The organism is Rossellomorea marisflavi (assembly GCF_022170785.1).
GTDB lineage: Bacteria > Bacillota > Bacilli > Bacillales > Bacillaceae_B > Rossellomorea > Rossellomorea marisflavi_B.
The window spans coordinates 2313355-2427515 of record NZ_CP081870.1 but is presented as its reverse complement, the minus strand read 5'-3'; the positions used below and the strand labels follow the sequence as shown (position 1 = coordinate 2427515).

The 114161-nt window shown below is 47.2% G+C and carries 117 protein-coding genes, 3 riboswitches and 3 other annotated features (2 of these 123 only partly in view); of the genes, 75 read left to right on the top strand and 42 right to left on the bottom strand.

Features of this window, described 5'->3' with window-relative positions:
- The 8 genes from K6T23_RS12675 to K6T23_RS12640 all read left to right on the top strand — a co-directional run.
- Positions 1–383: the 3' end of a patatin-like phospholipase family protein gene (locus tag K6T23_RS12675; protein WP_238281267.1), read on the top strand. It extends 466 nt beyond the left edge of the window; the window shows 383 of its 849 coding nt (coding positions 467–849); its start codon lies beyond the left edge, outside the window; its stop codon occupies positions 381–383.
- A gap of 339 nt (positions 384–722) precedes the next feature.
- Positions 723–1415 (top strand): hypothetical protein, encoded by a 693-nt coding sequence (locus K6T23_RS12670; RefSeq protein ID WP_238281265.1) that lies wholly within the window; start codon positions 723–725, stop codon positions 1413–1415.
- Between the two features lie 73 nt (positions 1416–1488).
- Positions 1489–1707 (top strand): hypothetical protein, encoded by a 219-nt coding sequence (locus K6T23_RS12665; protein WP_079516222.1) that lies wholly within the window; start codon positions 1489–1491, stop codon positions 1705–1707.
- 109 nt (positions 1708–1816) lie between these two features.
- Positions 1817–1960: riboswitch (FMN riboswitch) on the top strand.
- 123 nt (positions 1961–2083) lie between these two features.
- Positions 2084–3181 (top strand): bifunctional diaminohydroxyphosphoribosylaminopyrimidine deaminase/5-amino-6-(5-phosphoribosylamino)uracil reductase RibD, encoded by a 1098-nt coding sequence (gene ribD, locus K6T23_RS12660; RefSeq protein WP_238281263.1) that lies wholly within the window; start codon positions 2084–2086, stop codon positions 3179–3181.
- A 2-nt stretch (positions 3182–3183) separates the two neighbouring features.
- Positions 3184–3837: a riboflavin synthase gene (ribE, locus tag K6T23_RS12655; protein WP_238281262.1), complete on the top strand. Its 654-nt coding sequence runs from the start codon at positions 3184–3186 to the stop codon at positions 3835–3837.
- A gap of 16 nt (positions 3838–3853) precedes the next feature.
- Positions 3854–5047, top strand: coding sequence for a bifunctional 3,4-dihydroxy-2-butanone-4-phosphate synthase/GTP cyclohydrolase II (locus K6T23_RS12650; RefSeq protein WP_079516220.1), 1194 nt, complete (start codon positions 3854–3856; stop codon positions 5045–5047).
- Positions 5048–5070: 23 nt separating this feature from the next.
- Positions 5071–5544: a 6,7-dimethyl-8-ribityllumazine synthase gene (gene ribH, locus K6T23_RS12645; RefSeq protein ID WP_053426849.1), complete on the top strand. Its 474-nt coding sequence runs from the start codon at positions 5071–5073 to the stop codon at positions 5542–5544.
- Between the two features lie 103 nt (positions 5545–5647).
- The gene (locus K6T23_RS12640; RefSeq protein ID WP_056536047.1) at positions 5648–6937 is read left to right on the top strand and encodes an NCS2 family permease; all 1290 of its coding nucleotides are present in this window, start codon (positions 5648–5650) and stop codon (positions 6935–6937) included.
- 60 nt (positions 6938–6997) lie between these two features.
- Here K6T23_RS12640 and K6T23_RS12635 read toward each other — a convergent pair whose 3' ends face one another.
- Positions 6998–7294 (bottom strand): hypothetical protein, encoded by a 297-nt coding sequence (locus tag K6T23_RS12635; RefSeq protein ID WP_053426851.1) that lies wholly within the window; start codon positions 7292–7294, stop codon positions 6998–7000.
- A 111-nt stretch (positions 7295–7405) separates the two neighbouring features.
- Between K6T23_RS12635 and dapF the strand changes: the two genes are divergently transcribed.
- Positions 7406–8395 (top strand): diaminopimelate epimerase, encoded by a 990-nt coding sequence (gene dapF / locus K6T23_RS12630; protein WP_238281260.1) that lies wholly within the window; start codon positions 7406–7408, stop codon positions 8393–8395.
- A gap of 54 nt (positions 8396–8449) precedes the next feature.
- Here dapF and ligD read toward each other — a convergent pair whose 3' ends face one another.
- A complete protein-coding gene (gene ligD, locus K6T23_RS12625; protein ID WP_238281258.1) occupies positions 8450–10276 on the bottom strand; it encodes a DNA ligase D in 1827 nt (608 codons plus the stop codon).
- A 149-nt stretch (positions 10277–10425) separates the two neighbouring features.
- Here ligD and ku point away from each other — a divergent pair, with 149 nt between their 5' ends.
- From ku to trpA, 12 genes are all read left to right on the top strand, one after another.
- A complete protein-coding gene (gene ku, locus K6T23_RS12620; protein WP_238281256.1) occupies positions 10426–11253 on the top strand; it encodes a non-homologous end joining protein Ku in 828 nt (275 codons plus the stop codon).
- A gap of 14 nt (positions 11254–11267) precedes the next feature.
- Positions 11268–11945 carry a phosphatase PAP2 family protein gene (locus K6T23_RS12615; RefSeq protein WP_238281254.1) on the top strand — a complete coding sequence of 226 codons (678 nt, stop codon included), beginning with the start codon at positions 11268–11270 and terminating at the stop codon, positions 11943–11945.
- A 212-nt stretch (positions 11946–12157) separates the two neighbouring features.
- Complete coding sequence (locus K6T23_RS12610; RefSeq protein ID WP_238281252.1) at positions 12158–12430, top strand: YhdT family protein; 273 nt, start codon at positions 12158–12160, stop codon at positions 12428–12430.
- A complete protein-coding gene (gene panF, locus K6T23_RS12605; RefSeq protein WP_056536058.1) occupies positions 12423–13862 on the top strand; it encodes a sodium/pantothenate symporter in 1440 nt (479 codons plus the stop codon). Before K6T23_RS12610 ends, panF begins: the two co-directional genes overlap by 8 nt.
- A gap of 39 nt (positions 13863–13901) precedes the next feature.
- Positions 13902–15422, top strand: a complete 1521-nt coding sequence (locus K6T23_RS12600) for an FAD-dependent oxidoreductase (RefSeq protein ID WP_238281250.1) — start codon at positions 13902–13904, stop codon at positions 15420–15422.
- Between the two features lie 78 nt (positions 15423–15500).
- Positions 15501–15748, top strand: a binding site (T-box leader).
- Positions 15749–15800: 52 nt separating this feature from the next.
- Positions 15801–16045 (top strand) — a binding site (T-box leader).
- A gap of 12 nt (positions 16046–16057) precedes the next feature.
- Positions 16058–17461, top strand: a complete 1404-nt coding sequence (gene trpE / locus K6T23_RS12595) for an anthranilate synthase component I (protein ID WP_420493509.1) — start codon at positions 16058–16060, stop codon at positions 17459–17461.
- Positions 17458–18069, top strand: a complete 612-nt coding sequence (locus K6T23_RS12590) for an anthranilate synthase component II (RefSeq protein WP_238281248.1) — start codon at positions 17458–17460, stop codon at positions 18067–18069. The genes trpE and K6T23_RS12590 overlap by 4 nt, the downstream gene beginning before the upstream one ends.
- Positions 18041–19072, top strand: coding sequence for an anthranilate phosphoribosyltransferase (trpD, locus tag K6T23_RS12585; RefSeq protein WP_238281246.1), 1032 nt, complete (start codon positions 18041–18043; stop codon positions 19070–19072). Before K6T23_RS12590 ends, trpD begins: the two co-directional genes overlap by 29 nt.
- Positions 19069–19848: an indole-3-glycerol phosphate synthase TrpC gene (trpC, locus tag K6T23_RS12580; protein WP_056536065.1), complete on the top strand. Its 780-nt coding sequence runs from the start codon at positions 19069–19071 to the stop codon at positions 19846–19848. Before trpD ends, trpC begins: the two co-directional genes overlap by 4 nt.
- Entirely contained in the window at positions 19845–20465 is a 621-nt protein-coding gene (locus K6T23_RS12575) for a phosphoribosylanthranilate isomerase (protein WP_238281244.1), read from the top strand. Before trpC ends, K6T23_RS12575 begins: the two co-directional genes overlap by 4 nt.
- Complete coding sequence (gene trpB / locus K6T23_RS12570; protein WP_238281243.1) at positions 20462–21661, top strand: tryptophan synthase subunit beta; 1200 nt, start codon at positions 20462–20464, stop codon at positions 21659–21661. Before K6T23_RS12575 ends, trpB begins: the two co-directional genes overlap by 4 nt.
- Positions 21654–22439, top strand: coding sequence for a tryptophan synthase subunit alpha (trpA, locus tag K6T23_RS12565; protein WP_238281241.1), 786 nt, complete (start codon positions 21654–21656; stop codon positions 22437–22439). Before trpB ends, trpA begins: the two co-directional genes overlap by 8 nt.
- A 138-nt stretch (positions 22440–22577) precedes the next feature.
- Here the strand turns inward: trpA and K6T23_RS12560 are convergent, their stop codons facing one another.
- The gene (locus tag K6T23_RS12560; RefSeq protein ID WP_238281239.1) at positions 22578–23177 is read right to left on the bottom strand and encodes an SAM-dependent methyltransferase; all 600 of its coding nucleotides are present in this window, start codon (positions 23175–23177) and stop codon (positions 22578–22580) included.
- Positions 23178–23269: 92 nt separating this feature from the next.
- Positions 23270–23534, top strand: a binding site (T-box leader).
- 57 nt (positions 23535–23591) lie between these two features.
- On the opposite strand from K6T23_RS12560, the gene metG reads away from it, so the two are divergent.
- On the top strand, positions 23592–25226 hold the full coding sequence (gene metG, locus K6T23_RS12555; RefSeq protein WP_238281237.1) for a methionine--tRNA ligase: 1635 nt from the start codon (positions 23592–23594) through the stop codon (positions 25224–25226).
- Positions 25223–25714, top strand: a complete 492-nt coding sequence (locus tag K6T23_RS12550) for a metallophosphoesterase family protein (protein WP_238281235.1) — start codon at positions 25223–25225, stop codon at positions 25712–25714. The genes metG and K6T23_RS12550 overlap by 4 nt, the downstream gene beginning before the upstream one ends.
- Before the next feature lie 39 nt (positions 25715–25753).
- Here the strand turns inward: K6T23_RS12550 and K6T23_RS12545 are convergent, their stop codons facing one another.
- A complete protein-coding gene (locus tag K6T23_RS12545) occupies positions 25754–26557 on the bottom strand; it encodes a GNAT family N-acetyltransferase (protein ID WP_238281233.1) in 804 nt (267 codons plus the stop codon).
- Between the two features lie 174 nt (positions 26558–26731).
- On the opposite strand from K6T23_RS12545, the gene K6T23_RS12540 reads away from it, so the two are divergent.
- On the top strand, positions 26732–27094 hold the full coding sequence (locus K6T23_RS12540; RefSeq protein ID WP_079516212.1) for a VOC family protein: 363 nt from the start codon (positions 26732–26734) through the stop codon (positions 27092–27094).
- Between the two features lie 125 nt (positions 27095–27219).
- On the opposite strand, the gene K6T23_RS12535 is transcribed toward K6T23_RS12540, so the two are convergent.
- A complete protein-coding gene (locus tag K6T23_RS12535; protein WP_056536090.1) occupies positions 27220–28284 on the bottom strand; it encodes a DUF3900 domain-containing protein in 1065 nt (354 codons plus the stop codon).
- A 111-nt stretch (positions 28285–28395) separates the two neighbouring features.
- Positions 28396–29010 carry a PH domain-containing protein gene (locus K6T23_RS12530; protein WP_079516210.1) on the bottom strand — a complete coding sequence of 205 codons (615 nt, stop codon included), beginning with the start codon at positions 29008–29010 and terminating at the stop codon, positions 28396–28398.
- 140 nt (positions 29011–29150) lie between these two features.
- On the opposite strand from K6T23_RS12530, the gene K6T23_RS12525 reads away from it, so the two are divergent.
- Entirely contained in the window at positions 29151–29777 is a 627-nt protein-coding gene (locus K6T23_RS12525; RefSeq protein ID WP_238281231.1) for an NUDIX hydrolase, read from the top strand.
- 371 nt (positions 29778–30148) lie between these two features.
- Here the strand turns inward: K6T23_RS12525 and K6T23_RS12520 are convergent, their stop codons facing one another.
- Positions 30149–30406, bottom strand: a complete 258-nt coding sequence (locus K6T23_RS12520; RefSeq protein ID WP_079516208.1) for an excalibur calcium-binding domain-containing protein — start codon at positions 30404–30406, stop codon at positions 30149–30151.
- Between the two features lie 175 nt (positions 30407–30581).
- Between K6T23_RS12520 and K6T23_RS12515 the strand changes: the two genes are divergently transcribed.
- Positions 30582–31025 (top strand): hypothetical protein, encoded by a 444-nt coding sequence (locus K6T23_RS12515; protein WP_056536099.1) that lies wholly within the window; start codon positions 30582–30584, stop codon positions 31023–31025.
- Between the two features lie 318 nt (positions 31026–31343).
- Here the strand turns inward: K6T23_RS12515 and K6T23_RS12510 are convergent, their stop codons facing one another.
- Positions 31344–31943 carry a hypothetical protein gene (locus K6T23_RS12510; protein ID WP_238281229.1) on the bottom strand — a complete coding sequence of 200 codons (600 nt, stop codon included), beginning with the start codon at positions 31941–31943 and terminating at the stop codon, positions 31344–31346.
- Between the two features lie 239 nt (positions 31944–32182).
- Between K6T23_RS12510 and cspD the strand changes: the two genes are divergently transcribed.
- From cspD to K6T23_RS22390, 3 genes are all read left to right on the top strand, one after another.
- The gene (gene cspD, locus K6T23_RS12505; protein WP_056536105.1) at positions 32183–32380 is read left to right on the top strand and encodes a cold-shock protein CspD; all 198 of its coding nucleotides are present in this window, start codon (positions 32183–32185) and stop codon (positions 32378–32380) included.
- A 145-nt stretch (positions 32381–32525) separates the two neighbouring features.
- Positions 32526–34031 carry an MDR family MFS transporter gene (locus K6T23_RS12500; RefSeq protein ID WP_273546578.1) on the top strand — a complete coding sequence of 502 codons (1506 nt, stop codon included), beginning with the start codon at positions 32526–32528 and terminating at the stop codon, positions 34029–34031.
- Positions 34032–34158: 127 nt separating this feature from the next.
- Positions 34159–35316 carry a GNAT family N-acetyltransferase gene (locus K6T23_RS22390; protein ID WP_420493470.1) on the top strand — a complete coding sequence of 386 codons (1158 nt, stop codon included), beginning with the start codon at positions 34159–34161 and terminating at the stop codon, positions 35314–35316.
- Positions 35317–35352: 36 nt separating this feature from the next.
- Here the strand turns inward: K6T23_RS22390 and K6T23_RS12485 are convergent, their stop codons facing one another.
- A complete protein-coding gene (locus K6T23_RS12485; protein WP_048014414.1) occupies positions 35353–36444 on the bottom strand; it encodes an AI-2E family transporter in 1092 nt (363 codons plus the stop codon).
- 187 nt (positions 36445–36631) lie between these two features.
- On the opposite strand from K6T23_RS12485, the gene K6T23_RS12480 reads away from it, so the two are divergent.
- Genes K6T23_RS12480 through K6T23_RS12470 form a run of 3 tightly spaced genes read left to right on the top strand, consistent with a single transcriptional unit; the run spans position 36632 to position 40288 of the window.
- Positions 36632–38098, top strand: coding sequence for a spore germination protein (locus tag K6T23_RS12480; RefSeq protein ID WP_238281228.1), 1467 nt, complete (start codon positions 36632–36634; stop codon positions 38096–38098).
- Positions 38085–39188 carry a GerAB/ArcD/ProY family transporter gene (locus K6T23_RS12475; RefSeq protein WP_238281226.1) on the top strand — a complete coding sequence of 368 codons (1104 nt, stop codon included), beginning with the start codon at positions 38085–38087 and terminating at the stop codon, positions 39186–39188. The genes K6T23_RS12480 and K6T23_RS12475 overlap by 14 nt, the downstream gene beginning before the upstream one ends.
- A complete protein-coding gene (locus K6T23_RS12470; protein ID WP_048012866.1) occupies positions 39185–40288 on the top strand; it encodes a Ger(x)C family spore germination protein in 1104 nt (367 codons plus the stop codon). The genes K6T23_RS12475 and K6T23_RS12470 overlap by 4 nt, the downstream gene beginning before the upstream one ends.
- A gap of 124 nt (positions 40289–40412) precedes the next feature.
- On the opposite strand, the gene K6T23_RS12465 is transcribed toward K6T23_RS12470, so the two are convergent.
- The 3 genes from K6T23_RS12465 to K6T23_RS12455 are packed head-to-tail and all read right to left on the bottom strand — an operon-like array spanning position 40413 to position 41674.
- Complete coding sequence (locus K6T23_RS12465) at positions 40413–40727, bottom strand: DMT family transporter (RefSeq protein WP_048012865.1); 315 nt, start codon at positions 40725–40727, stop codon at positions 40413–40415.
- Positions 40727–41071 (bottom strand): DMT family transporter, encoded by a 345-nt coding sequence (locus tag K6T23_RS12460; protein WP_048012864.1) that lies wholly within the window; start codon positions 41069–41071, stop codon positions 40727–40729. The genes K6T23_RS12465 and K6T23_RS12460 overlap by 1 nt, the downstream gene beginning before the upstream one ends.
- 6 nt (positions 41072–41077) lie before the next feature.
- On the bottom strand, positions 41078–41674 hold the full coding sequence (locus K6T23_RS12455) for a TetR/AcrR family transcriptional regulator (RefSeq protein ID WP_048012863.1): 597 nt from the start codon (positions 41672–41674) through the stop codon (positions 41078–41080).
- Between the two features lie 142 nt (positions 41675–41816).
- Here K6T23_RS12455 and K6T23_RS12450 point away from each other — a divergent pair, with 142 nt between their 5' ends.
- A complete protein-coding gene (locus K6T23_RS12450; RefSeq protein ID WP_048012862.1) occupies positions 41817–42137 on the top strand; it encodes a hypothetical protein in 321 nt (106 codons plus the stop codon).
- Between the two features lie 51 nt (positions 42138–42188).
- Entirely contained in the window at positions 42189–42662 is a 474-nt protein-coding gene (locus K6T23_RS12445) for an NUDIX hydrolase (protein ID WP_238281224.1), read from the top strand.
- 28 nt (positions 42663–42690) lie between these two features.
- Here the strand turns inward: K6T23_RS12445 and K6T23_RS12440 are convergent, their stop codons facing one another.
- Together K6T23_RS12440 and K6T23_RS12435 are read right to left on the bottom strand one after the other, a co-directional pair.
- Complete coding sequence (locus K6T23_RS12440) at positions 42691–42882, bottom strand: hypothetical protein (protein ID WP_048012860.1); 192 nt, start codon at positions 42880–42882, stop codon at positions 42691–42693.
- Between the two features lie 327 nt (positions 42883–43209).
- Positions 43210–43407: a hypothetical protein gene (locus K6T23_RS12435; protein ID WP_048012859.1), complete on the bottom strand. Its 198-nt coding sequence runs from the start codon at positions 43405–43407 to the stop codon at positions 43210–43212.
- Positions 43408–43524: 117 nt separating this feature from the next.
- Between K6T23_RS12435 and K6T23_RS12430 the strand changes: the two genes are divergently transcribed.
- Positions 43525–44100, top strand: a complete 576-nt coding sequence (locus K6T23_RS12430; protein WP_238281223.1) for a histidine phosphatase family protein — start codon at positions 43525–43527, stop codon at positions 44098–44100.
- Positions 44101–44123: 23 nt separating this feature from the next.
- Complete coding sequence (locus tag K6T23_RS12425) at positions 44124–44513, top strand: thiol-disulfide oxidoreductase DCC family protein (RefSeq protein WP_337946908.1); 390 nt, start codon at positions 44124–44126, stop codon at positions 44511–44513.
- Positions 44514–44620: 107 nt separating this feature from the next.
- Here the strand turns inward: K6T23_RS12425 and K6T23_RS12420 are convergent, their stop codons facing one another.
- From K6T23_RS12420 to K6T23_RS12410, 3 genes are all read right to left on the bottom strand, one after another.
- The gene (locus K6T23_RS12420; RefSeq protein WP_238281219.1) at positions 44621–45013 is read right to left on the bottom strand and encodes a secondary thiamine-phosphate synthase enzyme YjbQ; all 393 of its coding nucleotides are present in this window, start codon (positions 45011–45013) and stop codon (positions 44621–44623) included.
- Positions 44985–45770, bottom strand: a complete 786-nt coding sequence (locus K6T23_RS12415; RefSeq protein ID WP_238284426.1) for a 5-oxoprolinase subunit PxpA — start codon at positions 45768–45770, stop codon at positions 44985–44987. The genes K6T23_RS12420 and K6T23_RS12415 overlap by 29 nt, the downstream gene beginning before the upstream one ends.
- Before the next feature lie 227 nt (positions 45771–45997).
- The gene (locus K6T23_RS12410; RefSeq protein ID WP_238281217.1) at positions 45998–46186 is read right to left on the bottom strand and encodes a hypothetical protein; all 189 of its coding nucleotides are present in this window, start codon (positions 46184–46186) and stop codon (positions 45998–46000) included.
- A gap of 212 nt (positions 46187–46398) precedes the next feature.
- On the opposite strand from K6T23_RS12410, the gene K6T23_RS22200 reads away from it, so the two are divergent.
- Genes K6T23_RS22200 through K6T23_RS12400 form a run of 3 tightly spaced genes read left to right on the top strand, consistent with a single transcriptional unit; the run spans position 46399 to position 48638 of the window.
- Positions 46399–46524 carry a hypothetical protein gene (locus K6T23_RS22200; protein WP_258523402.1) on the top strand — a complete coding sequence of 42 codons (126 nt, stop codon included), beginning with the start codon at positions 46399–46401 and terminating at the stop codon, positions 46522–46524.
- Positions 46525–46554: 30 nt separating this feature from the next.
- The gene (locus tag K6T23_RS12405) at positions 46555–47235 is read left to right on the top strand and encodes a response regulator transcription factor (RefSeq protein ID WP_053426895.1); all 681 of its coding nucleotides are present in this window, start codon (positions 46555–46557) and stop codon (positions 47233–47235) included.
- Positions 47232–48638: a HAMP domain-containing sensor histidine kinase gene (locus K6T23_RS12400; RefSeq protein ID WP_048012852.1), complete on the top strand. Its 1407-nt coding sequence runs from the start codon at positions 47232–47234 to the stop codon at positions 48636–48638. Before K6T23_RS12405 ends, K6T23_RS12400 begins: the two co-directional genes overlap by 4 nt.
- An 11-nt stretch (positions 48639–48649) precedes the next feature.
- On the opposite strand, the gene K6T23_RS12395 is transcribed toward K6T23_RS12400, so the two are convergent.
- The gene (locus tag K6T23_RS12395) at positions 48650–49096 is read right to left on the bottom strand and encodes an Hsp20/alpha crystallin family protein (RefSeq protein WP_238281215.1); all 447 of its coding nucleotides are present in this window, start codon (positions 49094–49096) and stop codon (positions 48650–48652) included.
- Between the two features lie 509 nt (positions 49097–49605).
- On the opposite strand from K6T23_RS12395, the gene K6T23_RS12390 reads away from it, so the two are divergent.
- Both K6T23_RS12390 and odhB read left to right on the top strand, forming a co-directional pair.
- On the top strand, positions 49606–52455 hold the full coding sequence (locus K6T23_RS12390) for a 2-oxoglutarate dehydrogenase E1 component (protein ID WP_238281212.1): 2850 nt from the start codon (positions 49606–49608) through the stop codon (positions 52453–52455).
- Between the two features lie 19 nt (positions 52456–52474).
- Positions 52475–53713, top strand: a complete 1239-nt coding sequence (odhB, locus tag K6T23_RS12385; RefSeq protein WP_056536153.1) for a 2-oxoglutarate dehydrogenase complex dihydrolipoyllysine-residue succinyltransferase — start codon at positions 52475–52477, stop codon at positions 53711–53713.
- A gap of 294 nt (positions 53714–54007) precedes the next feature.
- Here odhB and sda read toward each other — a convergent pair whose 3' ends face one another.
- Entirely contained in the window at positions 54008–54142 is a 135-nt protein-coding gene (gene sda / locus K6T23_RS12380) for a sporulation histidine kinase inhibitor Sda (RefSeq protein WP_048003790.1), read from the bottom strand.
- A gap of 302 nt (positions 54143–54444) precedes the next feature.
- On the opposite strand from sda, the gene K6T23_RS12375 reads away from it, so the two are divergent.
- The 7 genes from K6T23_RS12375 (at position 54445) to K6T23_RS12345 (ending at position 61377) form a co-directional block, all read left to right on the top strand.
- Positions 54445–56097 carry an AMP-binding protein gene (locus tag K6T23_RS12375; protein WP_238281210.1) on the top strand — a complete coding sequence of 551 codons (1653 nt, stop codon included), beginning with the start codon at positions 54445–54447 and terminating at the stop codon, positions 56095–56097.
- A gap of 116 nt (positions 56098–56213) precedes the next feature.
- Entirely contained in the window at positions 56214–57104 is an 891-nt protein-coding gene (locus K6T23_RS12370; RefSeq protein ID WP_238281208.1) for a gamma-glutamylcyclotransferase family protein, read from the top strand.
- Between the two features lie 15 nt (positions 57105–57119).
- Positions 57120–57281: a hypothetical protein gene (locus K6T23_RS12365; RefSeq protein ID WP_238281206.1), complete on the top strand. Its 162-nt coding sequence runs from the start codon at positions 57120–57122 to the stop codon at positions 57279–57281.
- 60 nt (positions 57282–57341) lie between these two features.
- Positions 57342–57545, top strand: coding sequence for a DUF6501 family protein (locus K6T23_RS12360; protein WP_048014422.1), 204 nt, complete (start codon positions 57342–57344; stop codon positions 57543–57545).
- Positions 57546–57607: 62 nt separating this feature from the next.
- Positions 57608–58501 (top strand): GNAT family N-acetyltransferase, encoded by an 894-nt coding sequence (locus tag K6T23_RS12355; RefSeq protein ID WP_238281205.1) that lies wholly within the window; start codon positions 57608–57610, stop codon positions 58499–58501.
- A 64-nt stretch (positions 58502–58565) separates the two neighbouring features.
- On the top strand, positions 58566–59453 hold the full coding sequence (locus K6T23_RS12350; RefSeq protein WP_048014424.1) for an ATP-binding protein: 888 nt from the start codon (positions 58566–58568) through the stop codon (positions 59451–59453).
- A 10-nt stretch (positions 59454–59463) separates the two neighbouring features.
- Positions 59464–61377, top strand: a complete 1914-nt coding sequence (locus tag K6T23_RS12345) for a vWA domain-containing protein (protein ID WP_238281204.1) — start codon at positions 59464–59466, stop codon at positions 61375–61377.
- Between the two features lie 111 nt (positions 61378–61488).
- On the opposite strand, the gene K6T23_RS12340 is transcribed toward K6T23_RS12345, so the two are convergent.
- Together K6T23_RS12340 and K6T23_RS12335 are read right to left on the bottom strand one after the other, a co-directional pair.
- On the bottom strand, positions 61489–62622 hold the full coding sequence (locus K6T23_RS12340; RefSeq protein WP_048014426.1) for a toxic anion resistance protein: 1134 nt from the start codon (positions 62620–62622) through the stop codon (positions 61489–61491).
- A gap of 21 nt (positions 62623–62643) precedes the next feature.
- Complete coding sequence (locus tag K6T23_RS12335; RefSeq protein ID WP_238281203.1) at positions 62644–63273, bottom strand: 5-bromo-4-chloroindolyl phosphate hydrolysis family protein; 630 nt, start codon at positions 63271–63273, stop codon at positions 62644–62646.
- A 250-nt stretch (positions 63274–63523) separates the two neighbouring features.
- Here K6T23_RS12335 and K6T23_RS12330 point away from each other — a divergent pair, with 250 nt between their 5' ends.
- Positions 63524–64705 carry a D-alanyl-D-alanine carboxypeptidase family protein gene (locus tag K6T23_RS12330; RefSeq protein WP_148984337.1) on the top strand — a complete coding sequence of 394 codons (1182 nt, stop codon included), beginning with the start codon at positions 63524–63526 and terminating at the stop codon, positions 64703–64705.
- Positions 64706–64995: 290 nt separating this feature from the next.
- On the opposite strand, the gene yidC is transcribed toward K6T23_RS12330, so the two are convergent.
- The 3 genes from yidC to K6T23_RS12315 form a co-directional block, all read right to left on the bottom strand.
- Positions 64996–65766 (bottom strand): membrane protein insertase YidC, encoded by a 771-nt coding sequence (gene yidC / locus K6T23_RS12325; RefSeq protein WP_079516186.1) that lies wholly within the window; start codon positions 65764–65766, stop codon positions 64996–64998.
- Positions 65767–65796: 30 nt separating this feature from the next.
- A complete protein-coding gene (locus tag K6T23_RS12320; protein ID WP_148984335.1) occupies positions 65797–66081 on the bottom strand; it encodes a hypothetical protein in 285 nt (94 codons plus the stop codon).
- Positions 66082–66234: 153 nt separating this feature from the next.
- On the bottom strand, positions 66235–66687 hold the full coding sequence (locus tag K6T23_RS12315) for a cupredoxin domain-containing protein (RefSeq protein WP_238281202.1): 453 nt from the start codon (positions 66685–66687) through the stop codon (positions 66235–66237).
- A 136-nt stretch (positions 66688–66823) separates the two neighbouring features.
- Here K6T23_RS12315 and K6T23_RS12310 point away from each other — a divergent pair, with 136 nt between their 5' ends.
- Complete coding sequence (locus K6T23_RS12310; RefSeq protein WP_187442961.1) at positions 66824–67177, top strand: DUF1033 family protein; 354 nt, start codon at positions 66824–66826, stop codon at positions 67175–67177.
- Positions 67178–67199: 22 nt separating this feature from the next.
- Here the strand turns inward: K6T23_RS12310 and K6T23_RS12305 are convergent, their stop codons facing one another.
- The 3 genes from K6T23_RS12305 to K6T23_RS12295 are packed head-to-tail and all read right to left on the bottom strand — an operon-like array spanning position 67200 to position 70947.
- Positions 67200–68333 (bottom strand): Ger(x)C family spore germination protein, encoded by a 1134-nt coding sequence (locus K6T23_RS12305; RefSeq protein ID WP_056536181.1) that lies wholly within the window; start codon positions 68331–68333, stop codon positions 67200–67202.
- Entirely contained in the window at positions 68330–69439 is a 1110-nt protein-coding gene (locus K6T23_RS12300) for a GerAB/ArcD/ProY family transporter (RefSeq protein ID WP_238281201.1), read from the bottom strand. Before K6T23_RS12300 ends, K6T23_RS12305 begins: the two co-directional genes overlap by 4 nt.
- A 35-nt stretch (positions 69440–69474) precedes the next feature.
- A complete protein-coding gene (locus tag K6T23_RS12295; protein ID WP_238281200.1) occupies positions 69475–70947 on the bottom strand; it encodes a spore germination protein in 1473 nt (490 codons plus the stop codon).
- 291 nt (positions 70948–71238) lie between these two features.
- Here K6T23_RS12295 and K6T23_RS12290 point away from each other — a divergent pair, with 291 nt between their 5' ends.
- The 3 genes from K6T23_RS12290 to recQ all read left to right on the top strand — a co-directional run bounded on the left by K6T23_RS12290 (position 71239) and on the right by recQ (position 73912).
- Positions 71239–71454 (top strand): cold-inducible protein YdjO-related protein, encoded by a 216-nt coding sequence (locus tag K6T23_RS12290; RefSeq protein ID WP_048003775.1) that lies wholly within the window; start codon positions 71239–71241, stop codon positions 71452–71454.
- Positions 71455–71565: 111 nt separating this feature from the next.
- A complete protein-coding gene (locus tag K6T23_RS22195) occupies positions 71566–71694 on the top strand; it encodes a hypothetical protein (protein WP_273546577.1) in 129 nt (42 codons plus the stop codon).
- Between the two features lie 124 nt (positions 71695–71818).
- A complete protein-coding gene (gene recQ / locus K6T23_RS12285) occupies positions 71819–73912 on the top strand; it encodes a DNA helicase RecQ (protein ID WP_238281199.1) in 2094 nt (697 codons plus the stop codon).
- Between the two features lie 49 nt (positions 73913–73961).
- Here the strand turns inward: recQ and K6T23_RS12280 are convergent, their stop codons facing one another.
- Entirely contained in the window at positions 73962–75563 is a 1602-nt protein-coding gene (locus tag K6T23_RS12280) for an ABC-F family ATP-binding cassette domain-containing protein (protein ID WP_238281198.1), read from the bottom strand.
- Between the two features lie 215 nt (positions 75564–75778).
- On the opposite strand from K6T23_RS12280, the gene K6T23_RS12275 reads away from it, so the two are divergent.
- Together K6T23_RS12275 and K6T23_RS12270 are read left to right on the top strand one after the other, a co-directional pair.
- Entirely contained in the window at positions 75779–76198 is a 420-nt protein-coding gene (locus K6T23_RS12275; protein ID WP_079516178.1) for a DUF4395 domain-containing protein, read from the top strand.
- Positions 76199–76302: 104 nt separating this feature from the next.
- Positions 76303–76815 (top strand): YhcN/YlaJ family sporulation lipoprotein, encoded by a 513-nt coding sequence (locus K6T23_RS12270; protein WP_048003772.1) that lies wholly within the window; start codon positions 76303–76305, stop codon positions 76813–76815.
- Between the two features lie 41 nt (positions 76816–76856).
- Here K6T23_RS12270 and K6T23_RS12265 read toward each other — a convergent pair whose 3' ends face one another.
- A complete protein-coding gene (locus K6T23_RS12265; RefSeq protein ID WP_238281197.1) occupies positions 76857–78149 on the bottom strand; it encodes an NCS2 family permease in 1293 nt (430 codons plus the stop codon).
- Between the two features lie 76 nt (positions 78150–78225).
- Positions 78226–78326, bottom strand: a riboswitch (purine riboswitch).
- A gap of 192 nt (positions 78327–78518) precedes the next feature.
- Between K6T23_RS12265 and K6T23_RS12260 the strand changes: the two genes are divergently transcribed.
- Together K6T23_RS12260 and K6T23_RS12255 are read left to right on the top strand one after the other, a co-directional pair.
- Positions 78519–79379, top strand: a complete 861-nt coding sequence (locus K6T23_RS12260; RefSeq protein WP_238281196.1) for a CvfB family protein — start codon at positions 78519–78521, stop codon at positions 79377–79379.
- A 120-nt stretch (positions 79380–79499) separates the two neighbouring features.
- Complete coding sequence (locus tag K6T23_RS12255) at positions 79500–80582, top strand: C45 family autoproteolytic acyltransferase/hydrolase (protein ID WP_238281195.1); 1083 nt, start codon at positions 79500–79502, stop codon at positions 80580–80582.
- A 7-nt stretch (positions 80583–80589) separates the two neighbouring features.
- On the opposite strand, the gene K6T23_RS12250 is transcribed toward K6T23_RS12255, so the two are convergent.
- Together K6T23_RS12250 and K6T23_RS12245 are read right to left on the bottom strand one after the other, a co-directional pair.
- On the bottom strand, positions 80590–81084 hold the full coding sequence (locus K6T23_RS12250) for a glycosyl-4,4'-diaponeurosporenoate acyltransferase CrtO family protein (protein WP_238281194.1): 495 nt from the start codon (positions 81082–81084) through the stop codon (positions 80590–80592).
- A gap of 14 nt (positions 81085–81098) precedes the next feature.
- A complete protein-coding gene (locus K6T23_RS12245; RefSeq protein ID WP_238281193.1) occupies positions 81099–82196 on the bottom strand; it encodes a glycosyltransferase family 2 protein in 1098 nt (365 codons plus the stop codon).
- 136 nt (positions 82197–82332) lie between these two features.
- Between K6T23_RS12245 and K6T23_RS12240 the strand changes: the two genes are divergently transcribed.
- Entirely contained in the window at positions 82333–83838 is a 1506-nt protein-coding gene (locus K6T23_RS12240; RefSeq protein WP_238281192.1) for a phytoene desaturase family protein, read from the top strand.
- Between the two features lie 44 nt (positions 83839–83882).
- Here the strand turns inward: K6T23_RS12240 and msrA are convergent, their stop codons facing one another.
- A complete protein-coding gene (gene msrA, locus K6T23_RS12235; RefSeq protein WP_148984325.1) occupies positions 83883–84413 on the bottom strand; it encodes a peptide-methionine (S)-S-oxide reductase MsrA in 531 nt (176 codons plus the stop codon).
- A 28-nt stretch (positions 84414–84441) separates the two neighbouring features.
- Entirely contained in the window at positions 84442–84996 is a 555-nt protein-coding gene (locus K6T23_RS12230; RefSeq protein WP_238281191.1) for a PadR family transcriptional regulator, read from the bottom strand.
- A 167-nt stretch (positions 84997–85163) separates the two neighbouring features.
- Positions 85164–85345, top strand: a riboswitch (cobalamin riboswitch).
- 105 nt (positions 85346–85450) lie between these two features.
- On the opposite strand from K6T23_RS12230, the gene K6T23_RS12225 reads away from it, so the two are divergent.
- The 11 genes from K6T23_RS12225 to K6T23_RS12175 all read left to right on the top strand — a co-directional run bounded on the left by K6T23_RS12225 (position 85451) and on the right by K6T23_RS12175 (position 98190).
- Entirely contained in the window at positions 85451–86401 is a 951-nt protein-coding gene (locus K6T23_RS12225; RefSeq protein WP_238281190.1) for an ABC transporter substrate-binding protein, read from the top strand.
- Complete coding sequence (locus K6T23_RS12220; RefSeq protein WP_238281189.1) at positions 86364–87422, top strand: FecCD family ABC transporter permease; 1059 nt, start codon at positions 86364–86366, stop codon at positions 87420–87422. Before K6T23_RS12225 ends, K6T23_RS12220 begins: the two co-directional genes overlap by 38 nt.
- Positions 87419–88891, top strand: a complete 1473-nt coding sequence (locus K6T23_RS12215; protein ID WP_238281188.1) for an adenosylcobinamide amidohydrolase — start codon at positions 87419–87421, stop codon at positions 88889–88891. Before K6T23_RS12220 ends, K6T23_RS12215 begins: the two co-directional genes overlap by 4 nt.
- Positions 88892–88938: 47 nt before the next feature.
- Positions 88939–89376 (top strand): hypothetical protein, encoded by a 438-nt coding sequence (locus K6T23_RS12210; protein ID WP_238281187.1) that lies wholly within the window; start codon positions 88939–88941, stop codon positions 89374–89376.
- Positions 89377–89649: 273 nt separating this feature from the next.
- Positions 89650–90603: an LCP family protein gene (locus K6T23_RS12205; protein ID WP_056536224.1), complete on the top strand. Its 954-nt coding sequence runs from the start codon at positions 89650–89652 to the stop codon at positions 90601–90603.
- Between the two features lie 168 nt (positions 90604–90771).
- The gene (locus K6T23_RS12200) at positions 90772–91878 is read left to right on the top strand and encodes an endospore germination permease (protein WP_238281186.1); all 1107 of its coding nucleotides are present in this window, start codon (positions 90772–90774) and stop codon (positions 91876–91878) included.
- Positions 91875–93311, top strand: a complete 1437-nt coding sequence (locus K6T23_RS12195; protein WP_238281185.1) for a spore germination protein — start codon at positions 91875–91877, stop codon at positions 93309–93311. Before K6T23_RS12200 ends, K6T23_RS12195 begins: the two co-directional genes overlap by 4 nt.
- Entirely contained in the window at positions 93308–94459 is a 1152-nt protein-coding gene (locus K6T23_RS12190) for a Ger(x)C family spore germination protein (protein ID WP_238281183.1), read from the top strand. Before K6T23_RS12195 ends, K6T23_RS12190 begins: the two co-directional genes overlap by 4 nt.
- 455 nt (positions 94460–94914) lie before the next feature.
- The gene (gene proC / locus K6T23_RS12185) at positions 94915–95718 is read left to right on the top strand and encodes a pyrroline-5-carboxylate reductase (protein ID WP_392397349.1); all 804 of its coding nucleotides are present in this window, start codon (positions 94915–94917) and stop codon (positions 95716–95718) included.
- 25 nt (positions 95719–95743) lie between these two features.
- Positions 95744–96853, top strand: a complete 1110-nt coding sequence (gene proB / locus K6T23_RS12180; RefSeq protein WP_053426936.1) for a glutamate 5-kinase — start codon at positions 95744–95746, stop codon at positions 96851–96853.
- Between the two features lie 74 nt (positions 96854–96927).
- A complete protein-coding gene (locus K6T23_RS12175; protein ID WP_238281182.1) occupies positions 96928–98190 on the top strand; it encodes a glutamate-5-semialdehyde dehydrogenase in 1263 nt (420 codons plus the stop codon).
- Between the two features lie 58 nt (positions 98191–98248).
- On the opposite strand, the gene K6T23_RS12170 is transcribed toward K6T23_RS12175, so the two are convergent.
- The 3 genes from K6T23_RS12170 to K6T23_RS12160 all read right to left on the bottom strand — a co-directional run bounded on the left by K6T23_RS12170 (position 98249) and on the right by K6T23_RS12160 (position 101153).
- Complete coding sequence (locus K6T23_RS12170; RefSeq protein ID WP_238281181.1) at positions 98249–98800, bottom strand: D-glycero-alpha-D-manno-heptose-1,7-bisphosphate 7-phosphatase; 552 nt, start codon at positions 98798–98800, stop codon at positions 98249–98251.
- A 202-nt stretch (positions 98801–99002) separates the two neighbouring features.
- Positions 99003–100199, bottom strand: coding sequence for a class I SAM-dependent rRNA methyltransferase (locus K6T23_RS12165; protein WP_238281180.1), 1197 nt, complete (start codon positions 100197–100199; stop codon positions 99003–99005).
- 117 nt (positions 100200–100316) lie between these two features.
- Complete coding sequence (locus K6T23_RS12160) at positions 100317–101153, bottom strand: alpha/beta hydrolase (protein WP_238281179.1); 837 nt, start codon at positions 101151–101153, stop codon at positions 100317–100319.
- 218 nt (positions 101154–101371) lie between these two features.
- On the opposite strand from K6T23_RS12160, the gene K6T23_RS12155 reads away from it, so the two are divergent.
- Positions 101372–102052, top strand: coding sequence for a DUF5694 domain-containing protein (locus K6T23_RS12155; protein WP_238281178.1), 681 nt, complete (start codon positions 101372–101374; stop codon positions 102050–102052).
- 333 nt (positions 102053–102385) lie between these two features.
- Here the strand turns inward: K6T23_RS12155 and K6T23_RS12150 are convergent, their stop codons facing one another.
- Positions 102386–103621 carry an aminopeptidase gene (locus K6T23_RS12150; protein WP_056536255.1) on the bottom strand — a complete coding sequence of 412 codons (1236 nt, stop codon included), beginning with the start codon at positions 103619–103621 and terminating at the stop codon, positions 102386–102388.
- A 237-nt stretch (positions 103622–103858) separates the two neighbouring features.
- Positions 103859–105115, bottom strand: coding sequence for a helix-turn-helix transcriptional regulator (locus K6T23_RS12145; protein ID WP_079516163.1), 1257 nt, complete (start codon positions 105113–105115; stop codon positions 103859–103861).
- Between the two features lie 253 nt (positions 105116–105368).
- Between K6T23_RS12145 and K6T23_RS12140 the strand changes: the two genes are divergently transcribed.
- Positions 105369–106610 (top strand): M24 family metallopeptidase, encoded by a 1242-nt coding sequence (locus tag K6T23_RS12140; protein WP_148984310.1) that lies wholly within the window; start codon positions 105369–105371, stop codon positions 106608–106610.
- Between the two features lie 147 nt (positions 106611–106757).
- Positions 106758–107687, top strand: coding sequence for a DUF1002 domain-containing protein (locus tag K6T23_RS12135; RefSeq protein ID WP_079516161.1), 930 nt, complete (start codon positions 106758–106760; stop codon positions 107685–107687).
- 1568 nt (positions 107688–109255) lie between these two features.
- Here K6T23_RS12135 and K6T23_RS12130 read toward each other — a convergent pair.
- From K6T23_RS12130 to K6T23_RS12120, 3 genes are all read right to left on the bottom strand, one after another.
- The gene (locus tag K6T23_RS12130; RefSeq protein WP_056536267.1) at positions 109256–110659 is read right to left on the bottom strand and encodes a sensor histidine kinase; all 1404 of its coding nucleotides are present in this window, start codon (positions 110657–110659) and stop codon (positions 109256–109258) included.
- Complete coding sequence (locus K6T23_RS12125) at positions 110656–111342, bottom strand: response regulator transcription factor (protein WP_238281177.1); 687 nt, start codon at positions 111340–111342, stop codon at positions 110656–110658. Before K6T23_RS12125 ends, K6T23_RS12130 begins: the two co-directional genes overlap by 4 nt.
- 118 nt (positions 111343–111460) lie before the next feature.
- Positions 111461–111718 carry a hypothetical protein gene (locus K6T23_RS12120; protein WP_056536270.1) on the bottom strand — a complete coding sequence of 86 codons (258 nt, stop codon included), beginning with the start codon at positions 111716–111718 and terminating at the stop codon, positions 111461–111463.
- Positions 111719–111850: 132 nt separating this feature from the next.
- Here K6T23_RS12120 and K6T23_RS12115 point away from each other — a divergent pair, with 132 nt between their 5' ends.
- Both K6T23_RS12115 and K6T23_RS12110 read left to right on the top strand, forming a co-directional pair.
- Entirely contained in the window at positions 111851–112720 is an 870-nt protein-coding gene (locus K6T23_RS12115) for an NAD(P)-dependent oxidoreductase (RefSeq protein ID WP_238281176.1), read from the top strand.
- 63 nt (positions 112721–112783) lie between these two features.
- Positions 112784–113308 (top strand): type 1 glutamine amidotransferase domain-containing protein, encoded by a 525-nt coding sequence (locus tag K6T23_RS12110; RefSeq protein WP_238281175.1) that lies wholly within the window; start codon positions 112784–112786, stop codon positions 113306–113308.
- A gap of 20 nt (positions 113309–113328) precedes the next feature.
- On the opposite strand, the gene K6T23_RS12105 is transcribed toward K6T23_RS12110, so the two are convergent.
- Entirely contained in the window at positions 113329–113622 is a 294-nt protein-coding gene (locus K6T23_RS12105; protein WP_235563547.1) for a phage holin family protein, read from the bottom strand.
- 174 nt (positions 113623–113796) lie between these two features.
- Between K6T23_RS12105 and K6T23_RS12100 the strand changes: the two genes are divergently transcribed.
- Positions 113797–114161 carry the 5' portion of a peptidylprolyl isomerase gene (locus tag K6T23_RS12100; RefSeq protein WP_048003744.1) on the top strand. The gene runs 73 nt beyond the window's last position, so 365 of the gene's 438 nt are visible here — the first part of the coding sequence; it begins with the start codon at positions 113797–113799; its stop codon lies beyond the right edge, outside the window.

Below are 114161 nucleotides of genomic sequence, written 5' to 3'. Positions count from 1 at the left end.
GTCACGAACTACTTGATGGCGGCATCAGCGATCCAGTGCCTTTCCAACAGGCGGAAAGGGATGGATATAAGAAGAATGTGGTGATTTTGACGAGGAACCGAGGATATATGAAAAAGCCGTCACGGTTCTCCTATTTCGTGAAGCGGAAATATCCGCAGTATCCCAATTTGTACAATGCGCTGAAAAACCGGTATCTCCATTACAACCAAACGATTGCTGAACTCGAGGAAAAAGAGCGTAGGGGGGAAGTCATCATCATCCAGCCCCAAGAACCCCTCCAAGTAAGCAGGATTGAGAAAAACCCTGCTAAACTGGATGCTCTTTACCAACAGGGGTATCGAGACGCAGAATCACAGCTGAACCGGATCTTATCATGGACATAAGAAGCTTATTCATAGGAAATCCGAATTCATTTGCCTAAATGCAATTGAGTTCGGTTTTTTTTGTTAAATGGCCATTTAAATCCAACTGCTTCTAGCGGTTCTGGAGTGCAATGAAGATTCCAGCGGGAAGAGTAGCGGATGTGAGACTCCTAAGGCTTACGTGCTAAAAGGGGAAAGTGAAGTCCTGAAAGGAACATCGTGAGTGGCAATAAGAACCTATACGGATTTTGTTCGTCCTCAAATGCTCCCTTTTTGTTTTGTCCCAAGTTCTTTCCTGTTCTGTATATGAGGGATGGTTCATAGCATAGTAGAGATTCCTGCTTGAAAGGACGGGCTTAAATGAATCTCTATCAAATCTACAAGAACGAGCAGTATACCCTCCTTTTCAGGGGAACGATGTACTTCCTTGTGGGTGTCGGTATGCTCCTCGTCATACATGACCTTTTCTATTTTCCCCTTTTGATTTTCATACCGGCCTGTTCCAATCTGTATCTTTCGCTCAGTATGAACAGGGAGCTTAGGAAAGCGTACCGGATCTGGTTCCGCGAGCTGCCGGTATCAAGCAGCACCCTGATCGGAGTATCAACGAAGGAAGGGTATTTTTATGTGAAAACCAACGGGTGGGTGAAGTATGCCGTTCACCGGCAGCAGCCGCTCAGCTCAAGAAAAGAATATACCTTTTTCAGGGAGAATAAAGATCCCATTTCTATTCTAAAGGGGAAGCGGGTCCTGAACATGGATCACCCCGTTGAAAAACGGTTCATTTTAAAATATGCCAGCCGGACCGCCCTTGAGTGGAGGAGCCTCGAAAATGATAAAATCCTGATTTATAAGGGTGCCGAGAAGTGGATATTAAACTACAATGGCGTAAATATATTTGCCATCCAAAATGGGATTCTCCCGGGGCACCTCCATTCCATTTTCGATGCCCACCACACCTTGATTACGCTATTTGAATCCTACTCAGATGAATTGGACTGGTTATTTTCCTTTCTTTGGCATCTCGATCTGGAGTTTTATATTACTCCTTGAAAGGATCATATACTTGAAAAAGAACGTACGTTCGTATATAATCAGTTCATACTAGGTAGAATGGAGTGGGCTTATGGACTACTTGATGAGGAAGGCAATCGAAGAAGGGACACCATTGAAAATCATCTATATCGATCGTCAATCGCGGCTGAGCGAGAGGATCATAACCATTGAGGCCATAACCCCCACACATGTTCGTGCCTACTGTTATACAAAGCGGGCACTCAGGATGTTCAGTCGTGAGAATATCCTTTCGGCCGAGATGATCCGGGATAGGAAATATGGCGCATGAGTGGGACGGTACCTGTTTCTAGTTCGAATGATACTTTGCAGGATCGGCAAAAAACTCAAAGCTTGACAATCAATTTGGATTGAGGCGATAATCAGTACATAATCGAATAGGTTTCCTTCGGGGCAGGGTGGAATTCCCTACCGGCGGTGATGAGCGAATGCTCTCAGTCCGTGACCCGGCTAATGGTTATTAGACGGTGGATTTGGTGAAACTCCAAAGCCGACAGTGAAAGTCTGGATGGGAGAAGGAACGGCAAGTATGTATCTCTGATTTTTTAAACAATCAGGATAGATGCTTTATTTCGTCATGCCAAACTTCCCCCAAGACTTCGTTCTTGGGGTTTTTTTATGAATGAATCAGGAGGTGAAAGATCAAATTGGAACCTAATGAATACATGAAGCTTGCCCTTCAGTTGGCAAGGTCCGCTCAAGGCCAGACTTCACCAAACCCCGTCGTGGGAGCGGTGGTTGTCAAAGATGGCCGCATTGTTGGCACCGGAGCGCATCTCAAGGCGGGCGGCCCCCATGCAGAGGTCCATGCAATCAGGGAGGCGGGTGATAAAGCCGAAGGGGCAGATATTTACGTGACCCTGGAGCCTTGTTCCCATCACGGACGTACGCCTCCGTGTGCAAACCTGATCATCGAGAGCGGGATCAAGCGCGTCTTCATTGCTTGCAAGGATCCCAATCCCCTTGTAGGAGGGAAGGGAATCGAGCTGCTGAAGCAAGCGGGTATCGATGTCTTCCTCGGCATGGGAGAATCTGAAGCCCTTGAGCTCAATAAGCATTTTTTCCACTTCATCCGGACAGGCACACCCTATGTGACACTGAAGTCTGCCGTGACATTGGACGGCAGGACTGCTTCTTCGTCCGGAGACAGTAAATGGATCACAACAGAACAATCAAGACTGGACGTCCACTATGATCGTCACCGGCATGACGCGATATTAGTTGGAGTCAACACCATCATTCAAGATAATCCGCACCTGACCACCCGTTTGCCCCAAGGTGGAAAAAACCCCATTCGACTTATCGTGGATACGCACCTGCGTACCCCGATTCATTCCCATATCATTCAAGATCGTCAAAGCCCGACCATCCTCATCACAGGATGCGAGGTGCCTGAGTCCCGTAAACAGGCATACATTCAGGAGGGATGTGAAATACTCTCCCTATCAGGCCCAACCATTACCATGAAAGAACTTGTTGCTGAACTTGGTAAAAAATCGTTTGTATCGGTTTATGTAGAGGGTGGCAGCAGCATTCACGGAAGCTTCCTTCAGGAGGAAGCCTTCCAGGAGCTCATCCTTTATATGGCTCCGAAACTACTCGGAGGACGGGACTCGTTCCCAAGCTTCGGTGGAGAGGGCTTCCCATCCATAGCCGAAGGTCTCCCCGTGGAAATCAAAAGCGTTGAAACAATCGGTAAAGATATGAAGATTACCGTGGTACCCCAGGAAAGGAAGGAAGATTGAGCATGTTCACAGGAATCATTGAAGAAATAGGCAGTGTCAAAGGAGTCCGCTCATCCGCCTCTTCCATGGAGCTGAAGCTTGCTGCAGGAAAGGTCCTGCGTGATGTGGCAATCGGAGATAGTATATCGGTGAACGGAGTATGCCTGACGGTCACCACATTTTCAAAGGATGAGTTTACTGCAGATGTGATGCCGGAGACCTTCAAAGGGACGTCCCTCAGAAATCTTAAAACGGGAACAAAGGTCAATCTTGAGCGCGCCATGGCGGCAGGAGGCAGGTTCGACGGCCATTTCGTCAACGGACACGTGGACGCAGTGGGTACGATCAAAAGTCTCCAGGAATTGGAGAATGCACTCTACGTCACCATCAACATTCCTTCTGAACTTTCTGTGTTTTTTGTCCAGAAGGGATCAGTCGCCATCGACGGTACGTCTCTGACCGTATTCGGCATCACAGACGATTCCATCACGGTCTCGCTTATTCCGCAAACGAAGGAAGATACGGTCCTCGGATCCAAGAAGATCGGTGACGAGGTCAACATCGAATGTGACATGATGGCCAAGTATATTCACCGGTTCTTCACAAAGAAAACTGAAACAACAGCTAAGAAAAGCTTGAGCTATGACTTCCTATCGGATCATGGCTTCGCTGACTAACCAGGGAGGGAATAGGATGTTCAACACAATCGAAGAAGCCATCCGCGATCTCCGCGAAGGTAAACCCGTCATCGTCATCGATGATGAGAATCGGGAAAATGAAGGGGATTTCATCGCCCTTGCTGAAGGTGTCACGCCGGAGGTCATTAATTTCATGGCCAGGGAAGGGCGGGGGTTGATCTGCACGCCCGTAGATGAGGAGATTGCCGGTCGACTCCATTTGAATCAGATGACGTCAACCAATACAGATCACCACGGGACAGCGTTTACGATCAGCGTGGATCATGCTTCCGCCAAGACTGGGATCAGCGCATTCGAACGCGCCCACACCATCAAGGAATTAGTGAATCCTCTCTCGAAACCGGATGATTTTAAGCGCCCGGGGCATGTGTTCCCACTTGTATCAAAACCAGGTGGCGTGTTGAAGAGGGCGGGACATACGGAAGCAGCCGTCGATCTCGCCCGCTTGGCAGGCTCGACACCCGCAGGGGTGATCTGTGAAATCATGAACGAGGATGGCAGTATGGCAAGGGTTCCCGACCTGAAGATCCTGGCTGAAAAGTGGGGACTTTCCTTCATCACGATCGAAGAGCTCATCCGGTTCCGAAGGAAAGAGGACAAGCTGATCAATCGTGAGGTGGAAATCAATCTGCCGACTGATTTCGGTGATTTCAAGGCGATCGGGTATACAGAAGTCCTCACGGGTAAAGAGCATGTCGCCCTCATAAAAGGGGAATGGACCGAAGAAGAGGAAATCCTTGTCAGGGTTCACTCGGAATGCCTCACAGGAGATGTATTCGGGTCCAACCGCTGTGACTGTGGTCCCCAGCTGGCAACGGCACTGACCCAAATAGAACATGAAGGGAAAGGGATCCTGTTGTACATGAGACAGGAAGGACGCGGAATCGGACTGATCAATAAGCTGAAAGCCTATAAGCTGCAGGAAGAAGGCTATGACACCGTGGAAGCGAATCATAAGCTCGGCTTCGATGCCGATCTGAGGGAATATGGAATCGGTGCCCAGATCCTGAGGGATCTCGGGGTGAAGAAAATGAAATTGCTGACCAATAATCCCAGGAAAATCGCGGGGATCAAAGGCTATGGTCTCACCATTTCCGAGCGGGTTGCGATTCAGCTCCCCTTCAAGGAAGCGAATGAAAAATATCTAAAAACAAAACAAGCTAAGCTAGGGCACTTATTAAAATTCTAATCATACCAATGGAGGTAAACATCATGACAAAAACTTTTGAAGGAAATCTTGTAGGTACAGGCCTGAAAGTAGCCATCGTCGTTTCGCGTTTCAACGAATTCATCACATCCAAACTCCTGGGGGGTGCAGAGGATGCGCTCAAACGCCATGGTGTCGAAGAGGCGGACGTTTCAGTCACATGGGTGCCGGGAGCATTTGAAATTCCAATGATCGCAAAGAAACTTGCCCGTACAGGAAACTATGATGCCGTCATCACCCTTGGTACGGTTATCCGTGGTGCGACACCGCACTTCGAATATGTGAGCGGGGAAGTGGCGAAAGGCGTTGCAAATCTCGGGATGCAGGAGGAAATCCCTGTTATCTTCGGAGTATTGACAACCGATACGATCGAGCAGGCCATCGAGCGTGCTGGAACGAAAGCAGGGAATAAAGGCTGGGAAGCGGCTGTTTCAGCAATCGAAATGGCGAACCTGATCCGTTCCATCGAACAAGGATGACTATTGGCAAGGCACTCTTTATCTGCTAAAATTAAGTCTTGTGGCTCCCCGGAGTATTCCGGGTGACGCGGGTAGGGAGAGGGCAGTTTTATAGGAAGATTGTATGAAAGCATTTGAACATGTGTTTAAGTTTAAAGCGCATGGCACTTCGCTGAAACAGGAAATGCTTGCAGGGTCGGTTGGCTATTTCACCATCGTGTACATCATCGCCGTTAACGCCCTGATTCTTTCTGAAGCTGGTATACCATTTGAAGGAGCCGTATTGGCGACGATCCTGGCGTCATTCGTCGGTTGTCTCGTCATGGCGTTCTGGGCGAATGCTCCTATCCTTCTTGTACCAGGCATGGGAATCAATGCGATGTTTACGTTCACGCTTGTGAAATCCTCTGGCCTCAGCTGGCAGGAAGCACTCGGTGTGGTCCTGATATCAGGGATCCTTTTCATGGTCATTGCGTTTACGCGTCTTTCGGGCGTACTGTCGCGGGCCATACCCCAGGTGCTGAAAGAGGCCATTACGGTCGGCCTCGGAATGTTCCTTATGTTCATCGGCCTTGAAAAGGGCGGGATCATCCAGAGGGGTGAGAGCTCGATCATCACGATCGGGGACTTCAGTGATTGGAAGGTTATTGCAACCATCCTCACATTACTTCTCACGCTGTTCCTTTTCATCCGGAATGTGAAGGGTCAATTCCTTTGGAGCATCGCTTTCGGAACCATCCTTGGACTGGTGCTGGGAATAGAGCCGTCTACGGCATCCTCTACATTCCATTGGAGTGAGTATGGTGATGTCTTCGGACAGATTTCGTTCAAAGCGATCGTGGATATCCCGTTTTGGATTGCCGTGTTTTCCATGACGATGGTCCTCGTATTCGAGAATATTGGGCTTGTCAGCGGACATACGGCCATGATCGGGCAGGAGCATAAGTATCCTAGAGCGTTTCAGGCCAATGCATTCTCAGCGTTGACGTCCGGTATCTTCGGCACAAGCCCCACCGTTTCTACGGTGGAAAGCGCTGCTGCCATGACCGCCGGAGGGCGCACGGGGATGACCTCATTCACCACTGGCGTCCTGTTCCTTGCTTCGGTTTTGTTCATTCCTTACCTGAAGTGGATTCCCGATCATGCGATAGCGCCGATCCTCATCGTGATCGGAGGCGTGATGATCCAGAATATCCGACATATGGACCTGGGCGATCTGACGGAAGCCCTTCCTGCGATCTTCATCATCGTCATGATCCCATTCACCTACAGCATTGCTGACGGGATTGCATTCGGATTCGTTCTTTATCCGATCCTGAAGGTGGCAACGGGTAAGGCAAAGGAAGTGTCTTTGACGCTATATATCATTGCGGTATTGTTCCTCCTGAATTTCATCGTCCATGCAATTCATTAGGAAAAAACAAGCACGTGCGTCTATCGCACGTGCTTGTTTTTTTTTGAACAGGCTAACCAGTTACCAAACCGGTTTATACTCTCCAGGAGTCAGGAATCTTCTTTGAGGTTTGATATACCGTTTCAGCTCTACCATGAGGAGTCTTTGGAGGGATTTTGTCTGAACCTGGCCGGCGATATCGGCAGGGAAAGGGAAAACTCCGATGTCGTTGAACTTCACACGGTACCGGCCTTCATGGACCAGCTCTTTTTCTTGATTGAATACCTTTGCCAACACATGGACGTGCCTGGATTCGTTCCCATCAAGCGCCTCGTCCACTTTTTGCACCTGAAAGCGGAAGCTGTACTCCTCCTTCATGCCCATTCCTCCTATCAGATCGGCTTTTATCTATGATTGCACATCGGGCACGTTTATGGCAATCTAGTACTATTATGATTTTATGGATAGCACAACTGGAGGCGGAAAAGAGTGAAAATTGACGTAACGAAGTGCCATGGATCCGGAAATGATTTTCTATTGTTGGATGAAGTCGGAAAGGCTTACGATTTTACCGATGAGGATCGAAAGGCGTTGACCCTCACCCTCTGCAACCGGGAAACAGGCCCGGGAGCGGATGGGATCTTATTTGTCCTTGAAAGCGACAGATGTGATGCCATGATGAGAGTCTTCAATTCCGATGGATCTGAAGCATCGATGTGTGGCAATGGCCTGCGCTGTGTCGGACGTTATGTGTGTGAAAAGATCGGGAAGGACGACATCATGGTGGAAACGTTAAAAGCAGATCTCCACGTATCCAAAGAGGAAGACCTTTATGATGGGATCCCTACGTACAATGTCGAGATTTCCCCGGTCCTTTTTGATTTATCGTCCCTTCCGATGAATGGGCACGGGGAGAAGCTGATTGACGAGAAAGTGGAAGGTCTTCGGACTGAAAGAGCTTTTACTGCACTGGCCGTCCCAAACCCCCATTTGATTGCCGTGGTCGACCGGGATGTGCTCTCAGGAGATGAACAAAAGGACATATCGGAATATCTAAACGGATCGAATCCGATCTGCCCGGATGGAGTGAATGTGAGCTATGTGACCATCATGGATAAGGGGGCAATCTTTGTCAGAACCTATGAGCGGGGCGTTGGATTCACCAATGCATGCGGCACGGCGATGTCGGCTTCCACCCTCGTTACATGCCTTCTCGGATATAACGAGAAAGGAGTTGCGGTGGACGTTTATAATCCCGGTGGAAAAGTAAGGGTTGTCGTCAATGAACGCACCGATGGCTCGTATTTCATGGAGCTGATCGGAAATGCTACATTCATGTACGAAGCGACCATACAGTGGGATCCTGCGTTCCCGGATCGCTATGATTGGGAAGCGAAGAAGGAGCTTGATGAGCATGTTGCGTATCGTCAGTTGGAGGAGCATGCGGCGTCACTTGTGAAAGAAAAGTTTTTCCTGTAAACAGATAAAAGCCGGCATCCGTTCGAAACATGAGCGGCTGCCGGTTTTTTTGGATCATCCATTTGATTGTAAAAAAGTCATCACTTCTTTGAAAGGTTGTTGTTCCCCTGCCTTGTAGTAGTCGAAAAACGGACAGCCGATCTCCCTGAAGCGATTCACGACGGCTTCCATCGTGAAACGGGAAGGGTCAAGGTCAAGATCTACTTCCTCCCAAAGGAGCGGGGTTGAAACGAGACCTTCATTATTACCCCTGACCGAGTAGGGGGCTACAAGTGTCTTGCCTGGTCCATGTTGGACATAGTCGATATAAAGTCGTCCTTTTCGTTCTTTTTTCAATCGTTCCACCGTGAACTCTTCAGGGTGGGTTGAAACGAGGTAGCGGGCTATGAATTCGGTGAAGAGCCGGGTATCATCCCATGTATATCCCCTTGGGATGGGAATATGGAGCTGGAGCCCTTTATTCCCTGAAGTTTTGACGAAGCTCCGCAAGTGGAGGCGATCAAGAATATCTTTCAAGATCAGGGCAGCCTTGACGGCAAGGGGGAATGCCGAGCGATCAGGCGGGTCAAGATCGAAGGCGACTTCGAACACATCCTCCCTTCCCTGGAGCTGAAAGGGAACGTGGAGCTCGAGGGCCAGTTGATTACCAAGCCACATCAACGTATCAATCGTATGGCATAGAGTATAATCAATGGAATCCTCCCTGACCGTTTCCACAAAATCAGGGGCATGTTCTGGCGTGTTCTTTTGGTAAAAAGATTCCCCGAAGATGCCGTGCGGATAACGGATGCAGGTGAGGGCTCGTCCATGTATAAATGGAAGGATGGCGCCTGATACCTTTCGCAAATAATGCAGGTATTCAAGCTTTGATATGCCTTCGAAAATCGGTTTATCAGGGTGGGTGACGGATACGCTCCCTGGAAGACTCAGTTCATCGACCCTGAAGCGCTCCTCGGAACAGGTTTCCGGTGCTTCAGAAAAGAGGAACCGACTGAAATGCGGCTCGCGTAGCCCATCATCGTATCGTTCAAGATAATGAAGTTCTACGGTGATGGAAGGCGAGATGGAAAAGAATGTGCCGTCTTTACCGGTGTGATTCTCCTGGATAATCTGTTTGAGGGACCTCTTTTCCCCAGGGCTCAAACCGAAGTGGAAGGCTCCAAGGGAGATGATTTCGTCCCCTCTATAAACGCCCACATGAAAATAATCGTTGCGGGATTCCCAACCTGTGATGAAGCAAGAACAGGTTTTCCAGTTTTTCACCTTGAGCCAATTGGTGCTTCGGACTCCTTCTTCCCAGGTTCCGTACTTCTTTTTGAATACAAGGCCCTCACCCTCCTGATCGTACACTTCTTTGAAAAGCAAGTGGTGATCGCGCGTACATGGAATCATTTGCAGGAGTTCCCGATGGTGGGGGGAAGGGGATGTGGGAAGACCTGCCCGACAGAATAACGCAAGAAGGATTTCCTTACGCTTTTCGTAGGGAAGATGCTTTGTTTCTTTTGATCCGGAGCGAAGCAGGTCGAAGCACAGGAAAACGGCAGGTCTGATCGAACGTGCCCGCTGTATGTTCCTTTGATTCTTCATTCGTCCCCGCACCTGGAGGGCTTTGAATTCCGACGACAGGGACGTTCGGAGAAGGACGATCTCCCCGTCGAGCATGAGGGGAACCGGGAGCTTACCTTCCTCGATCAGTTCATTGATGTACTTTTCGATTTCAGGGAATTGTGGCAACAGGTTGGTCCCATTCCGGCTTATGAGCTTCATCCTCTCTCGTGTTTCAATCTGGAGGATTCCCCTGAACCCGTCATACTTCACTTCGGAGAGCCATATATCGCCTTCGGGTGGATCCGTCGTCAGTGTTGGCAGCATCGGCTTCATCAGCTATCATCCTTCCTTGATTGGCTTGTTTAGAACGTCCCCGGTAGTATGCCCTGTTTACTCATTTCCAATAGTTCAGGGGGATGAACGAATGGAAGGGGAGAAAGCTAATGAAAATAGGATTAGTTTGACTTTAGGAGGGTATTGAAATGCATACAATCTGGAAGGGATCGATCAGCTTCGGCCTCGTGAACATCCCCATCAAGCTTCATTCTGCAACGGAAGACCGTGACATCAAGCTCCGCTCTCTTCATAGGGAGTGCCATACACCGATCAAATATGAGAAGGTGTGTCCGGTGTGTGACAAGTCGGTTGGGAAGGGGGATATTGTCAAAGGCTACGAGCTGACTAAAGGCAAATTTGTTGTACTTGAGGAGGAGGAGCTGGGAGGCCTGAAAGAAGGGAACGAAGAGCGTGCCGTGTCGATCCAGGATTTCATCCGGATGGACGAGATCGATCCGATCTTTTACGACCGCACGTATTATGTATCTCCGGAAGACGGAGGGAAGAAAGCATATTCACTCCTTCGAAAGGCCTTATCCGAGTCAGGAAAGGTGGGCATTGCCAAATTCATCATGCGGTCCAAGGAACATCTCTGTGTCATCAGGGTGTATGATAAGACCCTTGTCATGGAAACGATTCATTATCCGGATGAGGTCCGAGCTTCATCCGATGTCCCGAATGTACCAGCTGAGGATGATATAACGTCAAAAGAATTGGAAACGGCGACACTGCTCATCGATCAGTTGACGGCGGAATTCAACCCGCAGAACTATAAAGATGAATACCGGGAGCGTTTAATGGCATTGATCGAAGGCAAGCAGACAGGTGAGGAAGTCGTCACTCCAGCTGAAAGAGCTCCTCGGGACAATGTAACGGATCTCATGGCTGCCCTTCAGGCATCCATCGATACGTCAAAGCCTCAACCAACATCACAACCAAAGAAAAAGACGACAAAAAAGAAAGCGAAAGCATGAAGTGAGGGAGAAACATGGAAGGAAGAGATAAAAAGACGTGGGCTGCCTTGATCCTTGGGGTCGCCTTCCTCGTCTTATTCACATGGGGATTCATCTCCATCGTCGATGAATTGAGGGAAAATGAAGTCGAATCATTTGATAAGGCAGTGATCGATTTTGTACAAGGATTCATTTCACCCAAGTTGACGACCATCATGACGTCCATAACCTTTTTGGGTGGGGTGATGGGGATTGCGATGGGTACCATCATAAGCATCGTGATCCTTCTTTTCCTGAAGAAGGTGCCGCTGGCTGCCTTCATGGCGATCACGGTGGGAATCGGAGGGGCCTTCAACTCGCTCCTGAAATCCCTGTTCAAGCGGGATCGTCCCGATTTCCACGTGTTGATTGAGCAGGGGGGGTACAGTTTCCCGAGCGGCCATTCAATGGGCTCATTCATCTTTTACGGAGCAATTGCATTCATGCTTTACCGGGCATTCGACCGTCATCTCTATAAATGGATCTCCATTGTTATCGCAATCGGTCTCATCCTGGTGATCGGGACGAGCAGGGTCTATCTTGGCGTCCACTATCCAAGCGATATCGTCGGAGGATATTCGGCCGGAGGGGCATGGCTCATCCTGAGCATACTGGCCTACAGCTATTTGGCGAAGCGCTACAAATGGTGGAATAAAGACGAAAAAAAAGCTTGAAACCTTATCGTAGGTGACATATAATGATGATATTGAAAATCATTCTCATTTAAAGAGTTCCCCCTCTGATAAACGAGAATACCCCCCTGAAGAACAGGTCCCGCATAGGCCTGTTCTTCTTTTCGTGGGTGATCCTGCATGAGGCAATGTGATTGCATTTATCCACTAGCTGTCGTAAATTGTATAAGGATGTTGTTTAAGGAGGATTGATCATGAAGCATCATGATGATAAACGATTCCGCATTGCCAATCAGGAAGCCCTCATCGGGGTTGCACTGGTCTTGATCAATTTCCTGTGGTGGTACGGATTCGCTTACGGACTTGGCGGTCAGCCCGTCTCCGATTATACGTGGATCTTCGGGATGCCTGCCTGGTTCGTATACAGCTGTATCGGCGGTTTTATCCTGATGGTAGTGCTTGTGGCCTTCGTGGTGAAATATCTGCTGATGGATATACCGTTTGATGAGGAGGAAGATCGTGAGTAATATCGCTCTTATACCCTTTATACTATTCCTCATCATCATTTTTGCAGTTGGGATGTATACGGCCAGAAGCGTGAACAAGGCCGAATCTTTTGTTCAGGAATATTTTCTCGGAAGCCGCCAAATGGGAGGCTTCATTTTAGCCATGTCGATGATGGCCACTTACGGGAGTGCCAGTACATTCATCGGCGGACCCGGTGCTGCCTATACATATGGTCTCTCGTGGGTGCTGCTCGCCATGAGCCAGGTCGTGACGGGGTATTTTGTCCTTTTGGTGCTTGGGAAGAAATTCGCCATCATGTCCAGGAAATACAATGCCGTCACTCTTATCGATTATCTTCAGGGCCGCTACGGAAGTAAGGCGATCACCATTTTTGCCTCCATCAGCATCATCGTGTTCCTGTTTTCGGCGATGATTGCTCAATGGGTTGGAGGTGCGCGCCTGATTGAATCTCTGACGGGACTGTCTTACCGTACCGCACTTGTCTTCTTTGCCGTTTCGGTGCTGGTGTATGTGATTGTCGGAGGGTTCAGGGCCGTTGCCGTGACCGATGCGATTCAGGGTCTCGTCATGATGGCCGGCACCTTGATCCTGTTGATTGCCATCGTTCATGCAGGTGGTGGCATGGAAGCGATCATGAACGATTTGAAACGCATCGATCCCGGCCTCGTGACGCCCAACGGACCCGATCGCCAGTTCAGTTCTGCATACATTTCGTCCTTCTGGATCCTAGTGGGGGTCGGAGTCGTAGGCCTGCCGCAAGTCGCTGTCAGGGCCATGGGATACAAGGATTCGAGAAGCATGCATCGTGCCCTCATCATCGGGACGATCGTTGTCGGGATCGTCATGCTCGGAATGCATCTTTCAGGAGTCCTGGGGAGATCTGTCCTGCCGGGAATTGAAGATGCTGATAAGGTGATGCCGACCCTGACACTTGAAGTCCTGCCGCCTTGGGTATCAGGCATTGTCCTTGCGGCACCGATGGCAGCCATCATGTCCACGGTCGATGCCCTGTTGTTGATGGTTTCGTCTGCCCTCGTGAAGGATGTGTACATGAATTTCATCAACAAGGATGCACAAGAGAAGCAGATCAAAAGAGTCAGTTTATGGGTGACGGCCCTGACGGGGGTCCTCGTCTTTTTCCTCTCCTTGAGCCCACCTGACCTGATTATCTGGTTGAATCTGTTTTCCTTTGGTGGATTGGAGGCTGTTTTCATCTGGCCGATCGTGCTCGGACTCTATTGGAGAAGGGGGAACGGAAAAGGGGCCCTTGCATCCATGGTTACGGGACTGGTCTCGTACGTCCTTTTTTATCATTTCATTCCGAACTTCATGGATGTAAATACGGTGGTATTTCCGATCCTGATTTCGCTGGTGGTATACATCATCGTTTCCCTGGTTACGAAAGATCAATACAAAGAAGGATGGGCTTAGCCCATCCTTCTTTGTATAGGTGCAGGAAAGTGGGGTAGAGTGAAGATAAAGAATCCAATCAGGCAGGAAGAGGTGGGAGCGTTGAAGGAGATCATCATCGTGGGGGGAGGGATCAGTGGGTTGACGGCCGCTGCCCTCCTGAGCAAGAAAGGTGAAGCCGTCACCCTGCTTGAAGGCTCAAGGGAATGGGGAGGGTGCGCCGGGAAGTTCCAGCGGGGCAACCATCTTTTTCCGGTCGGTGCCACCCTGGGTATGGGTTTAGAGGAGGAAGGGATTCATCAGAGGATCTTCAACTATTTACAGGTTGATCCACCTGAGTCCCATCTTCTTGATGAGGTGATGAATGTGCACCTGCATGGCCGTAAACTCGTCTTCCATCGTGACAGGGATAAACATGTAGCCCAACTCAAAAACCAGTTTCCCCGGTGTGCCTCTGATCTGGAACGCTTTTATGCACTTGTGTATAAAATCGCATCGCGGATCAGGCAACTGATGGATCCCCTGCCGGCCCTTCCTCCAAAGACTCCCGGGGAGTGGGCAATCCTGGTCAAGAGCCTTCAACCCGGTACATTGGCTCTCCTTCCCTACATCAATCGGACAATGGGTGGGGTTCTGGCATCATTCGGTCTGCACCGGCATGGGGATTTTGAGACATTCATTGATGGTCAACTGATCGATAGTATGCAGACAACTTCTGAAGAATGCTCATTCCTTCTTGGATGCCTCGCCCTTGATATGTATCATCAAGGTGCTTTCTACGTCGATGGGGGCCTGTACCGGATGGCAGAAGAACTGGCTAAATCAGCTGAAATGTCGGGAGCTCTCCTGAAACGCGGGAGAAAAGTGGAGAAAATCAGTAAAGAAAAAGATCGCTGGCAGGTAGAAGACCAGCGCGGAAACCGATATGAAGGTAGCCACATCATCTTTGCAGCGCCAATCGAAGCGCTTCCGCCATTGCTGGATGAAGAAAGCGGGAACACGATTAAGCGAATCTTGAACCCCAAAAGGAATTTGACCTCATGGGGCACGATGACAGTCTACTTTGTCCTGGATGAAGCGAAGATTCCTGACGGCATGACCCTGTTCCAGCAAATTTGTACAGGAAATGGTATGAGCGAAGGGGAGCATCTTTTCCTATCCCTTTCAAAACGGGGAGACCAGCTCCGCTCCCCATCCGGGTTCAGAACCTTGACCGTCTCGACCCACACGGATCTGTCTAGATGGGATACGAAAGAAAAATACGATGCGTATAAGCAGGAGCTGAATGAAAAGATGCTTTCGGTCATCGAAGGGACGTTTTCAGGTTTCAGCGAATCCATCGTGGATCATTATTCCGGCGCCCCGCGTGCATGGGAACGGTTCACGGGTCGACCCGACGGCATGGTCGGGGGATATCCGCAGACGACGGAAAACGCCCTCTTCCATAGCATTTCCCACCGTACCCCTCTAGACGGCTTATGGGTGTGTGGGGATTCGGTTTTCCCGGGAGCGGGTACAATCGGTGTGTCAGTGAGTGCGTATCATGTATGCCGTTCCATTACAGGTCTGAAGCTTCCGTGAAAGTTTTTGATAAAAAAATCGAAAGAAATGGTTGACTTTTAAAACCAAAGAGCATAACATGATAATCAATCAAATGAGCGAATGGCTGTGACGAAGAGGAGTACCTTCGATGATCCACTCAAGAGAGCTAGTGGTTGGTGTGAACTAGCGTGGTGAACGATGGGAATGGACTTCCGAGCCCCCAGACCGAAACGGGTGACCGAGGTAGGCTCTGGCGAATGTCCGATCGTTATCCGGTACACGCATTCAAGCATGAGCTTCGATGCGGTCAAGCGGGCTGTAATTGCAGTCAACAAAGGTGGCACCACGGGTATCTCGTCCTTTTCTAATGAAGAGGAATGCGAGATGCCCTTTTTTGGTACAAAAAAATTAATAACCATTACATCGTTGAATAAGAGGAGTACATTCAAGTGAGGCTTTACAGAGAATAAGGGATGGTGAGACCCTGATAAGTCAGCTTGTCTGGAATGGACTTATGAGAGATGATCTGAACAGTGCAGTAGGATCATACGGATTTCCCACGTTACAGGGATAGGGTATAGGCTGGTCAAGCCTGTACCTGAATAAGAGGGGGACACTTGTCCCCAACCAGAGGTGGCAACGCGGTCAGCATCGTCCTCTATGAACAACTGTTCATGGAGGATTTTTTTGTGGAAAAGAATGGAGGAAGCAAAATGAGAAACATGAAAGTAAAGGAACTGAACGGGGATATGTTCACCCCGATCTCCTTATTCCAAACGATCAGCGGGAAGAAGAAATTCCTGCTTGAAAGCTCACTTAAAAACGAAGAAACAGGGCGCTATTCATTCGTCGGAAGCGATCCTTTCATGGAATGCACGGCGAATGGCCAAGAAGTGTCCGTAGAAGATAGTGAGGGCAAAAGGCATCTGACCGGCGATCCGATTTCCATCATCGACGCTCTTGTTACTCGGGTCGAATCAGGAGAAAGCCGCTTCCCATTCATGGGGGGTGGGATCGGTTATCTTGGTTACGATGTAATCAGACAGATGGAGCAGATCGGCATCACACCCCATGATCAATTGCACATGCCGGATATTCATCTGATGTTTTATGAAAAGGTCATCGTATTCGATCATGTCGAGCAGAAGGTATTCATCGTCGTCAGCTCAGAGGGCACTGAAGACCTTGATCACCGGATAATGGCTGTGGAATCGGAGATGCGGATGATCCATCTTGATCCCCGCAAAGAAAGAATCGAGAAGCTTTCTTTTCAGGCGCAACTAAGCAAAGAAGAATTCATGATGAAAGTGGATAAGGCGAAAGAATCGATCTTGAAAGGTGATGTTTTCCAGGTCGTCCTTTCACAGCGGCTCCAGGCGCAGTTCAACGGAGATGCATTTTCCTTTTACAGGAGCCTCCGGAAATCCAACCCTTCGCCCTATATGTTTTTCATCGATTTCGAAGAATATGTGGTGTTGGGTGCTTCGCCAGAGAGTCTGATCAGGGTGAAGGGATCCGAGGTGACCACCAATCCTATCGCGGGGACGAGAAAGCGTGGGAATACGGTGGAGGAAGACCGCAGGCTCGAAACCGAGCTCCTGGGCGATGAGAAAGAGATTGCAGAACATCGCATGCTCGTCGATCTTGGGCGGAACGACCTGGGGAGGATCTGTGACCCTGGTACAATCCGGTTGAGTAAATATATGCTGGTCGAACGATACAAATATGTGATGCATATCGTTTCAGAAGTGAAAGGTAGGTTGAAGGAAGGGATCTCCCCCCTTCAGTCACTGGCTGCCTGCTTGCCGGCGGGGACGGTGAGCGGTGCACCGAAAATCCGGGCCATGCAGATCATCAACGATTTGGAACCGGTCAAAAGGGGCGTCTATTCCGGAGCGGTCGGGTACATGAGTTTCACAGGCGATCTTGACTTTGCCCTGGCGATCAGGACGATGGTCGTCAAGGATCAGATGGCTTTTGTTCAGGCAGGGGCGGGGATTGTATTCGATTCAGATCCCGCCAGTGAATTCGAGGAAACGATGAATAAAGCCAAATCCCTGTTGGAGGTATCGGAATGATCCTGTTGATCGATAACTACGATTCATTTACCTATAATCTGTATCAATACTTGACTGAGCTTGGGGAGGAGGTCATGGTGAAACGGAATGACCGCACTAGCCTCGACGAGATCCGGGAGCTTGAGCCGGATGCCATCATTCTCTCCCCTGGACCCGGAAGGCCGGAAGATGCGGGTCTGTGCATCAGTATTATCCAGAATCTTCACGCTAGTCTGCCGATACTGGGTGTCTGCCTCGGTCATCAGGCCATCGCAGCTGCCTTTGGTGCAGAAATCGAAAGGGCCAGGATCATCAAGCACGGAAAGACGTCGATGATCCGCCATACGGGGGGAGGCCTGTTCCATTATCTACCTCAGCCCCTGGAGGTGATGAGGTACCACTCCCTTGTGGTGAAAAGGGAAACCCTTCCCCCTCAGTTTGAAACGCTGGCCGTCGCCATGGATGATGAGGAAATCATGGCAATCAAGCATAGCGGTTATCCGCTTTACGGTCTGCAATTCCATCCCGAATCGATCGGGACGCTTTCAGGAAAAGACATATTGAAGCACTTCATAGACGAGATGAGAAAGGGGAATCACCGTGAAACACGTACTGAACAAATTATCTGACGGTCATTCACTAGGAAGAGAAGAGATGAGGGAAGCAGTAAGGGGAATGCTTCAAGAAGGAACAACGGAAAGCGAGATTGCCTGCTTTTTGACCCTGTTGAGAATCAAAGGAGAAACCGTGGATGAAATCACGGCCCTTGTTGAAGTACTGAGGGAACAGGCAATGCCCGTCCGAAAACTACAGCAGGGAGTCATGGATAACTGCGGGACGGGTGGCGATCAGTCACAAAGTTTCAACATCAGTACCACCAGCGCATTCGTATTGGCAGGAGCTGGTGTGAAGGTCGCAAAGCACGGTAATCGGAGCATCACAAGCCGGACGGGAAGTGCAGATGTACTGGAGGGACTGGGTGTGGCCCTTGATTTCGACGGAGAAGAGATTGAAGAGCTACTGAACCGTAACAATATCGCATTTTTATATGCACCGTTTGTTCATAAAAGCCTGAAGAAAGTCATGAAGGTCAGGCGGGAGATGAAGATTCCCACCATCTTCAACCTCATCGGTCCCCTGACCAATCCCGTTCAACTGGATACGCAGCTGGTCGGGGTCTTCCGGAGAGATAAGCTTGAGACGATGGCAGAAGTACTGAGGGAGCTCGGTCGCAAAAGAGCCGTTGTCCTGAACGGCGCAGGTCAAATGGATGAAGCATCACTCGCAGGAGAGAATCATTTGACCATACTTGAAGATGATCGCATTTCATCCGTGATCCTGAAAGCAGAGGATGTGGGTTTGAACTCATATGGAAATGAGGAAATCACCGGAGGAAGTGCGAGTGAAAATGCCGCCATTCTCATGAATGTACTGGAAGGGCGGGAAGGGGCACATCTTGACACCGTGCTCCTCAATTCAGGCATAGGGCTTTATGCAAGCGGCAAGGCGGGGACCATCTCTGAGGGAGTACATCTTGCCAGGGAAAGCATCCGGAGCGGAAACGCCTTGAATGCTCTCGAATCCATGATCCACTATAGCGCAAATCGCAGAAAGAAGGTCATCCCATCATGACAACCATATTGGAAACGATCATCAAGAAAAAGAAGGAAGAAGTCGCAAAGCTGAAGACGGAAGGATTCAAGAGACACCATCTCGGTTCCCAAAAGAAACCATTCCGTTCTTCCCTGCAGGAGGAGCATCTCCATATCATAGCCGAGATCAAACGGGCGTCCCCGTCAAAGGGGGATATCAGAATGGATGTCGACCCCGTGGAGCAGGCGAAGAGCTATGAACAGGCAGGAGCTGCGGCCATATCGGTCTTGACCGACGCATCATTCTTCAAAGGGAGCTATGATGATCTTGCCGAGGTGAGCGTGAAGGTGTCGGTTCCCGTGCTGTGCAAGGATTTCATGATCGATGAGCTTCAGATCGATCAAGCGGAAGATGCAGGCGCATCCATCATTCTTCTGATTGCTGCCGCCCTGGATGATCAACGGATGAAAGATCTATATGATTATGCAAGGGGAAAGGGTCTTGAAGTACTGGTGGAAGTACATGATGAAGGCGAAATGCGGAGGGCACTGGCTCTCGGGGCAAGCGTGATCGGTATCAACAACCGAAACCTTAAGACATTCGAAGTGGACATCCATAAGACGGCAACGCTGAGTTCTCTTGTAAAAGGCAAGGACGTGAAGCTGATCAGCGAGAGTGGGATCAAGACGATTCAAGATTGCAAGACGGTGGCAGAAGACGGAGCCGATGCCATTCTCATCGGAGAGACCCTCATGCGCAGCCAGGACCCTGCCGGACTTGTTGCTTCCTTTCAGGTAAAGAAGGTGACGGAATGACAAAGGTCAAGATATGTGGAGTGAGAACACTTGAGGAAGCACAATGGGCGGTGGAAGCCGGAGCAGATGCGGTCGGATTCGTGTTTGCAAAAAGCAAAAGGAAGATTTCGGTACGGGAAGCGGCGGTCATCAGCTCTGAACTGCCGGACCACGTGATGAAAATCGGAGTTTTCGTCAATGAATCAAAGCAAACCCTTGAATCCATCTTTGTAGAAGCGGGGCTTGACTATGTTCAGCTCCATGGAGATGAAACACCTGAATTTTGCCTCTCACTTTCCATACCGTATATCAAAGCTGTCTCGATCAAAGTTGAATCAGATGTGAAACGGGTAGGGCTTTATCCTGTAGGGCCGATTCTTGTAGACAGTGGAAAGGGACCTCATCGCGGTGGTAACGGGACCACATTCCAGTGGGATTACCTGAAGGGGATCGAGAGGTCCGGGCATCGGATCATCCTTGCTGGGGGATTGAATGTATCCAATATAGGAGAAGCCATCCAGGAAGTCCGTCCGGAAATGGTAGATTTATCGAGCGGGGTAGAAACGGACGGAAGAAAAGACCGGGAAAAAATCTTCGATCTCATGAAAACAGTCAAACAATTGGAGGGAATACAATGATGTATGCACAGCCGGATCAACGAGGACTATTTGGACCATATGGAGGGAAATTCGTTCCTGAAACGCTCATGAAGGCGGTGAATGAACTCGAATCCGCCTACGAAGAAGCGATGGTGGATCCATCCTTCCAAGAAGAACTTCAGCTCTACCTGAAAGACTATGTGGGACGGGAAAATCCCCTCTATCATGCCAGGAATCTATCAGACAAAGTCGGTGGGGCGAAAATCTATCTGAAACGAGAAGATCTGAATCATACAGGTGCCCACAAAATTAATAATACGATCGGTCAGGCCCTCCTTGCTGTCAGGATGGGTAAGAAGAAAGTCGTCGCAGAAACAGGTGCGGGCCAGCATGGTGTGGCTACGGCAACCGTATGTGCCCTACTGAACCTGGATTGCGTCATCTTCATGGGGGAAGAGGATATCAGAAGGCAGAAGCTCAATGTATTCCGGATGGAACTACTCGGAGCAGAAGTGGTAGGGGTCAAACAGGGGAGCGCGACCCTTAAGGATGCCGTGAATGAAGCCCTTCGCTACTGGGTCTCCCATGTAGATGACACCCATTACATCATGGGGTCTGTCCTCGGCCCGCACCCGTTTCCAAAAATGGTCAGGGACTTCCAGAGCGTCATCGGAAATGAAACGAAGAAACAGTTTTTCTTAAAGGAAAACAGGCTGCCCGATGCGATCGTCGCCTGCGTGGGCGGCGGTAGCAATGCCATGGGCATGTTCCACCCGTTTGTCGGAGACGATGTTGCATTATACGGGGTGGAAGCTGCAGGGGCAGGTGTTGAAACGGATAAGCATGCAGCCACTCTGACGAAGGGATCTGTGGGGATCCTGCACGGAAGCATGATGTATCTGCTACAGGATGATAGCGGCCAGATCCAAGAAGCCCATTCGGTTTCAGCGGGACTTGATTACCCGGGGGTCGGTCCAGAACATAGCTTTTTGAAAGATCAAGGACGCGTTACCTATGCGGCGGTGACCGACGGTGAGGCACTGGATGCATTTCAGCTTCTGTGCAAGACCGAAGGAATCATCCCGGCACTGGAAAGCTCCCATGCCGTTGCTTATGCTGTGGAGCTTGCGAAGGGGATGAAGCCGGAAGAATCCATCGTCATCTGCCTATCGGGCCGTGGAGATAAAGATGTGAATCAAGTACAAGACATGCTGGGAGGTAGTCAACATGGGTAAGGAGTTTTTGGAAAAGGCATTGAAAACCGAACTCGAACTTGGAAATAAGGTGTTCATCCCCTATATCATGGCCGGTGATGGAGGGCTTGATGAACTCATCCCCACGCTACGACGGTTGGAGGCGCATGGGGCGACAGCCATTGAGCTTGGGATCCCGTTTTCAGATCCCGTTGCCGATGGACCAACGATCCAGGAAGCTGGTAAGCGGGCCTTGAAGCACGGGACGACACTCGCCAGTGTACTGGATGCCTTGAAGGGAAATCGTCATGAAGTCACGATCCCATTGGTATTCATGACGTATATCAATCCGATTTTTCGCTATGGTGTGTCCCGCTTCTTCCGTGATTGCCGGGAAGCGGGAGTGGACGGACTCATCATACCCGATCTGCCCCTCGAGCATCTTGACCTGATAGAAGCGGATGCTGTGGAGCATGGAATCGCCATCATCCAGCTCGCAACCCTGACAAGCAGTGAAGAACGCGTCAAGGAGCTTGCAAGAAGATCGGAGGGCTTCCTTTATGCCGTAACGGTCAAAGGAATCACCGGGGCACGGAAGGAATTTGACGACGTCATCAGCAGACACCTCAATCTCCTGAAGGAACACAGCCCTGTCCCGGTCCTCGCAGGCTTCGGGATCTCGAGCCCTGAGCATGTGAAAACCATGTCGCAGAGCTGTGACGGAGTGGTGGTAGGAAGCAGGATCATCGATCTCCTTCAAACAGGTGATGAGGAAACCATCAAGTCCTTGATCGGTGCATCCAAAGGAGTACGTGCGTAAGAAAAAGTAACCCTGAGGGTAGTCCCAGTTATGTGAAAATCCAAGCAAGCTCCTTCTTATCCCTAACGATGGAGCTGCTTGGATTTTTTTGTGGAGTGATAAGTAGGAGAGGAAATTACACTCCGATCGATAAATGGATCACCCTGTTTTTGTGCAGGTGACACAGACAGTCATGGCAGGGGATCCTTTTTTATAAGAGACTGAAATATCTTTGAAACCGGTTGAATGGACGGCAGCAGCAATTTCTTCACCGTACTCTTTCGCTCGTTCATCGCTCGCTTCATCGCCTCTCGGCTGAACTGTGATCAAGAGGGTGCCACCTTCATGCAATAGAGAGTGGATCCTTGTAAGGGATTTCTCTTGATCATTCCAAAGGGGATAGTTGTTGATGGCAAAGATTTTATCATAGGAAGTCTCACTGGAAAAATCGCCAATATCCCCATTCCAGAGGCGTACCCGGCCTTCGTGGATCGCTTTCTCATTCTTCTTCTTTGCCGTTTCCTCCATCGTTTCTGAAATGTCGATTCCGTCGACGAACGCATGTGGGTATGAAGCAGTGATCCTTTCGATGCAGGAACCCGTCCCGTATCCGATTTCAAGCACTCTGTCCCTGTTTTGAATGCCGAGCCGCTTCAAGCTCCAATGATGGATCCTGCGATTATCGAACTCCATGATTTTTCCTGCCAACCAACCCAACGGTCCGGATGGTTCTTTGAATTGTTTCTGTAATACGCTCAAGGCAGAACGCTCCTTCTCTGTTTTCCTTTCTCTTTCCACAACGGTGCAGAAATAAACCTCTTGCCTTTTTTGAAAAAAGTGGCATACTATACTTAATCGCGACGATGAGAAGAGTACGGATCAATTCGGTCTTAAAAGAGAGCCCCGGCAGCTGAAAAGGGGCAGGCACAGACTGGTCCCGAAGATGGTCTCGGAGCGTTCCATTCGAAACCTTTGGAGTAGGGTGGGACGGGGCAGGCACCCGTTATCACACGCCGGAGTATAAGGGCCAGATCGGCTTCGTACTCATGAAGGCAGGATTTGCGCGAGCATCCTGCGAACTAAGGTGGTACCACGAGCATCCCCCTCGTCCTTAGACGTCTTTATGGCGTCAGGACGGGGGTTTTTTGTTTACAACAAAAGGAGATGATCAGCATGACAGTATTCATCGGAGGAGCATGGCCGTATGCGAATGGGTCCCTGCACCTGGGTCATATTGCAGCCCTGCTGCCGGGAGATATCCTCGCACGCTACTATAGGATGAAGGGGGAAGACGTCCTTTACGTATCCGGGAGTGATTGTAACGGAACGCCGATCGGGATCAGGGCGAGCCAGGAAGGTGTCCCAGTGGAGGAAATCGCCGATCGGTTCCACCGGGAATTCAAAGAAACGTTCGATTCCCTCGGATTCAGCTATGATCTTTATACGCGAACAGACAAGCAGGCCCATCATGAAGCGGTACAGGAAATCTTTCGGACGCTCCACCGAAATGGCTGGCTGTATGAAAAAGAAGTCGAACAGGCCTATTGCGAAGTGGATCAACGTTTCCTGCCAGACAGATTCGTAGAGGGAATCTGTCCGGTATGCGGGGCAAAGGCAAGGGGAGATCAGTGTGATCATTGTTCCACGGTCCTGGATCCCTTGGATCTCAAGGATCGAACATGCAAACTATGTCAGACCGAACCGGTGATTAAATCGACCACCCATCTCTATTTTGCCCTCTCGGAATTTCAGGATGCACTTGAGGAATGGGTAAAGGACCACGGGAAGGACTGGCGTGAAAATGCCCTGAATCTGACGCAGAGATATTTGATTGAAGGTCTTCATGACCGGGCCGTGACACGGGACCTTGAAAATGGGGTGGCAGTTCCGATTCAGGGATTTGAAGATAAGAAGGTGTACGTGTGGATCGAGGCGGTGAGCGGATACTACAGTGCCTCCAAGGAATGGGGAGTTGGAACGGGGAAGGACTGGAAACGTTTCTGGGAAGAGGACACCCGTACATATTACGTCCATGGAAAGGACAATATTCCATTCCACACGATCATCTGGCCGGCTGTCATGAAAGGGATCGGTGTAGAAGCGCTTCCTCATCACGTGGTGTCCAATGAGTATCTGACCCTCGAAAAAAAGAAGTTCTCCACCAGCGGCAATTGGGCCGTGTGGGCACGCGATCTGTTGGATCGATATGAACCCGATTCCTTGCGATATTTCCTCACGATCAATGCCCCGGAAAAGAGGGATGCGGATTTCTCCTGGCGGGAGTTCATCCATAGCCACAACGGAGAGCTTCTCGGAGCATTCGGTAACCTGGTGCAGCGAACGCTGAAGTTTTATCGTAAAGCGTACGGAGAAAAGGTGGACTTTATTACTGTCGGAAAAGGGTTGCGTGAAGAAGCACAAAATCAATTCGATTTGGCCGGAGGGCGCATCGAAGAGGGTACGACCAGGGAAGCGCTTGATGGCATCTTCGCATACATCAGGGGGATCAACAAACGCTTCGATGAATCGAAACCCTGGGTGGTCGTCAAAGAAGACGAGGATCGCGGGAAAGAACTTCTCACGGAATTCATTTATATCATCACCAACCTACGTGCCCTCCTGACGCCCTTTCTTCCAAAGACAGGGGAGGAGCTAGGCTGGCAGCTCGGGTCGGGCAGCGCCATCTGGGGTCCTGTAGGATCTGAGGTCCTTCACCTTCAAGAAGGTGGACCCCTGTTTGAAAGAATCGATCCATCTGTCATCGAAGAAGAAGTGGAGAAACTGATCACGGAGAGCAGCAACCCATGATGAAGGTGGTGATCGTGGCCGATACCCACTTTCCGAAAAAAGGGAGGGATCTGCCCTCCCCTTTGTTGGATGATCTCAAAACGGCCGATCATATCATCCACGCAGGCGATTTTCAGACAATCGAGCACTATGAGGCGTTCAAAGAATACGGACAGGTAACCGCTGTGGCGGGGAATGTCGATGATGAGGGCCTCAAGGAAATCCTTCCTGAGAAGACGATCATTACATTGAAGGACCTCCGCATTGGTGTGGTTCATGGAGACGGCACCGGAAAGACGACGGAAAAACGAGCTCGCCTTGCCTTTGAACAGGAAGAAGTCGACCTCATCATCTTTGGTCATTCCCATATTCCTTACGTGAGGGTGGATGCGGGGGTGCTTCTGTTCAATCCGGGATCGCCCACCGATAAACGCAAGCTTTCGTATCATTCTCACGGGGTGCTTGAGATTGATGACGTGTGGAGTATAAAGCATTTCTTCTATAAATAAAGAAGTAGCCGGGGCCTCTTAAAGGTCCCGGCTATTTGATTAAAGGGAAAGAGAATAATAGTCCTGATGACTCTGAACAACAAAACCTAAGGACGTGTAGAGTTTTAGTGCATGTTCATTCTTTGCCGCCACATCGAGACCGATAAGGGAGTATTTACCGTCAGCTTCCCTCACCACCCGGCTCAATGCACGTCGACCGATTCCGCGTCCCTGGAGCGCAGGAAACACTGAAAACCAGTAGATGTAGCACTGCCCCCCGTCACGGGATATCTTCATTTGCCCTGCGACTTCTCCATCAAACAGGATCATGAGGGTATCGTTGATATGAGCCTCATCGAATGATGCGTCCTGAATGCCGAAACATTCCAACCCGAGACGTTTCATCTCCGGTATATCCTCCTGGGTTGCACCGCGGAGAACGATTGATGCGTCCGGCTCGGGCAGCTCGCATGGGACCCACTCCATCTCAAATTCGGTGTTATCGAAAAGGCCGCCATTCGCTTCAATGAACGCTTTCCCGGCAGAAGAGCGTCCGTGTGAATTGGCAAGCACCTTATCCACCGGATTCTTACTGATTTCTTTCAATGCCCGATCGAAGAGGGATTGGAAGATCCCCCTCCTCCTGTAATCGGGATGTACCATACCGCATAGTTCAATGGTGCTCCCAAAAGGGTAGACTCCAAGGAAGCCGGTGAGGCGTCCGTTATCGTAATTCAGGAGATCATAAGACTTATAAAATTCTCTCCGGAGCATATCCCCATTCAATTTGATGGTGATGCCATCATGCGTTTCGCAAAGGGATTGAAGGGTGAATATGTCATCGAGTTGATCATGTGTTAGCATGCAGTGGATCTCCATTCTTCCGTAATATGTCTATATTGTATTAGATTAGCAGAGTGACGTCTGTCCGGCAATACCCATCTGATAAGAAATCCTTATGAGCAGTCATCATGGATTTGATCGGTTCTGACCTACCCTATCAAGTATAATGAAAATGAGTAAAGGAGAGTGATGGCGATGATCGCAGGGATTCATCATGCACAAATTACGATTCCTTCAGGGAAGGAAGAAGAAGCGAGGGCCTTTTACTGTGGGGTACTTGGACTGGAGGAAATGGATAAGCCGGAGAGTTTGAAAGGGAGGGGCGGCTTCTGGCTGCGCACAGGTAACGCAGACCTTCATATCGGAACGGAAGAAGGGGTCGATCGATACCAAACAAAGGCCCACATTGCCTATGAAGTCAGCGATGTGAGGTATTGGAAGGAACATTTGGAGAAGCTTGGTACCAACATCATTCCGTCGATTGCCATACCGGGCTATGACCGCTTTGAATGTCGGGATCCCTTCGGCAATCGTGTGGAGATGATTCAGGCTCTTTAGCTGTTGTTCATAGACCTAGGGTGTGTTCGACCTGCTCGGCTCGGAATCAGTCACGATCTCCCTGAAGGGGGATTGAATCAAGAATAGCAGTAGGGATTCCTATTCCTGTGGAACCCTACTGCTTTTTACTGTGGCTTATTCTGTATACGCTCGATCACCTCATGAAGGTCATCCGGTTTCAGGAACTCCAGCGGGGAAAACCCCTGTTCGAACGTCACCGTATCACTCTCGATCATGAGGACGTAGCGGTCATTCACTTTTGCAAAATGTAGACGATCACCGAAATCCGACAGCATTGCCTTCACAGCCATATGGTCAAGGCGCATCTTCAGCTCCACTTCAGGTGACTGCTCGACAATCTGCGCTGCTGCTTCGACGACTTGTTCCGGGGTGAATCTCTCCTGCATCTCCCGTTTCGGACTGATGGCCCATTCCTCCACTGCTTCTTCAAATTCCACGCGCTCGTCGCTTGATTCTGCATAGGTTTCGGAGATATGTTCCTTCACCATGCCATACACCTGGGATTTTACGATTTCAGGCATGGATTTCTCGAATTCTACCCATTTGAGGAAGTTTTCGAAGTAGTGGGCATGGGATGCCTGGTGAATCTTCAGTTCAGCCGGGTCCATCATCCCGTCTTCCGGCATATACGGATACTGCACGGACTTCATTCCCTTTGTCGTGATGGCCATTTCAACATTGTGGATGAGCGTCGCTTCGTCCGTGATGGTCGCGACCTTCGGTTCAAAATCACATTTCATGATGAAGACAAAAGGATCATCGAAGAATTTCGTCAGCTTTGCAGTGGCAACGATCACGGCCCCTCCACGGATTGCGCTCGTTTCGAGGTACATCTGCACGATTTGATCCGTTGCCTCGCGGAAGGTGTCGCTGTCTTCTGCGAACCGGGTCTTATGAAAGAGGTTGTAGTTGGGATTCGATGTCAGCTCATGACCGGGTTCAACGATGAACCGTCCGATTTTGGTTGGTGCATTTTCGGATTTTGCATGACGGTCCACCTTCCGTTTTGTGATCTTTGTGAGTTCCCCGTCTAAAAATGTTTTAAGGGGGCTTTCTTCATAGGTAGCAGTCGTAAGGGTCTGGAAGTGTTTTTGGCGCTTGTCTGCTTCTTCACCCTTTCCATCGACAGAAATCAGATAGAATGATAGATATTGTATCGTAAAGTCCATAAGTCCTCTCCTGTCATCATTAAGTGCTTATCCAGTATAAGAAAATCCGTCTCTTCCCGTCAATGATTCCTCATACAAAAGGAGACCCGGCCGGGGCCGGGTCGATGGATATCAATTTTGGATGAACGTTTCAAAGACGCTTCCATAATCCTTCTGAACGAAGGTCTTTTTCTTTTCAAGTAGCCAGTCGAAAGCATATTCATTGATTTCCCTGAATTGAGCGGACACATCTGCGTGGTCTGCCTTTACCTGCCCCAGGGTATGGGATGCAACAGAAAGGCTCTCTGAAGCGTAAGTTGAATACACGCTGTTATCAGCGGCAATTTCACCGATCTTGATGAGGGATTTATAAAGGTCCTTCACTTCAGTGAGGAATTTTTTATGAACATCGATGGAATAAGATTCTGAACCGATCTTGAATTTGATCTCCACATCCAAGTCGACTGTACCGGCCGTTTCAAGCATGACGCCGCTGATGGTATGCTTATAATAATCAAAGCGTTTCAACATGCGCTTTTTGCTTGTGGCGCTCGTCCCGTCAAGGTGGATGAGGGCTTTATTGGTGAAACAATATTCGTCGGACTTCGATTTGATCAGGAAATAGATCTTCTCCCCGTCTTCATGCATGATGTAGTCATCTGCATCCGCCTTATCATAATCCTGTGGATGGATGACCGAACCAATATCGCTCAGTCCCAGTACATCTGAAGCCATCTTACCGAACATATCGCATCAATTCCTTTCTTGTATATACTCTTTCATTATATCATATTGGAGTTCCTTGGAGCTTTGGCAGTTGGTGGGGCATCATTGTTGTGACGGATCGCCGGAACGGTTTATAATGGTAAGAAAAAGGGAGTGAGTACATGGATGAGCAAAAGTGGCTTGAGACATTCAGGCACCGGAAACCAAGGCTGCTTGGAGCGGGATCCTATGCTTCCTTCGGGATTTTGCTGCCACTGATCCTGGTCGATGGAAAGCCTCATATCCTGTTTGAAGTCCGTTCGCAGGACATGCGCCGACAGCCGGGCGAAATCTGTTTTCCTGGAGGGAAAGTGGATCCATCCGATCAAGGTGAAAAGGAAGCTGCCATCAGAGAGACTTCTGAAGAACTCGGGATCTCAGTGGACGAGGTGAGGGATGTCTATCCCCTTGACTATATCATCACACCCTTTGGAACGATGATCTATCCGTTTGTCGGTCGGATCGAAACCACCCCGGGAGAGCTTCAACCTAATCCGGCAGAGGTGGGGGAGGTCTTTACGGTGCCATTGGATGATCTGTTGAATGATGAACCTGATATTTATACGATCGATGTGAAGATGCATCCGGAAGAGTCGTTTCCCTATGACCGCATTCCGGGCGGCAAACAGTATGAATGGCAGGCGAGAAAGATGCAGGAGGTCTTTTATTACCATGAAGACAAAGTCATCTGGGGATTGACGGCACGGATACTTCACCATTTTTTAAGTGAGCTGAAGAAAAACCAATAACATTTCGGGAGGGTCCCCTATGTACCGACATTCTTTCTGTCTTTGATCCCTTTTTCCTGCATGAATCTGTCATGCTTTGGCACATTAAGGGTGAATAATGAACAATTTGACGTGTTTGTCATGGCTGAAAAGAAGGTATAGAAGAGTATATCGAATGCAGGAGGGGGAACCAATCGTGATGATTCGTGCGAAAAGCTGGAAAATGTTGAGTTCTAGGGAGAAGCTGTTCATTTTAAAAGCGCTTTGCAACAGACACGTGGTTTAATAGAATCTGTCATTCTATACTCAGTCAGGGGAATTCATATGATGAATGGAACAAAATAGGGACATCCGCACACTGAAGTGCCGGATGTCCCTATTTGGTCTGCTCATTACCTTTCGCATGCGATGAGGTCTTTGTCACGATCCTTACTCTTGTTGGCTTCATAGAGTGCTTTTGAAACATGTGGGGTGTATTTTGTCTTACCGCCTTTATTCTTCACACCTTTTGCCTTGGCGACACCGCCTTTATAGTCTTTGTTCAATTCGGTACAATTTTTGTACTTTTTGGCGGCGGCCTCTGTGGTGGGTACCCCCAGTGAAGCAAGCGCGAGAGAGAGAATGAGCACACAACCAATAATTTTCTTCATTGAAATCCTTCCTTTCAATATGGATGAGAAAGTATATTCGACAAAAGAAAGGGAATTCCTTTCCAAGCTGTCTTTTTTTAAGTAGACTTGAAGCACGTGATACCGACGTAGAAGTAGGATTCCAATCGACATTCATGTAAAATGAAAAGGCACAACTTTAGAGGGGGATCTGACAGTGAAAAAGAAAATAGTTGTATTGGCCGTGGGAATGATGCTTTTGCTATTGATCGCCGGCTGCAATCGTAACGCAGCCGAGATGATCAAGGGAGGGAGTGTCCAAGTGAATGAAGAAACCGGTGAACTCACCTTCACGGCCATTGTGACAGACAAGGAACTTGAGCAGGGAACACCCTTCCAGACGCGTTTCTTCTTTGAAGGCAACACGTTGAAAGAGGCTCTGGGAACCGACCTGGTTTATACAGACAAAGAGTTGAAGAGCAGGAAGAAAAAAGAGGGCGATGTGACCCAGGAAGTGACGGTCCCGCTCAAGAACAAAGAAACTCTTAAGCAAATTATCAAAGACATCCGGGATAAAGATAAGGAGTCCGTGACGATCGAAATCGTGAATGAAAAAGGACGGATCGACGACCGTACGATACATGAAGTGAAAGTCAATTGATTAAAAAAGGGGCTGGGACAATAGTGTCTTACCCACAGTAAAACCCGAATGAATTTCCCTACTTTCAGGCAAGTTCATTCGGGTTATTAAATTGTTCTTTGACCATTTATATGTACTTGTTTCCAGCGGTTGATTGGAGTGCAAGACGGAGACTCCAGCGGGAAGAGTGGCTGATGTGAGACCCGCAGGCTTGCCGAGGAGGCTCACGGGCTACCCGCGGAAAGCGTAGTCTTGCACGGAAATCATGAGCGGTATAAAGAACCTACACTGATATTGTTCGTCGTGAAATAATCCCTTTTTAGTTTTGTCCCAACCCCTTCATTCCGTCCCTTCATCATCCTTCTCTCCCCTCTGCTTCCATAAGAGGAAGGCCGGGCCGATGATCGGGATGAACGAAACCGGGGAAGCAATGCCGCGAAATCTTTTCATGGCATACCAGGATAGGGGAACGAGGACCAAGAAGTCGACGGTCATGACGCTGACCAGGGAAGAGTGCATGAATGCAACACGGTAGGCATTCAACGAAATCCCTCCCGTAAGAGGTAATAGCGATAAAACGAACAAAGCCACAATGATGCCGATGAATGATCTAGAGGAGGCTACCCGCATGAGCCAGACAGGAGTGACAATCTTCTCAAGGCCCTTGAATCGTCCCCTTAAGTGGAAATACGGGAGGAGACTGAAGGCTCCACTTCCCATGGATACAAGGACGAATGGCCAGGAACCACTTCGTCGATCCGGCAGGAGGATGGCGGCGAAGAGCAAGGGGAATACCCCCAAGAAAGAGAAGATGGTCACCACCAGAGGTTCAACATGGGCGAAATCACCGCGAATCAGTTCATAAAAGATTTCATCTCTTCCTGACCCTGGAGCGAGGAAGATCGCATAAAGGATGAGAAGGATCCAAAGCATGAGCATTCATTTTCCTCCATTTCATTTTCACATGATGCTACTCTTCTAACCTTAAATCATGCACCGTAAACTGCATGAAGAAAATGATTAAAGTATATTGAGTTTTCTGAAAATAATTGCTATAGTATAGGTAGTTATTTTTGTTCGGTTAATTATCTTGATAGAAAATCTTTCGTCTTGAATCTTAATCAGAGCAGGAATAGTAACATTTCAATGTGCATGCTGCACGAGGAGGTCTATGATTTATGCTACAGGGTAAAGTAAAATGGTTCAATGCCGAAAAAGGGTTCGGGTTCATCGAAGTTGAAGGCCAGGACGATGTATTCGTTCATTTCTCTGCGATTCAAGGCGATGGATACAAGTCTTTGGAAGAGGGACAAGACGTGACATTTGAAATCGTTGAAGGGGCCCGTGGACCTCAAGCAGCCAACGTTCAAAAGTAATCATTGTCGATTTCCGGACAGGGAGCGTATTCACGCTCCCTGTTTTTTTGCGGAGAGTTTGAGTTGGACATCATGTGAAAAAGGGTTATAATTAAGTACGACATTATTATATGACACTTTAGACATATAGAAAGGGTGTATGACAGTGGTACTAGAACAAAAAGGGTCCAAACTCGTCCTTGCGGGACTTCTTTTAGCCATCCTTATGTCTGCGATGGACAATACCATCGTTGCGACCGCTTTGGGCGCTATCGTCGCCGATTTGAACGGTGCAGATAAGTTCGTATGGGTAACCTCCGCTTATATGGTCGCGGTCATGGCGGGAATGCCGATTTTCGGGAAACTATCGGATATGTACGGCAGGAAAAAATTCTTCGTGTTCGGATTATTTGTGTTTCTGCTCGGATCGGTTCTGTGCGGTCTTTCACAAAGTATCGTCCAGCTCAGTATTTTCCGGGCCATCCAGGGAATTGGCGGGGGAGCTTTGATGCCGATTGCCTTTACCATCGTTTTTGATATCTTCCCTCCTGAAGCACGTGGGAAAATGACCGGGCTCCTTGGAGCAGTATTCGGTTCGTCCTCCGTCTTCGGACCGTTGATCGGGGCATTTTTGACTGACAATTTCTCATGGCACTGGATTTTCTATGTGAACCTTCCTATCGGTCTTCTTTCGTTGATCTTTATTCTGGGTTCATACAAGGAATCACCGGAACGGTCCGATCAGCGCATCGATTGGGGAGGGGCGATCACCCTCGTGGTGGCCGTCGTCAGCCTGATGTTTGGACTTGAATTCGGAGGGAAAGAATATGCCTGGACTTCGTGGCAGATCCTTTCTCTGTTCGCAGGCTTTTTGATTTTCTTTATCGCCTTCCTGATGATTGAAAGAAAGGCTGCAGAACCGATTATTTCATTCTGGATGTTCAAGAAACCGCTTTTTGCCTCTGCTCAGGCTTTGGCATTCCTGTATGGAGCGACTTTCATCATCCTGACCATCCTGATTCCGATCTTCGTTCAGGCGGTTTACGGGGGATCGGCAACGAATGCCGGTCTTGTCCTCACGCCCCTTATGCTTGGTTCCGTCTTCGGAAGTGCCGTGGCCGGAATTGCCATGTCCAAGACAAGCTACCGAAATATCATGTGGATCTCCATCCTTTCCTTTATCATCGGGATGGCCCTTCTATCAACGGTTGGTCCTGATACGAGTAGATGGCTCCTGACGATCTATATGGTCATCAGTGGATTCGGCGTAGGGTTTTCGTTCTCCCTTCTGCCAAACGCAACGATCCATAAGCTCGAACCACGCTACCGGGGTTCTGCCAATTCAACGAATTCATTCTTCCGCTCCCTAGGGATGACCATTGGGATCACACTGTTTGGTGCGATGCAATCAAAGTTCTTTGCATCGAATCTGGAGGATGCGTTCGGAAAATCAGGGGGGATGGCTTCTGGTGATTCAAGCAGCCTATTCTCAGCTGAAATGCGGGATAAGATACCTGATGAGGTTCTCAGCAAAATCACTCAGGCCATGTCTGATTCCATCACCCATACGTTCGCATATGCACTCATTCCACTTGGAATTGCCGTTGTGTTCGTTTACCTGATGGGGAAATCAAGATTGGAAATCTCTAAAACCAAGCCCAAAAAAGGCTGATCAACCCTTACAGTGGAACCTGCCATGACGGCAGGTTCTTTTTTTTGATGGAGGTCAGTTGGCCGTTCATTCAAAGGGAATTCGGAGTAGGATGTCGAATATTAGTAAGCAAAGGAGGCGTGTCATCATGAAGCAAATCATCGCCATGGGCGGCGGGGGGTTCTCAATGGAACCTGATAACCTGGCGCTGGATCAATACATACTGGACCAATCACAGAAAACATTACCAAAAATCCTGTTTCTCCCAACAGCTAGCGGGGATGCGGAAGGATACATCAAGCGCTTTTACGATTCATTCAATTCTCTTCGGTGCATTCCTTCTCACTTATCCCTTTTCAAGCTCCCTGCAAGGGACTTGGAACGTTTCATCCTTGACCACGATATTGTCTACGTTGGGGGAGGCAATACCAAAAGCATGCTCGCCCTCTGGAGAGAATGGGGTGTGGACAGAATCTTGAGAAAAGGATATGAAGAGGGGATCATTCTGTCAGGGCTGAGCGCAGGTTCGATCTGTTGGTTTGAAAGCGGGGTAACGGATTCCTTTGGAGACGATCTCGATATCGTTAAGGGTCTCGGGTTTATCCAGGGGAGTCATTCCCCTCACTATGACGGAGAAGCAGAGAGGAGACCGGCGTTCCATTCGTTCATAGAACGTGGATTGATCCCTGACGGGTATGGGGCTGATGATGGAGCCGCGCTCCACTTTGTGGACGGAGCACTGAAGGGAGTCCTCACATCTCGTCCTCATGCTTCTGCCTATAGGGTGGAGGGAAGGGATGGGATCATATCGGAAACAAAGCTTGACCTTACCTATTTAAATGAACATAATCCATCCAATGGGCGTCCATCCATGATCATAAAGGAAATCCCTGCAAAGGAAACCTATGAATTGAGGCATGAAGTACTGAGGCCGGGGCAGCCTCTTGAAGCATGCATATATGAAGGTGACGAAGGTGAACGAACATTCCATATCGGCGTCTACCTTCAAGATCGACTGGTGTGTATCGGATCATTTTATCAAGAACAGGAAAAGTCACTGTCACAACAAAATCAATACAGACTCCGCGGGATGGCTACACTGGAGTTCGAAAGAGGCAAGGGGATCGGCAGCAAGCTCATAGCCTTTGCAGAATTGGCCATGAAGGATAAGGGTGCGGAGGCATGGTGGTGCAATGCAAGGACGACGGCTGTACCCTATTATGAGAAGCTTGGACTACAAAAAGTTGGGAATGAATTTCATATCCCTGAAATTGGTCCTCATTATGTGATGTGTAAAATCTTATGATCAAAAAGGCCCTGCATCGCCTGCAGGGCCTTTTCTTCATTCCTTGATCGTTGAGCTACGGAGTCTGATGATCTTCAGCAGGTTCAATACGATCGTTTTCATAACGGCATAGAATGGTACGGCAAGGATCATACCGACGATTCCCGCAAGATTCCCTGCTACCAGCAAGAGGATGATGATCGTTGCCGGATGGGTATCCAGGCGTTTCCCCAAAATGAGGGGAGACAGGAAATTCCCTTCGATCTGTTGGGCGATGACCACCACGACGATGACGAGTACTGCCTTCGTCGGGGAATCAAAGAGGCCGATGATCACTGCAGGTGCTGCCCCGAGGAATGGACCGAGGAACGGGATGATGTTCGTTGCTGCCCCGATCAAGGCCATTACCAAGGCGTAAGGAAGGCCGATGATGAGATACCCGATGAACGTCAGGGTACCCACGAATGACGCGACCGTCAGCTGACCCTGGATATAGGCAGCCAATGTGCCTCCAGTTTCCTTGAGCGTCTTGACTCCTTCTTCACGGTAGCTTGCCGGCATAAATTTTGCAATGGCATCCGGCAGCTTATATCCGTCCTTGAACATGAAGAACAGGAGGAACGGTACCGTCACGATCAATACCGTAATATTCGTTACAATGCTCACGATGCTTTTGATTCCTGATGTAATGTTATTCGGCAGGGAGTTTGCAATCCCCATGAGCTGGTCTTCAATGTCTTTCATGGACACATAATCCTGGGTCATGACCCATTTAAATTGCTTTGTTTCAGACAGGTACTCGACGAACTGTTTGGTTTGATCAGCGTAATTTGGAAGCTCGTTGAACAGAGCCGTGATCTGTTTGTAGATGATCGGAGCCACATTGCCTATGATAAGGACGAGTATCCCGACAATGGCTGCATAGAGAACGATAATGGCGATGGTCCGCGGCAGCCGTGCCTTCTCCAATAGATTCACGACGGGATTCAGCAGGAAGTAAAGGAATCCTGATATCACAATGGGGAAGAACAGGGTCGAGACGAACACAGCAATCGGTTGGAACAGGAACGAGATCTTCGTTGAAACGAAAATGATGGTGAGGATGATTAAGATTTGCAGGGTCCACGTATAAAATTTCTTCTTGGTCAACTGATTCACTCCTGAAAGTATATATGTAATGGAATTAGTATAACAAATTGCAAGGTCTCATACATAATTTTAACTTGTTAAGAAAATAGAGGTTCCTTCATTAGAATAAAGCCGTAAGTTCAGGAGAACCTACAACTACTTACCAAAATGATCGAGGGTGAAGATGTGTTCCATGACCAATAGAAAAATGAAGAAACCCAAACCTCTTATTAGAAATCATAACCATATGGATTTTCTTACTGAAAAAATGACGGCTATAACAAATGGGCTAGGTAATACTCAGGACCTTTCCTTCAGAGATCTTTATTTTAACAGCAAGGTGTTAAAAATCGTACATATCAATTCAATTGTTCAAGAGAATGATTTATACGAATTTGTCGTTAGGCCACTTTTAGAGAATCCCCAAGGTAAGGTAATTAACATTATTGGTGGTAGTAACATTGACGAGACCACTGATCATGATGTAGCGATTTCCGGTCTTGCTGAAGGACGTTGCCTATTGCTAGAAGATGATTCGGAGGTAATGACTCTTGTTACTGTCCCAGTGCAAAGTTCGTCACAAACTGTTGAACCGGAAAATGAAAAGGTAATTCGTGGTTCCCATCGAGGGTTTGGTGGAGACTTAACTGAAAATATATCCTACATTCGTCAATGGATTTCGTCTGAGAAATTGACCATTAAGCATTTTTTAGTTGGGAAAAATACACGTACAAAAATTGCTCTTATCTTTATTTCTGATTTGGCTAATGAGGAAATCGTAAAGGAAGTTGTAAACAGGATTGATTCTATAGATAGTGAAGACATTCAATTAATGGGCCAACTGGAAGAGTATGTAGAGGATTATGCTTTTTCACCGTTTCCACAATTGCTTAATACTGAGCGACCTGACAGGGTTGTAGGAAGCATCCTTGAAGGAAGGGTTGCGTTATTGATGGAAGAGGACCCAACCTCACTGGTTTTCCCCATTTCGTTTTTTAGCTTCTTTCAGACGTCTGAAGATTACAACATCAGATCGACAACGGCCTCGTTTTTTAGGTTGATACGACTTTTAAGTTATATGACGACTCTCTGCCTACCGGCTATTTATATAGCGGTCATTTCTTATAATTATGAGGTGATTCCAGTTGAAATCATATTCTCAATTAAGAATTCACTGGAATATCTCCCGTTTCCGCCTCTGATTGAAGCGGCTATCATGCAGTTTACACTCGAGTTAATTCGAGAAGCTGCCATCAGGCTTCCAAACCCAATAGCACAGACGATTGGAGTAGTAGGAGGTTTGGTTATAGGAAATGCGGTCGTACAAGCTCATTTTGTTTCAAATACGATGGTTATTGTCGTGGCCATTACAGCCATATCCTCCTTTGTTATACCATCCAATGAATTGAGCACATCAATAAGGATTTTAGGATTTCCTTTAATGGTCATGGCGTCGTTGTTTGGTTTCTTTGGAATCATCATTGGTTTGATGATGATTCTCATACATTTAGCAACTCTGACTTCTTTGAGCCATCCCTATCTTTATCCCCTAATCCCTTTAGATGTTAAAGCTTTGCGCGATACAGTGATACGGTTACCGATTTGGATGATAAATAAGCGGCCAGAAAATATTAAAAATGCTTCTCAAAGAAGGCAGACAAATGATTCAAATTAAACAAACCAAAACACAACTTTTATTTTTCATCATCCAAACCCAGATAGGAGTCGGCATATTAAGTTTACCTTACAGTGTCTTTCAACGGGCGAAGCAAGATGGGTGGATGTCGATCTTATTAGCAGGTCTGGTTGTACAACTCCTCATACTTTTATTTTGGATGCTTGCAAAAAGATTCCCGGAACTTTCGTACTTCCGATATTTAAAATTGATTCTAGGTACGTACATTGGAAACGTGGTCACAATCGCCTATACGATTTATGGGGTTTTAGTGTCAGCTCTAATCCTCATGTTTTCGACGAAAGTGATAAAAACCTGGTTATTGATTTATACTCCAAAATGGATTGTTATGAGTTTACTGGTGCTAACCGCCATAATGTTGGCTAGAGAACATGTGTTAACCATCAGTAACATTTACATTTTAGTTTCTGGTCTGGTACTTTTTTTGCTTTTCATGTCTTTAGTGGTCCTTGGAACCTATCCTGTCGAAATACGCTACTTATTTCCAATAGGAAAAGAATTCGGCATGAACATGATAAGTGGAGCGGAGGAAGCTGGATTTTCCATGTTCGGATTTGAGATGTTGTTACTCCTCTTTCCATATTTCAATACACTTGGTGAGAAATCAATATTAAAAACTGTCAGCTTAGCCAGTTGGCTAGTTACGCTCTTGTATTTAACTATGTTTCTAATATGTGCGGTGGTATTTAGCCCGTCAGAACTATTGATCATTCCGCAGCCTGTTTTGTATTTTGTCAAATCCATAAACCTTCAAATTATAGAGAGAATTGACTTGATATTTTTGTCTCTATGGATTGTCAATGTCATAACTTCCTTAACGAGCTATTTATTCTTTTCTCTTGAAGGAAGCAGAAACTTACTTAAAGGAATGAACAAGAAGAAGGGAACATGGTGCCTGATGGGGTTTGGGTCGGTAAGTTTTAGCATTGCACTCATGGTCGACATTACAAAGATCGAGGTTTATCACTTTTATGTCATGAATTTGTCTTATATGATGGTTGTCATCCTTCCAATCATCATCCTGATACTATCACTCATACTGAAGAGGAAAGGGGTGAACTCCGGTTGAGAAAGGTAGTGGTTTTGATATTCATCATCTCTCAATTATTCCTATCCGGTTGCTGGGATCAGAGGTTACTGAAAAGTAGCCGTCTGGTATATTCAACAGCATTTGATCTTGGTGGTAATGATTCTAAGGTGGAAGGAACAGTCATCATTCGCGATTTTAAGGGGGGAGTCCCCACGAACTTAGAAGTGAATGCTGAAGGATACAGCATCCGTGATCTTCGAATAAATTTAGAGAATAGAATATCCGGGAACTTAGAGCAATCGAAAAATCAAGTCTACTTATTGGGGGAAGATTTGGCGAAGGAAGACATTTATGACTTTATGGACATTTTTTTTCGTGATCCCAAAAATTCAATTTCCTCTAAAGTTGCTGTAACAAAAGGAACTGCAGGGGATTACCTACGAAAATTATCCATGAACAACGTGCTCATATCTGAGTTCATCATAGAATCCATTGCTTCATCTGAATCACAGTCAAAAGTCCCAAAAGTCAATATGCAAACAATCTGTACCGTTATGTTTGATGAAGGAAAAGATTTCATGCTTCCATTATTCAAGATGAAGGAGCAAGAGATAATTCAAGATGGAACTGCTTTGTTTAGTGGACGTAGGATGACAGGAGAGTTAACGGATGAAGAATCCACCATTCTCCTCATCATGACGAAACAAGAGGGAAAGGTGGCAAGGTTTGTCTCAAAAGTAAATGCAGATAAGCAACCTAATATTCAGAATTATATTTCGTACAACCTTATGAATACCAAAGTGAAGATGAGAATTCTTTCAAATACCCCGGGAAACATCAGGGTAGGTTTACATTTGAAAGCTGATATTGACGTTGCGGAATACCCTCCAAACCAACTTTTCACCAAAAAAGAAATAAAACGTCTGAACAAAGAAATTGAAGGGGATCTAACAAGTAGAATTGAAGACTCAATTAAAAAAATTCAGGAAGCTAATTCGGATTTATTCGGAGTGGGAAGGGAATTAATCGCCTTTCATCCAAAGGAATGGAATAGAATGAATTGGAGAGAAGAATACCCAACAATTCATTTTGAAACGAATGTACAAGCTGAAATTACCGGTAATGGCATCATAAACTAATAATACCGAACATACTTTCCGGAGATAATCCCAGGAAAGTATGTTCGGTACTTATTCATAAAAGATGAAAATGGGTATATACTTAGCCTTATCTTGATATTGTACAAATTGAAGAAGTTTCTGTTCAGGATACGATCTTTAATCCAATTATGCTTCCAACAATACAGAGAATGAACGCGATCCGCTTAACGTCCTTTGCTTCCCTAAAGAAAATCATCCCCATGAGGACGGCGCCGGCAGAGCCGATACCGGTCCAGATACCGTATCCTGTACTGACGGGTATCTCCAATAAGGCAACAGACAAGAGATAGAAGCTTAGTGCGCCTGCAACGAAACACACGGCTGTGGGAACGATCCGTTTGAATCCTTCGGAAAGCTTCATGAACGAAACCATGACCACTTCGCAGCATCCTGCGGCAATCAGTGCGAGCCATGCCATTACTGAGCCCCCCTTTCTTCCTGTTCTTCCTTGTCACTCATCTTCAGACCGATGATCCCAAATATGAGCAGGGCGACAAAGAGAATCTTCAGCGTGCTGACCCCATCACCGAGAATGAACATGCCGACTATGGCCGTACCTGCAGCACCTATCCCTGTGAAAACCGCATAAGCAGTTCCGATGGGGAGGAGCTTCATTGAATTTGAAAAGAAATAAAAGCTGATCAGGATCAGGATGGCCGTGATGATACTCGGCACCGGCCTTGTAAATCCTTCTGATAGGGAGAGCCCGGTCGCCCAGCCGATTTCCAGGATCCCTCCGATGATGACATAAATCCAACCCATGATGTTCTACACTCCTTTGTTGTTGGTCAATCCTAGTTCATAGACCTTCCAGATCGACTCAATCCGTTCTTTGAAGATTTCTTCCGTATAATAATGATGTTCGAGGAATACCCCGTCGATAAGACATAAGAATGACGCAGTAAACTGGTCCACATCGATGTGCATGAAGTATCCGTTCCTTTTTCCGCTATCGTGAATGGAGCGGAGCAGGCGGCTATATTCGACTTCAAGTTCATAGAACTTTTTGCTGATGAATTCCTTGAATGGGTCAGGGGGATAGAAGCTTACCCGTTTCCACAACCGCGCCTCCTTAGTCGTCAACAGGCGGTGGCAGAAAGAGTCAAAGACCCTGCGCACTTGTTCGATGGCTGAGCCTGGATGTTCAATCTCATGCAGTTTGTGATAGGAAGTGATTTCAGATTTGATGAGATCTTCTATGACATCCGTGAAAATCTCTTCTTTGCTTGAAAAATGATTGTAAATGGAAGGTTTTTTTATTCCAACCACAGCTGCAATATCACTCAGAGAGGTTTCTTCATAACCTTTTTGTCCGAATAAATCCAAGGCTGTTTGTTTTATTTTTTTCTTATTATCGAACTTCAACGAAATCCCTCCTTGCATCAACTAACTAACGGTCGGTAGTTAAACCATATCTTATTTTTTTCACCTTGTAAAGAGGAATCCTTTTTCATGAATGTCCTTTTCCCTGCATATACCTTTTATAGCTATATCTAGGAGGGGGAACGTGGGTAAAATCGGTTTGAAACTCATCGTCTTAGGCATACTGGTCTTTCTTTTGATTGGACTTGGAGTCATAAAATGGATGAATGGCGCTCATAATGGATGGCTCACCATTGAAGAAAAGTTTTATCCCATAAACGAAAATACGGCTCAAGGCGTGAAGACGGGACGTGAAATTGACGTTTCAGGTCATCGTTGCTCCATCACCTTCAGCAATGAAACAACTTATGAAGTCGACTGTGATCGGTATTTGGATTACCGTGTGGGTGAAAAGGTGAAGATCACCGTGGAAGAAGGCGAACTCATAAAAATCAAAAGGAAATAATGACAGGTGAAGGGGGAATCCGGTACAATCACCTTAAAGGTGGGGTTCTATATGGGCTATATTGAAGAACTGAGATCACTGGTCGGTACAAGACCGATCAATCTCGTCGGTTCCACGGTCATCTTGACCGATGGGGAAGGGAGGATCCTCCTGCAAAAGCGCACCTTTCCCGTTGGGAAATGGGGTCTCCCCGGAGGTTTGATGGAACTCGGGGAATCCGCTGAGGAGACGGGGAGGAGGGAGGTAAAGGAAGAAACGAATCTGGAAGTGGGACGCCTTAAGCTCGTGAACGTCTATTCCGGTCAAGATCAGTACATAGAAGCGGAAAATGGCGACCAGTTCTATTCCGTTACAGTCTGCTTTCACTCCGAAGAGTTTGAAGGTCAATTGAAACTGCAGCGTTCTGAAGGAACGAAGCTGGAGTTCATCTGCCCGAAAGATTTGCCTGATGATATGGTGGCAAGTCACAGGAAGATGGTGGAAGACTTTATGAAAAATAAGAAAAATCAAAAAGACGACGCTTAAAAGCGCCGTCTTTTATACGTCTATCTCATTATCTAGAGATGATATCCAGGTAAGCATGGTATGCGGTAAGCTTTTCATATTGACCAAAAGCCTTCCCGAAATAACCGGATGATTGCCCGACCGCTATATAATTACCGGTGGTCGGAAGGATATGGATCATGATGGATGGACGGCCAGTATTCCTATCTTCAGGGACGTGAAGCATGGAGAATCGTTTCATCGTTGGCCTCCTCGAATCATCGAACAACCGATGATTCACGTTAAACGTAACACACTTAGTCCATTCATTCAATCGTTCCTTCAAAAAGACCCACATAAAAAAGGTGCGCCATTCGAATGATTATGTGACGAACAAAACGGGAATAGCAACAGCGTAGGAGGTTGCATGATGAATATAGATGAACTGCTTGAAAATACCGTGGACCTTGGAGAAGAAGAACTGACTCGACCGATCTACCGGATTGACATCGATCGTCTGCTTGACCTCACACATGACCGATAAAAAATGCCGGCCCTATCTATTGAGAGGGTCGGCATTTTTTATCGGTCAATCATGGCGTTTGTGCTTATTGAGAAGCTCCTTCAGCATATTGATGATGGTAGCCCTCTCCGGTTTATCAAAGCTCGAGGTCCATCGATCAACCAGCTCACGTTCGTCTTCTGTAAGATCACGCTGCAGGCCGTCGACCAGGACTTCCATGATTTCATCACCGGCATCTTTCGGAATGATGGTTTCAGGTTTCATAAAATCCCCTCCCTTGCCATCCTTTTCCCTTTTATGCGGTTTCGAAACCTATTGGTCCCCATTGACCGCCGCTTTGTAGTACACTGGATGAAAACACCTGACAGGGGGTACATTCAAATGACACAGATTTGCTTGATCAGACATGGTCAAACCGATTGGAATAAAGCGGGGAGGCTTCAGGGACAGACAAACATCCCCCTTAATGAAGCAGGGAGAAAACAGGCCAGTGAGTGCAGGGATCATCTATCCGGAGGGGATTGGGATGTAATGATCACGACATCCTTGGATCGCGCCAGGGAAACGGGAGAGATCATTAACGAAAAGATGGGCCTACCCATGGAGGTCATGGACGAGTTCATGGAACGTGGATTCGGTGAAGGGGAAGGACTGACGAGAGAAGAGAGAAGAGCTTCCTATGAAGGGTTTGACTTTCCCGGTATGGAAACAGGGAATGACCTTACCAACCGGATCATGGCTGGCCTAGCTGCAATTTTGCAGCGCTATCCCGATAAAAGGATCCTATTGGTTTCCCATGGAGGCGTCATTGCAGCCATCTTGAAGCTATTCCATCTGGACGAGCAGCAAGAGGTGAAGCTTTTCAACGGGTGCATCAATAATCTTCACTATTTGGAAGACTCATGGCAGGTGAAGGGGTATAATGTGGTCGATCATCTATCCAGTCCCGGTGCATGAGCGGATAGAAAGGGGGGATGAAAATGGGCATCATATTATTCGACGGAGTCTGCAACTTTTGTGACCAATCGGTCCAGTTCATCATCCGCCACGAAAAAAAGAAGGTTTTTCAGTTCGCTTCCCTTCAAAGTGAAAAGGGGAAAGAACTGTTGATTCGACATGGTGTTCATGAGGAAGTGGATAGCATCGTCCTCATCGAAGACAAACGCGCATTCACTGAATCCGACGCTGTCATCAGAATTTCAAGTAGGCTGCGCTTCCCTTATTCATTAGGTAAGTTTGCAAGGATCATTCCCCGTCGTATTCGAGACGTTGCTTATAAGCAATTCGCCAAGAGAAGATACAAATGGTTTGGACAAAAAGATCAATGCAGCATCCCTTCTAAGGAAGTCAGGGACCGTTTTTTGTCATGACACCAAGGATCGGTATGAACCACCTTTACAGAATCCGGATATCCGCCCTGCGCCGTCGGCATCAGGGACGGATGTCCGGATTTTCTATTTATGTGAAGGATGGCTCTTTACAAAATGGAAACGGCAATTGATCGCATCCTGGGGCCGTCAAACTCACAGAAATAAATACCTTGCCAGGTACCGAGGAGGAGTTTGCCTTCGTGTATAAGAATGGTCTGGGCATGTCCTGTCGTGGATGTTTTCAGATGTGCGGCCGTATTTCCTTCAGCGTGCAGGTCGGACTGATGATCCCACGGGAACACTTCATCGAGTCTCCTGAGGAAATCGGTCTTCACGTCGGGATCGGCATTTTCATTCACGGTGATGCCGGCAGTCGTATGGAGGGATTGAACGACGACGGCACCCGTACTCACATCTGTCTGATCCACATGGTTCTGGACCTCTCGTGTAATATCGGTCATTTCGTCTCTTTTAGTGGTCTGAATCTGAATGATTTTCATAAGAATCTCTCCTGTCTTTATTTGAATAGGGTGATAGAGTATGTAGAATCTCTCGGACCTTTTCTGCTAGACGGATGGCGGACGGGTGATCTCCATGTACACAGATGGTATCGGCTTTGAGGGGGATGCATGCTCCCAGTCTCGTATGTACATGCCCACTCTGTATGATCTGCCTCACCTGATCCAGCGCCTCGTCTCCGGTGAGGACGGCTCCGGAAAGATGCCGCGGTGACAGAGTCCCATCTTCTTCATATGAGCGATCGGCAAATACTTCATGATACACCTTCAAGCCGGCGTTTTCCCCTGCTTTTGTCAGCTCACTACCGGACAGTCCGTAAAGAATCAGGTCAGGGTCCAAAGAAAGGACCGCGTCAGCGATCGCCGAGGCAATAAGGGGGTTTTGTGCGGCGGTGTTGTACAGTGCACCGTGAGGCTTCACGTGGTTCAGCCGGATGCCCTTGGCAGTCGTGAAGGCAGTGAGCGATCCGATCTGATATTGAACCATGGCATATACTTCTTCAGGATCCATGTTCATGGCCCGCCTTCCAAACCCCTGTAGATCGGGGTACCCGGGGTGTGCCCCAACAGAAACACCGGCCTCAGCCGCAAGATCCACGGTTTTCCTCATCACCACCGGATCTCCTGCGTGAAAACCGCAGGCGATATTGACCGATGTCACAAATGCCATGATGGCCTTATCGTCACCAACCGAGAACCGACCAAAGCCCTCTCCCAAATCGCAGTTCATATCAATCATCAAATCATCCTCTCCTGATCAGCCATTTCTTTTTTAGCATTTCAACGATAAAAAAAGAAATTCTCATTGAATTTTAATCTTTCTTTAATTGTATTCACTTTTTTGAGGATTACAATGAATCTTGCTTATGAATAAGGATTTCACTCCCAAACATATGAATCAGGTTCGTATGGTAAAATCTTTATGTTATAAGACCCATTCTAATTTCTTTCCTTTGAAGACAAAAGTCATGCTGAAGCTTTTGTCTTCTTTTTTTGTCTTTTCAGCCGGAACACGCCACTGAAACCCTCCAGTACCTTTTTGTGCCTGCCTGAGTCAACACGGGTTCTTCCAAACACTTTGCGCCGTAATAAGAAATTCAGTCCCTCTTCGAATACCACTATGGAAAAAAGCACGCATGCAATCAACCAGATCATGATCAGCCCCCCTTATGTATTGTATATATGAACCATATATGTACTGTACCACTGTAGAACGGACAACTAACATAGATATTTTATAATATTATTATGTAAACTAAGATGACCTCGAAAATCTTTCTTTCTATGTTAAAGAAAATTCATCTCATTCTCATGGAAATTTAATCTTGAGGGGAGATAATGTTGGTAAATCAAAGGAGGTAAAAATCATGTGGATACGATTTATACCTGTATTATTCTTCAGTCTTACAGCCATTTCACTCTTTGCATATCAAGGTGTAGAAATCATTCATGCCATTCAAGATTTTATTTTTGATAAAAATAGACTAAAATAAGGAATATAAGGCAGCAGAGCAGGTGATGGTGTGAAACGAATATTAGTAATAGAAGATGAAAAAAATCTGTCCCGATTCATCGAGCTTGAATTGACATATGAAGGCTATGAGATCGGGCAGGCCTATGATGGCCGCGAAGGGTTGGACCTTGCATTGAATCAGGAATGGGATATCATCCTCCTTGATCTCATGCTTCCGAGTCTGAGCGGTTTGGAAGTATGCCGCAGGATCCGTCAGGTCAAGGCGACCCCGATTCTCATGATCACGGCCCGTGACAGTGTGATGGACCGGGTCTCGGGACTTGACAGCGGCGCGGATGATTATATCATCAAACCTTTTGCCATCGAAGAACTCCTTGCCAGGTTGAGGGCCGTTTTCCGCCGGTCAGAAAACGAAGCTCAGCTCTCACATCAAACGAGCTTCTCCTATCGTGATCTTGTTGTGAAAAAGGAATCCAGGCAGGTGCTGAAAGGCGATAGGGAAATTGAAGTGACGAAGAGGGAGTACGATCTTCTCCTTGCGTTCATGGAGAATCAGAATATTGTCTTGACGAGGGAAGTGCTCCTGAACAAGGTATGGGGATATGATACGGAAGTCGAAACAAATGTCGTAGACGTCTATGTCCGGTACTTACGGAATAAGATTGATGGTCCCGGGGATGACAGTTACATCCAGACGGTACGGGGCACCGGTTACGTGATGAGATCATGAATAAACTGGTTTATCGGTTCAAACATACGTCTTTAAAGGTTAAATGGGCATTGGCGGCTGGTTCTGCTATCTTTTTAGCCTTTTTTTTATTCAGTTTCTTCCAATATCATGCCATTGATAAATGGCTCATCAATGAAGAAGAGAGCAGTTTCGGCCGCGTGCTGGACGAAATCACCGTCTTCTTCAAACAGCGTGGGCCGAATATCCAGAAACAGGACATCTTTGACAGCCAGGATCTCATGAAGCAGATTGCCGAAAAGGATCAAACAATCAGGATCCTTGATACAGAAGGGAACCAGGTCCTCGAGATCCGCGGGGAAAGTGATACATCATTCTATGTCCCATTCGAGCCGGTCAGAGGAAAATCCGTTCATCTCATCGAGTCTGAAAACAAGAAGATGCTGATCGGAAGGTCTCCGATCCGTTCCAGTGAATTCAATGGATATGTGGAAATCATCCAGCCGCTTAACCGGTATGAAACCGTCATGAGAAATCTATTCTGGATGATGTCCATCATCGGGATCGGTGCACTCCTGATCAGCGCGCTCATCGGGTATATCATGGCCGGAAAATTCGTCAAGCCGTTGAATAACCTCTCTGAAACGATGCGATCCATCGAAAGGAAGGGCTTTCATGAGAGGGTGGATATCGGAGATTCTGCTGACGAAATCTCGGAATTATCATATATTTTCAACTCCATGATGAGCCAGATTGAAAAATCGTTCCAGCAACAGCAACAGTTTGTAGAGGATGCCTCCCACGAGCTGAGGACCCCGATCCAGGTGCTTGAAGGCCACCTTTCCCTCCTTAATCGTTGGGGGAAAAAAGATCCGACCATCCTGGAGGAATCCCTGGAAGTCTCGCTGGAAGAGCTGGAGAGGATCAAGCGCCTGGTGGGGGAACTTCTTGAATTATCAAGGGCAGATCGTGAAAAGCAGGATCTGAACAACGTACGTGCGGATGTCCGTAAGGTTGCCGGCAAGGTGCTCGGAGACTTCGAATTCCTTCATACAGATTACACATTCAGACTGAATGATGGCCTGTCCGGCCCCACGGAGGCTGTCATGCAGCCTCGGCATCTTGAACAAGTACTGACGATCATATTCGATAATGCCGTAAAGTATTCAGATAGGGGTTCTGTGATTGAAATGGTCCTGGATGATGAAGGGGATCGTGTCGTCATCGAGGTCAAGGATGAAGGAATAGGCATTCCGGAAACCGATCTGCCGAAGATCTTTGACCGTTTCTACAGGGTGGACAAAGCCAGGAGCCGTGAGAAGGGTGGATATGGCTTGGGACTTGCCATTGCTTCCAAGCTTATTCAAAATTACGGAGGGATCATTGAAGCCGATCTCAATAAGCCGACGGGTACCATCATCCGAGTTAAGTTGAATAAAGCCTGATCCTAGACGTCTCAGTATCGATCTGAGACGTCTATTTCTGTAAACTGCATATCTGTGCTTTTAGGGATTTTCACCTCCAGGATACCGTCACGAAAGTGTGCAGAGGCCCCTTTTTTCTTCACGAGACAAGGAAGTGTCATGACTTGGCGGTCCCCGTCGGAGGGGATGTTTTCTATGATGGCCTGATTGGAGGTGTGATAAATTTTTACCTTTTTCATCAGTCCCTCATCTTTTAATTCAAAACGGACATACACATCCTCGAAGGATTCAAACACATGTGCAGGGATGCTTACACTCTGTTCGCTGCTTTGATGGGGCGTATGCTGGGGTGAGGCCCCGCCCATGGTGCTGTTGGCATTCATCATGCTCTCGAATCCGCCGGGAAACATTTTTTTCATCATGTCCTGTACGTATGAATCCACTTCCTGAGGATTCATATTCTGTTTCATCCCTTTCATAAAGGGGAATACGTTCCATGGAAACATCGTCGCACCTCATTTCTTGGATCATTCACTTAAGACATTCTATTCATCGATGGGCGGAAGGTTCGCAGACTGACAAACTCAAAAATTGCTGAAATTCAGTAAAAATTGTTTGGTTTTTTTTAGGAAGAGTAGTAAGATGGTTTATGAAAAAAGTCTATCACCTCATACATGATGAGCAAGAATAGTAAGCGCTTCACATAAAATTATTTCAGAATAATGGGTTAATTGACGCATCAACTAAATGACATTATGGGAATAAAGGGGAGATGGCCTTCTCAAAGAAATTCCACACCTTAAGAACTGTAGAGTAAAAATTTTGAGAAATTTGATTTAAGGGCTTTATAATAGTCCTTTACAGTGATAAAATATCCTTGTAAGCGTTTTATACGAACAAATTTTACTATTCTTCCATAATATGAATTGGGATGAATACATGATATCCAAATAATACTAAGTGGCAAATCAGTTGGAGGTTTTTCACGATGAAAAAGCAATCGACCAATCAGGGTGGACCATGGGAATCGTTTTATGGACCCAATCTTGGCTATGTGATCGAAGTGTTTGAAGAATATCTGCAGGATCCCGATGCAGTAGATCCAGAGCTGAAAGAACTTTTTGATCAATGGGGCCCACCGAAAGCTGAAGACGCACAAGTCTTGGCAGATGCCCAATCAGCCGACGCTTCGTTTTCCCTGCCGGCACAGCCGACAGAACTGAGCAAGATGGTGGCGGCCGTCAAACTGGCCGACAACATCCGTACATATGGCCATTTGGCAGCCGATATCAATCCTCTTAATGACCGGGAGAAGGATACGAGAAGAATTGATCTTTCCGCATTCGACTTGACCGAAGAGGATCTCAAGAAGATACCGGTTGATTTCCTATGTCCTGACGCACCGGAACATGTCACGGACGGACTTCTGGCCATCAAACATCTGAAGAAGGTATATACGAAAAAACTTGCCTATGAATATGCGCATGTGCACGAGCTAGAAGAAAAGAATTGGCTGCGTGAGAAAATCGAGTCAGGTCAGTTCTTCCCGAAATTGACGAAAGATCAGAAGCTGCTCCTTTTAAGGAGACTTGCCGAAGTGGATGGTTTTGAAAAGTTCATTCATCGCACATTCGTAGGACAGAAGCGCTTCTCGATCGAAGGTCTTGATACGATGGTTCCCCTCCTCGACGAGATGGTACGCCACTCCGTTGAGGCCGGTGCCAAGACGGTCAATATTGGCATGGCCCACCGTGGTCGCCTGAATGTCCTTGCCCATGTGGTCGGCAAACCGTATGAAATGATCTTCGCGGAGTTCCAGCACGCCCCGAGTAAAGACCTCATTCCATCAGAAGGTTCAATTGGGATTACGTTCGGATGGACAGGGGATGTCAAATATCACCTCGGTGCAGACCGTGAGATATCACCCCGACAGCTTCCGACGGCTCGCGCAAGGGTGACACTAGCCAATAATCCGAGTCACCTTGAAGTGGTGAGTCCGATCGTTGCAGGATACACAAGGGCAGCACAGGAGACAAGGGAAGATAAGGGTTATCCGGAACAATCCCCGGAAACATCGTATGCCATCATGATCCACGGTGATGCCGCATTCCCTGGTCAGGGAGTCGTGGCCGAAACGCTGAACATGAGTAGGCTGCGCGGCTATGGTACAGGCGGATCGATTCATTTGATCGCTAATAATATGATTGGATTTACGACGGAAAGCAGGGATTCAAGATCGACGAAATACGCATCCGATACGGCAAAAGGATTCGAGGTGCCGATCGTCCATGTGAATGCAGATGACCCTGAAGCATGCCTGACGGCAGCGGTCCTTGCGTATGAATACCGTAAGACGTTCGGAAAGGATTTCGTCATCGACCTGATCGGGTACCGCCGCTTCGGACACAATGAGATGGATGAACCGATGGTCACGAATCCGTTGATGTACAAGATCATTCACAAACATCCGAATGTAAAGCAACTTTTCGCGGAAAAGTTGCTATCTGAAGGAATTGTGAGTAAAGACGAAATTGCTGCAATGGATAAAGAAATCGAAGATATGCTGAAGGCTGCTTATGACAAGGTCCCAGCAAAAGATGATGATCCAGATACAATCCTCGCTCCTCCTGAATTCGTTGCGAATGGCCTGCCAGAGATCAAGACGTCAGTCGACCCTGCTTTCTTGAAGGGCTTGAACGATGAAATGCTTCAGTGGCCGGAAGGATTCAATGTCTTCAAGAAGCTTGGGAAAATCCTTCAGCGTAGGGGACTTGCGTTTGAAGGGAAAGGGAAGATCGATTGGGCCCATGCAGAGACCCTTGCTTTTGCAAGCATCTTGAAGGATGGGACTCCGATTCGACTTACCGGTCAGGATTCCGAAAGGGGAACGTTCGCCCAGCGTCATCTTGTCCTGCATGATGAACAGTCCGGTAAAGAGTATATCCCCCTTCATAATCTGAAAGAAACACATGCTTCATTCGTTGTTCACAACAGCCCTCTTACTGAAACGGCCGTTGTCGGATATGAATATGGTTATAACGTATTTGCCCCTGAAACCCTGGTTCTATGGGAAGCACAGTTCGGCGACTTCTCCAACATGGCCCAGGTGATGTTCGATCAGTTCATCTCGGCAGGCCGTGCTAAATGGGGACAAAAATCAGGACTGGTCCTGCTTCTCCCTCATGCCTATGAAGGGCAGGGACCGGAGCATTCCAGCGCACGTATGGAACGCTTCCTGCAGCTTGGCGGTGAGTACAACTGGACGGTTGCGAACTGTTCGACTTCAGGTCAGTACTTCCACCTGTTGAGAAGGCAGGCTGCGATTTTGCAGAAAGAAGAGGTAAGGCCGCTCGTGGTCATGACACCGAAGAGCCTGCTACGGAATCAACATGCATCCGTTACGGCAGAAGAGTTGGCAGGAGGCGAGTTCCATTCCGTCCTCGAACAAAAGGGTACGGGTGAAAATCATGAAGCCGTGGAACGCATCATCCTCGGAAGCGGAAAAATCACCATCGACCTTGAAGAAAAACTAGGTGAAATGGAAGGTCTGGATTGGCTTCATATCCTTCGAGTAGAGGAAGTGTATCCATTCCCTAATCAGGATATCGCAACAATCCTTGAAAGATACCCGAACCTGAAAGAGATTGTCTGGATTCAGGAAGAACCGAAAAATATGGGTGCATGGTCATTTGCAGAACCGCGCCTGAGGGAGCTTGCACCAGAGGGAGTAAGCGTTCATTATGTCGGCAGGAGAAGGCGATCAAGTCCGTCTGAAGGCGAAGCGACCGTACACAAAAAAGAACAATCACGTATCCTGAACGAAGCGTTAACCCGATAAGAAAGAGGAGGACATCACAGTGGCAGAAATCAAAGTTCCAGAATTAGCAGAATCCATTACAGAAGGTACAATCGCCCAGTGGCTGAAACAGCCGGGCGACTACGTGGAAAAAGGCGAATATATCGTAGAGTTGGAAACCGATAAAGTAAACGTGGAAGTCATCTCTGAAGAAGCGGGAACGATCCAAGAACTGAAAGCCGAAGAGGGAGATACCGTTGAGGTAGGCCAAGTCATCGCAGTCGTCGGTGAAGGCGGGGAAGCCCCGGCCCCATCTGAGGAGAAAGCGGAAGAGAAAGCCGAAGCCCCTGAACAGAAGGATCAAAAGCAGGAACCTGCCAAAGAAGAGCCGGCAGCGACCGAGAAGAAGAATCGTCCGATTGCGTCTCCTGCTGCACGCAAGCTAGCGAGGGAAAAAGGGATCGATCTTTCCGACGTACCTACAGATCCACTGGGAAGGGTGCGCAAGCAGGATATCGAAGCCTATGGGAACAAGCCTGCTTCTGCACCGGCCAAGCCTGCTCCAGAAGCTAAAAAAGCTCCGAAATCTGATAATGGTAAACCGGTTGAACGCGAAAAAATGTCACGCCGCCGCCAGACCATTGCAAAAAGGCTGGTTGAAGTCCAACAGACTGCTGCCATGCTTACGACATTTAACGAAATCGATATGACGGCTGTCATGGAGCTAAGGAAGCGTAAGAAGGACAAATTCTTTGAAGACCACGATGTAAGACTCGGATTCATGAGCTTCTTCACAAAAGCGGTTGTTGCTGCCCTTAAAAAGTATCCATATGTCAATGCTGAGATCGATGGAGATGAAATTGTCCTCAAAAAGTTCTATGATGTCGGTGTTGCTGTCTCAACAGAAGATGGACTGGTTGTACCAGTGGTCCGAGACTGTGAGCGCAAAAACTTTGCGGAAATCGAAGGAGAAATCATGGAGCTTGCAACCAAAGCAAGGAAAAACAAGCTTGCCCTTGCCGATCTCCAAGGTGGATCTTTCACCATCACCAATGGAGGTGTCTTCGGATCACTTCTTTCGACTCCGATCCTGAATGGACCTCAAGTAGGGATCCTAGGAATGCACAAGATCCAGCTACGTCCGATGGCAATCGATAAGGATACAATGGAAAACCGTCCGATGATGTACGTTGCCCTATCCTATGATCATAGAATCATAGATGGTAAAGAAGCAGTAGGCTTCCTCGCCATGGTGAAGGAACTGCTTGAAAATCCTGAAGACCTTCTGCTTGAAGGCTGATTCTGATTTTTAATTGAACTGATGAATGTATTGCCGGTGCCCCAGTGGGGCATCGGATTTTTTTTGCACTAAAACTTGTATAAATGCATAAAATATGATTAAAACCAATAGTTTTGGATAAGGGAAAAGGAGGCGATGAAAGTGAAGAAAAAGGTATACTACTATTCTTATTTGTTTCATAAGCTTGGAATCATCGGGGAAGAACAATGGAAGAAAGGAAGTAAAGAAAGGTGAGCTTTACAAAAATAAAAGGTGAAGACAAATTTGTCTTCACCCTCCTCATTCAATGTCTCATCACGATTTCCTAAAAGGCCTCAGTCCACGGTTTCGAATTTCTTTCTTCAGGAGCATAATCCAATCCTGATCATTCCCCTGCTTTTCAGCATTCCGATACGCTGCGACCAACTGTTCATTACTTAAAATTTTCATGAGCAACCTCCCAGGAAATGTTTAAAATATAGAATGTTCTATATTTTCTATTTATTCTACATACATTCACTTCTTTTGAAAAGGGGTTTTTTGAAAATACAACTTAAGTCGGGTTTTGACTTGAATTGTTGAAACGTGTTTAGAAGGGTTGAATCATGGGTAAGGGCGGAGCCTGGGAGCCAGCAGTTAGACATATAAACATTTCCTGAAAAAGTTGCGATTATACCTTTTTTTATTTGAAAATTCTAATTTTTATGATAATATTACTCACGTAAGAGCTGTATTTACATATTTGGGAGGGGTTGTATGTGGCGGTTTTAACAAAAACAATCGGGACGCTTCTTGAAGAAAAAGCGGCGCTTTTCCCCGATCGGGATGCGGTGGTGTATGCAGATCGAGGGTTGAGATGGACGTACTCCCGCTTTGATGATCTTTGCCGTCAAGCAGCAAAAGGATTCATGAAGCTTGGCATCAACAAAGGAGATCATATGGCCATCTGGGCGACAAACACTCCTGAGTGGCTCATCAGCCAGTTTTCTACAGGGAAAATGGGGGCAGTCCTAGTCACGGTGAACACCAATTATCAGAGGGAAGAATTGAAGTACCTGCTTGAGCAATCGGATAGCGGTTCCATCATATTGATGGAAGGTTACCGAACAACTTCTTATATTGACATGCTCTATGATATCTGTCCGGAGCTTAAGGACGCGATCCCAGGTCAGCTGGAAAGCGCAGCTCTCCCAAAATTGAAGAATGTCATCGTCCTCGGCGATCAGCGTTATCCAGGAACGTATGCCTGGGACGATATCATGAAGCTCGGCGAAGAGGAGGTTGACGAAGAACTGAACGCACGGATGGCCGAGTGCCAACCTGATGATGTGATCAATATGCAATATACATCTGGTACCACGGGATTTCCCAAAGGAGTCATGCTTACGCACTCCAACATTGTGAATAATGGATATAATATCGCAAGGTGCATGGATCTGACTGAAATGGATCGCCTATGTATTCCGGTTCCGTTTTTTCACTGCTTCGGTTGTGTACTTGGAACGATGGCATGTGTTTCCGTAGGGGCAGCCATGGTACCCGTTCAGGAATTCAGTCCGGCAGAAGTCCTCCGCACCGTTGAATCTGAACGTTGTACAGGGCTACACGGGGTTCCGACGATGTTCATCGCTGAATTGAATCTCCCTGAATTCCACGAATATGATCTTTCAACTCTCAGGACCGGTATCATGGCAGGAAGCAATTGTCCCGTGGAAGTGATGAAAGGGGTCATGGAGCGAATGGGTGCTGAAGAAATCACTATCGCTTATGGTCAGACGGAATCTTCCCCGGTCATCACACAGACCCGGACAGATGATCCTTTGAATGTGAAGGTGGAAACGGTCGGGCGGGCCCTACCCGATGTCGAAGTGAAAGTCATCGATCCTGCTACAGGAAAATCACTGGGTCCGGGTCAACAGGGTGAACTGTGCACTCGGGGGTATCATGTCATGAAGGGATATTACAAAAATGAACAGGCGACCTCCCTGGCCATAGATGAGGAAGGGTGGCTCCATACGGGAGATCTGGCCGTCATGGATAAAGAGGGGTATTGCAGGATCACGGGAAGGCTCAAAGATATGATCATCAGGGGCGGTGAGAATATTTATCCAAGGGAAATCGAAGAATTTTTATATTCCCATCCGAAGGTGTTGGACGTACAGGTCACCGGGGTTCCGGATGAAACATTTGGAGAAGAAGTGATTGCATGGGTGATCCTCAAGCCTGGTCTAGTGTGCACATCAGAGGAAATCCGCGATTTTTGCAAAGGGAAGATTTCTCGGTTCAAAGTGCCAAAATTCATAGAGTTCATTGATTCGTATCCCATGACAGCGTCAGGGAAGATTCAGAAATTCCGTTTACGGGAAATGGGTGAAAAGGCGATTTCCCATACCAACAAAATGTAATCGCTTACTTATTTAACGGGTGGACATTGGCTTCTGTTATGGGAATCCAATGTCCTTTTTCTGTGATATGATGGATGAGCAGAGTACAATGAATTTAACCAGTGGAGGGACCATATATGCTTATATTCGTTTATGGGAATTTGAGAAAGCATGAATGCCATCATTCACTTTTACAAAACCCCCGAACCATTTCACTCCAAGCGTACGTGGACGGGGTGCTCATTGAGTCATTAGACGGGCAGCCTGTCATGACCGCTGGGAATGAGAAGGTATACGGTGAATTGTATGAGGTCGATCGTTCCATAATCGACCAGCTTGAAAGAATGAAAGAAGTGATCCCGGCCAAGGCAATACAGACGGAAGCGACGGTAGTCACCGATCACGGAAGCCATGTGGCTACCGTATTTGCTGCAGCATCTGAAGACGCACAAGGTTCAGTGATTCCTTCGGGTGACTGGAAAGTGAAGACTTTCCTCGAAAACAGACCGTCTGAAACCCTGTACTTCGCCTACGGATCCTGCATGGATCAGGAACGTTTCAAAAAAGCAGGGGTCCATATCCACTTTCAGGACTGTCTCGGGGCAGGAATCGTACAAGATTTCCGAATGGACTACTCTTTCGTCGTGGGTGATGGAGGCAGGGGGGATATCACGGAAGTTCCTGGAGAGGTCATGGAAGGCGTGGTCTACCGGGTCAATCAGGAAGCAGTCGATTACCTGTTCGAAAGGGAAGGGGTACTCCCCGGTTGGTATCGGCCTGCGTTTCTTGATGTGACGATCGAAGGAAGGGTGTATAAGGACGTCTTGACATTCATCGTAAAACGGAAATCACCTGAAACCCTGCCGCCTGAACATTATGCCCTTGAAATACTGAGAGGGAGCCACCCTTATGTGAGTGAGGAATATCATCGTAAACTGCAAGATCAGCTCTTGAGACTCGGAATGGATGAAGAACGGATTCGTGCCATGCTTCATCAGGTCCATGCGTTGGACCGGGATCCTGCCTGAGGGCAGGTTATCTATATGAATTTCGTGATGGGTGAGCATCATGATCCTCACCCAGAGCAGTTTCCATTGGTGGTTTCCGTCTATCGAAATCGAATCGAAAATGGTTTGTTTACATCAGCGGCATCGTTTTGTCAGGATGTGAAAAGCGGACGGCAAGGTTTCATCATGGAGTATTGAACTCACATGAAGATAAGACTATACTAGTAACATAGTCAAGCATAGGAAGGGGATTCAACAATGATCCATCATACATGGACCGAAAACGAAACAGGAAGAAAAGTGAAATGCCTACATACAGATGCAGCGAAATATACAGTGGAAAACGTATTGATTCCAGGGAAAGTATACGATTTGAAAAATGAATCCGAAGATTACTACTTCGTCATCGACGAAAGTGGAAAAATGGGTGGATTTTATAAAGAGTACTTTGAAGTACTGTAAGGATCAAAGCTGATGCTTTTCAATTTCTGAAAGCATCAGTTTTTTTATGTGGAGGTGTAGGGATGAGCAGAGTCAAACGGTCAATACAGGCAGATGATCTTTCTGAGGTGATCAGTGTATTCCATGATTATGAACAAACCGTATATGGAAACGTGCAAACAAGTTTGAAGATGATCAGGGACTTAGTAGTCAAAACGGAAAGAGAGGACAAAGTCGGGTTATGGGTCCGTGGTGTGCTGAAGGGGGTATCGTTTCTCACCCATCGGGATCATCGTCTCCCGTCATTGGTGTTGACCGTGAAAGATGAGGGTACAGAAGGCTATATTGAAGAGCTGATCGAATCTCTGATCGAATCGGGAAAGCGCTGGAAATCTGAGGGTATCAATGAGAAAAGCATCGTCATTTCTGCCAATACGCCTGAAGAGCGGATTGCTTTTGAAAAAGCGGGATTTTCCATTCAAAGACACTGGCATCAGATGAGCACTGAACTTACTGAAACAGCTGTACCAGTCAGTCCATACCTCGTCCGTCCATTTATTCCCGGAAACGACGAACGTGCTCTATATGAAGCCTATGAAGAGATATTTGCGGATCATTATGATCATCATCCTTCCACTTGGGAAGAATTCAATCAGCGGTTTTTTATCCCAGAGGACTCAACCGATCGGTGGCTTCTTATGATCGATAAGGAAAAAGTGATCGGATTTGTCCTTTCACGTGCCGATGGTGAAACGAAGGTAGGGGAAATAACCCATTTGGGCATGAAAAGAGAATACCGAAGAATGGGACTGGGACTCCAACTGTTGCGGCAGTCTTTTGACGGGTTACACCGTGCAGGCATGACCCATGCGGCCTTGTTGGTCGACAGTGACAGCCCGACCCATGCGGCACTCCTTTATAAAAAAGCGGGCATGACCATTCAGCGTACCTTCACGAGGTATGATTTGCCACTTTAAAGCATCTTCCTTTTGCAGTGCTTGTTTCATTTCGATACAATAGTTCCATGGATAATCAGAAAGGATGACAACAGTGAACGTAACACAACTACCAGATGAAATTTTCCGCTTGATCGAAGAACGGAAGGAAGCCTACCATCATGAAAAGGACCAATCATTGGTCAGGGAAGGAGGTTATACCTCAAGTGAGGATTTTATTATTGAGGACTGCCTGATCTCACTGACACTGGGAAAGAACCTTCTATTGAAGGGGCCGACCGGATCGGGGAAGACAAAGCTCTCCGATACGCTATCTTCCATGCTCTCCCAACCAATGCACAGCATCAACTGCTCCGTTGACCTTGACGCAGAGGCTCTCCTTGGCTACAAGACAATTGCAGAGAAGGACGGCAAGAGCGTAATTGAATTCATTGAAGGCCCAGTCATCCAGGCGATGAAAAAAGGGCACCTCCTCTATATAGATGAGATCAACATGGCTAAGCCCGAGACACTTCCAATCCTTAACGGAGTCCTCGATTACAGGAGAAGCATAACAAATCCTTTCACAGGTGAAGTCATTAAAGCAGAACCAAGTTTCGGCGTCATTGCTGCCATCAATGAAGGGTATGTCGGGACCGTCCCGATGAATGAAGCCTTGAAAAACCGGTTTGTGGTGGTGGACGTGCCATACATTGAAGGAGATACATTAAAGGCGGTCATAGCTGCTCAAAGCTCCCTTACAGATCCTAAAGTGGTGGACCGGTTCGTCCAGCTCGCTTCAGACTTGATGGTGCAAGTGAGGAACGGACAGGTCTCAGAAGAAGCGGCTTCCATACGTGCCCTCCTTGACGCGTGTGACCTGGCGGTGCATCTGCCGGCAAAGCGGGCCATCCGACGGGGGATCATAGATAAATTGGAAGATGAAAGGGAAAAAGCGGCAATCGAAAACATTGCCGATACACTATTCGAATGAGGGGTTAATCATGCATCGATTTATACAATTCAATGATGAGCGCATCGATTCCTTTCTGTTCATGGAGATGGCCGACCTGGCGAAAACCCTCTCAAAGAATGCTGAAATGTCCTTGAAATATGGTCCGTTTTCCTATCTCGATCCGAAAAATGAAGTCGTCTATGTCAGTCATTTCTGGGATCACCGGGATAAAAGGGACGAGACATATGGATTGAAAAGTGATGTGTATCTTCGAACGATCGGGAATCTTGAACACACAGAAATGAAAACGGTGGAACGATATCTACGAGCAATCGACCGGTCACCTGTGAAGCGTTTTGCCAAACAGCTCTTTGTGATCGGGGAAGAAGTAAGACTCGAGGAAATCTGCAAATCGGATCGACCTGGTACGAAGGCATCATTCAGTGTGAGGAGAAGGATCTATCGGCAATATTTTGATGCGCAGCTAAAAGTGAATTTGACGAAAAGCGTATTTACAGATGCTTTATTCAACCAACTGTTTTTGCTCCTTCATGCACAATCACCCCTGGAGGAAGCGGCGGCTATTTCGGATGAGATTGATCTCATGATGCCCTTCCTAGAGCGGCAGCTAGCCCTTTTATACGAAACGAAATCCACCTCCGACGTTGTAAAGGTATGCTTGGAGATGGTGGAGGTATGTGAAGACGTATTGAAGAAGGACATGCTGAATGAATACTTTCATCTCCCGGAAGATGTATATGATGATGAGGCGGACCAGACGTTTGATGATCTGAAACGCCGGGATCCCCTTGCGAACGATGATGTTCTTGAGGAGGAGAGTACAGGGGAAGAGGAGATCATGGAAGAGGAGTTCCGCACCTGGCATCGGGAGTCCGAAGAGAAAGGGGAATCATTCCTGCAATTCGATTTGGATCAGGGAAGTTCCTCCGATCTCATGGGAGAAGGTGTCCGGGAAGGAGAAGACGGTGACCAGGCCATGGCCATGGTACAGGGAACATCCAAACAAACCGACCGTGAGATCTACGAGACTCCTAAAGCGGTCGATCAAGAGCATGAAGAGCGTGGCATGGGAGATCACCCGTATGGAAAGGAAAATCGTTATGCAGAAGCGGTCTTTCTTGCTCCAGATGTACCATCTTCAGAAGACAAGGCAGCCTACGGTGTGAATAAGGCGGCAGTATTCACCTACAAGAAAAAGCTCCAGAAGATGATCGAAAAGACCCTTGAGCATAAAAGGATCCAGCCAAGAACTGATCTCCACTTCGGCAGGTTGAATAAAAAACTACTGAGACTTCTTACAGATGATGTGCCCAGATTGTTCTACAAAAAACATGATCCTTCCGCAGAGCTGGACGCCGTATTCTCCCTGTTGGTGGATTGTTCGGGATCTATGTTTGATAAAATGGAGGAGACAAAGCTTGGAATCACATTATTCCACGAATCCTTGAAAGGGGTCAGGGTACCTCACGAAGTGGTAGGGTTCTGGGAAGATACCAATACCGCTACTTCCCATTCTCAGCCCAACTATCTTAAACCGGTCCTGGAATTCCAGTCATCCCTGAAGTCGTCCAGTGGTCCGGAAATCATGCAGCTTCATCCTGAAGAGGACAATAGGGACGGATTCGCCATCAGATTGATGACAGATCGCATCCTTCAAAGAGGAGAGAAGCAAAAGTTCCTTTTGGTCTTCTCGGACGGAGAGCCGGCTGCCATGGATTACGAGCAAAATGGCATTGTCGATACCCATGAGGCCGTTCTTGATGCGCGCAAAAAAGGAATCGAAGTCATCAATGTATTCCTTGCCAACGGAGAGATTGACGAAGGTCAACGGAAAACGATTCAGAACATATATGGGAACTACAGTATCCTGGTGTCGGATGTATCAGAGCTTCCTGATGTGCTTTTCCCACTTTTGAGGAAGCTGTTGATCAGTAGCATTTAACCGTGTGTCTGGGTTAAGGTGACGATTTTAAGAGGTCGGACGCACCGTAAACAGAAATATACCATATGAAAAAACCGAGTGACCCAATGATCACTCGGTTTTTTTGCTTGATTATTTTCTGATTTCGATGAGTTTTTGCTTAAGTTCCTGCTCCATCGTCACCATTTCCTGTTCGGCCTGCTGGCGCTTTTGTCGCCCCTCTGCCTGTATGGCCAAGGTCTCTTCGATTGTAGTGATAAGATTTTCCTGCGTTTTCTTCAACGTCTCGATATCGATGATGCCACGCTCATTTTCTTTTGCTGTTTCGATGCTGTTGACTTTCAACATCTCGGAGTTTTTCAGAAGGAGATCATTGGTCGTCTGTGATACCTGCTTCTGAGCTGTGACGGCTTTTTGCTGATTCAGTAGGGTAAGTGCGATGGCAATCTGATTCTTCCATAGCGGGATGGCCGTGAGGACCGATGCCTGGATTTTCTCAGCAAGTGCCTGATTGGTGTTCTGGATAAGGCGGATCTGAGGTGCGGATTGAATCGTCATTTGCCGGCTCAGCTTAAGGTCGTGGATCCGCTTTTCCAATCGGTCAAGAAACTGGGTGGTGTCATTGACTTCCTGGTATAAGAGCTCGTCGCCGCTTTCTTCTGCCTTTTTCCTGAGTGTTGGAAGGAGGGTCCCTTGAATCTCATCCCGTTTAAATTCGGCCGCTGCAATATACATATTGAGGGCGTGGAAGTAGTCTTTATTTTTTTCATACAGAGTCTCAAGAAGTCGATTGTCGTCCATCAGGGTCTTTTTAGAATGCTCGAGTCTGACCGAGATCCTGTCGATCTGTGATCCGATCTTCTGATACTTGGAAAGGACTTCCTGAATGGATGATGAGACTTTACGGAACAACCGTTTGAAGACTCCTTTTTGTTTTGAATTCAATTCATCGGGGTTCATGAGCTCCAGTTTCTTCATGAGGTCCCCGAGCACGTCTCCGATCGGTCCGATATCCCGTTTTTGAACGTGATCAAGCATGGAGTTCGAAAAATTGGAGAGCTGGGATTGGGCGGCCGTCCCGTACTTCAGGATGGCCTCATAATCTTTGTAATCGATTTGTTCTGCGAGCTGCTTGGCCTTTTGCTGCTGCTCTTCTGGCAGGCGCTCCATGAGGCCGTTGGCCTTCTGAGGCTGCGTGGAGAGACCCTCATCGAAGGGGTTTGATAATAGCTGATCAAGTTCCGAGTATTCTTTACGTTGTTCCATGGGGGATTCCTCCAGTCGTCATCATTTTATCGTTTTTTGTTCTTCCAATCTTTTTTTTGCAAAATCCAACTCAAAGTGAAGGGTGTCCATATCATCAGCGAGGACCTTGCGCAGATCCTGCTCCAATGAAAGGGAGAGTTCATCGAGTGTCGTCTTCGTCTGTTGAAGGGATCTGAATGCCTCCTTGTCTTTCCCGGGTTGGGACGCAAGAAACGTATACTTTTCAGTGATTTCAACAACGGAATCAAGGTGATAGTAGAAGAACGACTCTGCCTTGAAGAACCGCCGGGGCTCCCGTTTGGCAAGCTGGTAGATCCTCTTGCTCAATCGATTCAACTCAAGGATCTGCCTGAAGGCCCCAAGTGATCTGACCTTGAGCTGCTGCCTTTGCAATCTGTTTATTTTAATTTTAGCTTCTTTTAGGTTCCTGGTGATGAAGAGATATTCCCTGCGGGTGATGCCGTTCTTCTTAAGCCACAGTTGCTTCTGGATCTGCTTCGTGGTGTAGAAGGCGAGAAAGCTGGTGCCGACGGCTGCAGGGACGGATATGAAAAACCCCAGGTCGAATGCCAGTAGATAGGTGAAGAATCCGGCTGCTCCCGCACTCCACCCGATTCCTGATCTCGTCAAGACTTGTAGAAATGTATTCATCTCATCTACCCCTTAAAAAATATGCTGACTTTCTATACGTTCCGGTGATAAAAAAGGTTTCATCTGCTCCCTCTATTGTAGAACAATCACAGTCAAATTGGAAATCCGTACTCCATGCGTATGCAAAATATGTCATTATCTGACAGGATTCTTTCAATTTCTTAACAAATCAATAGAGATAGTGTTTAAGCCCTTCTATTATTTGATAGAATGATTGAGGTGTAAACATTGAAATGACAGGTGAGTGGACATGATGAAACGAATCGCAGCAGCCGCTTTATTCTTCGGCTTATGTTCTGCAACAACAGCTTCTGCCGAAGAGGCACCCGCAAAAAAACCTACAAATGTCTACAGCGAAACCGCTGTAGTATTAGATACGAATACAGACAGCCTTCTTTATTCCAAAGATGCCGAGAAGAAAATGTACCCGGCAAGCATCACCAAAATCGCTACAGCCATTTATGCAATCGAGCATAGTGCCCTTGATGAAGAGGTGACCATCAGCCGAAAGGCAGCCAGCACCGATGGATCGACCGTATACCTCGAAGAAGGGGAAAAGATGAGCATGGAACAGCTTCTCGAAGGCCTGCTTATCAATTCAGGGAATGATGCCGCAGTGGCCATTGCAGAGCAGGTAGCTGGATCTGAGGATGAATTTGTGGATAAACTGAATACGTTCTTGAAAGAAAAGGCAGGAGTGGAACATACCCACTTTACAAACGCCCATGGATTATTCGATAAAAATCACTATACGACGGCCAAAGATATGGCGGAAATCACACGGTACGCCATGCAAAACGATACATTCAAAAAGCTCTTTGGCATCCAATCCATGGATTGGTCATCAGAAAGCTGGGATACCACCTTGTACAATGCCCATAAAATGGTGAAGGGGGAGCTTCCTTACCCTGAGGTGACCGGTGGGAAGAACGGATTTGTTGATGAATCCAGGCATACGCTCGTAACAACGGCTGAAAAAGATGACGTTTCTCTTGTCGTCGTGACGATGAAGGCTCAATCTAAACCGGCCATATACGATGATACGAAGAAGCTTCTCGATTACGGACTGGATAGATTCACTTCGGAGTACATCCCGAAGGATACCGTGTTCACATTCGATGGGAAGCGTTTCAGGCTTCCGAGTGACTTTCATTATACCCAACCAATCAATGGCCATATCAGCGAGAAAATGAGCGCGGACGGGCTTCTGACATTGTTTAACAGAGACGGGGACGAAATCACATCCACTAAATTGGAACGGATTGACGCCTCCTCAAATCTTCAACAGGATCATGCCCTTGCAACCAATGGGCCGGGAACCGTTCACAATAGTTCCACTGAAAAAGGATATATCATGCTGCCATTTTATCTTTATCTCATCATCATGGTCATTGCAGGTACAACCTTTATGAGGAGAAGAAATGCTCAATAGTCCATCCTAAAGAGGATTGGGAAATACTAGTAGGGTTCATGGCGAACAATATCAGTATAGGTTCTTTCAGTCACTCGGAATTTCCGTGGAAGGTTTCGCTTTTCTCGGAAAGCCTGCGGGGTAATACATCTGCTACTCTTGCCGGAGGATTCTTCGTCTTGCACTCCGATCAATCGCTAGAAACAATTTAAATGCTCATGAAACAAATTAAAAACCCGGAATCATTTTCCTTATATTAGGAAAGTGATTCCGGGTTTTGCTATGACGAAGAAGCTTTTTCAGACTCATTATTATTTTGCAGGTTTCGCTTCTTTCTCAACGGCCTTTGGTGCGTAAAGCTTTTTCCCGATAAGCGTCTGGACGATCAGGAAGGCTCCTCCTGCAGCCCAGTAGAGGGGAAGGGCCGATGGTGCATTCAATGAGAAGATGAAGATCATGACAGGTGAGAGAAGACCAAGGATCTTCATCTGCTTCTGCTGCTCAGGAGTCATGCCGATCAGGGTCACCCTCGACTGAATGAGGTAGACAATTCCGGCGATGACGGCCATGGCGATATTCGGCTCTCCGAGATTGAACCATAGAAATGAATGATCGGCAATTTCTGTAGAAGAGCGAATGGCATAATACAGACCGATTAGGATCGGTGTCTGGATAATTAAAGGGAGGCAGCCCATGTTCAGTGGATTGACACCGTGCTTTTGATATAGCTGCATCATTTCCTGCTGCAGTTTCTGCTGCTCTTCCTTATTTTTCGTTTCTTTGATCTTTTTTTGGATAGCCGTCATTTCAGGCTTCATCACGTCCATCTTCACTTTCATTTCCTGCTGATTTTTATAGGTGCGCAGCATAAATGGAAGCAAAATCAAACGAATAAGAATCGTGATCACGATAAGAGCAAGTCCAAAGTTTCCACCTAGGAATGTGCCGATTTCGTGAATCAGGTAGGCAAATGGATTGACGAAATAATCATGGAAGAATGCCCCGTCAGTCGTAGCGCTCTGACATCCCCCGAGTGTGATGGCGGTTATAAGTACAAGTAATGATATCGTTAATTTCTTCAATGATGTGTTCCTCCTTGAGTAATTGGATTGTTAAATACTTAGACAATCCATGGAGGACGGTTCATCACTTTCTGCATGATAAAAGAGGAATTTCATCATTTTGATCAATCTGGTGCCGACCGTATCATTCTGGTCTGTCTGTACCTCCGCGACCCGTTGTACCCCATCGATCCGTTTATAGGGTGAGTGGGAATAAAGCTTGAACGGAGAAGGAAATTGATTCAGGAACAGGATCAGGATGAATAACAGCAGGATGCTGAAGTGGATCGGGCTCAGATAAAAATCGATGAACTCCTGCATAAAAAGAATAGACAATGGAGGTTGGCTCCTTTATTAAGAGGTCATACAAGTTAGAGTATACTTCTTCTGCAGGGAAAAATCCATGATTATCTATTGGAACTTGTCAGCCATTCCCCTTTAAAGGACCGCCTCCACTCATTCACCAAGGCACCCACGGAGAAATCCTCTTCATTGAACGACAATGTAAGCAATCATGGGGCCGTTCTGCTCCATTGTTTCATGCAGGTCGCATACGAGTTTATAGGTCCCGGGATCGGCAAATGTATAGTGTACCACTGTTTCTTCCCCTTTTTTAACCACTCCGGTCACATTCGTTCCCTCAATATGAAAGGGGTGCTCATGCCCGTTCACTCCGAGGATCCGTAGTTCAACTTCTTTTCCGCTTTCAACGACGATCGTCCCGGGGTCCCATCGGTAAGCTTCGATCTTTTTTCCACCGGGCAGTTCTGAGGAGAATTCTCCAGTTACCAGTTGAAATACTTGGGCTTTGCCACCTGGGAGGGAAACGGTCGGATAGTCATCCCGATTCGAGAAATACCATAAACTGGCTGTAACCAAGATCACCACCATCAGCAACCCCGTGATCAGGAATCTTCTTTTGGAAATGGAATAAAATTTCATACGTTCACCCCTGTAGTGTTCTTGTCCTATAACTATGCATCGCAGGACAAGAACTTGTCTCCGGCCAGGGGATAGAATTGAAATGTTTTGCATTTCCCTTATTTTTTTGTACAATTTGGGGAGAAGGAGTGGGAATATGGAATCAAAATGGAAAGTGATCAAAACGAAAAGCGATGCTGAACCATGGTGGTTCTTCGAAAATTGGGAACGGGATATCGTGGAAGAATGGTCCTTCGACAATGACGTCGAGGCCATTGAAAAATATAAGGAACAGATCCACCATCACCGATCCCACTATCCGAATATGAAAGCCAAACATATTCATTCAATCGCCTTTTGGAATCCGGAAGAAATTGAATTCTGCGAGGCCTGTGATGATGATCTTCAGCTATTCATCGGTCTGATCCTGTTCAAAGACGGGAAGCCTGCGGAACATCTGCCATCCAATGAACTGACCGAGGATCTCCGTGACTATATAACGAATCGATAAGGGCCGCCCAGTGTCGGCCCTTTTAATTGATCACTCCGGTGCGGACGATTTCATTTTCGACTGTGACATGGAACGTCGCTTTTTGGTAGAGGTCCGTCCATTGTTTGCGGGTCAAATCCTGATGCCCCCTCACGCTCATATACTTCATCCCGAAACCAACAGGGTCCGTGTGGTTCTCCTGCAGAAACGTAAGGACATCTTCGATGGACTCTTCCATCTTTTTATCAATACTCCTTTCAAGCAGTTTGATGACTTTCGGGTTTCCGAGATGAAGCTCCTCTGACATTTCCAATAAGCGTGATTTGACCTTGAGGGTGATGTGGAAATCCGGCTGATCCCGGTCGGGTAACCGGATCTTGAAAGAAGACCGTATGCTATCCAAGGTGATGAATAGATCTTCCTCTGTCCGATCTTCACGGTCCCATTTGGATAGATGTTCCTTGAAAGCTTCCAAAGGAACCCCCAACTCTACGCTACCTACTTCATTATTCTCAATAAGAGAGCGTACATAGAAAAATTTCTCCTTGCCGACGCTTTGCACATAGCGATCTTCATCAAATAGCGCAAATCCCTCCACCCCCATATCTCCATTCGTGATCGACAGCATAGGCAGGATAGCATCCTTGCCGACGCTTCCGTAGTCTGTAACGAATTCTTGCAGAGTCGGAGCGATGATCGCATCCCCGTCTACATTCTGCTGGATGAGATTATAAAGATACGTCCCTGTATTGGAAGGTTCTTCTTTCAGGGGGAACGTTAATATTTCTTCAGCAGTCGATTCCGCAACCGCCAGATACACCATATTGCCAATGGAGGAATCCCTCTCGAGTGTATCCACAAGGTGAGCGATGCCTTCTTCCGCGATGTCCTTCCCGTAGACCGCGACCCTGAGCTGTCCAGATACGAGTTTATGATCCGTATCCAGGTTTTGAGAGAGCCTGATTCCCTTGGAGGTCCGAGCAGTCGTGGTCAGTGTCTTCTCTACTTCATCCATTGATGGGTTGAATTGATAAAGAACAGTGGTGCCTTTGAGTTTATCATCTTCTGCTTTGTCGTAACCGACTGCGGTGATGAGTCCCAATTTTTCAAGGTATTTGGTTTCTAAGCATCCTGTAAGCAAGAGCATGCTTGAGAAAAGAATACAAAGTATTTTCAAGAGTCACTCCTCCTCTTCATCAGTTTAGTCCTGAACTTTACCAGGATGAAAAGGATGAAAGGGTAGATGAATGAAAGAATGAAACTTCCCGTAGCGATCCTGTCTGTAATCGTGTTAATAAGGGTCCTATTCTCGAGGAAGATGGACACACTCCAGATCATAATGGAAAAGATCAGGATTGTCTTCTTATGAGAAAGATTAAAAGTCCGTTTCATACCTCTTACCGCACTCCAAAAGTAAACGCATATATTTGGAAGGATGATGAGCATCCAAAAGGACACGGCGATGAATTCAAAGCGCTCCAAGTTCGGAATCCTGAGGATTTTGAACATGGAAAGGACGGGCCAAATTGTTTTCATCAGTGTCTCATGAGAGAAGAAGCCGATCGAAACGACGGTTAGTACCGTGAATAGGACCGTGGTATAACCTGAACCAATCAAGGCATATTTCAAGACTTTCTGCTTCTCCTTGATATAAGGATAATAGACAAAAAGGAGCTCGAAACCAACCATGGAAAAGCTGCTTTTATAAATACCTTTCATCAGTTCATCCGGGGAAGCCGTCATGATAGGGAGCAAATGATTGATGCTCATGAATTTAATGGGGGTGTAGATCATAAACACGAGCCAAAAGGCGAATATGAATCCGAGGAAGCAAATCCCCGCTACAACCCTGAAGCCTCCGCTCACGCCATAGGCCAATAAGATAAGGAGGAGGCCCATCACTAGCCACGGCTGGATCTTTGGGAAGATCCATGCTTGGACCATTTCAATGTAATTCATCATGATGATGAAGGTTACACAGAGAAGGTAGACGATATAAATGCAATTGAAAAGGACACTCAGCCATTTTCCATAGACATCCTTATGGATCCCATAAAGATCAGCCGAGTCATACGAATTCAGGATGGCGACCATGACGAACAACACCAGGCTGATAGTAAGACCCGATAGGAAAACACAAATCCAAGCATCCCTGTTTGCCTCCATGAAGACGACCCGGGGGAGGCCAGCAATACCTACGCCGGTCTGAGCTGTATGGATGATGAACATGACCAAAAATGCATTGATCATTGATTTCGGCTGGGGATTCAGATTGACTGTCATGATGACCTTCCTTTCCCTCTATTCAAGTACTGCGTTTATTTTTTATGTTTGATTTTCTCTTCCGGAATCCGTCCTGTGTCACTGGGGTGATTGGTTACCGGTCGTTTGGATAGGAACTGATAGGGGAGACGGAAGAGACTGTACTTCAGATCCTGGTACCTGAACGGATAAGCCGGTGATAAATAAGGTCGTCCCAGTGTGGTAAGCCTTAATAAGTGGATGAGTAGGAAGCAAAAACAAAACATCATCCCCAGCCCTCCGTATAGACCAGCCATGACGATCAGTGGGAACCGGATCACCCTGACAGCCGTCCCGATGGCATAGCTCGGAGCGGTAAAAGAACCCAAGGCGCTGATGGCGATGATGATAATCAGGATATTGCTTGTAAATCCCGCTTCAACAGAAGCCTGCCCGATCACGATCCCTCCGACGATACCCATCGTCTGCCCCACTTTGGTCGGTAATCTTGCTCCTGCTTCCCTTAGTAACTCAATGATGAATTCCAATAGAAGCGCTTCGAAGACGGGAGGGAAGGGGACGTTCGAGCGCGATTGGCCGAGCGAGACAAGCAGGGCGGATGGAATCACCTCGTAATGATACGTAATGACGGCCACGTAAGCAGGGGTAAGCAGGATCGAGAAAAAGATGGCTATGAAACGGACAATGCGGAGGAATGTCCCCATGTTCCAACGTAGATAGATATCTTCCGTGGATTCAAAAAAACTTAGAAAAGTGGAAGGGCCGATGATGACCGTCGGACTCCTGTCCACCAGGACACCTACCTTACCATGCAGAAGTGAAACACTCACCCGGTCAGGGAGTTCTGTTGTGAGGAACTGTGGGAAAAACGTATAAGAATTATCCTCTATCATCTGAGTCAGAACCGTTGAGTCCAAAATGCTGTCCACTTCAATATCACGGATGCGCTGACGGAAGGTATTAACATTCTCTTCATCGGCAAGGTCCTTGATATAGACCATCTGCACCTTGCGTTTCAGCCGGTCGCCAACTTCGAAGGTTTCCACGCATAAGTTGGGGTCATTTACATTGGCCCGGACCAAATTGAGATTTTTCGATATCGACTCGGTAAACGATATCTTTGGACCGAAAACGAGTGATTCGGTTTCAGCCTTTTCCAGACTCCTTGTACCCGGATCACTGATATCTGCTATTGTTGCGTATTGTGATTCTTCTTGAAAGACGATGGCCGCACCGTTGAGAAGCTGACTGATTGCGTCTTCAACGGATTCTGTGGTGGAAAGCCCACCGATGGAAATCACGTTATGGACTTCTTCGTCTGACAAAGGGTCAGGCCAGTCTTCAAGTGGCCTCAGTATGTGACTATGTAGAGCCTCTGAATCGATAAGGTCTTCCAAATACGCGATGGTGAAAGCTTGGGAGCTCTTTACAACCTGCCTTAACACGAGATCGCTGCTGGTTTGTATTCGCCCATTCAAAGCGTCTGAAAGGACGCTGCCGAAAGGTTTCTGTTGTTTACTCCTGATCATGATCTACATCACCCTGACAACACTCATTTACCCTTTAGCCTGCCCGGAGATCGGCATATTACCCTGGATAGCATCATAAAATGAGGGAGGAGATCTTGCATATTTTCCTTGGGTTTCATCCATACTAGGGGGGAGAAGCAGTGTTCACTATATTTAAAAGTAAAAGTATGGTACAATAGAAGTGAACCTAGAGCATATATTCATCAACCCTTACCATCTACAGCAGTTTTATTTTTTCCATGTTAGAAAGCTTAGCGGGAAAATCCTACTTATCTTAAAGGAGGACATTCAATGGCTTTTGGTCGTAGAAATCAAGTTGAGGAAGAAATTAAAACGGAAGAAACAAAAATTTGGGCTTGTTCCGCTGAAGATTGTAAAGGCTGGATGAGAGATAATTTTAAAAGCGAAGACACACCTAAGTGTCCATTATGTAAAGAAGACATGGTACAGTCAACCAAGGTTTTGCAGGTTGTGGATAATCCCCACCCTACCTTGAAGACTTCCTGATCGGAACCGACAAATGTCGGTTCTTTTTTCTTTTTGCCCGCCCAAATGCTAAACGCTTTTCCGGGTAGGTGAATACACTGTAATGTATTCTGACTTCAAGGAGGGAGCACGGTGGCTGTGAAAAAAGAGAATGAGACAAAAAAGCCTGAAGAAACGCGTAGTACCGTATGGGAGCAATTCTGGAAAGGGACGGCACCGAACGAAGATAAAAAGGATTCCAAAGAAATCAAGTGGTTTTGAATGAGAGGCGGTATCACGGAAATCCGTGACCGCCTTGTTCATTTTTACTGTGGACTGTTTATTGGCAGATAGGAAAATCTGTTTTACAATTAGGGGACCACAATCATGACAGGAGGTCGAAGGTTTGCAGCAAGCAACGAATGTTTTAAAAGAGTATTTCGGCTATGATTCATTCAGAACGGGACAGGATGAAATTGTCCAACACGTTTTAGCCGGAAACGACACCGTCGGAATCATGCCGACTGGAGGAGGGAAGTCCCTTTGTTACCAGGTCCCGTCTCTGCTCCTGGATGGAGTGACCGTCGTCATTTCACCCCTGATCTCCTTGATGAAGGATCAGGTAGATGCCCTTATCCAACAAGGGATACCAGCTACTTACATAAATAGTACCCTCACAGCAAGAGAAACGGATGAAACGATGGCTGGCCTGTCAGCGGGTGAATATAAGCTCCTTTATATCGCACCAGAGCGACTGGAATCAAGGAGTTTCCTTCGATTCCTCCAAACCCTGCCCATCCCCCTGGTAGCGGTGGATGAAGCCCACTGCCTTTCCCAATGGGGACACGATTTCAGACCGAGCTACATGAACATCTCCTCGGCTGTGGCCCAGCTCCCGACAAATCCTGTTATCCTCGCTTTGACGGCAACTGCAACCCCACAAGTTCAGCAGGATATCCTACATCATCTTCAAATTCGTGATGAGAATATGGTATTGACGGGATTCGAACGGGATAACCTGTTCTTCCAAGTCGTCAAAGGGGAAAATCGAAAAAAATGGGTTGAAAACTATGTTAAAAAGAACAGGGATCACTCAGGGATCATTTACTGTGCCACAAGAAAGGAAGTCGAAGCTTTGCACCAGCTTCTCGAGCGGAAGGGGATAGCAGTCGGCAAATACCACGGTGGTTTATCCGATAGCCTCCGTGAAGAGCAGCAGGATGCATTCCTGAATGACTCGATTTCCATCATGGTTGCCACGAATGCCTTCGGGATGGGCATCAATAAATCGAATGTGCGGTATGTGATCCACTATCAACTGCCGAAGAATATGGAAGGCTATTATCAGGAAGCAGGACGGGCAGGACGTGATGGAGTCGACAGTGAATGTATACTCCTATTCGCTCCTCAGGATATTCAGACTCAGCGATACATCATCGAGCAGAATATTTCACCCGACATGCAGATGAACGAAATGCAAAAGCTCAGGGAGATGATTGATTTTGCCCACACAGAGTCCTGCCTTCAACAATATATTCTCACCTACTTCGGAGAGAAGGGCGATGCAAGATGCGGGAAATGCAGCAACTGCCTTGATGACCGTGAACAGGAAGATGTAACGGTCAAAGCACAGATGGTCCTGTCCTGTATGCTCAGGATGAATGAGCGATTCGGTACCTCCTTGATTGCCGGGGTCCTGACCGGATCAAAGAATAAAAAAATCAAAGATTGGCGTTTTGATCAGCTCTCCACATACGGACTCATGAAAGATCAATCGCAAAAGGATGTCTCCCTTTTCATTGAGTATCTGATCGCCGAAGGGGTGATCGCGGTAGAAGGGGGGAGCTACCCCATTCTTAAAGTATCTTCAAAGGGAAAAGAGGTCCTGTTGGGCCAGAGGTCGATTTCAAGAAAGATACAAAAGACCATGGTCAGGGTCATCCAGAAGGAAGATCCCCTTTTCGAATCACTACGTCAGATCCGAAAAGAGTTGGCAGAAAGTGCTGGTGTTCCGCCATTTGTCATCTTCTCGGACAAGACGCTTCATGACATGAGCGATAAGCGCCCTAAATCAAGGGATGAATTCCTCGATGTGAGCGGGGTGGGACAGAATAAGCTCGTTAAATATGGGGATGCGTTCCTGAAAGGAATTGCAGACTTTGAAGAGAGGGCAGTCATGGAAGAAGAGCCCGGAGAACGGATGGAAGAAGAGGGGCCGTCACATATCGTGAGCTATCAGCTGTTCATGGAAGGATACGATCCAAAGCAGATTGCATCACGTAGAGGTATGAGTTCGACGACGATCGAGAATCATATCGCCCGTGCCTACGAAGAAGGGGTAGGAAAGGATTGGACCCGCTTGTTTTCAGAAGAGGAGGAAGGGTTGATCAGGGGGGCGGTGCAAGAGGCAGGCTCGGATAAACTGAAGCCTATCAAAGAGCTCCTACCTGATGAAATCAGTTATTTCCAGATCAAAGCATTCCTTGCAAAACAGACATAAAAAAAGCCTCGCCGGAAACTTAATGCTTCCGGTGAGGCTTTCTTTTTTATCAGGCTTTTTGCGCCGCTCTCATTTCAAGGAATTCATCATAAGATGATTCTTTGTCAATAAGTCCTTCGTCGGTAAGTTCAATGATGCGGTTCGCGATCGTTTGAACGAACTGATGGTCATGGGAGGCGAAGATCATGGCGCCTTTGAAGTTGATCAATCCATTATTGAGGGCAGTGATGGATTCAAGGTCCAAGTGATTCGTCGGTTCATCGAGCATAAGCACGTTCGATGAGCTGAGCATCATCTTCGACAGCATACAGCGCACTTTTTCCCCTCCGGAAAGCACGCTCGGCTTTTTCAATACTTCTTCTCCGGAGAACAGCATGCGTCCAAGGAATCCGCGCAGGAACGTTTCGCTCTCATCATCTGGTGAATATTGACGAAGCCAGTCGACGAGGGTCTGTTCGCTACCTTGGAAGTACTTCGAGTTATCGTTCGGGAAGTATGCCTGACTCGTTGTGACGCCCCATTTGAAAGAACCGCTATCCGGCTCCATCTCTCCAGCGAGGATTTTGAAAAGGGTTGTTTTGGCAATTTCATTCTTACCGATAAGGGCAATCTTATCTTCCTTGTTCATGATGAAGCTGACATTGTTCAGTACCTTCACGCCATCAATCGTTTTGCTGAGGCCTTCTACGCGAAGGACATCATTTCCGATTTCACGCCCGGTTTGGAAGTGAACGTAAGGGTAGCGCCTTGAGCTTGGCTTGATGTCATCAAGGCTGATTTTTTCAAGGGATTTCTTACGTGAAGTCGCCTGTTTCGACTTGGATGCGTTGGCACTGAAACGTGCAACGAAAGCCTGGAGCTCTTTGATTTTCTCTTCTTTTTTCTTATTCTGATCCTGTGCCATCTTCAGAGCGAGCTGGCTGGACTCATACCAGAAATCGTAGTTCCCGACATAAATCTGGATCTTGCTGAAATCAAGGTCTGCAATGTGCGTACACACTTTATTCAAGAAGTGACGGTCATGGGATACGACGATGACGGTGTTTTCGAAATTGATCAAGAAGTCTTCAAGCCACTGGATTGCTTGAAGGTCAAGGTTATTCGTCGGCTCATCAAGAAGCAGGACATCGGGTTTGCCGAATAGTGCCTGTGCAAGGAGTACTTTTACTTTTTCTCCACCTGTAAGCTCAGACATCAGCTTTGTATGGAGGTTTTCACCGATTCCAAGACCCTTTAGAAGGATCGCGGCTTCTGACTCGGCTTCCCACCCATTCAATTCTGCAAACTCACCTTCAAGTTCCGCTGCTTTCATGCCATCTTCATCAGAGAAGTCCTCTTTCATATAAATGGCGTCTTTTTCCTGCATTACTTCATAAAGACGACTATGTCCCATGATGACTACTTTGAGGACTTCATGTTCTTCATATTCAAAGTGGTTCTGTTTCAAGACAGCGAGTCGCTCACCTGACCCCATGGAAACATGGCCGGTTTGGGATTCGATCTCTCCTGATAATATTTTTAAGAATGTGGACTTGCCGGCACCGTTTGCACCGATCAAGCCGTAACAGTTCCCCGGTGTGAATTTTATATTGACGTCCTCGAATAATTTTCGGTCGCCGAAACGCAAACTTACATCTGATACTTGGATCATGTATGAAACCCTCCTAATACTCAATCTAAAAGATTATACCATGCATAAGGCTCAAAAAGATAGGGAAGTCGGCTCTTTTGGCCATTCATGCAGTTTTACTCCCAAGTGATTTGCCAAGGGATGAGAAGGATGAGAGATGGAATAAAAGTTTTGCTATTTCTTTTGCCACGATGTATGATAAGTAACAAAACAAATCGGAAAGGTCGGATTTGTGTATGAAGTCGAAAACGATTCCTAAACCTCTTGTCCAGTTGAATCAGTGGAGCATCATCCTTTTTGTTCTCAGCTTCTGGATCTTTCAAGTGGAGCATTTCCTTCTGGTCCCATTGGCAGCCAATGCCTGTGGTGCATTTTTAGGGTTCAATCCGATCGTAAAAGCGGGCAGGGCGTTTTTACGAAAAGATGCCTCCAGCTATATTCAGGAGGACGCGGACCAACAAAGGTTCAACAGTACGATTGCAGTGATCTGTCTGGCTGCGGGCTATGCATCCTCCCTTGCAGGTTGGTCGGTCGCATCGGTCGTGTTCACCGCTTTGGTATTCGTATCGGCGGCCGTGGCATTGCTTGGCTTCTGCATCGGCTGCTTCATTCGTTTTCAATGGAAAAGGTATCAGTATAAACGATCAAATGGATGAAATGAAAGCGATCCTGGCCAATAAACCCAGGATCGCTTTTTGCATGAATAGAAAGTTCGCGTCCGGGGATAGTAAGGAGGAATACGAACTAGGAGGAAAGAAAAATGAAAAAATTGATCCTTACGGGAGCATCGATCTTGATGATCTCTGCTGCAGCTGCTGGATGTGCTTCTAAAAACGGTACAGATAAAGAAGGTATGAATGACAACCTTCAAAATGTGAACTATGACAACCAGGCCGAACGTGACTATAACAACAATCAAATGAATGATGGAATGATGAATGATGGGAACTACTCCATCTCAGAGGAGGCGGCCAATAAGGTTGCCAACCTTGATAACGTAAAGAGCTCCTATGTCATGGCGACCGACCATAATGCCTATGTAGCGGCAGTCCTCGATAATGGAAAATTGAGCAAAGACCTCGAAGACAAGATCACAAAGCAAGTGAAGGAAACAAATGGAAGCATCCATAACGTCTACATTTCAACCAACCCTGCATTCGTTGACCGTATGAAGGATTATTCCGGCAAGGTGAAAAACGGTCAGCCGATCGAAGGCCTCGGAGAAGAAATCAGCGGTATGATCCGCAGCGTATTCCCGAACCGCAACCAATAAAAGAAAGAGGACCGGATGAGATTCCGGTCCTCTTTCTTTATTCATGAGACGGCGAAGAATAAGATGAACAGCGCCGCCAGTACATACATGATCGGATGAACTTCCCTGGCCTTTTTCGACGCAATCATGGCGAAGGGATACAAAACGAACCCTGCAGCAATGCCCGTCGCAACGCTTGAGGTAAGAGGCATCATGATGATGGTAAGGAAAGACGGGATGAAAACCTCAAGTTTTCCCCAGTCAATGTGTCTGACTTCTGTTGCCATCAATGCACCGACAATGATCAGTGCCGGCGCCGTCACTTCGGGCGTAATGACTGACAGGATCGGCGAAAAGAAGAGAGCAACAGCGAAACCGAGTGCGATGATCACAGAAGTGAAGCCTGTGCGTCCCCCTACGGCAACTCCTGCAGATGATTCTACAAAAGATGCCGTCGTGGAAGTCCCGAAGATGGACCCGGCAACACCAGAGGCGGAATCAGCCAGCAAGGCGCGCCCGGCATTCGGGATTTGGTTGTCTTTCATCAAACCTGCTTGACTTGCGACGGCAATCAAAGCACCTGCCGTGTCGAAGAACGCCACGAAGAGGAAGGTGAAGATGACGGCGAAGATCTTCAGGGAGAAGATGTCGCCGAGATGGCTGAACACGACTCCGAACGTAGGAGACAGACTTGGTACCGCTCCAACCACGGAATGAGGCACAGCAATTTGTCCGACGACCATGCCTAGAATGGTCGTGATCACCATGCCATAGAAAATTCCTCCCTTGATGCCCTTCACAAGAAGCATCAGGGTGACGATGAAACCGAAGACAGCAAGCAGTGCCCCTGGAGATCCGAGGTTTCCTATGGATACGATGGTATCCTCATTCGCCTGGATCAGCCCGGCATTTTTAAAACCGATGAAAGCAACGAAGAAGCCAATACCCCCGGCGATTGCGAATTTCAGATCGGACGGGATGACGTTGATTATTTTTTCGCGTATTTTCATCAAGCTCAAGATCATGAAGATGATGCCGGCAATGAAGACACCGGTCAGTGCTGTTTCCCATGGAACACCCATTCCGATACAGACGGAAAACGTGAAGAAGGAGTTGAGCCCCATACTGGGTGCAATCCCAACAGGGAAGTTGGCCAGCAGTCCGATCAGGAGCGATCCCACGATGGCAGAGAGCGCAGTAGCGGTGAAAAGGGCACCTTTGTCCATGCCGGTCTGGCTTAATATAATCGGATTGACAACCAGAATATATGCCATGGATAGGAAGGTTGTAATGCCTGCCAATGTTTCTTTACGGTAGTTTGTACCACGTTCTTCGAATTTGAAGAATGCTTTCATAATAACCCTCCTAGGATGAGAACAATAAAAAAACCCCGGCCCCAGACCAGAGTTTACTCTACAAAAGGAATGTATATGAAAACATTCATCTTCTTGTAGACAAGCCATTTAGGGTAGCTGGTAGAAACGTTCAAGCCATATTCTTGAACTTATACAAGGGTTCATGTATTTTATTATAATCAGAATAGATGAATCATATCAAAATCATTCGAAACGGGTCAATATATGTGTTAAATGTTCTTTTTTTCACTCTTTTCTAAATTGATTCTTTATTCCTAAATGGTCGCTCGCCCTATACATAAGATAGGAAACAGGCTATATTTAGGGAATACGATTATTTAATACTTGTTAACGGCAGGAGGAAATACAATGTCTTCATTAAAACCGGGCGTGGTGGCGGAGCTGACAGCCGACCAGGAAATGCCATACGGATTCTTTTTAACCGATGGTGAAAATCGCGTGCTGCTTCACCACTCTGAAATGACCGAAGAACTTCAAGAAGGGGATCCGGTAACCGTGTTCCTTTATCATGATAAAGAAGTAAGACTGGCTGCGACCATGCGTATCCCTAAAATCCAGGTGGGATATTACGGGTGGGCAGAAGTAGTGGATAAGCATGAGGATCTCGGTGTATTCGTCAACATCGGTCTTCCAAAAGATATCCTGGTTTCAGGTGACGATCTACCGAAATTCTTTTCACTGTGGCCGGAACCGGGAGATCAGCTGTTCATGACCCTGAACCGCGATAAGCAGGACAGGCTATATGGCCGTCTGGCAACGGAGAACATCATTGAACAGGTGGCTAGAAGAGCGTCTTCCGAAATGAACAAGGCCAGCATCCAGGGAAGGGTTTACCGCCTCCTACGAGTGGGCACATTCTTCTTGTCGGAGCAGGGCTATCGCTGCTTCGTCCATGAAAATGAGCGTCGCGAAGAACCGCGCCTCGGTCAAATGGTCGAAGGGAGGGTCATCGACGTGAAAGAAGATGGTTCCCTTAATGTATCTTTCCTTCCATTAAAGCAGGATAAAATGTCTGATGATGCCGAGATTATCTTCGAATACCTCCTTGAACGTAACGGCTCCATGCCTTATTGGGATAAAAGCCTTCCTGAAGAGATCAAGGATCGTTTCAATATGAGTAAGGCATCATTTAAGCGGGCACTGGGCATGATGATGAAAGAAGGCAAGATCTATCAGGAAGATGGCTGGACCTATTTGAAAAAAGATTGACGGAAAGAGGAGCGGCAAATTCGCGCTCCTTTTTTTACATTGACGTCCGTAGGGGGTTCAACGAATGGATCCTGCATTTCCTGAGACTGGTGAACCACATATGAAAGGAAGGCGACCTGTATGCAATTGGTCAAAGCAAGTGTCATCGGTTCAAGAGGGACGCCCTATGAAGTGGGAGTGGACCTTGGAAATCAATTAAAAGAATCCCCCCTTTACGGTTTCCATCTGGAGAGAAGAAAGAAGTCCCGGAATTCCTATGCGACAGAAATGTCTGAGGTGAGGGATCTCTTCATGCAGTATGATCCCTCTTTATGGGAGGAAATCAATGGGTTTGCCGAAGGAATCGGTTGGTCATTGGAAGAAACGGTCCATGAGTATTCAGGATATCAGGCAGACTGGCCCGTATCCGGATGTTCGGCACTGGCAAAAGACGGGATCTATGTCCGTAACTATGATTTTCATCCGAAAACCTATGAAGGAAGATTGCTCTTGACGCAAACAGAAGGAGCCTATTCGAGCATCGGATTTTCGGGCAGGGGGATAGGTCGTATCGACGGCCTGAATGAAGAAGGTCTCGCCCTGGGCTTTCATTTCGTCAATCGCGTGAATCCAGGGAAAGGCCTCATATGTACGACATTAGCGAGAATGGTCCTTGATACATGCGCCACAACGGAAGAAGCGGTATCACTCCTCAGGGAACTTCCCCACCGCCAAAGCTTTAATTATTCCATCCATGATCGAAGGGGGAAATCGGCAGTTGTGGAAGCCAGCCCGAGAGGTGTGCAATCCTATCAATCCGATTTCAGCCTAGTCTGTGCCAATCATTTTCAATCCCCTGATCTTTTGGCGGAGAACCGTTTCCACATCATGGAGTCCAAAGAGCGGTTGGGGCATTTGAATGACATGATGGAAGGTCCCATTACTCTAGTAGGGGGATTCGAAAGCTTTCATCATGAAGAGAGCAGGATCTTTAAAAAAGACTATGAGCAGTGGAACGGGACAATCCATACGATAGCATTCGACTGCAGGAACCTATCGGCCGTCGTGGGCTTGGGGAGCGGATCCCGGGGTGTGGCCATCGATTTTTCAAAGTGGCTGAAGGGAGAAATGCTCCGCATAAAAAAAATCGTCGGAAAATTTCCGGCGACGGAGGTATTTCACTTCATGGAGAGGGAGAAAGAACCGGGGAGGTCGAGCGATTGATGGCGTTTCATGGTGGAGGACTTCCCCGGTCCTTATGCTTAAGGTGCACAACTCCAAGGGAACTATGCATGATCGGTTCTTCACCCTGCATGATCCCCAATAGCCTCTTTCGATTATACCGTTGAATCAGAATCAGGGGCAGGTTGAACGCGATCCCGTATGCCCCCATCCACCACCCGATCACCCCCCCTCCGAACAGGATGAAAAATAGGGAGGGGATAAGCTGGAGCCAATGGCACAGCTCTGCCCGGTTCAATTCGGCGAGGAAGCGAGTCCTGCCGCCATGCCTGGTAAGACCGATTTCCTTTTTTGAGATACCGTTACGGAACCATCCCCCCGCATCAGGAAACCAGCTTTTCCACCTCCGCACCGCCAAGACCCTGAACCAACCGGCTCCTTCAAAATCCCTCGGTTTGAATATATGTGTAAGGCGAAGGAGGCTCCGCTCCTTCAGGTGTGAACAGCCATAAGCCGACAAGAGGTGGATGACCAACCAAGCCAAGATATAGTACAGGATCATTTCATTTTTTCGTCCTTCCCTTTATCAAGAACGATATACCTTCCTTTCCATTTAACCTTCCTCTTTTGAAACGTCTGCAGGAATGAGAGGGTGAAGACAAGGAGGAAGAATAGCAGATGGACCGGAAATAGAAGAGTATCCAATAATGAAAAGTTTCCGATCATCCTGGCAATCAAATACAGCTGAAATGCGAGGATTCCATATCCTCCAATATAAACATAAGGGTCTTCCATCAACCGGTCGAAACCCTGGGCAAGCAGGGACACCATGGTGCCGATCCACACGCATGTGATCATCGTCGCAAGTGTTTGTCCCGATTTCGCTCCGGAAGCGAAGCTTTTGGACCAACCTTCAATCAGCTGTTTGATCCCGCCTTCATACATCCTCATATTGACCGCTCCCTTGCCACTCAGCGCACGTACCCTCTCTCCGCTTCCTGAAGCCTTCTTGGCGAACGTGTAATGCTCGACCACCTCCTGTCGCATGGCTTCATGACCACCTAGTCGTTCATAGCTTTCCCTTGAACAGATCATGCACTGACCGTAGCCCCCACGAGCCCTGCCCAGAAAATGAACAGAGGCCATGATGATGAGCTGGAAGAAAAGGGAGAACGGTTCATAACTGTGCTTCATCACGTGATAAGGCTGGATCGTGAGGATGCCGGAGGAATGTTGTTCTTCATATGCCTCACAAACTTTGAGAAGTCCCGAACTCCCGAGCCATGTATCGCTATCCAAAAATATCAGGGTATCTCCACGCGCGACCTTTGTCCCGTTCCAACACGCCCACGTTTTACCTGCCCACCCTTCAGGTGGAGGGGGTGCATCTACGATCTGTACCCCATAAGAACTTGCCACCTCTTTCGTCCTATCCGTTGATCCATCATTCACGACGATCACTTCTAAGGGGGTGGCCAGCTGTGTCGAGAGGCTTTCAAGAAGCCTGCTTATGGTGAGTTCCTCGTTCCGTGCAGGTATGATGACAGAACATTTTTTCACAAGAAATGCTTTTTGGACATGGATGTCCTTCTTCAATCGGTGAACCTTTGGGAATAAGACGAACGTCAGAAGAATGGCAGTGATCCAAAGTATCATTTGATACACCTCTATCAGTCATTTTTACTGCCATTTTAGTCATGAACGCTCGTCTCCATACCTTTAGTCGATTAAATTCTGTGAAAACTGGCTAGAATGGATAGCGGATAAACCTGATATTGAAGGAGGAAGAAGTATGAAGAGGAAAGTAGTCATTGTCGGTGGAGGCATTGCAGGGATGTCTGCGGCCATCAGATTGGCGGCGGAAGGACATGCGGTGACCATCTTGGAGAAAGGGGAAAGACTTGGTGGGAAACTTAACCAGCGGAATGGGAAAGGATTCACCTTTGACACGGGTCCATCGATCCTCACCATGCCGTGGGTCTTGGAAAAGGTGTTTGCCCATGCGGATCGTGATGTGCATGATTATATTGAAATCGTCAGGGTCGATCCGGGCTGGAGGACATTTTTTGAAGATGGGAAGGTCATCGATTTGTCAGCGGATCTGCCCACCCTGCTTGCTGAGATCAAAAAGCAGTCCCCTGATGATGCCGAGCAGCTGTTTCAATACCTCTCCTATGGCAGTAAGATGTATGAGTTGACGATGAAAAGCTTCTACAAAAAAAGCATCAGTGGTCTTCAGGATCTGCGGATGATGCACGGGGTGAAGGAACTTCTCGAGATGGATCCCATGAAGTCGATGGATGCCGCCACCCGCAAGTTCATCAAGGATAAACACCTGAGGCAGCTGTTTAATTTCTTGATCATGTATGTAGGGTCATCTCCGTATCAATCCCCTGCGATCATGTCCCAATTGACTCACGTTCAACTGGGGATCGGTGTTCATTACGTCAAAGGCGGAATGTATAAAATCGCAGAAGCGATGGAGAAACTCCTCGGTGAGCTTGGTGTCGATGTGAGGCTTCGTTGTGAGGTGGAGGATATCGTGACGACGGGTAGCCGCGCAGAGGGTGTACGAACGAAGCTTGGTGAGGTGATTCCTGCAGATCTCGTCATATCCAATCTCGAGGCGATCCCAGCCTATCAGTCACTTCTCGGTGAGCTGCCTGAAGCGAAAACGGAAGTGGAGGAGCTGAGCAAGTATGCACCATCCGTATCCGGCCTAGTGATGCTCCTTGGCGTAGACAAGACGTATGACCATCTCTCTCATCATAACTTCTTCTTCAGTGAAGACCCGAAGAAAGAATTTCATCAGATCTTTGAAGAAAAGAAAATGGCGGATGATCCTACGGTCTATATCGGGATTTCCTCAAAAACAGATCCTTCTCAGGCACCTGTGGGAAAAGAGAATCTATTCATCCTCACACATGTACCTCCATTGAAAAAAGGAGAAGACTGGAGCCGGCATGAAGAAGCATACAGGGAAGTGATCCTGAACAAGCTGGAGCGCATGGGTGTAGAAGGGCTCAGGGAGCATATCGAGTTTGAATACACCTTTACACCGAATGATATTCAGAAGCTTTACGGGTCGAATGGCGGTTCGATCTATGGAACGGTGACGGATCGAAAATTAAATGGAGGCTTCAAGGTTCCGAATAAAAGCCGGATCTTGTCCAATGTATATTTTGTGGGGGGATCGACCCATCCAGGTGGAGGGGTCCCGATGGTTTCATTGTCAGGACAACTGACAGCAGAGCTGATCCTCGAGGAACAAGCGAAAGCCGGAAGAGCCACTGGATAATAAAATGCCGCGTGGATGTTTACACCCACGCGGCATTTTTGTGATCATTCTTTCCAGTTTTCCTCGATGAATTCGTCCCTTCCGGACTTGGCTCGGTCTTCCTTGTATTCATCGGGATTTGTTTTATAGAAGTCCTGGTGATAATCTTCAGCAGGATAAAAAGTGGAAGCAGGGAGAATCGCCGTCACGATGGGTTTTTTAAACCGGCCGCTTTCTTCGATCTCTTTTTTTGTGGCTTCTGCTGCAATCCGCTGATCTTCATCATGATAAAAGATGGCCGTGCGGTATTGGTCACCACGGTCCTGGAATTGACCGCCATCATCCGTTGGATCGATTTGTGGCCAATATAACTCCAGCAGCCGTTCGTATGGGAAGAGGTCGGGATCATATGTGATCTGAACCGCTTCATAGTGACCGCTGTTTCCTTCCTTCACTTCTTTGTAAGCCGGGTCCTTGACGTGCCCCCCCGTGTAGCCGGAAACGATTCCGTGTATACCCGGAAGCTCATCAAAAGGCTTCACCATGCACCAGAAGCATCCTCCTGCGAATGTTGCCAAATGTGTATGTGCACCCATCAATTCGTCCTCCAATTCATAGTAGTTGTCAAGATTCCGTATTTTCAGGAAGAGATTGAATCTCCTTGATCGCCCAGTCACACCAATCGACATACATTTGCGCGTACCTGATTCCATACTCCGCCGTCAAATATTCTCCAACCAGATCATACCCGGGTTTTTTGCCTTGAAACGTCTGTTCCTTCCACTGCCCGGTCCCGGTGACCACCATTTCGTTGTGCGCCTTCATCCGATGAAGGAGAGAGATGGCTTCTTCTTTTGAAATAACGTGAAAGGCAGAAGTCTTGATCAGGAACTCATCCTTGATCTTGGCTGGTTTGCTCTTGGTATGGATCATCCATTCGATCAGGTGGCGTTCTCCATCAGGGGTAATCGTGTATACCTTCTTATTGGGGCTGCCTTCCTGATAGACGATATTATGAGTGGTCAGATGTTCTTCTTCCATCTTCCCGAGTTCCTTGTAAACCTGGGAGTGGGTAGAGCTCCAATAGTAGATTTGCTGTGTTTTGAATGTATGGAACAGGTCATAGCCCGTCTGAGGTTGCTTGGCCAATAAACCGAGCAATGCATATCGAATTGACATAAAAAAAACTCCTTATCATGTTGACGCGCTGGGCCGATGAATCTCTCAATATGGTCCATTATATCACGAATGGATTCTCAAAGCCCTTAGAAGACGGCATTCGACATGCTGGATGTGAAAAAAGATTCACTATCCTTGTAAACTTGTGTATAATTCTGAGTGGATAATCTTACATAACGATCATGGGTGAGGCGCTTGACGCCTCATAATAGGGAAGCCGGTTCAACTCCGGCGCGGTCCCGCCACTGTAAATGGGTTTGCTCCTTCAACGCCACTGTTTCTGAGAAATGGGAAGGCGAGGAAGCGCATACTCATGAGCCAGGAGACCTGCCCATGTTCTGATCACACCGTCTACGCGGATAGAAGGGTGTACGGTGCTTGATGCATTTTACACTAACATCCCTGTTGCAGGGATGTTTTTCTTTCGCCTGGAACGAATAAGGAGGAGAAACGATTGAAACATTCAATCAAGATCGTATTAGCCCTGTTCCTAGCGCTTGGATTATTGACAGCATGTGGAACGACAGACAACAAAGCAGAGGAAAAAACCTCTGAAAAAAGCAGTGAATCAGCATCCAAACCTGTCACGGTAGAGGATGCACTCGGGGATGATATCACCCTTGAGAAAGCACCCGAAAAGATTGTCACCCTGATCCCAAGTAATACGGAGATCCTTTTTGAATTGGGGCTCGGAGACAGCGTCGTCGGAGTGACCGATTTTGATAACTATCCGGAAGAAGCGGCAGATATCGAGAAGATCGGTGGAATGGAATTCAACGTCGAGAAGATCGTAGGGATGAAACCGGACCTGGTCCTTGCCCATGAATCCACGGCTGTATCAGCAAAAGCCGGTCTTGATCAAATCAGGGATTCTGGTATTCCTGTATATGTCGTACGTGATGCGTCGAGCTTTGATAAAGTTTATACAACAATCGAGAATATCGGGAAGCTTGTCGGGAAGAATGAAGAAGCGGAAAAGGTCGTTTCAGACATGAAAGACGGGATCGACTCGATTAAAGAAAAAACCGCTTCTGTAAAAGAGAAGAAAAGCGTATATGTGGAAGTGTCCGGAGAGCCTGAAATCTATTCCACCGGGAAGAATACCTTTGTGGATGAAATGCTTGCGACCATCAATGCCGATAATGTAATGGGAGATCAAGAAGGCTGGATCAAAGTGAGTGAAGAAGACGTACTCGCAAAAAATCCTGACCTCATCATCACGACTTACGGTGAGCAAGCCGTCCAACAAGTCCTAGACCGCAGCGCATGGAAGGACGTACAAGCCGTCAAGGGTAAAGAAGTGCATGATGTGAACACCGATCTTGTGACCCGTTCAGGTCCGAGGATCGTAGAAGGAGTAGAGGAAATTGCCAAAGCGGTCTATCCGGAGCTATTCAACGAATAAAATTTGGATCAGTTACGCTGCGTCATTTGCATTCCTTATCATTTCTATATTGGTCGCCATCTCAGTCGGTACAATCCGCGTCCCGTTCTTGGATATCATCCAGATCATCGGGGCGAAAATGACTGGCAGAGATGTTCCTCCAGAGGTAGATCAGATGTTCATTAATATCGTTTATTCCATCAGGCTTCCAAGAGTCCTGTTGGCCATGATTGTAGGAAGCTCCCTTGCTGTTGCGGGAGCTTCTTTTCAAGGTCTCTTGCGGAATCCCCTTGCCGATCCATACACGCTGGGCGTTTCTTCCGGAGCATCAGTGGGAGCAGTGGTGACGCTCTTTTTCCATCTGACAATCCCGTTCATCGGCCCATTCACCCTTCCATTTCTAAGCATCCTGTTTTCCATCGTGACCATCTTTATCGTCCTGTGGTTTGCTCAAAAGGTCGAAAGGACGATGAAGGTGGAGACCATCATCCTCACGGGCATCATCTTCAGTTCGTTCCTGGGATCTTTCATCTCCCTTATGATTGCACTCACAGGGGAGGAATTGAGACAAATCATCGGATGGCTACTCGGAAGCGTGTCCATGAGAGGCTGGGAGTATGTGGGGATCGTTCTGCCATTCTTCGTGGTCGGCGTCCTTTTGCTGCTGCTCAATGCCAAAGAGTTGAACGGGATGAGTTTCGGGGAGGATCAGGCACGCTACATCGGGATATCGGTCCAGAAAAGGAAGCTCATGATCCTCATCTCCGGAAGCATCCTCACAGGGGCGGCTGTAGCCGTTTCCGGTACGATCGGGTTTGTCGGCTTGGTGGTGCCTCATTTCCTTCGCAGGATTGTCGGTCATGACCATGTTCATCTCCTACCATTATCAGTGCTTACGGGTGGAGGTTTCCTCGTGCTGGCTGATCTTGTATCGAGGACCATCATCGCTCCGACTGAGCTGCCGATCGGAGTCATCACTTCTCTAGTGGGGGCCCCGATATTTGCTTATATTCTTCTGAAGAAAAGGAGGGCGTCCATATGATGGAGGCAGACCGCGTATCGGTCGGATATGAAGGAAGGAAGGTCGTCGACGATATCAGCTTCTCCATCGGGGAATCGGAATTCTTTGGTATACTCGGCCCTAATGGCAGCGGTAAGACGACGCTATTGAAAGCCATGACGGGTCTTCTTCCGTTGCTGGACGGGAAAATCGAGATTGCCGGAAAATCCATCAATGCATACAACGCCAAGGAGCTTGCCCGTATGGTAGCCGTCCTTCCCCAGCTTTCGGGAGACACTTTTTCTTACCAGGTGAAGGAAACCGTCATGCTTGGCCGGTATGCCCATCAAAAAGGCTTCCTCAAGACGGTTTCCGAATATGACGAAGAAGTGGTGGGGCGCGTCATGGATCAGACAGGGGTTGGGGTGTTCAAGGACAAATACCTTCATGAGCTCTCTGGGGGGGAACGGCAGCGGGTCTTCCTTGCACAAGCCCTTGCTCAGGAGCCGAGATTATTGCTCCTGGATGAGCCCACCAATCATCTTGATCTATCCTATCAGAAATCCCTACTCGACCTCATTAAGAAGCAAACACATGAAGATGGTCTGACGGTGATCTCCATCTTCCACGATCTTAATCTGGCCAGTCTATACTGTGACCGGCTTTTATTGCTTGAAGACGGTAAAACGAAAACCATCCATCTTCCTGAAGAAGTGCTCAAAGAAGAAAACATCGAATCCGTATACCGCACGAAGGTGCAAAAACAAGCCCACCCGAGTGTGGCCAAACCTCAAATGATGATCATCCCCGAGGCAGAAGCAGCTGCCCATGCCAAGATGGGGGCGCATCATCTCTCCATAGGAGAAAATGTGATTCATTATGCAGCCCCGGCCCACTTGAAATGCATGTCTTCAGGAGTGAGCGGGGCAGGTATCGGTTGGTATGCCGATTTTGTCAATCGGAGGGTCTCACCGACCTATGACCATGTTGATTATGCAGGGGACATGCGCAGGTTCATTCAAGAACATGATCTCGAACCGTCACGTACCGTCGGCATGATGACGGCATTGGACTTGTCACTGGCAGCCCATGGACGATACGAAGATGGAGATAAGGCGGTGTTCGTCGTCGTCACGGCAGGTACGGGTAACGCCATTGATGTTTCGACCAGCTATCTCCACCCGTCCGACCATGCTCCCGGTACCATCAACCTGTGGGTTTTCATAGAAGGGAATTTGACGGATGAAGCGTTTATTGAAGCGTTGGTAACATCCACTGAAGCAAAAGTCAAAGCGCTCCTTGATGAAGGGATAACGGATCCGCGTACAGGTGGAAGCGCAACGGGGACACCGACGGACAGCATCCTCATCGCTTCTACCCAGAACGGGGAGAAGGATCCGTTCGCAGGTCCTGTAACGAAAATCGGGAAACTCATTGGCCGGGGGGTCCATGAGGTGACCAGGCAGGCAGTCCAAAACTATAAGAACCATAAAAGAGGGGAAGAGAAGTGAATGGAATTTGCTGTGGTCGACACGCCATTTGACTGGAGGGACTTCGTATGAATAAGCATGCCATCTTTATTTTCTTTGTGCTGCTGGCAATTCCTGCAGGACTAATGGATATCCACCTTATCGGTATACATTTGACCCTCATCAGTCTGCCGCCACTCCTTGCTGCGTCCTTCCTTGGTACATACAGAGGAGTCCTGGTCGCAATCGTTGGAGGTATGAGCCTCCTGGCTGTGAATGGTCCTTTGCCTTCATCGTTCAATCATATCGCCTTTTTATTAGGAGCCGTATGGCTGTTTGGGGTAATCTTCAGCAAATGGAGAGCGGAAGGGGCAGCAGTGGTTTTCTTGTGCGTTTACGGCTTACTCTGTCCGTTGATCATGCAATCCATCAAAAGCAGCCCTTCTTTTGCGACGTTTTGTCTATCCGCCATCCTCAATCTGACCATCGCTCATTTTGTGTATGGTTTCTTCAAAAGAAAATCATGAGCCTTCTGCCCTCTGTCACAAGTTGTACACAACCAACGTGCGCGCTTTCAAAACAAAGAATGACGGCTGGGAGGGTATGAATTCCTGAATAAAAAGTACTAATATCATACTTACTTTTCCAATTCTTTATGATAGAATAGGAGTTCGACTGAACATTTTGGTGGGGAAATCTGCTATAGTATCCATTAACTAAGGATTGTAGATTTGAATCTCCTATATTATCATTCAGACATCCAGCATCTGTAATTGAAAGTCACAAAAGTAGGTGAGGAAATGGATTCGCGAATCAATCGCAAAACGAAGAAGAAAAAACGCGGAAGAAAGATCATATTATTTTTACTGATCATCATCCTAGCTGTCGTTGGATACTCCGCTGTACAGTTCTACAGTGGATATAAAGCGGCCGGCGGAGATCAAATAGACGAGAATTACGAGTTCAATGGCGTAAAAGACGAGAATGGCCGGATCAATATCCTGTTGCTCGGGGTTGACAGCAGGGGTGAGGAAAAGTCCCGCACAGATTCCATGATGATCGCTCAAGTCGATCCGAAAACCAATGAAACAAAAATCGTGTCCCTGATGAGGGATATGTACGTACAGATACCTGGATATAAAGGGTACAAGTTGAATACAGCGTTCTATCTTGGTGGACCTGAACTTCTCCGCCAGACCATAAAGGAAAACTTCGGGATCGATGTTCAATATTATATGGTTGCAGATTTCAAAGGATTTGAGAAATCGGTTGACATTCTTGCACCAGATGGGATCGAGATGAATGTCGAGCATGCCATGTCCAAAAACATCGGTGTGTCACTTGAACCGGGCGTCCAGAAATTGAATGGCAAAGAACTGCTGGGCTATGCCAGGTTCCGCTATGATGCCAAATCGGATTTCGGACGGGTGGAGCGTCAGCAGGAAGTCATTTCAGCACTGAAGGATGAAGTCCTTTCAGTCGGGGGAGTGACCAAACTTCCTAAACTTGCTGGGTCTGTACAGCCATATATCCAAACGAATATGTCCAAAATGGATCAGATTTCGATTGTCAAAGATGTGGTGATGGGCAGTGACAAAGAAATAGACAAACTCACACTTCCTCTCGAAGGCACTTATACGTTCGCGGATTATAGCGGAGTCGGGAATGTGATGGAGGTCAATTTCGAAACGAATTCTAAAGCACTTCAAGACTTCCTTAATGGGAAAAGTTCTGACGAAGTGAAAGTACAATAATGACAAAGGACCAGCCTGAGGGCTGGTCCTTTTGTCGTTCAGGCCCACATGCAATTCGATAGGAAAACCCTAATCAGAATCATTTCATTCGGGTTTTCGTGGATTAAGGGAATCGTTTTTCACCTGCCGGGGAAACTTGATAAAACAACCAAGATTCCGGAGGCAGCCATGATCAAACTACAGCCCGTACTCATACCCAGACAATTAAGCTTATTGATCATCCTCTCGACCGGCTTGCTGAGTCACGTGATGCTCATACCCGATATCCTTCAGGCTGCAGGACGTGACGGATGGGTGAGTGTCCTCACAGCCATTCCGGTCTTCTTCCTCATCATCCTTACAGTCAGGTATACGATTAAGAGGTCCCCCAGGGGAGGAATCATGCGGCACATCCTGACTGAAAGTAAACCCGTTGTCCGGATCCTGTTTTTCATCCCGATCTGTCTGTTCCTGTTCTTTAGCGCCTACATCACATTCGTTGATCTTGTCATTTGGCTTCAGGCTTATTTTTTGGTTGACGTGTCCAGATGGCTCATCATCCTCCTCATGGGCGTTTCCTGCTTCATCTTCACCTTGGCTGGTGTGAAATATATGGCGGTGGCTGCAGGTCTCCTCCTCCCGATGGTCATGCTGCTCGGGATCTTCATTGCCATCACCAATACGGATATGAAGGATCCCTCATTGCTGCTCCCGATCCTCTCGGAAGGATGGTCGCCGGTGTTGAAGGGAAGTATATATGTGTTGAGCGGTTTTATGGAATTATACTTGTTCCTGCTACTCCATCCTTTTAGTGAAGGAGAGATCAAACTGCACCATCTGCTCGTTCTTGGGCTCATCCTCATCATTCTCATCATGGGTCCATTATCAGCTGCAATCATGGAATTCGGACCATCTGAAGCAGCCAGTATGAGGTATCCCGCATATGATCAATGGCGGATCATGGGCATTGGGGAATTCATCACACACATGGATTTCTTCGCCCTTTATCAGTGGTTATGCGGTGCCCTGGTCCGTATCGGTCTCTTTTTATTCTTGCTTGGGAGTATCTTGAACCGCAATCTGAGGAGCACAAGGGTGTCCTGGAAAGTGGTTGTACCCATCTACATCCTGTTCCTATCAATGATGTGGATCAACGTGGATACCTATCATTTCTATTACGTGTTGTATCATTGGTTTTTCCCTGCAACGGTAGCGTTCTTCAGTCTCTATATTATGGCAACTGCCCTGTACACAAAGGTCCTTGCGCACAAAAAGGGAGGAGGGAGCGCATCATGAAAGTACCGATTGCCTCCGTGGATTCCAAACGGGCGGAGCTGAAAGAACTATTCAACAGCAGTGATGATTTCCAAGCAGTCGATCACCTTTTTCAGGAGACGAAGTGTGAATTGATCTATATTGACAGTTTGGTGAAGCGGCAATATCTTGATCAATACATCCTTCCTGAACTGGCGGGAGCAGGATTTCCGATCGAACATTTAAAAAAGGCATTTCAAGGGGAAGACCGCACGGATCGGAGCAGTGAACAGCTCGCGGATCTGCTGTTGGAGGGGAAGGCATTGTTTCTGTTTTCAGAAGAGATCATTTCCCTTGATGCAGCGGACCTACCAAAGCGTGCTCCAGAGGAATCCGCTTTGGAGACGTCCATTCGTGGACCGAAAGACGGATTTGTCGAAGATTTGAATACCAATATTTCATTGGTGAGAAGAAGACTTTCTTCACCTGCGCTTTCCGTGGAAAAACGGACTCTTGGGAAGCGAAGCAGGACGAATATCGCGATCCTCTACTTGAAGGATGTACTCGATCAGCGGATTTTGGACGAGCTTCATGAACGTCTGGACCGGATCGACATCGATGTACTGGCAAGCAGTCATGAGCTCGAGTCACTCATCGAGGATCATCCATATTCCATTTTTCCGACTCTGGATTATACGGGAAGGCCTGACTATATCGTGGAGAGCCTCAACCAGGGCAGATTTGCCCTCATGGTGGATGGAAGCCCGACCGCTTCCATCGCACCAGTCAATCTTTTGCTTCAGGTGAAATCACCAGAAGATATGAACATCAATTATTTTTTCGTGTCACTGGAGCGTTTGTTGCGAATGTTGGCCGTGATGATTTCTGCCTTTCTACCAGGCGTGTGGGTCGCTTTTTCCGCCTATAACATCGAGCAGATCCCATACCCGCTGGTGGCGACAATCTCTACGTCCCGATTCGGTCTGCCGCTCTCGGCACCACTTGAAATGTTCATTGTTCTGTTCCTTTTCGAGTTTTTCAACGAAGCCGGTATTCGCCTGCCCCGTGCCATTGGGCAGACGGTTTCGGTACTGGGAGGATTGATTGTGGGGGACGCGGCCATCAGGGCAGGACTTACCTCGCCAACCATGCTCGTGGTAGGTGCCATCACCTATATCTCATCTTTCACCGTGGTGAATCAATCGTTAAAGAGCGGTCTGACCACCCTCCGTTTCATCGTGTTGTTAATGAGTACGTTGTTCGGGGTTCTCGGAATCCTGCTCTCCTATATCCTGACCGTCCTCTACCTTGCATCCAAATCTTCTTTTGGATCTTTGTATCTCGGGTCAGTGGCACCGATCAGCGGAACAGAAGCACTCAAATCATTCCTCCGACTCCCGATCCAATTTTATAGGACGAGAACGAAGTCCACGAGCCCTCATGACAGGACGAGAGAGAGGGGCGATGATCGATGAAGAAGCTCTTGATACTCTTTTTCTCATTCGTCCTCCTGACCGGGTGTTCCGGCCTGAAAAACATACAGGATCTAAGCTATATCGTGGCGATCGGAGTGGACTATGATGAAGCAGAAGAGGAGTTTACCATCTATCTGCAAGGACTGAACTTCTCGAACGTAGCCAAACAGGAAGGAACCCGTTCTTCTGAACCGATCCCGAACATGATCGGGGTTTCCAAAGGGAAAACCATCAATCTTGCTGTCGGCAAGCTGTATAAAAAATCCAAGCCTACGCTATTTTATGGACACATCAAATCCGTGGTGGTCACGGAAAGTGTTCTTCAACACACATTCGATGATGTACTGGAGGTGTTTGGGCGTAATCGTTCTTTGAGACCGAATATGCTGTTCTTCTCAACAAATGAGAAACTTGATGAAGTGTTTGCAGCCAAAGGCCTGTATGATTATCCTCCGATCTATACGGTTCTGCTGACGGAAGAGAATCACGAAAGCCTTAGGGAGGAAATCGGTGGTACCAGTTTGATGAGATTCAGGCGGGAGTATAATGAACCGATGGGTGCTGCGATGCTTCCGATCATCAGCATCGACAGGCAAGCATGGAAAGGTGACGATACGAATGCTTCACTGCTAATCAGTGGATTGGATCTTTTCCAGCACGGTTCATATAAAGGAAAGGTTTCAGGGGAAGACGCCATCTTCACGAACTGGCTGAACAGCAGTAAAAGTAAGATTAACTATGATGTGTACATGGATGGAGAACTTGTTGCCGTGTTTTATATGACGGCAGGCAATCTGAAGAAATCCTTCCATGGAAAGGGGAAAGATCCAGTATTCGATCTTACGCTGAATGTGCAGGCGGAGCTTGTGGAAATTATAAAGAGTACCTCTTATGACGGATTGAAGGAAGCACTCGAGAGGTCCATTGAAAAAGATATAAAAGATCTGTATACGTTTGGAATCGGGAAGGAAACAGATCTTCTTCATATAGGAGACGGGTATTATCGTCGTCACCCTGAGCAATATAAAAAATTGAAGGACCACTATGCCTTTTTCCTGAACGCCAAATCTCTACAGGCAACAGATGTTGATGTGACGATCACTAATTTTAATACGTATAATTATGAAAAAGAGAAAAAGTTTGATTGAGGTCTTGCAGACAGATCGGACATACAATTCCTTAGAAATAGTGAATATCGCAAAAAACGACTCAAGACCGTGGCAGGTGATTGCCTCGGTCTTTTTAAATGAAATAAATCAGTTTCCATTACGATTAAAAAATGTCCGGTGGATCCACCGATCCCATTCGTGATCAGGATGAGGCGCTATCTGAGGGAATCTGATGGCTTGAGACAGCTTCAGGAACATATATCCACAAATGATAACGCTTACACTTACGCATTCGATCAATACCTAACTACTTCCCGCTTTACACTTGATATCATCCGTCAGCATGTTACGATAGTTGGCGTTGTGATACAAACACGGAAAACGGTAATCAACTTACATTTAACGAACATTCACATACAGTATCCGCGAATCAATCGATTGGAGATGATTTTTTGTTAAAAAATAAAACAGTCGCATTCATGGGAGCAGGCAATATGGCAGAAGCCATGATATCAGGAACCGTGCAGAGCGGAAAGCTTTCGGGTGATCAGATCATCGTATCGAACAGAAGCGATCAACAAAAGCGTGAACAAATCGAGCGTCTCTATGGCGTGAGGACGATGGCGAGCGAGCAGCTCCCATTTGATGAAATCGATGTCCTCATACTCGCCATGAAGCCGAAAGATATCGACACGGTCCTCGATTCCATCAAGTACAAGGTCAACAATAAGACCGTCATCATGTCTGTACTTGCAGGAATCACTACCAGCCACATGGAGCAGAATCTTCCTGCCGGTCAGTCCGTGATCCGCGTGATGCCGAACACATCCAGCATGCTGAAGGAATCAGCCACAGCAATTTCAGCAGGGCGATTCACGACAGAGAGCGAGATGGAGGAAGCACGAGAACTATTACGTACGATCGGCCAGGTCTTCATCATACAAGAAGAACAAATGGATATTTTTACAGGTGTAGCGGGTAGTGGCCCGGCTTACTTCTATTATTTAATGGAACACATTGAAAAAACGGCTACAGAATCTGGATTGTCCCCGGAAGTGGCAAGAGAGATCGGTGCACAGACCATTTATGGTGCAGCAAAAATGATGCTTGAAAGAAATGAGTCGCCTACAGAACTGAGAGAAAACGTCACTTCTCCTAATGGAACAACGGCGGCGGGTCTTCGTGCACTTGATGAAAACGGTGGGGGAAAAGCCATATCAGCTGCTGTAAAAGGAGCGCAAAAGCGTTCTGCAGAAATCAGTTCATCTTTGAAACAAAAACAACTGGTCAGTCAATAAGGAAATATCAGCTAGGAGTGATTGAATGTCCATTAATAAGAAAAGAGTCGTCATCAAAATCGGAAGTAGTTCCCTTACAAGTCTTCACGGTGAAATGAGCAGAAAGAAATTGGAGCGCCTCGTCGATGAGGTTGTCAGGTTGAAAGACGATGGCCATGAAGTGGTCCTCGTGTCGTCAGGGGCTGTAGCAGCAGGCTATCGCAAACTCGGTTGTCTGACACGTCCAAGTTCTCTACCTGAAAAACAGGCGGCGGCATCGATCGGACAGGGGCTGTTGATTGAAGCTTATTCTGACCTGTTCATTTCCCATGGTTATGTAGCATCACAGATCTTGATCACACGCAGTGATTTTTCACACGAGGATCGATATGATAACGTCCGCAATACGATCAATGTCCTACTAGAAAGGGGCATCATCCCGATCGTAAATGAAAATGATACGGTGACCGTCGATCGGCTCAAGTTCGGTGATAACGACACCCTTTCAGCTAAAGTGGCGGCACTGTCGGGTGCGGATCAGCTTATCATCCTTTCGGACATAGATGGACTATATGATTCAGATCCACGCAAAAATCCGGAAGCAACCTTGTTGGATTCCGTTACTGAAATCACGGATGATATCGAAGAAATGGCTGGAGAACCCGGCAGTTCCGTCGGTACAGGAGGAATGCGTTCGAAGATCGATGCCTTCAAGATCACGATGGCTTCAGGAATACCGGCATTCCTCGGGAAGTCCGGTGTCGATAACATCATCTATGACGCAGTGCAGCATACGGCAAACGGAACCTATTTCGAAGCCGATGACAACTCGATCAACTTGAATTCCAAAAAACAATGGATAGCATTCAACTCAGGACCAGAGGGTGAAATCACCATCGATGCTGCAGCAAAAGATAGACTGATCGGAAAACAAGGCAGTCTGACTATGGAAGACGTATACACGGTCAAGGGTCACTTCAGGAAAGGGGCGGTCGTGAGAATCCTGGATCAACGGAATGAACAGGTCGCCCTAGGTGTTGTCAATTATCGATCAGGTAAGCTTAAAGACCCGATTGACATTGATGAGAATGAAATCGTTGTGGAAACCGACGCACTGGTTTGTCATATCGAAGTACCGCTTCCGATTGGAGTATAACCCCTAATAATAGAAACCAGTAGAATCATAGTGTCCCGACACTTTAGCCATGGAAAATCTTTAGGAGGTATTCGATGACTTTAACAATTGAAAAGACTGATGTGAAGAAGCAAGCGAAGTTGGCGCAGGATGCATCCAAGAAACTGCGTATGCTTTCCACCGAGGAAAAGAACAAGGTGCTCTATAAACTCGCCGATCACCTTGAAGAACATATGGAACCTATATTGGAAGCTAATTCCAAGGATCTGGAAGCCGGTAAACAAAAAGGCTTTGATGAGGCTCTCATGGACCGTCTATCCCTTGACGAACAAAGGATAAGGGACTTTGCCGAAGGGCTTCGGGAAGTGGCTGAGCTTGAGGATCCAACGGGGAAGACCATCACGGACTGGACATTGGAAAATGAGCTTCTGGTTGAAAAAGTGACCGTTCCCCTAGGGGTCATCGGCATGATTTATGAAGCCCGCCCGAATGTAACGGTAGATGCAACGGGATTGGCCCTTAAATCTGGAAATGCCATCGTCTTGAAAGGCGGTTCCAATGCCATTCAGTCAAATAAAGCAATTGTTGATGTCATGCATGACGCCTTAAAGAATTCTGCGGTTCCAAGTGAAGCCGTACAGTTCATCAATTCTACCGATCGTGAAGCGACCAATGCTCTCTTCACGATGAAAGAGCATATCGATGTCCTGATTCCACGCGGTGGCGGGGCACTGATCCAAGCAGTGGTTGATAATGCAACGGTACCTGTACTCGAAACAGGCGTGGGAAATTGTCATATTTATATTGATGAAGATGCCGATGTGCAAAAGGCACTGAACATCATCATTAATGCCAAGACTGATCGTCCCGCTGTTTGTAATGCAGCAGAGACGCTATTGATTCACGAAAAGTGGTTTAAAAAGTATCATGAAGTTCTTTTTGATACCCTTGAACAGCATGGTGTAACGGTTCATGGAGATGAAGAAGTGCTCAATCATAAGGCAGATGCCATTCCGGCAGGAGAATCCGATTGGGCCAATGAATACCTTAGTCTTGATGTTGCGGTAAAAGTGGTAGGGAATGTGGACGCCGCCGCCGATCATATCGACCGTTATGGCACGAAGCATTCAGAAGCCATCGTGACAGAAAACGAAAAGACGGCTAAACGATTCATGATGCTTGTGGATGCAGCTGCCCTTTATCACAATGCATCGACACGATTCACCGATGGAGGTGCGCTTGGGTTTGGTGCGGAAATCGGAATTTCCACTCAAAAACTTCATGCGAGGGGCCCGATGGGGCTTCCGGCCCTCACGACCATCAAGTACCTTATGGATGGTAATGGACAGATCCGATAATTGATCAAGCCAAAGAGGCAGTCATTGACTGCCTCTTTTCCATGCATCAACATGTTTTTCATGTCCCAAGACGGGTGTGGTGTTCATCATCGACCAGAAAGAGGGAAGCTCCCCACAGGTCGGGAAATACGAGATCCGCCTTAACCCCCGGGAGTGGTGCATCGGAGATCAAAATGGTCATGCAACCTGCTTTTCTTCCTGCAAGGATATCCGGTTCCCGGTCACCCACCATATAGGAAGAAGCAAGATCGATTCCGTGACGCTCGGACAAATCCAGGAGCATACCCGCTTCGGGCTTGCGGCATGAGCATCCAGAATGGGGGGCATGGGTACATACTGCCACCTCTTTGATGATCGCTCCCAGTGAAGAGAGTTCTTTCAGCATGAACGCATGGATTTCCTCTAATTGTCCAGGTTCCAGAAAACCCAAACCTACTCCACCTTGATTCGTTACCACAAACAGCTCATATCCTCCATTACTCAACCTCTTAATGGCTTCATGGACCCTCGGTAGGAAGAAAAATTGATCGGGACGATTCACAAATTTAACACGACTTGTTTTTACTTCATTTATGACGCCATCCCGGTCCAAAAAAATCGCCTTTTTCAACAATAATCCTCCTCGTTCGCTATCATTCAACAGGATGTTGTCATATCTTGCGCTTTCCGGGGAAATAACTGAACATTCTGTATTTTACTTTTGTATATTCACTTGCCATGTTTTAAAGGAAAGGGGGGAATCTAAAAGACCCCCTTCCTCCATGATGGCCACATTCATATCCTTTATGCTTAAGTCTGATGCCAAAAGGTCATCATTTTCCTTTTTGGATAAACGCCACTTTCAGATAATCACCCTGCCTGTACTGACTCATTGTTTTAAAGTCTTCAGGCAGGGAGTACTGTTCAAGGACGGTGTATGTTTCACCCATTTCTTTGAATGCACGATCAATGAACTCGTGGAATCTCTTCATATCGAAAGTGCTGCAATTGGTGGACGCCACTATGACGCCACCGTCTGACGTGATCGAGATGGCATCCTTCAAAAGGGATGGATAGTCTTTTTGTGCACTGAATGTGTGCTTTTTCGAGCGTGCAAAGCTTGGTGGATCCAAGATGACCAAGTCATATGAGTGTTCTTTTTTCACCGCATACTTGAAAAAGTTGAACACATCTTCCACAATGATGTTCTGACTTTCGTAGTCAATGCCGTTGATGCTGAATTGCTCAATCGTTTTACTCAAGCTGCGCTTGGCAAGATCGATACTGGTCGTCACCGAAGCGCCTCCGAGTGCAGCAGCAACCGAAAAAGCTCCAGTATAAGAGAACGTATTCAGGACCGTTTTCCCTTCAGAATAAGCGTGCATGATCCGCTTTCTGACTTCCCTCTGATCTAGGAACACTCCTACCATGGCTCCATCGTTCAAATAAACCGCGAACTGGATGCCATTTTCTTTCACCAGAAGGGGAAATGCCGCTTTCTCGCCTTCGACGTAGTCATCATCTTCCACATACTGCCCGTCCTGGGCAAAGCGTTTCTTCTCATAAGTCCCTTTCCATCCCTTAATGTCTCTAACGGCACGGTAGACTTCATCACGGAATGAGTAAGCTCCAAGAGAGTACCATTGGATGAGGTAGTATCCATTGAAATGGTCGATGGTGAATCCACCGAATCCGTCGCCTTCTCCATTGAAAACGCGGAATGCGGTAGTGTCCTCGTTGTAGAAAAAGTGAAGGCGCTGATTGACTGCCAGTTCGATCTTCCTCTTGATGAAAGCTTCATCGATCGCTTCGGTTTCCTTCCAGCTCAAAAGCCACCCAAGCCCTTTATTTTGTTTCCCGTAATACCCTCGTGCTATGAAGGAATGTGTATGGTCCGTCAGTTTGATGATGGTTCCTTCCTCTATATCACTCATTCGGGTATTGAGATGCTCTTTTTGAAGAAGAGGGAATCCTTTCCTGAATGATTTTACATTTTTGGGATTTGCCTGGATCGTAATCTCGTTCGTCATATGCTTCATCCTAATCTATGATTTCTGTCATGTGTAGTATAGAGGTTAATCTCTTGTGGTGCAAGGGATTGGGAAGGGGGAGGAGTATAAAAAAAGACATCCACCGATGGATGGATGTCACTGATCCCAAAGGAATTCCCCGATGAGCTTATCGACTTTCAACGTTTCATGCATCCCGCTGTGGGTGATGCTGTTATCGTATACGATGGTGGTTTGAACATTTTGACCTGTGAAGATCTCTTTGCTGGACGTAGCACTTTTGGTGTTGACCACTCCGTCTCCACTACCTCCGATGGATAGGATCTTCAATCCTTCAGGAAGCTGGTGTGCATCTTGAACCATATGCTGAAGGGCATCTGATCCCGGTTTGAGATCGATCACAGCCTCACCGGTGTTGATTTGGGCATAAGATGACTTTGTAACTCCCTGAAATGGTGTGGCAATCGTGATGAACCGTTCTGTCTGAGGCACGAAGGGATTATCACTTGTCTGTTCAAGGTACACAGTAGAAGCGAGCCCCCCCATGGAGTGACTGACGATATTGATTTTCTCCACGCCATACTCATGATGCAGGAACTTCATGGCGTTTTCGAGCCAGACTGCCTGCTTCTCCAATGAGGCACGGTTATCTTCGAAGATTACCTGTACGAATGGTGTGGAGATTGGGTCATCGGGGAGTTCTCCTGTGTGTTCAACACTGCCGTCCCGCCTCACGTAGATCTCCAGGAATTTCTGTCCCCATCCATGATCGTCTTGGAAGCGTTCAAGCATGGTTCTGAACGAATTATGGGTGCCCTTATAGCCATGGACAAACACGGTGGGGTATTGTTGTTCGACCGTGAGAGGCTGTTCACTGGACTCAACGTCCTGAGATTCAAAAAGGGTATATGCGATAAGGAAAACAAAACAGAGAGCGATGCTCCATATGTAGACCCGCTTGGATTTAAAAGACATGTCATTTCTCTCCCTTTAAAAGGTATATCCTTATTGTAAGCCATATGAGAAGTCTTGAATATGTTATAAAAGAAATTTATTTGTCATAATGGATGTAATTATTGGTAATATAGAGGAGTATTGGAATGAATCCGTTTTCCAGTTTTCATTTGAGAAGAATGGTGAAGCTGGAAGTCGTACTGGATGCCGGTGCTATATAAAAGAAGGGGGGAGAGGGCATGGAAAAAGAAATCATCCTCGTAGGAACATTCCATTTTGAACAAGATGCAGCTATAATCGCCCGAAAAGAAGTGGAAATCAACGAGTTAGTAGAGCACCTGTCTCATTTCAAACCGACGAAAATTGCGCTGGAATGGGAAGCCTCAAAGGAGCCTGAACTAAATGAGCTATATTCAGAATGTCGATGGAATGATTCCATGGATGAAATTCAACAGATCGGTTTCAGGCTGGCAAGGCAGGCCGGTCATGATAAAGTATATGCTGTGAACTGGGCAGGAGGGATTACAGAAGGAGATATGGTGGCGCTCAATACGACGATTCAAGATTCCTACCCGGATATTGTCCGTACCGTGCAAAGAGTCGGTGAATGCTCCCCGGAAGTTAGTCCGGATATTCCTTTGATGACGTCCTACAAAGATCTGAATGATGCAAAAATCGTAAACGAAATGGAAAACATGTACTTATCATTCATCGTGGTGAAGGAGGGCGAAAATCAGATCGGTTATGATTTCTTACGAAAGTGGAACGAGAGGGAACTGATGATCTTCAAGAATGTAATCGATGTGTACAAGGATGGGGACCGCCTGTTGCTTCTGGTAGGTGGAGACCATGTATGGATGCTGAAATCATTATTCGAGGGAATCGGATGGAAGGTGACCAATCCATTTGTGGAAGAATAAGACGGTAGGTACAAAGCAATATGATTGGGACAAAGGTAGAAGGGGCCATTTTAAGAGTAACAAAATCCTTTTTACCGCATTTCCGTGCATGACTCCGCTTTTCGCGGGAAGCCCGTAAGAGTCTTCTTCAAGCCTGCGGGGTCTTACATCAGCTACTCTTGCCGCAGGAGCCTTTTAAACTTCAATCAATCGCTGGAACAAGTACATACTAAAAACCCGAATTAAATTGCCTTTTCATTGGCAGTTTAATTCGGGTTTTGCTATGACTAAATCACATTTGTCCCAGACTCTTGGTTTTTGAAGTGTTTTCTGTACAGGACAGAACTTGAGGACTTACTCTGCCCAATCTCCCTTTTCAAATATGCTGACTTGGGTGCCGTCAGCCATTGTGCCTACAATGGATAGTTCACTTGAACCAATCATAAAATCGACGTGAGTGCCGCTTTGATTGAAGCCGATGTCAGCGAGCTCATCTTCGGAGCGGCCGTTCCCGTCTTTCACGCAAACCTGCAGGGCCCTGCCAAGCGCAAGATGGCAGGAAGCATTTTCATCAAAGAGGGTATTGTTAAAAATAATGTTTGTATTTGAAATCGGTGAGTCATGGGGAACCAAGGCGACTTCACCGAGGTGTCTGGCCCCATCATCTAGGTCAAGAAGGTTCTTGAGCGTTTCATACCCTTCTTCAGCTGAGAAGTCCACCACTTTACCATCCTTGAACGTTAAGCTGAAGTCTTTGATGATCGTCCCGCCATAGTTCAGGGGCTTCGTACTCGAGACGATACCATTGACGCCGTCTTTCACTGGAATGGTAAAGACCTCTTCAGTCGGTAGATTTGGCACGAACTTGGTTCCTGTGTCGCTCGTAAACTCTGCGCTGAGCCACTGGGTTTCCGGATGGAGTTCGATTGTTAGATCCGTTCCCGGCCCTTTATAATGAAGCAGTCTGAGATCTTGACTGTTCAATCGGTCGGCATGGGTGTTCAAAGAGGCGATATGCTCCTTCCAAAGGCCGACGGTATCATCTTGATCCGCCCGTGTCGTGTAGAAGATATTCTTCCATAATTCATCCAAGGCCTCTTCTTTGTCAAGCCCGGGGAAAACACTTTCTGCCCATTCATCGGACGGGTGGGCAGCGATGAGCCAGTTGATTTTCCCTCCTCCTATATAAGCCGAGAAATCTTTTGTGGCAATGGCTGCCGCTTTATTCAATGCGGCCACCTTGGCAGGGTCACTGTCTTTTAAGATTGACGGGTTGGGTGCAATCAAGTTGAGGAGGGCGCCGTTTTGTTCAGCAAACTCAATCATCCCTTTTGCTTTCCAATCCGGATATACACCTAGGTACTCTTCACTTGAATGTTCAATCCGGATTTTTTTGAATTCTTCATCATAAAAATCGGGAAGGACGATGGCCGCTCCCGCTTCAAAAGCTTTCCGTGCGACAATCTTCACGAAAGAAGCCGTGGACAGCGGTGCCTGTATGCTCAAATGTTGACCTTTCTGCAGGTTAAGTCCTACTTTGATGAGCAGCTCTGCATAGTTCTCCAGTTTTTGCTGAAATTCTTGATTCACGTTGATTCCCCCTTATGTATGTCTCCTCCTTACTATATCTTTTTCTTCAGAAAATTTCATCAAAAATGAAAATCCGCACCGGGTCCACCGGTACGGATTTCATGAACGTTTATTGTTTGACGCTGAATGGTGGAAATTCCTCTTCGTTGATCTGGTTGATGACCACTGCAGTCAATGCCATGGATGTCAGACAGATCGCGATGATGGTGGATGTCACTTTCTTCATATTCTCACCTCCTAAAAAGATACCATCTGTTCATAGATGTCATTGGCTTCTTTGAAATAAAAGGCGGCATTTTTATATTTCCTCATCCCTTGGTAATATTGACCAAGAAGTGTAGAATACGTCGCATATAAAATCTTCATATCGTGGCGATGGAAAAACGGAAGGGCTTGATCCCTCATAAATGGCTCGAACCCATCCCTGAATCCCTCCGACGCATACCGGTAATAACATAGCTCGTAATATTTAGCAGGATGATGATCCCGTCCGCAGAGGCCCAGGCCGCGATCCAGCCACTCTGTCATTTCCCTTTGCTGATTCAATTTATGATATTCCTTAACGAGGGAGAGGATGGAATACAGCTGACCTTCCGCATCTGTCCCTTTCAGATCGATGCTCCTCAAAAAGTGACGGATGGCCTCTTGGCTATCACCGGATAGGGACTTCATATATCCAAGGTTCTGTTCCACCTTGGACCTTAGACGGGTATAGCGGATGGTTTCAGAAATATATCCGGCCCATTCATAATGCTTATTGGCCTCATCCAGGGATCCAATCCGCCTGTAGCATATCCCGAGAAGCAGGTGGACCTCTGCGCATCGTTTCTGGAAATAGACGCTTTGAAAGATGTTCAGTGCTTTTTCACCATAGTACAGGGCGAGGCGAAAGTGATTCAAGCGGGTCTTGACCAGGCTTGACAGGTAATACAAATCGGCCCTTTCTTCTTCGTTCACCACGTTCCCTGTAACATAGAAGGTTTCGGCTTCTTTCAGTTCATTCTCCGCCTTGCTGTATTCGTTCAGTAGATAATAGTAGTTTCCCCGATACTTATGGAAGTAGAATTTCAATAGGTCCGTCATATCCGTATAGCTCTTATGGATCGCGTTTAATCGGGCAAGTGCTGCTTTAAGGTCGAGATGGATCAGATCGGCTCGGAAACAAAGGATCTGATAGTAGAGATGGGGTGTGAGTTCGTCTACGTTCTCCAATTGTAATTTGATAGACGCCTTCATTTCGTCTGCTTCCGCTAATGAATTCCATAAAAGCAGACGATTCCATTTCTCCAGTTTGTTCAGGACGACGCGATGGTCATCCATCAGATTGGAGATTCCCAGTCGTTCACAAAGGAGTTCGATGATTTCCTGTGAAGGGGAAATGGAATTGTTTTCGATTTTCGAAAGATAGGAAACGGATAAAATCCCCTTTGATAATTCTTCCTGGGTCAGTTGACGCTTCTGTCGATGAAAGCGGATTTTAGAACCGATGGTCATTTGATCAGCTCCTCTTTCCCTCAATGATGCAGGTTCTGGTGATGTATTAGAATGGTATCATAAATGGAGAACAAACGTTTTGAATATTCCTATAATTATATTTTTTCTTGGGTATTTCGATCCGGGAGGGTGGTCAGTTTTATATTGACGTCCTATTTTCTGGGTGATTGGAACGGCATAAAGGAGGATTTTGCCGAAATGTGTAGAATCCTATGCGATGTAGACTTAATCATAAGATAAAGGGGAGATATAGATGAACGAAATGACTTCACATTTCCTTCCATTGAGAAAGAGGGAAGAAATCACAAATAGATGGCTTTTCCACCGTTTGAATACGCTGCTTCCCACTTTGATGAAAAAGCATGGTGTCGGGATGTGGATCACAATCGGGAGGGAGTACCATGAAGATCCGGCCCTTCTCACATTATTTCCTTCTGCCGTCGATAGCTCCAGGAGGTTGACGATCCTGGTCTTTACTTTGGAAGGTGGAATCCTGAAGCGTTCTGTCATTCATACCAATCCCGAATTTGAGCCTTTTTATGAGCGGGTGTGGAATCCTGCAACCGAAGATCAATGGGAGTGCCTGGTCAGGTTGATCAAGGAGAAAGATCCCGCGACGATTGCTCTGAATACTTCCGAGGGGTTTGCATCATGTGATGGTCTCACCCATACCCTCCACTCCAAGCTAGCATATCTGGTTCCTGGATTTACCGATCGATTCATCTCAGCGGAACCTCTTTTGATCGAATGGTATTCAACCCGTTCCCAAAAGGAACTGACTGCCTATCCTTTCATCGCAGAATCCGCGAGGGAAATCGCAGAATCCGCCCTTTCCAGAAGTGTCATCCATCCCGGTATCACAACGACCGATGATGTGGTGGAGTGGATCCGTCAAAAGGTGCTGGATCTCGGATTGAAGACGTCCTTTTATCCTACGGTGGATCTGCAGAGGAAGGGAGCTGCCATGGACCGGATTGAAGGTGAGATCATCAGGCCGGGAGATATCGTCCACCTCGATTTTGGAATCGAATATCTCGGCCTTGCCACAGATACGCAGCAGCTGGCATATGTTTTATTCCCGGATGAAGAACAGCCGCCCCAGGGACTTATCTCTGCCTTCAACAAGGCTCTGAGAATGGAAGACATCATCATGGAAGAATTGAAACCCGGTGTACCAGGGAATGACGTCTTCCGGAGATCCATGGCAAGAATGGATGAAGAGGAACTGAACGGCATGATCTACACACATCCTATAGGGGTTCACTGTCATGAAGCCGGTGCCTTGATTGGACTATACGATCTCCAAGGACCTGTTCCGATCAAAGGAGAGCTCCCAGTGACCGACCAGACGCTGTATGCACTGGAATTCAACTGCAGGGACTATATCCCGGAGTGGGGGCAGGAGGTGCCGATCTATCTCGAAGAACCCGTTGGCGTCATCCGCGGGAAGGCCGAGTATATGGCAAAGAGACAAACGGGATTCTATTTAATCTAATCGCCATCATTCTTCCGGATCAGATATGCTATAATGTTGAAAGTTCCTGTAACCTCATGGAGGGGGAACACGTCTTATAGTAAGAGTCACCCATGCACAAGGGGGAAGCATGGAGTGACGGAGCGAAATGATAAGAGGAGAATGAGCATGAAAAAGAAATTCATAATGTTTGTAACAGCTGCCCTGATGATGACTACGGTACAGACGAGTGCATTTGCTTCCGATAATTCCAAGGACAAAGATAGTATTAACGAGAAATTCGGTGTGCCGATCGTTGTGTACGGGGAAACACTGACAGCCGACCAGAAAAAAGAGGTTCAACGGGAACTAGGGATCGATGCTGACACAGATGTGGAGGAGTTCGTCGCCAACGGAGACGATCTTGTCAAGTACATCGAAGGGGAAAACCGCAATGCCCGAATGTTTTCTTCTGCAAAGATCACCCGTGTTGAAAAGGGTGAAGGATTGAATGTGGAAATTGTCACTCCGTCCAACATCACCGAGGTGACGGATACGATGTACGCTAACGCCCTGTTAACTGCTGGGGTAGAAAATGCGGTCGTAGAAGTTGCATCTCCAGTGAAGGTAAGTGGTCATTCTGCCCTGGTAGGTATTTATAAGGCCTACGACGAGAGCGGGGAAGAACTGGACACCGTCCGCATGGAAGTAGCCAACGAAGAACTGAATGTCGCAACTGAAATCGCAAAGGATTCTGGTGTGGATAAAGAAGAAATCAGTCAGCTCCTGACTGAAATCAAAAAAGAAATCGCGGAACAAAACCCTGCGACAAAAGAAGAAGTGGAGCAGATTGTCGAGGAAAAGCTGAAAACATTGAAAATCGAGTTATCTCCTGAGGATCGTCAACTTCTCATCGATTTGTTTGAAAAGATGCGTTCTCTTGATATCAACTTCGATAATGTCCAGCAGCAGCTTGAGGATCTGACGAAAGACATCCAATCTAAGATCAAGGATATTGTGCAGGATGAAGGACTCGGGCAGAAGATATCCGACTTCTTCTCAGGACTGATTGAAGCCATCGGGAACTTCTTCAAGTCCATAAAAGGTTGGTTCAGCTGATCCTTTTCTCACCTGTAGAAGAATGAAGAACATGGCCAAATCGATTTTTGATTTGGCCATGTTTTTTCATTTGTCATTGATGAATGTTTCATGCATGATCCCCTAGGAAAAGATATGTGCAGATGTTATTCAATAGCAATCTTTTTGCAGGGGGAGGAATGGAAATGACAAGGGATGTAGAAAAAGGGCTGGCTGTTCCTAGGAAACGTAGAGTGAGATTTGATGGGGGAATCTATGAATAAGGTCATGCAACAGGCAAAGACTTCTTAACAAATGGAAGGTTAGATTATAGAAGGTCAGCACTCAGGACTGGTTCGAAAGGGTGCGTTGTCTGAAGAAGAGTTCGCTAAAGCTGTATTAAGTGTAGTTCGAAATAAGTCGTAAGTGCGTTGCTTATTTGTAAACATAATGTATGGATTTTTTAAGTGGGGGATCAAGCATGTTGTTTCCTTTTGATTAGGGATGGAGGGGAGGAGGGGTCGTTCCGTTTCGCTGCGGCCACCCGCTTTCCATGGGGCGTGCGGTGAGCCGCTTCGGCAAGCCTGCAGGGTCTCTCACCCTGCCCGCCTTTCCCATAGGAGTCGGGTGGCCTCCGCTACACTGCACTGAGTGCATCAGGATGAGTGATTGCTATCTGGTAATCTATCACTTTATTAGGTTTGGAGGGAAAAGGGTCGTTCCGTTCCGCTTTGGCCAACCGCTTTCCAGCGGGGGGGGGGACGGTGAGCCGCTTCAGCTGCTCTTGCGTGGTTTCACTCTGCGGATTATTCCTTAAGAGTCGTGAGGTTTTTGCTGCACTGTGTGCTTTTCAAGAGGTGGTAGCTAATGTTAATGGGAAAGATCATTTCATTATGATGGTGAGTAGAGGTAGCAATACTGTTTATCAGGTCAGGCTAAAGTTCAAATGAATGACTCTATAGTCAAATCGAATATCACCTTGATTAAAACCACAGAGTGAATTGAAGCGTAAGGCGATTGACTCCAGCGGAAAAGGAGGAGGCTCGACGCCCTCCCCGCAGGAAAGCAAGCGCCTGCAGCGATAAGGAACGCTCCTATGCCTTTTGCACACGTGTGAAGAACAAGCATCTTTGCTGCCAGGCATATTAGACTAGTGCTATCTTAAAAAACCGGTCACCTTGAATGGTGATTATTCGAATCCTGATCAATTACCACTCATAAGGGCATTAAAACCACAGAGTGAATTGAAGCGGAAGGGGCTCGACACCCTCCCCGCAGGAAAGCAAGCGCCTGCAGCGGAAAGAAACGGACCTATACCTTTACATATTAGTGTAGAATAAACCATTTAAACAGAGAAAATATCACTCGAAACAGAATTTGTTTTTTAACATACCGACATAAAAAAGCCGCAACCGTACCGATCGACATGTTTGAATCCCTGTTTATAAACACTATAGCTCCAAGGACACCATAGAACAGAATTCAAAAAACAAGCTGCCGGATACCGGCAGCTTGTTGGATTTAAGAAACATAGTGTTTTTCCGCTAAATCCAGGCATTTTATCAGTCTATCCTTTTCGAAGGAACATGTTCAATGGCGAGCCATTGAATTCAAAGCTTCAATAAAGGGATCCTTACCGTCACCGTCGTTCCCGATCCTTCCTCACTCTCTATTTGCAGAGAGCCGCCGTGGCGGTGAAGGATCTCTTTGGCAATCGAGAGGCCGAGACCATAGCCGCCAGAGTTTCGCGTGCGTGAGAGGTCGGAACGATAGAATCGCTCCCCAATTCTCGGAATGGAGGATGAAGGGATGCCGATTCCATGATCACGTATGGTGATGAGGGCTTCATCTCCTTGCCTTGACGAGCGCAGGATGATTTTCCCTTGAGGCTTTGAGTACTTGATGGCATTATCCAATACATTATAGACAACCTGGCGGATCCGATCGGGATCTCCATTGATGATCGTTTCTTCGTCCAAAGATCTCTCCAGCACAAGATCCTTCTCGCGTGCATGGGGCTGGACGAGAGAAAGTGTGTCGGACAGCAGCTCTGAGAGGACAATCGGTTCGAATTCCAGGTGAGAGGATGAATCCTCCAATTTATTGAGTTCAAGAAGTTCATTGATCAGCTTCTGCATCCGGATGCTTTCTTTCTGTATCAATTTTAAGCTTTCCTCCGCATCGTCCGGATCCGTATGGACTTTATCCATGAGAACAGCTGTGTATCCTCCGATATAGGTGAGGGGGGTCCTGAGCTCGTGTGCGACATTCGATAAGAACTGTCTTTTCCGCTCTTCTTGGTTTTCAAGGGAGTCGACCATATGATTGAAGGTCCGCCCGAGTTCGCTCATTTCATCATTCCTCGACACATCGAGTCTTTGGGAGAAGTCCCCGTTTGCGACTCTGTTGGAGAATGCTTTCATCTCTTTGACTGGTTTGAAGAGCGACCCGAGGGTCGACTGGATGATGACAAACAATAGGAAGTAGAACATTGTTCCTGCCAACACGAGAATCGGGATCCCTTTTTGGAACACTTCAGTCATCTCGGCCAAAGGGATGTAGATGTAGATATAGCCCATATGACGTTCTTCATTCATGAGGGGAAAAACGGCCCCGACGATATTCCGATCAAATTCCTTTACGTACCCCTCTTTCAAGACATGTTGCCCCTGATCAAGAAGATCGGTATCTTCCTTGGATAGAAGGGGCTTTCCATCCACCTTGTAGGGGAAGTTCTCCTTTAAATCATGGAGGTTGTCCACCACATCCACCTTATAGGGGGAGATGACGTTGTACCAGAGGATCTTATCTTTGATATCCCCACTGACTTCACCGTAGTGATAATGAGCCGTCGTCCGTTCCCCTTGATAGAGGATCGATTCCTTCATCGTCCCGATATACAGGTCCTTATAAAGAAAATGCATGAAAAGGAAGGAAAACAGAATGGTGAAAAGGAGACTAAGAAGGAGAAGCATGGAAACCTTTTTATTCAGTGTCCAAGAGCGCTTTTTCAAGGTCTTGCCTCGAATTTATATCCAAGTCCCCAAACGGTTTTGATCATCATTCCATGGTCCTTCAGCTTTAATCTCAGTGTCTTGATGTGGGTGTCCACGGTCCTGTCGCTCCCCTCATAATCACTGCCCCAGATTTTGTCGAGAAGCTGATCCCGTTTGTAGACGCGGCCTTCATTGCGGGCGAGGTACAAAAAGAGCTCATATTCTTTGAGAGTGAGACGGGGGGATAGTTCTTCCACCGTGACGGTTCTGGATGCCAGATTGAAGGAGACGGGACCATAGGTTTCCGACATGGCATGATTGTTCACCTTCAGGCCGTATGACCTCCTGAGGATCCCTTCCACCCTTGCCAGAAGTTCTTCTGCATGGAAGGGCTTGACCATATAGTCGTCTCCGCCGAGCTTCAGTCCCTTCACTTTATCCATATCGTCCCCTTTGGCAGAAAGGAAGATAAAAGGAACTTCGCTCGTCTTCCGTACCTCTGAAAGGAGTTCATATCCGTCCATAAAAGGCATCATGATGTCGACGATCAACATATCGATCGGGTTCTCCTTCAAAAGCGAAAGCGCCTCGATTCCGTTTTCTGCTTCAAAGCAATCATAGTGTTCTTTATGTAAATAAAGCTTAATCAGTTTTCTCATCGGTGCCTCATCGTCCACGATAAGGATCTTCCATCGTTTCATCAAACATCTCTCCTTATAGCACATTCCTACTTACCCATTATAAGACAAATTGGTGAAACTTTTATGTGTATCGGGCTGAAAGATGAAAAAATCCCCGAGGGTTTGCCCCGGGGATGGATCAATCCTGTTTGGTTTCGTTAAAATACTGTACGGACGTCATCGCGCCCTCACTCACCATCTTGTTGTCTTCGACATTCTGAGGGTGGGGGACCCCGCCCTTATCAACGATGTCGCGGCTCTTCTTCTTGATTTTTGTAACGATCCCGTGCCTGATATTATGAAGTTGATTCCGTTTTTCCTTGGATGAAAGCAGCCATCCGATGGATCCGGCCGTCACGGTTGCTCCTACGAGAAATGTTTTGTTGATTTTCATCATCGATCTCCTCCTTGGGGTTTATCTTGTTTGGGGTATCTTTTCCCCTGACTCATAAAGTTAAACGTCAGCAATGGACAAAAGCATGGTTTTGAAAGAAAATATTAGCAGGAACAGTGAAGGGAGAGATAGAAGATGAAAAATCAAAAAATCGGGTTCATCGGGACAGGCGTTATGGGAAAAAGCATGGCACGCCATCTGTTGAATGAAGGCTATGAGGTGCTCATTTATACAAGAACGCGTTCCAAGGCGAAAGATCTCCTGGAAGAAGGAGCGATTTGGGCTGACAATCCAGCAGGGGTCGCCAAGGAAGCCGACATTGTGATGACGATGGTAGGATATCCATCTGATGTGGAGGAGCTTTACCTCGGCAGTGGAGCCATCCTTGATAACATGAAGGAAGGAACCATTGCCATCGACTTTACCACCTCTTCACCAAAGCTTGCGGAGACCATTTTCATAGAAGCGAAAACACGTGGAATACATAGTTTGGACGCACCCGTTTCCGGAGGTGATATCGGCGCCAAAAACGGTAGCTTATCCATCATGGTGGGAGGAGATGAGGACACGTTTGAATCCGTACGGGCGATCTTTGAAATCCTGGGATCGAATGTGGTCCTCCAAGGGAGTGCTGGTGCGGGTCAGCACACGAAAATGTGCAACCAGATCACCATCGCCTCGAATATGATCGGGGTGAGCGAAGCATTGTTGTACGCAAAAAAATCGGGACTCGACCCCGATAAGGTCCTCAGTAGTATCACGACCGGTGCAGCAGGAAGCTGGTCTCTGAGCAACCTTGTTCCCCGGATGATAAAGGGGGACTTTGCACCCGGCTTCTATGTAAAGCATTTTATTAAGGATTTGAAGATAGCCCTTGATTCTGCTTCTGAAATGGACATGCGCACACCGGGGCTGGAGCTTGCTCTAAGCCTTTATGAGGAACTGGCTGCTCTTGATGAAGGTGAGAGCGGGACACAGGCCTTGATCAAAGTCCTTGAGCGCTGAAGTTGCAACAATGAACGGAATGATCGACAATGTACATGAAACTATTTTTTGTGAGGTGTTACGATGAGTTTAACAGGTAAGCAAGTGCTGCAACTTGTAAGCGACGATTTTGAAGATCTGGAATTATGGTATCCTGTCCTTCGTTTAAGGGAAGAAGGGGCAGTCGTCCATATTGCCGGAGAGGAAAAAAACAAAACGTATACGGGTAAGTACGGTGTCCCTATCACATCGGACCACAGTTTCCATGAAGTGGATGCTGATGAGTACGACGCCATCCTTGTCCCCGGAGGCTGGTCTCCTGATAAGCTGAGAAGATACGACTCCATCCTGTCGCTGATTAAAGAAATGGATCAATCAAAGAAACCGATCGGACAGATCTGTCACGCTGGTTGGGTCCTTATATCCGCTAAGATCCTGGACGGTGTGAACGTCACCAGTACCCCGGGAATCAAGGATGATATGGAGAATGCTGGTGCCAAGTGGTTCGATGAGCCCGTGGTCGTTGATGGACACATCATCTCAAGTAGACGTCCACCGGATCTTCCCGACTATATGAGGGAGTTCATAGGGGTCCTTCAAAAAAAATAGAGTGCTATGCACTCTGACAATCATTTCTTTTCTCTCCGTCCGCGATCAGCGACCCTGGAGAAAAAGGTTTGTTTGAATGACTGATGTGTTGTGATGGCTGCACCAGTTGCAATGAACCCGTTGGCAATGCCGTTGAAGTCAAACCCGAGCTTCCAGCCGCTGGCGAGCACCCCGCATAAGAGGAGGATCCAGATGATCAACCAGTCCTCCACATGCGGGGTCTTTTTTAATGCAAATCCTAGAACCCATAAGGCGGGCACCAATATCGTTAGCTGAGGGTCAATCGAAATTCCCCTTAATAATTCCTCCATCATCCAGCATCTCTCCCTCAATCAGAGTTGTCCTTTTTTCTAAGGATATTCACCGACCATTGAGATTCATGCCCACTATCTGAACGTTTCTTAAAATCCACCGGACACTTGAAGTGACATGCCTTCCCCGGAATGGTATGATATAGCTTGATCACTTGAAAAAAGGAGCTGTTAATAATGGCGAAAAAAGGATACATACAATTTCAAACAGGTGAAAAAATCGAATTCGATCTTTTCCCGAATGAAGCACCAGGCACAGTGGAGAACTTCGAAAAGCTTGCGAAAGAAGGATTTTATGACGGTTTGACTTTCCACCGTGTGATTCCTGGTTTCGTTAGTCAAGGAGGCTGCCCGAACGGCACAGGTACCGGTGGTCCTGGCTATACCATCAAATGCGAAACTGAAGGCAACCCTCATAAGCATGAGGCCGGATCTCTTTCTATGGCACATGCTGGAAAAGACACAGGCGGAAGCCAATTCTTCATCGTCCATGAGCCTCAACCACATCTGAACGGTGTCCACACTGTATTCGGTAAAGTAAC

Excerpts from the sequence above, each read along its gene's own strand:
- K6T23_RS12670 (WP_238281265.1), top strand. The coding sequence starts at position 723 with ATGAATCTCTATCAAATCTACAAGAACGAGCAGTATACCCTCCTTTTC.
- K6T23_RS12665 (WP_079516222.1), top strand. The coding sequence starts at position 1,489 with ATGGACTACTTGATGAGGAAGGCAATCGAAGAAGGGACACCATTGAAA.
- ribE (WP_238281262.1), top strand. The coding sequence starts at position 3,184 with ATGTTCACAGGAATCATTGAAGAAATAGGCAGTGTCAAAGGAGTCCGC.
- K6T23_RS12650 (WP_079516220.1), top strand. The coding sequence starts at position 3,854 with ATGTTCAACACAATCGAAGAAGCCATCCGCGATCTCCGCGAAGGTAAA.
- ribH (WP_053426849.1), top strand. The coding sequence starts at position 5,071 with ATGACAAAAACTTTTGAAGGAAATCTTGTAGGTACAGGCCTGAAAGTA.
- K6T23_RS12640 (WP_056536047.1), top strand. The coding sequence starts at position 5,648 with ATGAAAGCATTTGAACATGTGTTTAAGTTTAAAGCGCATGGCACTTCG.
- K6T23_RS12635 (WP_053426851.1), bottom strand. The coding sequence starts at position 7,294 with ATGAAGGAGGAGTACAGCTTCCGCTTTCAGGTGCAAAAAGTGGACGAG.
- ligD (WP_238281258.1), bottom strand. The coding sequence starts at position 10,276 with ATGAAGCCGATGCTGCCAACACTGACGACGGATCCACCCGAAGGCGAT.
- ku (WP_238281256.1), top strand. The coding sequence starts at position 10,426 with ATGCATACAATCTGGAAGGGATCGATCAGCTTCGGCCTCGTGAACATC.
- K6T23_RS12615 (WP_238281254.1), top strand. The coding sequence starts at position 11,268 with ATGGAAGGAAGAGATAAAAAGACGTGGGCTGCCTTGATCCTTGGGGTC.
- K6T23_RS12610 (WP_238281252.1), top strand. The coding sequence starts at position 12,158 with ATGAAGCATCATGATGATAAACGATTCCGCATTGCCAATCAGGAAGCC.
- trpE (WP_420493509.1), top strand. The coding sequence starts at position 16,058 with ATGGAGGATTTTTTTGTGGAAAAGAATGGAGGAAGCAAAATGAGAAAC.
- K6T23_RS12590 (WP_238281248.1), top strand. The coding sequence starts at position 17,458 with ATGATCCTGTTGATCGATAACTACGATTCATTTACCTATAATCTGTAT.
- trpC (WP_056536065.1), top strand. The coding sequence starts at position 19,069 with ATGACAACCATATTGGAAACGATCATCAAGAAAAAGAAGGAAGAAGTC.
- K6T23_RS12575 (WP_238281244.1), top strand. The coding sequence starts at position 19,845 with ATGACAAAGGTCAAGATATGTGGAGTGAGAACACTTGAGGAAGCACAA.
- trpB (WP_238281243.1), top strand. The coding sequence starts at position 20,462 with ATGATGTATGCACAGCCGGATCAACGAGGACTATTTGGACCATATGGA.
- trpA (WP_238281241.1), top strand. The coding sequence starts at position 21,654 with ATGGGTAAGGAGTTTTTGGAAAAGGCATTGAAAACCGAACTCGAACTT.
- metG (WP_238281237.1), top strand. The coding sequence starts at position 23,592 with ATGACAGTATTCATCGGAGGAGCATGGCCGTATGCGAATGGGTCCCTG.
- K6T23_RS12550 (WP_238281235.1), top strand. The coding sequence starts at position 25,223 with ATGATGAAGGTGGTGATCGTGGCCGATACCCACTTTCCGAAAAAAGGG.
- K6T23_RS12545 (WP_238281233.1), bottom strand. The coding sequence starts at position 26,557 with ATGCTAACACATGATCAACTCGATGACATATTCACCCTTCAATCCCTT.
- K6T23_RS12540 (WP_079516212.1), top strand. The coding sequence starts at position 26,732 with ATGATCGCAGGGATTCATCATGCACAAATTACGATTCCTTCAGGGAAG.
- K6T23_RS12535 (WP_056536090.1), bottom strand. The coding sequence starts at position 28,284 with ATGGACTTTACGATACAATATCTATCATTCTATCTGATTTCTGTCGAT.
- K6T23_RS12530 (WP_079516210.1), bottom strand. The coding sequence starts at position 29,010 with ATGTTCGGTAAGATGGCTTCAGATGTACTGGGACTGAGCGATATTGGT.
- K6T23_RS12525 (WP_238281231.1), top strand. The coding sequence starts at position 29,151 with ATGGATGAGCAAAAGTGGCTTGAGACATTCAGGCACCGGAAACCAAGG.
- K6T23_RS12520 (WP_079516208.1), bottom strand. The coding sequence starts at position 30,406 with ATGAAGAAAATTATTGGTTGTGTGCTCATTCTCTCTCTCGCGCTTGCT.
- K6T23_RS12510 (WP_238281229.1), bottom strand. The coding sequence starts at position 31,943 with ATGCTCATGCTTTGGATCCTTCTCATCCTTTATGCGATCTTCCTCGCT.
- cspD (WP_056536105.1), top strand. The coding sequence starts at position 32,183 with ATGCTACAGGGTAAAGTAAAATGGTTCAATGCCGAAAAAGGGTTCGGG.
- K6T23_RS22390 (WP_420493470.1), top strand. The coding sequence starts at position 34,159 with ATGAAGCAAATCATCGCCATGGGCGGCGGGGGGTTCTCAATGGAACCT.
- K6T23_RS12480 (WP_238281228.1), top strand. The coding sequence starts at position 36,632 with ATGAAGAAACCCAAACCTCTTATTAGAAATCATAACCATATGGATTTT.
- K6T23_RS12475 (WP_238281226.1), top strand. The coding sequence starts at position 38,085 with ATGATTCAAATTAAACAAACCAAAACACAACTTTTATTTTTCATCATC.
- K6T23_RS12465 (WP_048012865.1), bottom strand. The coding sequence starts at position 40,727 with ATGGCATGGCTCGCACTGATTGCCGCAGGATGCTGCGAAGTGGTCATG.
- K6T23_RS12460 (WP_048012864.1), bottom strand. The coding sequence starts at position 41,071 with ATGGGTTGGATTTATGTCATCATCGGAGGGATCCTGGAAATCGGCTGG.
- K6T23_RS12445 (WP_238281224.1), top strand. The coding sequence starts at position 42,189 with ATGGGCTATATTGAAGAACTGAGATCACTGGTCGGTACAAGACCGATC.
- K6T23_RS12440 (WP_048012860.1), bottom strand. The coding sequence starts at position 42,882 with ATGAAACGATTCTCCATGCTTCACGTCCCTGAAGATAGGAATACTGGC.
- K6T23_RS12435 (WP_048012859.1), bottom strand. The coding sequence starts at position 43,407 with ATGAAACCTGAAACCATCATTCCGAAAGATGCCGGTGATGAAATCATG.
- K6T23_RS12430 (WP_238281223.1), top strand. The coding sequence starts at position 43,525 with ATGACACAGATTTGCTTGATCAGACATGGTCAAACCGATTGGAATAAA.
- K6T23_RS12425 (WP_337946908.1), top strand. The coding sequence starts at position 44,124 with ATGGGCATCATATTATTCGACGGAGTCTGCAACTTTTGTGACCAATCG.
- K6T23_RS12420 (WP_238281219.1), bottom strand. The coding sequence starts at position 45,013 with ATGAAAATCATTCAGATTCAGACCACTAAAAGAGACGAAATGACCGAT.
- K6T23_RS12415 (WP_238284426.1), bottom strand. The coding sequence starts at position 45,770 with ATGATTGATATGAACTGCGATTTGGGAGAGGGCTTTGGTCGGTTCTCG.
- K6T23_RS12410 (WP_238281217.1), bottom strand. The coding sequence starts at position 46,186 with ATGATCTGGTTGATTGCATGCGTGCTTTTTTCCATAGTGGTATTCGAA.
- K6T23_RS22200 (WP_258523402.1), top strand. The coding sequence starts at position 46,399 with ATGTGGATACGATTTATACCTGTATTATTCTTCAGTCTTACAGCCATT.
- K6T23_RS12400 (WP_048012852.1), top strand. The coding sequence starts at position 47,232 with ATGAATAAACTGGTTTATCGGTTCAAACATACGTCTTTAAAGGTTAAA.
- K6T23_RS12395 (WP_238281215.1), bottom strand. The coding sequence starts at position 49,096 with ATGAAAGGGATGAAACAGAATATGAATCCTCAGGAAGTGGATTCATAC.
- K6T23_RS12390 (WP_238281212.1), top strand. The coding sequence starts at position 49,606 with ATGAAAAAGCAATCGACCAATCAGGGTGGACCATGGGAATCGTTTTAT.
- sda (WP_048003790.1), bottom strand. The coding sequence starts at position 54,142 with ATGAAAATTTTAAGTAATGAACAGTTGGTCGCAGCGTATCGGAATGCT.
- K6T23_RS12370 (WP_238281208.1), top strand. The coding sequence starts at position 56,214 with ATGCTTATATTCGTTTATGGGAATTTGAGAAAGCATGAATGCCATCAT.
- K6T23_RS12365 (WP_238281206.1), top strand. The coding sequence starts at position 57,120 with ATGAATTTCGTGATGGGTGAGCATCATGATCCTCACCCAGAGCAGTTT.
- K6T23_RS12360 (WP_048014422.1), top strand. The coding sequence starts at position 57,342 with ATGATCCATCATACATGGACCGAAAACGAAACAGGAAGAAAAGTGAAA.
- K6T23_RS12355 (WP_238281205.1), top strand. The coding sequence starts at position 57,608 with ATGAGCAGAGTCAAACGGTCAATACAGGCAGATGATCTTTCTGAGGTG.
- K6T23_RS12350 (WP_048014424.1), top strand. The coding sequence starts at position 58,566 with ATGACAACAGTGAACGTAACACAACTACCAGATGAAATTTTCCGCTTG.
- K6T23_RS12345 (WP_238281204.1), top strand. The coding sequence starts at position 59,464 with ATGCATCGATTTATACAATTCAATGATGAGCGCATCGATTCCTTTCTG.
- K6T23_RS12340 (WP_048014426.1), bottom strand. The coding sequence starts at position 62,622 with ATGGAACAACGTAAAGAATACTCGGAACTTGATCAGCTATTATCAAAC.
- K6T23_RS12335 (WP_238281203.1), bottom strand. The coding sequence starts at position 63,273 with ATGAATACATTTCTACAAGTCTTGACGAGATCAGGAATCGGGTGGAGT.
- K6T23_RS12330 (WP_148984337.1), top strand. The coding sequence starts at position 63,524 with ATGATGAAACGAATCGCAGCAGCCGCTTTATTCTTCGGCTTATGTTCT.
- K6T23_RS12315 (WP_238281202.1), bottom strand. The coding sequence starts at position 66,687 with ATGAAATTTTATTCCATTTCCAAAAGAAGATTCCTGATCACGGGGTTG.
- K6T23_RS12310 (WP_187442961.1), top strand. The coding sequence starts at position 66,824 with ATGGAATCAAAATGGAAAGTGATCAAAACGAAAAGCGATGCTGAACCA.
- K6T23_RS12300 (WP_238281201.1), bottom strand. The coding sequence starts at position 69,439 with ATGACAGTCAATCTGAATCCCCAGCCGAAATCAATGATCAATGCATTT.
- K6T23_RS12295 (WP_238281200.1), bottom strand. The coding sequence starts at position 70,947 with ATGATCAGGAGTAAACAACAGAAACCTTTCGGCAGCGTCCTTTCAGAC.
- K6T23_RS12290 (WP_048003775.1), top strand. The coding sequence starts at position 71,239 with ATGGCTTTTGGTCGTAGAAATCAAGTTGAGGAAGAAATTAAAACGGAA.
- K6T23_RS12280 (WP_238281198.1), bottom strand. The coding sequence starts at position 75,563 with ATGATCCAAGTATCAGATGTAAGTTTGCGTTTCGGCGACCGAAAATTA.
- K6T23_RS12275 (WP_079516178.1), top strand. The coding sequence starts at position 75,779 with ATGAAGTCGAAAACGATTCCTAAACCTCTTGTCCAGTTGAATCAGTGG.
- K6T23_RS12270 (WP_048003772.1), top strand. The coding sequence starts at position 76,303 with ATGAAAAAATTGATCCTTACGGGAGCATCGATCTTGATGATCTCTGCT.
- K6T23_RS12265 (WP_238281197.1), bottom strand. The coding sequence starts at position 78,149 with ATGAAAGCATTCTTCAAATTCGAAGAACGTGGTACAAACTACCGTAAA.
- K6T23_RS12260 (WP_238281196.1), top strand. The coding sequence starts at position 78,519 with ATGTCTTCATTAAAACCGGGCGTGGTGGCGGAGCTGACAGCCGACCAG.
- K6T23_RS12255 (WP_238281195.1), top strand. The coding sequence starts at position 79,500 with ATGCAATTGGTCAAAGCAAGTGTCATCGGTTCAAGAGGGACGCCCTAT.
- K6T23_RS12245 (WP_238281193.1), bottom strand. The coding sequence starts at position 82,196 with ATGATACTTTGGATCACTGCCATTCTTCTGACGTTCGTCTTATTCCCA.
- K6T23_RS12240 (WP_238281192.1), top strand. The coding sequence starts at position 82,333 with ATGAAGAGGAAAGTAGTCATTGTCGGTGGAGGCATTGCAGGGATGTCT.
- msrA (WP_148984325.1), bottom strand. The coding sequence starts at position 84,413 with ATGGGTGCACATACACATTTGGCAACATTCGCAGGAGGATGCTTCTGG.
- K6T23_RS12230 (WP_238281191.1), bottom strand. The coding sequence starts at position 84,996 with ATGTCAATTCGATATGCATTGCTCGGTTTATTGGCCAAGCAACCTCAG.
- K6T23_RS12215 (WP_238281188.1), top strand. The coding sequence starts at position 87,419 with ATGATGGAGGCAGACCGCGTATCGGTCGGATATGAAGGAAGGAAGGTC.
- K6T23_RS12210 (WP_238281187.1), top strand. The coding sequence starts at position 88,939 with ATGAATAAGCATGCCATCTTTATTTTCTTTGTGCTGCTGGCAATTCCT.
- K6T23_RS12205 (WP_056536224.1), top strand. The coding sequence starts at position 89,650 with ATGGATTCGCGAATCAATCGCAAAACGAAGAAGAAAAAACGCGGAAGA.
- K6T23_RS12200 (WP_238281186.1), top strand. The coding sequence starts at position 90,772 with ATGATCAAACTACAGCCCGTACTCATACCCAGACAATTAAGCTTATTG.
- K6T23_RS12195 (WP_238281185.1), top strand. The coding sequence starts at position 91,875 with ATGAAAGTACCGATTGCCTCCGTGGATTCCAAACGGGCGGAGCTGAAA.
- K6T23_RS12190 (WP_238281183.1), top strand. The coding sequence starts at position 93,308 with ATGAAGAAGCTCTTGATACTCTTTTTCTCATTCGTCCTCCTGACCGGG.
- proC (WP_392397349.1), top strand. The coding sequence starts at position 94,915 with ATGGCAGAAGCCATGATATCAGGAACCGTGCAGAGCGGAAAGCTTTCG.
- proB (WP_053426936.1), top strand. The coding sequence starts at position 95,744 with ATGTCCATTAATAAGAAAAGAGTCGTCATCAAAATCGGAAGTAGTTCC.
- K6T23_RS12175 (WP_238281182.1), top strand. The coding sequence starts at position 96,928 with ATGACTTTAACAATTGAAAAGACTGATGTGAAGAAGCAAGCGAAGTTG.
- K6T23_RS12165 (WP_238281180.1), bottom strand. The coding sequence starts at position 100,199 with ATGACGAACGAGATTACGATCCAGGCAAATCCCAAAAATGTAAAATCA.
- K6T23_RS12160 (WP_238281179.1), bottom strand. The coding sequence starts at position 101,153 with ATGTCTTTTAAATCCAAGCGGGTCTACATATGGAGCATCGCTCTCTGT.
- K6T23_RS12155 (WP_238281178.1), top strand. The coding sequence starts at position 101,372 with ATGGAAAAAGAAATCATCCTCGTAGGAACATTCCATTTTGAACAAGAT.
- K6T23_RS12145 (WP_079516163.1), bottom strand. The coding sequence starts at position 105,115 with ATGACCATCGGTTCTAAAATCCGCTTTCATCGACAGAAGCGTCAACTG.
- K6T23_RS12140 (WP_148984310.1), top strand. The coding sequence starts at position 105,369 with ATGAACGAAATGACTTCACATTTCCTTCCATTGAGAAAGAGGGAAGAA.
- K6T23_RS12135 (WP_079516161.1), top strand. The coding sequence starts at position 106,758 with ATGAAAAAGAAATTCATAATGTTTGTAACAGCTGCCCTGATGATGACT.
- K6T23_RS12125 (WP_238281177.1), bottom strand. The coding sequence starts at position 111,342 with ATGAAACGATGGAAGATCCTTATCGTGGACGATGAGGCACCGATGAGA.
- K6T23_RS12120 (WP_056536270.1), bottom strand. The coding sequence starts at position 111,718 with ATGATGAAAATCAACAAAACATTTCTCGTAGGAGCAACCGTGACGGCC.
- K6T23_RS12115 (WP_238281176.1), top strand. The coding sequence starts at position 111,851 with ATGAAAAATCAAAAAATCGGGTTCATCGGGACAGGCGTTATGGGAAAA.
- K6T23_RS12110 (WP_238281175.1), top strand. The coding sequence starts at position 112,784 with ATGAGTTTAACAGGTAAGCAAGTGCTGCAACTTGTAAGCGACGATTTT.
- K6T23_RS12105 (WP_235563547.1), bottom strand. The coding sequence starts at position 113,622 with ATGATGGAGGAATTATTAAGGGGAATTTCGATTGACCCTCAGCTAACG.